At 53.3% G+C, this 115,343-nt stretch carries 85 protein-coding genes and 4 pseudogenes (1 of these 89 cut by a window edge); 40 read left to right on the top strand and 49 right to left on the bottom strand.

Annotated features, from left to right (window positions below):
- The 4 genes from RBB76_RS17335 to RBB76_RS17320 all read right to left on the bottom strand — a co-directional run.
- Positions 1 to 212 carry the beginning of a tyrosine-type recombinase/integrase gene (locus RBB76_RS17335; RefSeq protein ID WP_429628948.1) on the bottom strand. It extends 964 nt beyond the left edge of the window, so 212 of the gene's 1,176 nt are visible here — the first part of the coding sequence; it begins with the start codon at positions 210 to 212; its stop codon lies off the left edge, out of view.
- 757 nt (positions 213 to 969) lie between these two features.
- Positions 970 to 1,836, bottom strand: coding sequence for a hypothetical protein (locus RBB76_RS17330; RefSeq protein WP_429628947.1), 867 nt, complete (start codon positions 1,834 to 1,836; stop codon positions 970 to 972).
- 379 nt (positions 1,837 to 2,215) lie between these two features.
- Positions 2,216 to 2,377, bottom strand: a complete 162-nt coding sequence (locus RBB76_RS17325) for a hypothetical protein (RefSeq protein ID WP_429628946.1) — start codon at positions 2,375 to 2,377, stop codon at positions 2,216 to 2,218.
- 164 nt (positions 2,378 to 2,541) lie between these two features.
- Positions 2,542 to 2,838, bottom strand: coding sequence for a hypothetical protein (locus RBB76_RS17320; protein ID WP_429628945.1), 297 nt, complete (start codon positions 2,836 to 2,838; stop codon positions 2,542 to 2,544).
- 1,391 nt (positions 2,839 to 4,229) lie between these two features.
- Here RBB76_RS17320 and RBB76_RS17315 point away from each other — a divergent pair.
- The 4 genes and pseudogenes from RBB76_RS17315 to RBB76_RS17300 all read left to right on the top strand — a co-directional run.
- The gene (locus RBB76_RS17315) at positions 4,230 to 5,021 is read left to right on the top strand and encodes a hypothetical protein (protein ID WP_429628944.1); all 792 of its coding nucleotides are present in this window, start codon (positions 4,230 to 4,232) and stop codon (positions 5,019 to 5,021) included.
- The gene (locus RBB76_RS17310) at positions 4,949 to 7,699 is read left to right on the top strand and encodes a hypothetical protein (RefSeq protein ID WP_429628943.1); all 2,751 of its coding nucleotides are present in this window, start codon (positions 4,949 to 4,951) and stop codon (positions 7,697 to 7,699) included. Before RBB76_RS17315 ends, RBB76_RS17310 begins: the two co-directional genes overlap by 73 nt.
- On the top strand, positions 7,692 to 10,925 hold the full coding sequence (locus RBB76_RS17305; RefSeq protein WP_429628942.1) for a hypothetical protein: 3,234 nt from the start codon (positions 7,692 to 7,694) through the stop codon (positions 10,923 to 10,925). Before RBB76_RS17310 ends, RBB76_RS17305 begins: the two co-directional genes overlap by 8 nt.
- A 384-nt stretch (positions 10,926 to 11,309) precedes the next feature.
- A pseudogene (locus RBB76_RS17300) lies at positions 11,310 to 11,531 on the top strand (DDE-type integrase/transposase/recombinase); the annotation flags it as partial.
- 635 nt (positions 11,532 to 12,166) lie between these two features.
- Here RBB76_RS17300 and RBB76_RS17295 read toward each other — a convergent pair.
- Positions 12,167 to 13,033, bottom strand: a complete 867-nt coding sequence (locus RBB76_RS17295) for a sensor histidine kinase (protein ID WP_429628941.1) — start codon at positions 13,031 to 13,033, stop codon at positions 12,167 to 12,169.
- Between the two features lie 729 nt (positions 13,034 to 13,762).
- Here RBB76_RS17295 and RBB76_RS17290 point away from each other — a divergent pair.
- The 3 genes from RBB76_RS17290 to fliE all read left to right on the top strand — a co-directional run bounded on the left by RBB76_RS17290 (position 13,763) and on the right by fliE (position 15,764).
- On the top strand, positions 13,763 to 14,374 hold the full coding sequence (locus RBB76_RS17290) for a peroxiredoxin (protein ID WP_429628940.1): 612 nt from the start codon (positions 13,763 to 13,765) through the stop codon (positions 14,372 to 14,374).
- A gap of 517 nt (positions 14,375 to 14,891) precedes the next feature.
- Positions 14,892 to 15,296 (top strand): hypothetical protein, encoded by a 405-nt coding sequence (locus tag RBB76_RS17285; RefSeq protein WP_429628939.1) that lies wholly within the window; start codon positions 14,892 to 14,894, stop codon positions 15,294 to 15,296.
- Positions 15,297 to 15,446: 150 nt separating this feature from the next.
- The gene (gene fliE, locus RBB76_RS17280) at positions 15,447 to 15,764 is read left to right on the top strand and encodes a flagellar hook-basal body complex protein FliE (RefSeq protein WP_433963450.1); all 318 of its coding nucleotides are present in this window, start codon (positions 15,447 to 15,449) and stop codon (positions 15,762 to 15,764) included.
- Positions 15,765 to 15,978: 214 nt separating this feature from the next.
- Here the strand turns inward: fliE and RBB76_RS17275 are convergent, their stop codons facing one another.
- From RBB76_RS17275 to RBB76_RS17260, 4 genes are all read right to left on the bottom strand, one after another.
- Positions 15,979 to 16,107 (bottom strand): hypothetical protein, encoded by a 129-nt coding sequence (locus tag RBB76_RS17275; protein ID WP_429628937.1) that lies wholly within the window; start codon positions 16,105 to 16,107, stop codon positions 15,979 to 15,981.
- Positions 16,108 to 16,352: 245 nt separating this feature from the next.
- The gene (ltrA, locus tag RBB76_RS17270; RefSeq protein WP_429628936.1) at positions 16,353 to 17,855 is read right to left on the bottom strand and encodes a group II intron reverse transcriptase/maturase; all 1,503 of its coding nucleotides are present in this window, start codon (positions 17,853 to 17,855) and stop codon (positions 16,353 to 16,355) included.
- A gap of 478 nt (positions 17,856 to 18,333) precedes the next feature.
- A complete protein-coding gene (locus tag RBB76_RS17265; protein WP_429628935.1) occupies positions 18,334 to 21,381 on the bottom strand; it encodes a pyridoxal-dependent decarboxylase in 3,048 nt (1,015 codons plus the stop codon).
- Between the two features lie 459 nt (positions 21,382 to 21,840).
- A complete protein-coding gene (locus tag RBB76_RS17260) occupies positions 21,841 to 23,046 on the bottom strand; it encodes an HD-GYP domain-containing protein (RefSeq protein ID WP_429628934.1) in 1,206 nt (401 codons plus the stop codon).
- A gap of 301 nt (positions 23,047 to 23,347) precedes the next feature.
- Here RBB76_RS17260 and RBB76_RS17255 point away from each other — a divergent pair, with 301 nt between their 5' ends.
- The 3 genes and pseudogenes from RBB76_RS17255 to RBB76_RS17245 all read left to right on the top strand — a co-directional run bounded on the left by RBB76_RS17255 (position 23,348) and on the right by RBB76_RS17245 (position 27,766).
- Positions 23,348 to 23,593 carry a sigma factor gene (locus RBB76_RS17255; RefSeq protein WP_429628933.1) on the top strand — a complete coding sequence of 82 codons (246 nt, stop codon included), beginning with the start codon at positions 23,348 to 23,350 and terminating at the stop codon, positions 23,591 to 23,593.
- A gap of 37 nt (positions 23,594 to 23,630) precedes the next feature.
- Positions 23,631 to 23,768, top strand: a pseudogene (locus tag RBB76_RS17250) (sigma factor-like helix-turn-helix DNA-binding protein); the annotation flags it as partial.
- Between the two features lie 548 nt (positions 23,769 to 24,316).
- Complete coding sequence (locus tag RBB76_RS17245) at positions 24,317 to 27,766, top strand: TonB-dependent receptor domain-containing protein (protein ID WP_429628932.1); 3,450 nt, start codon at positions 24,317 to 24,319, stop codon at positions 27,764 to 27,766.
- 352 nt (positions 27,767 to 28,118) lie between these two features.
- Here the strand turns inward: RBB76_RS17245 and RBB76_RS17240 are convergent, their stop codons facing one another.
- The 3 genes from RBB76_RS17240 to RBB76_RS17230 form a co-directional block, all read right to left on the bottom strand.
- Positions 28,119 to 28,769, bottom strand: coding sequence for a hypothetical protein (locus RBB76_RS17240; protein ID WP_429628931.1), 651 nt, complete (start codon positions 28,767 to 28,769; stop codon positions 28,119 to 28,121).
- A 920-nt stretch (positions 28,770 to 29,689) separates the two neighbouring features.
- Positions 29,690 to 30,199, bottom strand: a complete 510-nt coding sequence (locus RBB76_RS17235) for a hypothetical protein (protein WP_429628930.1) — start codon at positions 30,197 to 30,199, stop codon at positions 29,690 to 29,692.
- 418 nt (positions 30,200 to 30,617) lie between these two features.
- Complete coding sequence (locus RBB76_RS17230) at positions 30,618 to 30,830, bottom strand: hypothetical protein (RefSeq protein ID WP_429628929.1); 213 nt, start codon at positions 30,828 to 30,830, stop codon at positions 30,618 to 30,620.
- Between the two features lie 833 nt (positions 30,831 to 31,663).
- Here RBB76_RS17230 and RBB76_RS17225 point away from each other — a divergent pair.
- Together RBB76_RS17225 and RBB76_RS17220 are read left to right on the top strand one after the other, a co-directional pair.
- On the top strand, positions 31,664 to 32,611 hold the full coding sequence (locus tag RBB76_RS17225) for a hypothetical protein (protein WP_429628928.1): 948 nt from the start codon (positions 31,664 to 31,666) through the stop codon (positions 32,609 to 32,611).
- Between the two features lie 1,195 nt (positions 32,612 to 33,806).
- On the top strand, positions 33,807 to 37,346 hold the full coding sequence (locus RBB76_RS17220) for a TonB-dependent receptor domain-containing protein (RefSeq protein WP_429628927.1): 3,540 nt from the start codon (positions 33,807 to 33,809) through the stop codon (positions 37,344 to 37,346).
- A 584-nt stretch (positions 37,347 to 37,930) separates the two neighbouring features.
- Here the strand turns inward: RBB76_RS17220 and RBB76_RS17215 are convergent.
- Together RBB76_RS17215 and RBB76_RS17210 are read right to left on the bottom strand one after the other, a co-directional pair.
- Complete coding sequence (locus RBB76_RS17215; RefSeq protein ID WP_429628926.1) at positions 37,931 to 38,065, bottom strand: hypothetical protein; 135 nt, start codon at positions 38,063 to 38,065, stop codon at positions 37,931 to 37,933.
- Between the two features lie 6 nt (positions 38,066 to 38,071).
- Positions 38,072 to 38,371, bottom strand: coding sequence for a hypothetical protein (locus RBB76_RS17210; RefSeq protein ID WP_429628925.1), 300 nt, complete (start codon positions 38,369 to 38,371; stop codon positions 38,072 to 38,074).
- Between the two features lie 606 nt (positions 38,372 to 38,977).
- On the opposite strand from RBB76_RS17210, the gene RBB76_RS17205 reads away from it, so the two are divergent.
- Entirely contained in the window at positions 38,978 to 40,702 is a 1,725-nt protein-coding gene (locus RBB76_RS17205) for a TIGR03118 family protein (protein ID WP_433963449.1), read from the top strand.
- A gap of 634 nt (positions 40,703 to 41,336) precedes the next feature.
- Here the strand turns inward: RBB76_RS17205 and RBB76_RS17200 are convergent.
- Together RBB76_RS17200 and RBB76_RS17195 are read right to left on the bottom strand one after the other, a co-directional pair.
- Positions 41,337 to 42,164, bottom strand: coding sequence for an anti-sigma factor family protein (locus RBB76_RS17200; RefSeq protein ID WP_429634853.1), 828 nt, complete (start codon positions 42,162 to 42,164; stop codon positions 41,337 to 41,339).
- On the bottom strand, positions 42,161 to 42,865 hold the full coding sequence (locus tag RBB76_RS17195; protein ID WP_429634852.1) for an RNA polymerase sigma factor: 705 nt from the start codon (positions 42,863 to 42,865) through the stop codon (positions 42,161 to 42,163). The genes RBB76_RS17200 and RBB76_RS17195 overlap by 4 nt, the downstream gene beginning before the upstream one ends.
- 741 nt (positions 42,866 to 43,606) lie before the next feature.
- On the opposite strand from RBB76_RS17195, the gene RBB76_RS17190 reads away from it, so the two are divergent.
- The 3 genes from RBB76_RS17190 to RBB76_RS17180 are packed head-to-tail and all read left to right on the top strand — an operon-like array spanning position 43,607 to position 45,828.
- Positions 43,607 to 44,608 (top strand): metallophosphoesterase family protein, encoded by a 1,002-nt coding sequence (locus RBB76_RS17190; RefSeq protein WP_429634851.1) that lies wholly within the window; start codon positions 43,607 to 43,609, stop codon positions 44,606 to 44,608.
- Positions 44,608 to 45,369 carry a heme-binding domain-containing protein gene (locus tag RBB76_RS17185; RefSeq protein WP_429634850.1) on the top strand — a complete coding sequence of 254 codons (762 nt, stop codon included), beginning with the start codon at positions 44,608 to 44,610 and terminating at the stop codon, positions 45,367 to 45,369. The genes RBB76_RS17190 and RBB76_RS17185 overlap by 1 nt, the downstream gene beginning before the upstream one ends.
- 33 nt (positions 45,370 to 45,402) lie before the next feature.
- Complete coding sequence (locus tag RBB76_RS17180) at positions 45,403 to 45,828, top strand: HEAT repeat domain-containing protein (protein WP_429634849.1); 426 nt, start codon at positions 45,403 to 45,405, stop codon at positions 45,826 to 45,828.
- A gap of 1,698 nt (positions 45,829 to 47,526) precedes the next feature.
- Here RBB76_RS17180 and RBB76_RS17175 read toward each other — a convergent pair.
- Complete coding sequence (locus tag RBB76_RS17175) at positions 47,527 to 48,366, bottom strand: glycosyltransferase family 2 protein (protein WP_429634848.1); 840 nt, start codon at positions 48,364 to 48,366, stop codon at positions 47,527 to 47,529.
- A 114-nt stretch (positions 48,367 to 48,480) separates the two neighbouring features.
- Positions 48,481 to 49,182, bottom strand: coding sequence for a polysaccharide deacetylase family protein (locus RBB76_RS17170; protein ID WP_429634847.1), 702 nt, complete (start codon positions 49,180 to 49,182; stop codon positions 48,481 to 48,483).
- Positions 49,183 to 49,547: 365 nt separating this feature from the next.
- On the opposite strand from RBB76_RS17170, the gene RBB76_RS17165 reads away from it, so the two are divergent.
- Both RBB76_RS17165 and RBB76_RS17160 read left to right on the top strand, forming a co-directional pair.
- Positions 49,548 to 49,769, top strand: coding sequence for a hypothetical protein (locus tag RBB76_RS17165; protein ID WP_429634846.1), 222 nt, complete (start codon positions 49,548 to 49,550; stop codon positions 49,767 to 49,769).
- Positions 49,770 to 49,771: 2 nt separating this feature from the next.
- The gene (locus tag RBB76_RS17160; protein ID WP_429634845.1) at positions 49,772 to 49,900 is read left to right on the top strand and encodes a hypothetical protein; all 129 of its coding nucleotides are present in this window, start codon (positions 49,772 to 49,774) and stop codon (positions 49,898 to 49,900) included.
- Between the two features lie 61 nt (positions 49,901 to 49,961).
- Here RBB76_RS17160 and RBB76_RS17155 read toward each other — a convergent pair whose 3' ends face one another.
- From RBB76_RS17155 to RBB76_RS17140, 4 genes are all read right to left on the bottom strand, one after another.
- Positions 49,962 to 50,222: a putative quinol monooxygenase gene (locus RBB76_RS17155; RefSeq protein ID WP_429634844.1), complete on the bottom strand. Its 261-nt coding sequence runs from the start codon at positions 50,220 to 50,222 to the stop codon at positions 49,962 to 49,964.
- Positions 50,223 to 50,352: 130 nt separating this feature from the next.
- A complete protein-coding gene (locus tag RBB76_RS17150; RefSeq protein WP_429634843.1) occupies positions 50,353 to 50,856 on the bottom strand; it encodes a beta-propeller fold lactonase family protein in 504 nt (167 codons plus the stop codon).
- Between the two features lie 114 nt (positions 50,857 to 50,970).
- A complete protein-coding gene (locus RBB76_RS17145; protein WP_429634842.1) occupies positions 50,971 to 51,114 on the bottom strand; it encodes a hypothetical protein in 144 nt (47 codons plus the stop codon).
- Between the two features lie 432 nt (positions 51,115 to 51,546).
- The gene (locus RBB76_RS17140) at positions 51,547 to 52,536 is read right to left on the bottom strand and encodes a HipA family kinase (RefSeq protein WP_429634841.1); all 990 of its coding nucleotides are present in this window, start codon (positions 52,534 to 52,536) and stop codon (positions 51,547 to 51,549) included.
- Positions 52,537 to 53,491: 955 nt separating this feature from the next.
- Between RBB76_RS17140 and RBB76_RS17135 the strand changes: the two genes are divergently transcribed.
- Entirely contained in the window at positions 53,492 to 54,694 is a 1,203-nt protein-coding gene (locus tag RBB76_RS17135) for a hypothetical protein (RefSeq protein WP_429634840.1), read from the top strand.
- Between the two features lie 237 nt (positions 54,695 to 54,931).
- Positions 54,932 to 55,984, top strand: a complete 1,053-nt coding sequence (locus RBB76_RS17130; RefSeq protein WP_429634839.1) for an acyltransferase family protein — start codon at positions 54,932 to 54,934, stop codon at positions 55,982 to 55,984.
- Positions 55,985 to 56,384: 400 nt separating this feature from the next.
- Here the strand turns inward: RBB76_RS17130 and RBB76_RS17125 are convergent, their stop codons facing one another.
- Positions 56,385 to 57,077, bottom strand: coding sequence for a malectin domain-containing carbohydrate-binding protein (locus RBB76_RS17125; RefSeq protein ID WP_429634838.1), 693 nt, complete (start codon positions 57,075 to 57,077; stop codon positions 56,385 to 56,387).
- Between the two features lie 641 nt (positions 57,078 to 57,718).
- Here RBB76_RS17125 and RBB76_RS17120 point away from each other — a divergent pair.
- The 5 genes from RBB76_RS17120 to RBB76_RS17100 all read left to right on the top strand — a co-directional run bounded on the left by RBB76_RS17120 (position 57,719) and on the right by RBB76_RS17100 (position 61,495).
- Positions 57,719 to 58,669, top strand: coding sequence for a phytanoyl-CoA dioxygenase family protein (locus RBB76_RS17120; protein ID WP_429634837.1), 951 nt, complete (start codon positions 57,719 to 57,721; stop codon positions 58,667 to 58,669).
- A 360-nt stretch (positions 58,670 to 59,029) separates the two neighbouring features.
- Entirely contained in the window at positions 59,030 to 60,283 is a 1,254-nt protein-coding gene (locus RBB76_RS17115; protein ID WP_429634836.1) for an ATP-grasp domain-containing protein, read from the top strand.
- Positions 60,284 to 60,286: 3 nt separating this feature from the next.
- A complete protein-coding gene (locus tag RBB76_RS17110; protein WP_429634835.1) occupies positions 60,287 to 60,547 on the top strand; it encodes a transposase in 261 nt (86 codons plus the stop codon).
- A gap of 385 nt (positions 60,548 to 60,932) precedes the next feature.
- Positions 60,933 to 61,202, top strand: coding sequence for a hypothetical protein (locus tag RBB76_RS17105; protein ID WP_429634834.1), 270 nt, complete (start codon positions 60,933 to 60,935; stop codon positions 61,200 to 61,202).
- Positions 61,184 to 61,495 carry a hypothetical protein gene (locus tag RBB76_RS17100; RefSeq protein ID WP_429634833.1) on the top strand — a complete coding sequence of 104 codons (312 nt, stop codon included), beginning with the start codon at positions 61,184 to 61,186 and terminating at the stop codon, positions 61,493 to 61,495. Before RBB76_RS17105 ends, RBB76_RS17100 begins: the two co-directional genes overlap by 19 nt.
- Before the next feature lie 355 nt (positions 61,496 to 61,850).
- Here the strand turns inward: RBB76_RS17100 and RBB76_RS17095 are convergent, their stop codons facing one another.
- The 6 genes from RBB76_RS17095 to RBB76_RS17070 all read right to left on the bottom strand — a co-directional run bounded on the left by RBB76_RS17095 (position 61,851) and on the right by RBB76_RS17070 (position 69,169).
- Positions 61,851 to 64,535 carry an ADOP family duplicated permease gene (locus RBB76_RS17095; protein ID WP_433963448.1) on the bottom strand — a complete coding sequence of 895 codons (2,685 nt, stop codon included), beginning with the start codon at positions 64,533 to 64,535 and terminating at the stop codon, positions 61,851 to 61,853.
- 9 nt (positions 64,536 to 64,544) lie between these two features.
- On the bottom strand, positions 64,545 to 64,877 hold the full coding sequence (locus tag RBB76_RS17090) for a PadR family transcriptional regulator (protein WP_429634737.1): 333 nt from the start codon (positions 64,875 to 64,877) through the stop codon (positions 64,545 to 64,547).
- 764 nt (positions 64,878 to 65,641) lie between these two features.
- Entirely contained in the window at positions 65,642 to 65,887 is a 246-nt protein-coding gene (locus RBB76_RS17085) for a hypothetical protein (protein ID WP_429634736.1), read from the bottom strand.
- 193 nt (positions 65,888 to 66,080) lie between these two features.
- Positions 66,081 to 66,425, bottom strand: a complete 345-nt coding sequence (locus tag RBB76_RS17080; RefSeq protein ID WP_429634735.1) for a hypothetical protein — start codon at positions 66,423 to 66,425, stop codon at positions 66,081 to 66,083.
- A 59-nt stretch (positions 66,426 to 66,484) separates the two neighbouring features.
- Entirely contained in the window at positions 66,485 to 67,492 is a 1,008-nt protein-coding gene (locus RBB76_RS17075; RefSeq protein ID WP_429634734.1) for a hypothetical protein, read from the bottom strand.
- A 342-nt stretch (positions 67,493 to 67,834) separates the two neighbouring features.
- The gene (locus tag RBB76_RS17070; protein WP_429634733.1) at positions 67,835 to 69,169 is read right to left on the bottom strand and encodes an NAD(P)/FAD-dependent oxidoreductase; all 1,335 of its coding nucleotides are present in this window, start codon (positions 69,167 to 69,169) and stop codon (positions 67,835 to 67,837) included.
- 557 nt (positions 69,170 to 69,726) lie between these two features.
- Between RBB76_RS17070 and RBB76_RS17065 the strand changes: the two genes are divergently transcribed.
- Both RBB76_RS17065 and RBB76_RS17060 read left to right on the top strand, forming a co-directional pair.
- Positions 69,727 to 70,974, top strand: coding sequence for a site-specific integrase (locus tag RBB76_RS17065; protein WP_429634732.1), 1,248 nt, complete (start codon positions 69,727 to 69,729; stop codon positions 70,972 to 70,974).
- 29 nt (positions 70,975 to 71,003) lie between these two features.
- Entirely contained in the window at positions 71,004 to 71,942 is a 939-nt protein-coding gene (locus RBB76_RS17060) for a tyrosine-type recombinase/integrase (RefSeq protein WP_429634731.1), read from the top strand.
- A 378-nt stretch (positions 71,943 to 72,320) separates the two neighbouring features.
- Here the strand turns inward: RBB76_RS17060 and RBB76_RS17055 are convergent, their stop codons facing one another.
- Positions 72,321 to 73,892: an ArnT family glycosyltransferase gene (locus RBB76_RS17055; protein WP_429634730.1), complete on the bottom strand. Its 1,572-nt coding sequence runs from the start codon at positions 73,890 to 73,892 to the stop codon at positions 72,321 to 72,323.
- Between the two features lie 757 nt (positions 73,893 to 74,649).
- On the opposite strand from RBB76_RS17055, the gene RBB76_RS17050 reads away from it, so the two are divergent.
- Positions 74,650 to 78,063 carry a glycosyl hydrolase family 28-related protein gene (locus RBB76_RS17050; RefSeq protein WP_429634729.1) on the top strand — a complete coding sequence of 1,138 codons (3,414 nt, stop codon included), beginning with the start codon at positions 74,650 to 74,652 and terminating at the stop codon, positions 78,061 to 78,063.
- A gap of 830 nt (positions 78,064 to 78,893) precedes the next feature.
- On the opposite strand, the gene RBB76_RS17045 is transcribed toward RBB76_RS17050, so the two are convergent.
- Both RBB76_RS17045 and RBB76_RS17040 read right to left on the bottom strand, forming a co-directional pair.
- Positions 78,894 to 79,472 carry a hypothetical protein gene (locus tag RBB76_RS17045; protein WP_429634728.1) on the bottom strand — a complete coding sequence of 193 codons (579 nt, stop codon included), beginning with the start codon at positions 79,470 to 79,472 and terminating at the stop codon, positions 78,894 to 78,896.
- A gap of 948 nt (positions 79,473 to 80,420) precedes the next feature.
- On the bottom strand, positions 80,421 to 80,696 hold the full coding sequence (locus RBB76_RS17040; protein WP_429634727.1) for a hypothetical protein: 276 nt from the start codon (positions 80,694 to 80,696) through the stop codon (positions 80,421 to 80,423).
- 931 nt (positions 80,697 to 81,627) lie between these two features.
- Here RBB76_RS17040 and RBB76_RS17035 point away from each other — a divergent pair.
- The 5 genes from RBB76_RS17035 (at position 81,628) to RBB76_RS17015 (ending at position 88,012) form a co-directional block, all read left to right on the top strand.
- Positions 81,628 to 81,750 (top strand): hypothetical protein, encoded by a 123-nt coding sequence (locus tag RBB76_RS17035; RefSeq protein ID WP_429634726.1) that lies wholly within the window; start codon positions 81,628 to 81,630, stop codon positions 81,748 to 81,750.
- Positions 81,751 to 82,117: 367 nt separating this feature from the next.
- Entirely contained in the window at positions 82,118 to 83,236 is a 1,119-nt protein-coding gene (locus RBB76_RS17030; RefSeq protein ID WP_429634725.1) for an acyltransferase family protein, read from the top strand.
- 768 nt (positions 83,237 to 84,004) lie between these two features.
- Positions 84,005 to 84,097: a plasmid mobilization protein gene (locus RBB76_RS17025; RefSeq protein ID WP_429634724.1), complete on the top strand. Its 93-nt coding sequence runs from the start codon at positions 84,005 to 84,007 to the stop codon at positions 84,095 to 84,097.
- A gap of 853 nt (positions 84,098 to 84,950) precedes the next feature.
- Positions 84,951 to 86,459 carry a hypothetical protein gene (locus RBB76_RS17020; protein WP_429634723.1) on the top strand — a complete coding sequence of 503 codons (1,509 nt, stop codon included), beginning with the start codon at positions 84,951 to 84,953 and terminating at the stop codon, positions 86,457 to 86,459.
- 380 nt (positions 86,460 to 86,839) lie between these two features.
- Positions 86,840 to 88,012: an acyltransferase family protein gene (locus tag RBB76_RS17015; RefSeq protein WP_429634740.1), complete on the top strand. Its 1,173-nt coding sequence runs from the start codon at positions 86,840 to 86,842 to the stop codon at positions 88,010 to 88,012.
- 242 nt (positions 88,013 to 88,254) lie between these two features.
- Here the strand turns inward: RBB76_RS17015 and RBB76_RS17010 are convergent, their stop codons facing one another.
- From RBB76_RS17010 to RBB76_RS17000, 3 genes are all read right to left on the bottom strand, one after another.
- Positions 88,255 to 90,069, bottom strand: coding sequence for a hypothetical protein (locus RBB76_RS17010; protein WP_429634722.1), 1,815 nt, complete (start codon positions 90,067 to 90,069; stop codon positions 88,255 to 88,257).
- A gap of 579 nt (positions 90,070 to 90,648) precedes the next feature.
- The gene (locus tag RBB76_RS17005) at positions 90,649 to 91,974 is read right to left on the bottom strand and encodes a glycosyltransferase family 87 protein (RefSeq protein ID WP_429634721.1); all 1,326 of its coding nucleotides are present in this window, start codon (positions 91,972 to 91,974) and stop codon (positions 90,649 to 90,651) included.
- A gap of 664 nt (positions 91,975 to 92,638) precedes the next feature.
- Positions 92,639 to 92,806, bottom strand: a complete 168-nt coding sequence (locus RBB76_RS17000; protein WP_429634720.1) for a hypothetical protein — start codon at positions 92,804 to 92,806, stop codon at positions 92,639 to 92,641.
- An 83-nt stretch (positions 92,807 to 92,889) separates the two neighbouring features.
- Here RBB76_RS17000 and RBB76_RS16995 point away from each other — a divergent pair, with 83 nt between their 5' ends.
- From RBB76_RS16995 to RBB76_RS16985, 3 genes are all read left to right on the top strand, one after another.
- A complete protein-coding gene (locus RBB76_RS16995; protein ID WP_429634719.1) occupies positions 92,890 to 93,123 on the top strand; it encodes a hypothetical protein in 234 nt (77 codons plus the stop codon).
- A 731-nt stretch (positions 93,124 to 93,854) separates the two neighbouring features.
- A complete protein-coding gene (locus RBB76_RS16990; protein WP_429634718.1) occupies positions 93,855 to 94,994 on the top strand; it encodes an acyltransferase family protein in 1,140 nt (379 codons plus the stop codon).
- Positions 94,995 to 95,215: 221 nt separating this feature from the next.
- Complete coding sequence (locus RBB76_RS16985) at positions 95,216 to 95,389, top strand: helix-turn-helix domain-containing protein (protein ID WP_429634717.1); 174 nt, start codon at positions 95,216 to 95,218, stop codon at positions 95,387 to 95,389.
- Between the two features lie 724 nt (positions 95,390 to 96,113).
- Here RBB76_RS16985 and RBB76_RS16980 read toward each other — a convergent pair.
- The 6 genes from RBB76_RS16980 to RBB76_RS16955 all read right to left on the bottom strand — a co-directional run bounded on the left by RBB76_RS16980 (position 96,114) and on the right by RBB76_RS16955 (position 103,918).
- A complete protein-coding gene (locus RBB76_RS16980) occupies positions 96,114 to 98,366 on the bottom strand; it encodes an FG-GAP-like repeat-containing protein (RefSeq protein WP_429634716.1) in 2,253 nt (750 codons plus the stop codon).
- Between the two features lie 179 nt (positions 98,367 to 98,545).
- Positions 98,546 to 99,352: an Ig-like domain-containing protein gene (locus RBB76_RS16975; protein WP_433963447.1), complete on the bottom strand. Its 807-nt coding sequence runs from the start codon at positions 99,350 to 99,352 to the stop codon at positions 98,546 to 98,548.
- 626 nt (positions 99,353 to 99,978) lie between these two features.
- A complete protein-coding gene (locus RBB76_RS16970; RefSeq protein WP_429634714.1) occupies positions 99,979 to 100,575 on the bottom strand; it encodes a hypothetical protein in 597 nt (198 codons plus the stop codon).
- A gap of 435 nt (positions 100,576 to 101,010) precedes the next feature.
- On the bottom strand, positions 101,011 to 101,196 hold the full coding sequence (locus RBB76_RS16965) for a flagellar basal body rod C-terminal domain-containing protein (RefSeq protein ID WP_429634739.1): 186 nt from the start codon (positions 101,194 to 101,196) through the stop codon (positions 101,011 to 101,013).
- 151 nt (positions 101,197 to 101,347) lie between these two features.
- Positions 101,348 to 101,686, bottom strand: coding sequence for a flagellar basal body FlgE domain-containing protein (locus RBB76_RS16960; RefSeq protein WP_429634713.1), 339 nt, complete (start codon positions 101,684 to 101,686; stop codon positions 101,348 to 101,350).
- Positions 101,687 to 102,973: 1,287 nt separating this feature from the next.
- Positions 102,974 to 103,918, bottom strand: coding sequence for a HipA family kinase (locus tag RBB76_RS16955; RefSeq protein ID WP_433963446.1), 945 nt, complete (start codon positions 103,916 to 103,918; stop codon positions 102,974 to 102,976).
- Positions 103,919 to 104,698: 780 nt separating this feature from the next.
- On the opposite strand from RBB76_RS16955, the gene RBB76_RS16950 reads away from it, so the two are divergent.
- Positions 104,699 to 105,679 (top strand): acyltransferase family protein, encoded by a 981-nt coding sequence (locus RBB76_RS16950; protein ID WP_429634943.1) that lies wholly within the window; start codon positions 104,699 to 104,701, stop codon positions 105,677 to 105,679.
- Positions 105,680 to 106,069: 390 nt separating this feature from the next.
- On the opposite strand, the pseudogene RBB76_RS16945 reads toward RBB76_RS16950, so the two are convergent.
- Positions 106,070 to 106,413 (bottom strand): annotated as a pseudogene (locus tag RBB76_RS16945) (IS110 family transposase); the annotation flags it as partial.
- A gap of 29 nt (positions 106,414 to 106,442) precedes the next feature.
- Between RBB76_RS16945 and RBB76_RS16940 the strand changes: the two are divergent.
- Positions 106,443 to 107,003 (top strand): annotated as a pseudogene (locus RBB76_RS16940) (IS110 family transposase); the annotation flags it as partial.
- 342 nt (positions 107,004 to 107,345) lie between these two features.
- On the opposite strand, the gene RBB76_RS16935 reads toward RBB76_RS16940, so the two are convergent.
- Complete coding sequence (locus tag RBB76_RS16935; protein ID WP_433963576.1) at positions 107,346 to 107,627, bottom strand: MHYT domain-containing protein; 282 nt, start codon at positions 107,625 to 107,627, stop codon at positions 107,346 to 107,348.
- Between the two features lie 1,770 nt (positions 107,628 to 109,397).
- Here RBB76_RS16935 and RBB76_RS16930 point away from each other — a divergent pair.
- Both RBB76_RS16930 and RBB76_RS16925 read left to right on the top strand, forming a co-directional pair.
- Positions 109,398 to 110,333 (top strand): HipA family kinase, encoded by a 936-nt coding sequence (locus RBB76_RS16930; RefSeq protein WP_429634775.1) that lies wholly within the window; start codon positions 109,398 to 109,400, stop codon positions 110,331 to 110,333.
- A complete protein-coding gene (locus RBB76_RS16925) occupies positions 110,314 to 110,664 on the top strand; it encodes a hypothetical protein (protein WP_429634776.1) in 351 nt (116 codons plus the stop codon). Before RBB76_RS16930 ends, RBB76_RS16925 begins: the two co-directional genes overlap by 20 nt.
- A 344-nt stretch (positions 110,665 to 111,008) precedes the next feature.
- Here the strand turns inward: RBB76_RS16925 and RBB76_RS16920 are convergent, their stop codons facing one another.
- The 6 genes from RBB76_RS16920 to RBB76_RS16895 form a co-directional block, all read right to left on the bottom strand.
- Positions 111,009 to 111,308, bottom strand: coding sequence for a hypothetical protein (locus RBB76_RS16920; RefSeq protein ID WP_429634777.1), 300 nt, complete (start codon positions 111,306 to 111,308; stop codon positions 111,009 to 111,011).
- Between the two features lie 29 nt (positions 111,309 to 111,337).
- On the bottom strand, positions 111,338 to 112,300 hold the full coding sequence (locus RBB76_RS16915; protein ID WP_429634778.1) for an MBL fold metallo-hydrolase: 963 nt from the start codon (positions 112,298 to 112,300) through the stop codon (positions 111,338 to 111,340).
- A gap of 203 nt (positions 112,301 to 112,503) precedes the next feature.
- Positions 112,504 to 113,019, bottom strand: coding sequence for a Dps family protein (locus RBB76_RS16910; RefSeq protein WP_429634779.1), 516 nt, complete (start codon positions 113,017 to 113,019; stop codon positions 112,504 to 112,506).
- Positions 113,020 to 113,082: 63 nt separating this feature from the next.
- Positions 113,083 to 113,595 carry a MaoC family dehydratase gene (locus tag RBB76_RS16905; RefSeq protein WP_429634780.1) on the bottom strand — a complete coding sequence of 171 codons (513 nt, stop codon included), beginning with the start codon at positions 113,593 to 113,595 and terminating at the stop codon, positions 113,083 to 113,085.
- A 69-nt stretch (positions 113,596 to 113,664) separates the two neighbouring features.
- Positions 113,665 to 114,363 carry an alpha/beta hydrolase gene (locus RBB76_RS16900; RefSeq protein WP_429634781.1) on the bottom strand — a complete coding sequence of 233 codons (699 nt, stop codon included), beginning with the start codon at positions 114,361 to 114,363 and terminating at the stop codon, positions 113,665 to 113,667.
- Between the two features lie 60 nt (positions 114,364 to 114,423).
- On the bottom strand, positions 114,424 to 115,209 hold the full coding sequence (locus RBB76_RS16895; protein ID WP_429634782.1) for an alpha/beta fold hydrolase: 786 nt from the start codon (positions 115,207 to 115,209) through the stop codon (positions 114,424 to 114,426).
- Positions 115,210 to 115,343: the final 134 nt, after the last annotated feature.

Genomic DNA, 115,343 nt, shown 5'->3' with positions numbered 1-115,343 from the left:
CCGGATACCGGGGCATCATTAATGCGAAGCAGCAATCCGAGTTTGTCCACCTCGCGCCATGCGTCCCGTTTCTTTGGGAAATCCAGAACGAGACCCACATGCATGGTGTTTTCCACTCTTTTACCGTCCGTATTTGTGACCCGATAACGCAGCACCCAAGTATCTCCATCCTTACGCGGCACTTGCTTCAATGATCCTCGCTGATAAGCCATAGGTCTCTCTTTCAGCGGGAACTGCCTGATGTCATGTTACCTCGGCCGGTAACGGACTTTGCCAGCTCGGATAGTCGAAATATCCAGGTTTTACGGATTCGATCCGGGTCAAGAGGATATGCACCTGGCATGCCTCTGCGCGCCAAATTGAGTAAGTAATCAGGTTCAATAGACAAAAATCTGGAGGCCTCTTCTACGGAGACAAAGGGCTCAAGATTAGTTTGGGGGAGAACGTCGTGTGATCGCATTTTCATAGCCGCAATCATCTGCAATTTGCAAAGCGAAAAAAAGCGTAGAACTTCCGCTCAGAAATTCAATGGCAAAATCAGCGAAAACGGCGGTAAAACCGGAGTCGCCATCGAAATGCCATTGATTCCATGCAACTCGGAGTAATTGTTAACGCACAATTCTTCGCCTACCGCAAAGCCCGACGATGATTTTGTGGTCGACAATCGAATCGGGATTTATCCTTGTCAGGAATCGATGCAGGGACTCTCAAACCGGTCGAAACTCTATGTAATTTCGAATAGTATGTCGTGGATATCAATTAGTCTTAATTAACGCATGTCGCAAGGACAGCAAGTACGGGTATCGATGCGCGAACTCCCACACAACCTCGAAGCTCACAATGACTTTGCATCGAAGCGTGTTCTTAATCGAGAGTTTTTCGCGCAAAATCTTTAAAACCGGAATAATATGTATCAGTCTTGCAGGAATCAACGGACATACCGTCACGAGCACTGAACTTTTAAGCTACCTACTGCTTTCCGAGATCCTCGAGTTGAACACAATCCGAATTGATCTGGGTGTTGTCTTTCGCAAGCTTTTTCGCCGCCCGTTGTGCATCGCGGTACCACTTCTTTACTTCACTTGAACTTTTCGCCAATGCTTCTCGCCAGGACTTATAGTCCTTCAGGTCGTCACGTCTTGGGAGCCTAATATCTCGCCTGTCGGCCTCAATGCAAAAGTTATAGACGTCCTGATCTTTCTTCGGCGTCGTCTCGATCCATTCAAAAAAAGCAAGATTCGACGGGCTATTAGGAGCGCCCGTACGCCCCTTCACAACTTTGTGTTTTGGGCCAGCCTGGTTCTTTGTGCCGATTGCTTCATCGTGATTCGCTGTGGCCTCAGCTTTGCGAACCAATTCGGTTGTGTCAGTAATACTTGTGGGATCTAACCTCAGGCACGTATCGTTCTCACATCCCAGAATCTGCAGATCACGCTGGATCATATCAGCATGATGAGCGATCTTGTCCTCGATGACTTTTATAAGTTGTAGCTTTTTTTTCTGATTCTTGCACATCCCGTTAAGCCAGAGTGAATCAAACAACGTATTTATTGCGTTTCGCAATTTCACTGGTGCTGCAGCTGATTCCAGCATCTCAGAGATTGATTGGATTGCGATCTTAGACAGTTCAATTCGCGAAGACAGGGTTTGATATTCGATATAGGTCCCAACGACACCTAGTCGATTCTTCACATAGGGGAGCAGGCTTTCGGCAGCTGCTCGTTGTTCAGGGGTCCTGCTACGGCTTTCGTGGATACTCTGAAAATGGTTTAGCCAGTGTTGAAGCGTCCGCCGCTCAAAACGGATAGGTGAACTGGAAAGAGCATCTTCTATCATCGGGGACCAAGCTCCATGCGAGAATATCCAACCTGCTGCACAAAATAAATACGTAACTCATACGCGACCCAACCTCTCTCGCTTCAGTGACGTCTGCAATTCCTGCGAAAGCTGCTGAAACTGTTGAAAGGCTCGTGTGCGTATTGCCCTTCATCTCAATTATCGACAGGGAATACGGCAGACGTTATAGCGACATATTGCAGGTACCGCTTCCTTATCCTCAATTCGGTTGGATATTCCAGGCTTAGTTCCAACCGCAGTGCCCTTGCACGAATCGCGACCGCCGCTCCCACTGTCGCGAAGAAATACCCAGGAAGCGAAACCGATGAGGCGAAAGATTTTCGCTTCCTGATAGTTGCTAGGCTATGAGTTCGGCTAGCTATAAGTTGTCATAGAGGTCCTGAGGAAGCCAGGCTTCGTCGCCGCGACAGGGTTGCGATTCGTTGCAGTCGCCGGAGACCTCGGAGTCGTCCTCGTCAAGATCCACAATGTCTCCTTCAAATTCGGTGGGGTCGTTTTCCAGATTCAGGTCTGATTGCATGGCTTTGATGTCCTTTCTGAAGTTGGGTGCGGGCGCACCGCGAGTTGGGAGAAGTGCGCAAAAAACGTACAGGTCATCCGGCGTTTATGTAAACGAAGAAATGTCCCCGGAAATCTTTGATGGCGGGAAGAATCCGGAACCCGCGCGAAAGGTAGGATCTGACATCATTCGGGCGCGGAATTCCATCGCTTGCTCGAGCGATGACGTTTGAGCAGGAGGAGCAACGTTGGTGGTAAAGGTTCGGCAGCTTCTGTCAGTCCGAGCAGGCCGACGATCCGCCAGGCAATCGCGACCGCTTCAAGGCGTCGTGCAGTTCCAAGTCGCATGGAAATCCTGCAGTATTGCAGCTCCAGTGCAATCGCGTATTGGGCCAGAGTTTCGCAGGATAAGGGCAATCTCGGCTCTTTTCCCAGTACGCGGATGTTCACAAACATCCAGAGAACCTGCTGGAACACGGTCATGCAGGTCCTCCTGGTTCGCATGCAACGGCGGGCGGAAGGATGGAGCCTTCCCCAGAGATCAAAAAAGCAATGGGTCTAGAAATATGCCCGAGATGCCAGAAACTCGGCTGAGCCGGGCACTCGTAGACGTGCAGTGTCTCGCGATCATGCTGCCTCTTCCATACCTCATCGGCCCATTCCCGGGTAGGCCAGGAACGTTTGGGAAACCCATTCCCCATCCGGCAGGAAGGGCAAGGAGGCGTGAGAGGAGACCAGCGCCTGCGAATGTACTTGAATGCCTCTTCCCTGGATCGGCTTCGGGTTCGAGCGGCGATATGCGGAGTGCGGCTGAGTTTGGTTTCCTGAATCACTGGTCTATCAAGAGCTGCAATCGCGTTCGTGATTGAACCCGCCTCCCGGATGAGCTGCCGTCCGGTCCTTCGCGCGAGCTTTCGTTGTTCTGGCTCGAGCTCAGCGTATTGAGTCATAGCACCGGCTGCAGTTGGTCCAATTCCAATGCTGCGCAGGTAGAGCCTTATCCTGCGCCTCATTCGTGCGTTTTTATTCATGATTGATTCCTTTAAGAGTCCTCCGTAGAGGGGGTAAGAAGACGTCAAGGCGGTCAAACAGGCACAGCTTTCGCCACCGTTGGTGAAGGTGATTTGATTTCGAGCAGTTCAGGGGGAGTTTTAGCCGCAGTTGGTCGACCCCATCCGATCGGGAGCGTTTCACAAGAAGCTCTCAATTTTCGTCGGGTTTAACGATGCCAAGGGGTTTGGCTTACCAGGCGTCAGAACGGGATGGATGTATTCGCACACTACTCGGCGAAAACAGAGAGCGTATGGAATGTTCGGAATCCATGATTGAGAGATGCAAGCTGGCCGGTTCCGGCATGAGACGCGGACAACTCTCCGGAGGCCTCCTCTGAGACACCATGGCCGCTTAAGCTTTTTCGTTGAAATGCCGATGAGATGCTTGATTCCAGTTTCTGCGCTAACGCTTCGGGCATCCAGCAAGAGCGAAGTCTATAGGCGGGCGAGACAGTTTCGGAGACTATTTGAATTTGCTTCTTTCCTGATGGCAGCCTCTTTCGGGGCACTGAAATCCTCGATGAGATCCCAAGTAGGTGGTATCACCTTAAATCGCTTTTCTGAGGTTGCTGGCAACCAGAAGAAGGCAGCGCAGGTCAGAAGGTTCGTGATGGCGAGGGACCCTATCCTTCTCTTCCCGGGTTGGACCGAGATGGCGGCTTGGGGCTTCACCAATCATGATGTCCTGATCGAGCTTGCCGGTGGACGTTAAGAAAGAATTTTCGCGGAAAGCACTGTTGGGTGGAAACAAAGAGTGTCCGCCCAATGCAGGCGGGCTCGATCAGTGGTAGCAGCTAAAGATTCCTTAGGAGAGAGGCACACGTGAACGGGACCGGAAGCGATGAGAGTGAGACGACGCAGAAAGTTGTGCTCACGAAGTCGACTGAACCAACCCTTTTCGATGTTCTTGACGATGAGACGAGCCAGTCCGCTGCCGATTCCGTAGGTGCTCCAGAACTCAAATCGCAGCTTTCTGAATCTGTGCCTCGTTCGAACTCCTATCTTGCTACGACCGCAGCCCACGAATACGAGCCTGGCACTGCAAATGAGTTCCATATCGCCCTCACCCATCCATCCTTCTCCTCTGAGCAGGAATCGAGTGATCCGCTACCTCAATGGCGAGCTATGCGAATCAGCCAAATCGAGATTCACCCTCTCCTTCCTCAGCTTTACGTGCAGCGAGGCATCCGCTACCCGCCCGAGTGGCAGTCCGAATTTCTGACTGCCAAAGGCATCCGGCAGACATCCAGATATCTTCCAATACACGTCTTCGTGTCGGAACGGAAGTTGCTGTGTTTTGCGGGTGTGCGTCTGTGGTTAGCAGCGATGAATTGTCTGCCTCACGACAGCGAACTTGAAGTGCTCCTGTATTCAACCATCAACGAAGCTCAACTGTGTGAAGGAATCGAAATCGAGCAGGAAATCCTGTCCGTCTGGCATCGCCAGCCGGAGAAGGAGCGGCGAGCGCTTGAGATGAGCTATGTGAATTCCGCAAGCGCCAACGGGCTCAGGTTGAATTTCGACGGCAAGGAGCAACAAAGATGGCAGAAGATACTGAAAATTTCGATCAAGACACTCCAGAATCGGCTGGGTTCTCGCCGAAGGAAAGCGTAGGGCACGAGCTGCTGCTCGATGCGGCAGAAGAAAATGGCATTGATCGCAATCGAGTTCGCCAATTGCTGTGGCTCCTCAATGCCCCTCCGGATATCGACGACATCGCGGCCGTCCTCGCAAATTTCGTCGACGTGCTCGAAAGGGCGGAGGAGCAGTGGCCCGACATCCTAGATCTCCAGAATCTCAAGTGGGTTCAGGATCTGATCGAGACCCTTCACAACGTCATCAAGAAACTGCCATCCCTCCAAACAAGCACTCAGCACGGAGAGCGCGATTGGCTTGAACGCAACGCGCTCTACTGCGCAATCAGAACGAAATTCACGCTGCCGCCGGAATATCAGGTCCAATACCGGCTGCTCCAAGCCCACTACTTCTTCGCGCATACCGCGTGGCTGGAGCGCAACGTGCGTAATCCAGCGACGCCGACTGATATCACGGACTATGAATCCTACGGAGGAGCGAATGTATGGCCTGCTCTCAGAGTTGATCCGTACCACGCAGGTCTGTGCATCCGGGATATGGCGAAGCCGAATTATTGGGGCTGGACGCGCGAATTTCTGGATAAACTTCCCGTTAAGGAGACACCCCGCAAATTATTGGCTCATTCGTCAGTTGAGATGAAAGCCGAGATTCAGGAGTTTCTGGTTCAGAAGAAGGTCAACTATCTTTCTGACTATCTTCGCCAGATATACGGAATCAAAGATCGGGTCCGCGGCCACGGAAGCCGCCCTGGCCCGCGGCACAGCAGCGAGATCGGGGACCCGGAAGATCCCTGGCTCAATTTCGGCACGTTGTCGGATTGGGAGACGGTACATGATTCCACTCCCGAGGTGCCACCGCTTGTCCTGCCGCCGCCCGACACGATGGCGCCTGCTCCTCCGTTCTCCGAGCCGATCACCAACCTGGCTCCACATGGCACTTCTACAGACGGCGATGATAATCAAGTCCCGGGTGATGAGTTCGAAGGGGAGGAGGAAACCGAGAGCTTCGCAGGCAGTCTTGATTGCGAAGAACCTGCATATGAAGAATCCCCAGGCTCCTTCTCCGGCCGCATCGAGGGGGCCGTTAATCAGATCATCCGGAAGCAGAAGATGTTCTCCTTTGCGATCGAGCGCCTGGGAGCGCGAGAACTCGTCCCGCTCGGCACACGCTGTCAGCTCCTGATCTTTGAATTATTGGATTTGGCTCAGCGTAAGATCCCGCTCAACAAGCACCCGGAACGACGGCCGGGAGACAGCCAACTAAGCGCTCTCGCGGAAGTCGAGGCGCTTCTGTTTCTCCTGATCATGCTCTGGACCGGAAGCGACGCGGAACGGACAGCGAGTCTCATCGTCGCCCGAAACGAGAGTTTTTTGCTGAACGAGCCCTTAGCCATCGTGCGCGACGGCCGTTCTAGGCCCTCGGTCGGTGTCATACGTATCCGTGCACCCTTTCCAAAGTATCGGAGCGAACAGACTCCGATGCCCAATTCTGATTGCCGGCGCACCGAGTACATTTACCTCCCTGACGAGATGAACCTGTCCGCGGCAATCGGACACTACGCCGAAATGCGGAAGCTCGGTGCAGATCGCTACCAACCCTTCCCAGGTGAGCCCGAACGTTACCAGACGAATGCGCGTTTGTTGCTGAGGGCCTGGGACCCGTCAGGTCGCTTGACGCTCAATAAGATTGCATCCGCACTGTTCGAGCGAGTCATGAGCCTGACCGGCGACGACGCTGTCGCTGCCACTATGATCACCGGAAACCGGCATCGGCTCAGCAATGTGGCGATGCATTATGCCTGCCGGGAACTCTCAGTCATTCAGGACGTCTATCGGAGAACAGTCTCAATGCACGGGGGCGAAATCGACCGGGAAGGACCGTGGTCTCGTCGGTTTCCTTCAGACGTGAGTGATCCGAGTCCGGCCCATCTTCAGCCGCGAAGGAAATATATGGGAAAGCGTCCGGATGCCACCTGCGTGGGCAGGAGGCTCTGTCCGCGGACGGATAGATTTCAGCAGGCCTTTCACAATCTGATCGAAGCCTTAAACAATAAACCGTATGCGCCAAGTTCCGACCAAGTCTGGATAGCATTCCACAATCAATACACCTTCTATACAGTCTGGATGTTCGCCTTGGCGACCGGAGTTCGGAAGATGGTGACTCCTTATCTCGATGTGCGCGAGGTTAGCCCAATTAACGGCGTGGCCAAACTGCGCGACAAGGATGGCGACAGCGGCATCAAAGCCAAGCTGGTCTGGATTCCGGATCTTGTCGTGAAGCAGATGCAACACTACGCGGACCACCTCGAATTCATCCATGAGCGTTTCGGGATCGCGGCCGTTGATCTGCCCTGTTTTTTTCTGAGTGAGGAGGGACGAATCAAACAGGTCCGGCCCAAAACTATGTTCCCTTACGTGTCGACCTACCTGCCGGGATTTCCCATCGATGTTCATCGACGCTTCATGTTCAATGCCCTGCTCGACTTCGGATGTCCTCCGGAGGTTGTACGTATCTGGATGGGCCATGCGATCGCTGGCGAAGAATGGTGGCGAGACGATGCAACCTTCTCTCACCAAGAGTATCGGCAGCACCTTTGCGAATTCCTCGTTCCAATTCTCGACTACCTGGAGCTAAAGCCAGTCAAGGGTTTAGCGTCTCGGAAGCGAGTGCGGCAGGAGGAGATGGTACATGCATGAACACAAAACCCTCTGGGACACGAAATTGTTTCGATTCTCTCAAGAAGAGGCGGTGATTGCGCCAATATTTCGGGACTGGATGTCCCATTCGGGAAGCAAATTGGGGGAATACCTCGCCGAAATCCAGTACGCATCAGAGTTTGTTGAGTTCTCCAAGGCCGACGTTCGAGATCTTGAAACCCGAATCGTAAGGTCAAGCGCCAGAAAGGTCGACGCGCTCCCTCCGCTGCGCTTGCTCGGCAAAATCGTCTACCGGATTAACCATACCCTGCAGCTTTCGATACCGCAGCCGGCGCTCGCCGTCCATCTGACTCCGCCGAAGAATCCCTTCGCTTTCGACGATGTGAATATTGCTCACCGTTCGGTGAAGGCATGGCTGGAATCTGAAAAATCCTGGTTGGAAGATCTTTGCAACGGCGCACGGCAGCAGAACGTGCCGTTCGAACTCCTTCTGCTTTCCGCCGCCCTACACAGCGGCGTTCTCAATCAAGATCTGGCGATGGGTCTTCACACAGCCATTCTGAAACCGGACAAACATATACGATATTCCGACCGGCTTTACGTTGATCTTTCCTTGGCCTGGCTGGGCAAGCCGGACCAGGAGGTTCGGCGATGGTATCCCGACGACGGCGTCGCATGCCTGTTCGCTCGTCTCACCGGTCCCGCATCGAACAGCACAGCGCAAGCCAATCTTGCCTATCCGGACCTGAGGCGCCAGTTCTGCGACGAGATACACGCGCGCCTCATAGAAGAACTGAGGCGTAGAAACGTCGAGGACGCACTTTTGCCCAGGGATCTCGCGGACCTGTTCAAGCGTATTGCGCTCTTTTTGCGTTCCGAAACGTCAGCAGTGATGGTCCGATTTGCAACCCGGGAGCTAACCGCGCATTCCCTCCTGCCGCCTAGCATTGACCAGATGTACAACCATCCCGCCGTGCACGGGATTGAAGTAAGCGATTCAGGTGAGGAAGAATCGGCCGACACAGAAGATGAGAATGGGTACGGTGGTGATGATACGAAAGACGTTGAACCCACCTGGATGCAAGCCATTCGGGCAAGTTTTAGCTGCAAAACTACGAAGGGCCTTCAGGAAGACTTTGACAATCTTGAATCCAAATCAATTGTAGGGCAGCGGATTATTTCATTTGCGCGATCACTTCTCAAGCGTGGACCGTCGTCCGGGAAGAAACTGAAGCCAAGTAGCGTCAAGTGCTGCGTCTTGACCGTCGCACGCCGCCTCGGACCACTCCTCGAGGAGCGAGATCCCGCCGAAATCAATAGCGAACGTATCGAAGATCTGTACGTGCGGGTTATTTATGACGCGGCCAAGGATTCGGAACATCCGTACCAACTGCAGGGGACCGTGGCATGGGCACTGCGCGAATTCCACTGTTTTCTAGTGCGTGAGCGACTTGCAAAACCATTGAACGAAGCCGATGTGTTCCGCATTCCGCGTGGATTTCCATCTGTGGACGCGATGATTGTCTCTGCCGACGACATCTACAAGGCCCTTCACTACCTGGATTACGAACCGAATCCATCCTGGTCCGGAAAGAATCGGGAGATCGCAAAGATGGAGATTCTGCTCGGGTTTTTCGCCGGCCTACGCACAATGGAGGGACTGGGGGCCATCAGAAGGCATTTCACTGGGGGGGAATTTCTGCCCTTTCTCGTGCTTCCATCGAATGAACGCGACCTGAAAACCCCGAATGCCGCCCGAATGATTCCGATCGCCACATTCATGGAGCCGTTCGACGATCTGGTGAAATACGCGTCGAAATGGGCGCACTCTGTGCTCAAATCGGACGGCACGGATGGAGACTGCCTGCTCTTTGAAAACGCCAGCGACGACGTCATAATTCCGATGGTCGGCGAGGCGCTCCGCGCCGTAACGGGCAACGAGAGGGTGCGCTATTACTCCCTGCGGCACTCGTTTGCCAGCTGGACTCTGACTCGACTACTCATTTGCGATCTGTCGGAAATCCTAGATATGTTTCCGCATTTGCCAAAAACGACGGAGTGGCTACGGTGTTCGAACAGCTTCCGGCGTGCGCTTTATGGCAACGCTCAGGTAAGTAATAACCACGCCTGGGCAGTGGCAACGCTCATGGGGCACTCCACGCCCAAGGTCAGCTTCGCCAGTTATTGCCACACCTTGGACATCCTCCTGCCGGAATTTTTGAGAGACAGCGGTGGCTTAGAATCCGTCCTGAGTAACCGTGACCGCCTCCGGCTGTCGAGTTTTCGCCGCCGCAGTGCCAGCTACGATCACCTTCCTGGCGAACAAAAGCTGTTCGATAACGGCGCATCTGATGCAGATCTAGATGAACCACTTGGCGCAAACGTGGCACCCATTGCCGCGTCCAAATCAAATAAATGTCGTATCGAGGAGCGGAACTTCGCACTTGGGGAGGTTCGATTTCGCTTTCCAAATTTGCAATCAGAGCGCATGCAGATGCCGCCTGCTTGCCACCGTTCGTGGCTCGAACAGACCTGGGGACTCCTCTACATGAGGACGCAACCCAACCTGGATTTCGAGAAGTTGGCTGAGTTTCTCGGAGTCGAAATCAAACTGGCGCAACGTATTCTCAAGCGGAATGACGAGATCTGCTGGCTCCGATCTGTGACGGCCGGCCAGGATCTGCATGCAACAATAACCATTCCTGAGGAGAGGAACGGCATCAAGACCGTGCGTTATCCGCGACGTCCCGACAGCAACGCAATGAAAACCGCACATCAATTAGTAGATCGAATTGCGCAATTTGTGAACAAAGATAGAGGCAAGGCCGCTCGAATTCTGGAATTTTGGTCGCGCAATGTAGTGCCTGAATCGGGCTCGGTTGTGTTCACGATGTACTCACCAGAAGACGGCAAACCGTTGCCAGAATCGGTGAGAAAGGAATCCGTTAAGGAATATTGCCGGTTTCTGCGCTGGTTGGGAGTGCTGCAGCGAGGGCTCTGTTTTGTAGGTGCTTGTGGCACAAAAGACGAAGCCGCTCCAATTTCTTGGTACACCCAATGGGGACTGACGCGGCGGGACAGTTGCAAGATCATCAATCAGTACGGCAAAAGGGCGGAACGGGTTGCGCCAGGAGAGTGGCTATCGATAGGACCTCAACGAGCATGCCCCCGCCATGAGGAATATGACTCCTCCTACCGCAACGGCTTTCGTTTTGCTATGCATCTTGCCTCAATTCGCTTCGGGGCCAGTCCCTGCTGTCAGTAGCGGGACAGGTCCGCGCATCTCTGCGCGCAAATTTACGCGCAGAGATGCGGATAGTTATTCGCGCAGATTTATGTGAAACGATTTCTGATTGTTTTGCCAGCCGGCCTCAGGGCTGGACGGCCTACATCTTGATCATCTCCGCTCCTGCAGCTCTCCGGTCCCGCGCGCGTTTTAAGAGACGCCCGCGAAGGCCCCTGTGGCGTAGGAAAAAACCGCGGGAACGACACCCAATGCTGCAATCGTTCTCCGCTGAGTCCGAGGAATGGCCGGCTCATTGAGCGCCAACTGCAAAACACAAGATCGGATAGTGCACGTAAGCCTATGTTTTAACAAACGTTACGGCATGCCTGTGGTTGGTAGTCGACCCTCCGCACCGACGTGAAAGTAGTCACGGGTCCGAATCAGCTGTGGTGCATGGATTTCAAAGGCTACTTCGCCACTGGCGACGGCAAGCGATGCGATCCGTTCACTATTACCGACGCATATAGTCGTTATTTGATTCGCTGCCAGATCGTTTCGCGTATAGATCTCAGCCAAGTCCGAGCGATCTGCGATGCAGCGATGCGAGAGTACGGGGTTCCGGCACGGATAAGGACCGACAACGGCGTGGCGGCAGACACACTCAAATTCACTGATCGTATTCCCCCAAAAGCTCCAAAGCCCTTCAACGATACCTCCGCCATCTTTAGGCGCATTGCGACGATCCAGCGTGAGAGTCTTCAGCGGTTGGATGATGACATTGCGACACTCACTAAATACCTAAAGACTGAAGGTGCATCAAACGAGGTTATGAAGGCACTAGAGACGCTGAGCAGTGAGCAGCACGCAATCTGGCAGGCCGCTGTGGAACGCATTGAAGATTTGATGGGAGACTAGTCTGCGTCACTCAGGCTGAACTTGCCGCATCAGCACAGCCAACAATCAGCCTCTCGGAATCTTCCTAAGACAGCAGCTACCTCTTAGCTAAAATGCAACTACCGGATAGCGGCTGACTGATCCTCAGCCGTGACAAGGTGGGACGCCTTCCCGTCCCGCCTTCCTGTGCTTCAAAGGCAGTGGGAAGGTCACGGAAGGGTGACACATGATTTCAACGGCCTCTCACGCCGTTTCGTCGCCTGCCCATGCATGGGACATCATGCGTGACGACGTTACGCTCAGCGGGCTATGTGAGACGCGTCCATCGATCAGAACTCCTCGCAGAAGACCCTCCGCTTGACTCATCGAAAAAGAACGCTCCTGATTTAAACTGCGTCTTTCGTTTCAACTCGAGTTAACGGCTGTGATCTTGGAGTCAGATTCTCTAACGCATACTTTGAAATATGCAAACCAAAGACCGTCCGTCCTTGGCCGGACTCTTCCAAATCTGCATAGCCTCCGTGCTCTCTGGCGGTGCGATCTACTATCGAAAGACCAAGACCGATTCCATTGATTCTATCGGTACTTACAAACGGCTGAAAGAGCGATTTTCGAATGGAGGCAGGCACTCCGCGGCCACTGTCAGCCACCCGAATATGAACAAGACGGTGGTCCTCAGCAAGCGTGACTTCGACCCTTCTCGGAGCGAGTCCGAGCCGCGCTGCCTGGCAGGCATTAAGCAATAGGTTATAAACAGCGCTGCCAAGTTTTGTGCTATCCATCCAGCAGGCAACAGGAGCCACATTTTTAATCACAACGTCGACATCTCCTGCGTCGGGATGGGCACGTACCAAGCAAGCCGCATGCTCCACTACTTCGTTCAGAGATCCCCAACGGGGATAAGGCGGTTGGCCCGTCTTTGCAAGGAGCAGAAGAGAATCGAGCATACCGGTCATGTCCTGGATCACTGCGCGTACCTCCTCTCGAAGTTCTTTTCGCTCCACGTCAGTGGTCCTGGATTCACTCATGAATTCGACATTGGAACAAATGGCAGTCAAGTGATTGCGGAGATCATGTGAAACCGATTGAGCTATTCTCCCCGCGACAGCCCATATCTTGGATTCGTTACAGTCATTGCATATCTGAGGCGCCGTGCTTATCCCCGCCCCAATGGGAACTTCCGAGATTAGTGGCACCGGAATCGGAGCTTTTGGCGGCTCCGCATTAACCTTCCTGGCTTGAAAGATCGGCATTTCAGAGAGGCAGCATGTGCCGGCGGAGTTCGACCGATATGTAGCTTTCATGAATAAATTCTCCTGGCGATCAAACTGCGGGGATAAAGATTTATTCCCTCAACGCGGAATAAATTCGTTCCATGCCAGTCCTTACCAATAAAGACGGAAAGTCCGTAGAACTCATCGATGGTCGATTTCCGTCAAGGGCTGGGGAGCGACCGGCATGGAGGATGGCTTGCAATTACGCTCTCTTGCACCTGGACGATGAGGGCCAACTTCACACTAAGTATCGCCAAACTGAGGTCGATTAATCCCGGCAGGAGGGCAGATTTATGACACGCGAGGAACTCCGGACGAATCAGGAACTTATGTGGCAGGCACTGTCCTGGGAGCAGTCCATGACTCTCACGCTAGCGGTGGAGATGCCCTTGCGTTGTCATTTGTCCCCCTATCAAATTCTTAACAAAACGATGACAGCTCTGGAAGGCTTGCAACACGATTCCTAAAGGATAGCCCTGCGGCAGAGTGCGGATGCCTGCGTCGTGTTTTCTTTAGTGCACCAGGTGGATGAATTGCGGCGGGTGAATTTGCCACCTAAATTTCACGTACCGCCGGTCAGGAGATCTGTGGCTATCGATCATCTTGACCGTATAGCGAATTGCTGGCGGACAATTCCACAAATTAATTGAGGCCAAATTGGAATAACGGAGAATGCGCTCAGTTTTAGTGCTGTAGAGGTCAATTTATATGTCGAGCAGCAATTTCGTGTCGCACTTCCGTAACGCTTCCCCCTCGTTCTGGAGAGTCTCACTTTGCTTCCGCACCCTTGGAGCAATCATCGGCGTAGTAGCAGCGTGCGGTTTCGGCCTGAAGGCCCATGCAGCAGCGGCAGCAGACACGATCCAGGCTGGAGCAGTAGCACCCAACTTCACCCTGCCCTCGCAGGAAGACAAGCCTGTCAGCCTCACAGACTACAAGGGTAAGTGGATCGTGCTCTACTTCTATCCAAAAGACCAGACGAAGGGCTGCACCCTTGAGGCTCACGGATTCCAGCGTGACATCGCGAAGTATGACGCCTTGAACGCCGTCGTCCTCGGTGTGAGTGTCGATACTGTAGAAAATCATAAGACTTGGTGCTCGAAGGATACCTTCAGCTTCAAACTCCTCGCCGACCCTAACCACAAGGTCGTCGATGCCTACGGCGTCCCGCTTATGGCCTACAAGGAAATGAAGTTCGCCAATCGGCAGACCTTCCTTATCTCTCCCAATGGCAGGGTCGTCAAGGTCTGGCCCAAGGTCGATGACGACATTCCGGGGCACAGTACAGCGGTCCTAACCGAAATCACCGCCAGAAAGTAAATCCATACCAGTAAACGTGAAGAACAAGGGCTTTTAATTGAAAAGCCACTTTCGTATTTCCCCCGACACTTACGAGAGCCATGGCCGGAAACGATGATCATGTTCGGCTCCCGAACCTTCGGTCGTCGATGCTCCAGAGTCTAACCGGTTCCTCAATGGAGCAGACAGTGTTATGAAATTAAGTGGACTGGATTTGCAAAGGCTGACCGACTTTGCGGTACTCCTCGGGGCGTGTTCGTTGCGCGGTGTGTTGGAGCGCAAAGAGGCTTTGCTCACAGCTCTATCTGCCAAAGTCGCCTATCGAGTTGCCGAAATACCTCTGCGGTGCTCACGTACCGCTCAACTGACTTCCAAATCATGAGAGCCTTAGCCTCGTTCTGCAAGCCTCTATGAGGGCGTTCGTTGTTGAACATCAGACGGTGACGATTCGGACTATTTTTGCTCGTGGTCAGAATAAATGTCGCCCAGCTCAGTTCTATTAAGTGCAATGCACAGCCGCGACGGAAGCAAAGCCACGATGGCCCTGGCGGGTGTCATCCAACACCCAAAAAGACTGCTGGATGTCTGGCCACACGCTCTTGCCGAAATGACGGATATCGAGCCTCTAGGAGAGGCAGCTAAGCGGCATCGAAAATGTTTGTTCTCTGGAGGTAAGATGAAATCATTTCGCACGATCTTCGCTAGAGATCTGGATTCCGCGTCTCTCAAAGGTGAGAATCAAGGACTGCCGGCAGGAGGCGCAACCGTGCAGACGACTACTGTGATGGGTGATGCATTGGAAGGGTATCTGGACCTAACGAGTCAGCAGTTGACGGGTAGCAATATGGCCAACATAGATACGCCTGCTTATAAAACGCTGGCATTCAACTTCGAGAGCGAGTTTACGAGGCAATTGCATGATCAAGCTTGGGTACACTGTTGAGCCAGCAATTCGACAGTGTGATGAGCTCAATCCACATCGATTCTTAGTAGATCCTGAACAACAGAGAAGGGTATGTTCACGGCATGGTTGAAAAGCTTCCGAACCGAACGACGAGGGGAATTTGGAGTAATTATGGACGGAGTTAATGGGATGACGATACCGAGCGGTCTGAGCGCGGCGAGCATAGATGATGGATTCTTGAGTGATGTGGGTGTAGCGACTTCGAACTCCGGTGGCGGCGGCTCGGGGGTGCCATTTGCTGACGTCCTTGAGTCAATAGTGCGGCAAACGGAACAGTTGCAGCATGATGCCGGCAAGAAGATCAAAGGCCTAATAGATGGTTCGGGAGTAGAGATTCATGACGCGCTCATTGCGGGGCAGAAGGCAAGTCTTGCATCCCAATTGGTGATACAAATGAGGAACAAGGCAGTAGGCGCGTACCAGCAGATGTGGGATATGCAGATCTAGAGTGTTTGGAGTTCTGAGATACGACGTCATCGTGCACGCGATGAATCGGGACTGGTGCGCCACATCGCGGAGATCCACGCGCTCAGTGCGAGACCCGTCGCAGATCATCCAGGAAAATTTTGGTATCTCGCTTTCGGATCCGGCTCCGCAAACAAGCAGCCAATCTTGGCGATCACCTCATGTCCATCCCGCTCAGAAATGGTGATTGGCGCAACTAAACCGCAAGTGCCTGCTTGAGCGTGTCGTCGAAGACGGCGCCGCCAGTGGAATTAGCGAAGTCGGCCAGCACGACGGTATCGTTGCCTGAGATTGGCTGGGTCTTTGGCAAGGACCATTGGTCCATTCAGTTCTTGTTATCGAAACGCGGGGGGATAGCACCTCAGATGAATTCAATATCAGATGGTGTTGCACCGACTGGTTGAGACCGCCTGACATTTCAGGAGCTTCGGATCTTCCGAATTTCCGTCATTCGGGAGCAACGCGGAATCGTTGAGCTTGTGCGGAACTCGATGTGGTCGCGGTAGGGACGATCATTACTGATCGCCCCCCGCACAGATCCGCACGAGCGCTCCTTAGCGCATGCGGCTCCTATCTCGGATGAGTGGCGGCGAAGCGGTCAAGTGGCCAGGGATGCATCACGCGAGGTGTAGGAAGCCATTGTGCAGCCAGCTTGAGACGACGGACCCAGGCGTATCGGTGTCTTTGACTACGTCGCTTCAGCGCTTGCCCCCAGTAACGAAGCACGCGTTCCCGGAACAGCCCGAGGCTATCGAGATTTCCGGGCACAGCGTAGTAGTTGAAGTACCCCTGTACAACTGACCTGAGCCACGCGCCGGTTTGAGGCACGGGATCATGCATGCGCATCCTGAGTTGCTGCTTGATCTCCTGCAGCTTCTTTCGCATGCGCTTGCCGATCGTCATGCGCCGCACGGCATAAGACCCGTTCCCGTTCTTCCCGCTTATGTGCGTGAAGCCAAGGAAGTCGAAGGTCTCAGGCTTGCCTTCCCCTCTTCGTTTCCGGTTCTGTTCGGCATACCGCCCGAACTCGATCCGGCGCGTCTTTTCCGGGTGCAGTTTCAGTCCGAACTTCCCCAGCCGTCCTTCCAAGCTCTTGCGAAAACGGTCTGCGTCCGTATCCCACTGGAAGCCAAGGACGATGTCGTCCGCATAGCGGAGGACGATCACCTCGCCTCGCGCACACTTCTTACGCCAGACGTCCACCCAGAGATCGAACACATAGTGGAGATAGATGTTGGCAAGGAGCGGTGAGATCACCGACCCCTGCGGAGTACCTGTCTCCGTGTACGACCATTGCCCTTCCTCCATCACCCCAGCCTTGAGCCATTTCTGGATCAGGCGCAGGATGCGTTGGTCGGCAACGCGATGCTCGACGAACTTGATCATCCACGCTTTGTCGAGATTATCGAAGAAGCCTTGGATGTCAGCATCAAGTACGTAGTTCACCTTCCTTTTCACGAGTGCGTAGGACAACGCATCCAGCGCCTTATGCTGGCTGCGCCCAGGACGAAAACCATACGAGAAGCCGAGGAAGTCCTCCTCATAGATGTTGTTGAGGATGGTGACCACTGCGTGCTGGACGATCTTGTCCTCCAGTGCGGCGATCCCGAGCGGACGCTTCCGTCCGTCGCCTTTCTCGATGTAGACCCTTCTCGATGGGAGCGCCCGATACGCCCCGCGATGCACCCGGCTGTGCAGATCGGCCAGCCGACCCTCCAGCCCGGCTTCATACTCCTGCCATGTCATCCCATCCACGCCGGGAGCAGCCTTGCGTTTCAGAGAACTGAAGCTGCTCCTCAGCAGATCGAGCGTGACATGGTGAAGCAGAGAGGTGAACTTCATCTCCTTGTGTTCCCTTGCTGCTTTCCGCACACCCGCCAGCCCCTGTGACACGCGAGCCCCGCTCTGTGTCGGGCACGTGCTGGACCGATGGATGTTCTCCTTGATCAGCGGCCTTCCCTCCTCACTCTCCGCCATCGACTTCTCGATTTTGTTCGAATGACTCATAGGTACTATGCCGCTGTCCGACTCCTCGGCGACGTTCATGCAGGCCTTACGGCCCTCAGCCTTCACCCGCCGTCCTGCTGTTACTACCAGCAGGCGTCTCCGAGGTCTCCCGGTTCTCGTGCATGAAGCTTCCAGGCGTGTCTGGGGTCTACGACTACGCAGGACCGAGCAGGAACTCGCGGTATCGCTCCCGCCCGTGTTGCCTTCCGCCAATGCAAAAGCGTCAGCGTCCTGATTGCATCTTTTCGGAGCTCAATACCCAGCCCACCTGTACCCCTGTTTACGCTTCGCTGCCCACCTCGCGGTGTGCAACGCAAAACTCGGGGCCGAGCGGTTCGCTACTCCTTTCTCGTAGGACTCTTGCATTCCCTGCTTCATGCCGGTTTATCCCGGCGCACCGCATTGGCGATTTTGCGCCATTTGAGAAACCAGAACCTAATGAATACCAAGCGACCGAAAAGAGATTCATCCCCTGAGTGCATCCCCACTATCGTGGCGGTTCTTCTATATCCATATGATGGGTTTTTGAACGTCGTAACTGGTGCTACGTGGTTATTGAGGCAAGAGTCTCGGTCTCAATCTCCAAGTTGTTCTTAGCCGATTGGATGCTTATTCCACTCGCAGTTCGGCAATCTGTCGCTTTCCTCTTCAACATCGTCCATAAGGCACGGTAGATCTTCTCAACTGCTGGCCGGCGATAGTCCCAGCGCGGATCCTTCTCCGGCACCAGCACTGCCATCGTCGCATTCGCTTCAAACAGCAGAACCTCTCCTTTCTCACTCAGTCCGAAGTCGATCCCGCCGTAGTCAAGGCGAAGCGTCTTCTGAATTTGCTGTAGGGCTGCCATGGCGCATTCGCCCAGAACCCCGCGTATGTCTGTCAGGAAATCAGCATCCTCCGCCCGATGCTCGGGGAAATCGGCCATATCGGCGCTGAAGTAATGAATCTTCCAGTCGCCGGAGATTGCAACGTGCAGCGGATAAATTTGTCCGTCGATCATCATCACGCGGTATTTACGCGATTTACCATCGGCCCCCCGTGCGTCGAGATACTGAATCACGAACAGGTCGGCTCCCGGAAGCTCACTCACCGCCGCCGGCAACTCCTCGAGCGTTTCGACCCGTATGAAGTTCTCCCCACCGTGAAAGCCTGGCGTGCGCAAGAGAAGGGGAAAACGGAAGCCAAGCCGAGCTAGCGTCGCTGCGGCTTGGGGAGCCAAAAGCTGCTCTCGCGAGAGAATTCTGGTCCGTGCCGTTACCACACCTGGGACATCAGAAAGGCGTTGAGCGATCTCGCACCGCCCCGTAGCCAGCACAAACTCCGGGTGATTTATTACCGGGGCATTCGTGTGCGCGACCACCGAAAGTGCGCCGGACAAGGCTGCTGCGGCTCCATCAGCCTCTCCAATCGCGTTGACCACCAGTTGATGAGGAGGCAAAACTGTTTTGGAGTCATAAAACTCAGTTGTAACCAAGATTCGTTGGAATGCACGGTCGCTCAGAAAATCGTCTGTGCGGATGTTGCCTCCAGTTGTCGAGATCAGCTCCAGGACTGTGATCGGTTTCTGCTCCCCGCGATACGGCGTAATCACGACACAGCGGTTCTGGAACGCCTTGTTGCGATGCCATGTGGCGCGCTCGGGATCTCCCAGTTGATCGAGGATGAAGCAAAGGCCCGCGTGTGCGGGACGATAGTTCCCGTCGATGCGTAGCGCCCGTTCGAATTGCTCGCGTGCGGCTTCAGGTTTTCCATTCTTGAAGAGCAGATTTCCCAAGTTTGCCCGGCAAGATGGACGATCGGGGTGGTAGCCCACAGCCAACTCATAGAGATGCTGGGCCGCAGAAACTTCGCGCGCCTTCAAAAGAAGATTTCCCAGGCTGTTCAGTGCGCCGAGGTGTGACGGTTCATGGTCAAGCAGGTCTCGATATGCATCGCAAGCCTCCCGCAAGCGACCCGTCTGTTCCAGGAAGCAAGCTCGTTGAAACATAAGCGTAATCGACTCGGGTTCGACTGCAAGACGCGCTTCCACATGCGGCAACGCCACCTGCATGCCGGCATGCTGCCGCACCTCCGGAGTTTCTTCCATCTCGAGCGCCCGAGCTCGTGGGCTTTGCTCGTTCTGCAGCGCTCGTCCCAAGACCAAGGTCTCGGTCAGAAGTGTTTGAATTTCACTACGACTCGTGCGATGGTTCACAATCGCCGCACGTATCGCCAACCGGCCGTTCAGACTGGTTGTCGAAGGGGCCACACTGCCGCACTCTTGCAAGTCAACGACAATCTGCGCGTTGATGCGGTCCGAATCCTCAGTTCGATAACGAAAGCAGACGATGTTTAATTCTACTGGAGCCAGTAGTTCAAGCTCCGCGCTTTCGGCGATGAGGCTTTCCAGATAACGTGCCAGCTCGCAGGTTTGAGAGATCACTGCGCCCAGCGTTTGGATTCCGTGAACCTTCAGTCTGAACCAAGTCTTCAACGCGTGGAAGCCGCGGGAGAGATCGGGCCCAAAATCGCAGGGCCAGGGCGCGCCCGCGGCCAACCCGCGAACTTCGCGCTTCAGGTACGCAGGCGACGACTCGAAGGACTGCTGATGAAGCTGCCCGTCTCGCACCAGGATGAAGCCGGCGTCGTAGGGAACGTGTCCCCATTTGTGAAAGTCAAACGCAAGCGAGTCGGCGCGTTCGATTCCTCGAAGACGGGGCGCAATGCCGGGAGCCAGCATCGCCAGCGCACCGTAAGCTCCGTCCACATGAAACCATAGCTTCTCGCGTTGGCAGAGATCGGCCAACGCGGCAAGATCATCGATCGCCCCAGTGTCCACCGTACCGGCGCTCCCAACGACCAGGAAGGGAGTGAAGCCATCTCGGCGATCGTTGTGAATCGCCTGCTGGAGAGCTTCAACGTCAATCCGATGACGTTTGTCTGTCGCGATCTTCCGCAACGCATCGCTTCCTACACCGGAGATATCCATCGCCTTGGCGATGCACCCATGCACGGCAGAGGAGCCATATGCGGCTAAACGCGTCGAGTTGGCAGCGATGCCCTCTCTGCGCACCTGAAAACCTAGCTCCGAGTCGCGGGCGACAACCACCGCGATCAGGTTCGCCATCGAGGTGCCCGTGACGAAGAGCCCTGTCGCGCCCTCAGGAAATCCGAAGATCTCACGCACCCAGCTTACAACCTGGCGTTCGACCTCAACGGGGGCGTGATCGCGGCCGCCAAGGTTAGCATTTAGGCCCGCCGCGAGCATCTCTGCAAGCATCCCCACCGGTGTCCCTCCGCCATGCACCCATCCCATAAAGCCCGGGTGGACGTTTCCTGCTGCGAAGGGCAGAACATGCTTCATAAACTCTTCATGAACTCGGCCAAGGTCCATCGGTAGAACAGGAACCCCCCCGCGAAACCGCGTCCGGGCCGGCGTGGGGATAGGTTGCCATACAGGACGGTCTCGAACGTTCTGGAGGTAGTCGACCATGTCATCAAGCATCTCGTGCGCCTGCCCGCGGAATCGTTTCCAGTTCGAAGGGTCCAGCGTTATCGGCGCATCCGCTGTTGCATCTTTACTCTGGCTTCCTGCACCTAGTACTTGCGACATCCAGGCTCCTGCGGGGATCTATCGGTCCACCCTGAGCTGAAAGGCAGCACGTCCGTAACCAAAGAGAACAGGTATTTTGATAGTGAGATTAGTAAATCCTCATCTGGGGCCCGAGTTTCGTCTCTCAAACCCGCAGCCGATTTTTCAACTGGCGAGAACAGATGGGATGAGAAGGCCGGTCTCCAGCGGAAGCGTTACGCATCCAAATTACCGACGCGCTTGAATCGCCTAATGGTCATCCGCACCGTCGAAGGTTATTCAACAAGGTGCTCTGCCCGCGAAAACTGAGCAGACCGAAACCTAACATTATTGAAATTCGCCGCTGCCAAGCCCCTTTTTGCGAAGCCGTTCAAAGATCACGAAGGAGTTTGCAATACAATTTGCCACCCACTTTATTTGTCGGAATCGCTAATAGCCACATAGACTGACTGATCCTGATCGGCTCTTAGAGGTCTTCGTTCAAGAGCCATGGCTTGTCGCCATTGCCAAAGCGTCCAAACATCCTTGATCCAGCGCTCTTGGCGCCTCACGATTCATGATGGCAAGCGCTTCTTCGCGTCCTAGTGGTCGTCGATAAGGCCGTTGAGATGAAAGCGCATCATATATATCCGCGACCGTCAGAATTCTGGCAGGTAACGGAAGCTCGGAAGCGTTCAATCCGCAGGGATATCCCGATCCATCCAGTTTTTCGTGATGGGCGACGGCAATAGCGGAGATCTCGTCAAATCCGGGGATCATATCGAGGATCTTTTTTGTGTAACCGGGGTGTCGATGGATGTCTCTCCACTCGTCTAAAGTAAGAGCTTCCGATTTTTCAAGAACAGCGTACCGAACGCCGATCTTCCCAATGTCATGAACCAACGCCGCCCGCTGAAGGAGTTTGATGTTCTTCCGGTCAAGTCCCATCAGTTTTGCTATGGAAACTGCGACCCTCGCCACCCCGACAGAGTGCGCAATGAAGCCAGCAGAGTTTGAATCGGCTATCAGCGCGAACGCGAGACATATACCATCGATAGTGAGTCTCCTGTCAGAGAAATTGCTACGCCGAGGTTCTAACGCAATAACATGAGATAACAGTTCGGATGAAGTGAGCTCATCCCAAACCACCATGGGACTTTCCGACGAAGATAGCTCGAGAACTGTATCTGAAACGATGGATGTTTCAGGTCGGTGCAACAGAGTGTTGATTGCAGCGGCATAAACACATTGATCTACGCCACTTGCCAATGCTATGGCAACGCTGATGATGAGAGCGAGCACAGGTCTGTTCTTTCGAAAACCTTGCATTCCTTCGTTCTCTCCCCGACAATGAGGTGTCGCACAGATCAGGCAAGCGATTTCGGGTGATAGAGCAAAATATTGCACGAAGCGAGTTGCCAACTCATATCGAAAACCGTTAGTTCGGTTCAGATGGATAAGAGTGCAATCGGACGCAAATAACAAGGCATAGTAGAGATTTTGGAGGTCGTCGTCCGCAAGGCCGATCTTTGCGGCTAATTGCATTCCTATCGCGCATGTTCTGAGGGAATGACCCCTTCGTCGTATTCCCCTTAGATCAAATGCAGAGGTGAGCGCCGGGATCAGCGTCGAGATCGGCGACGTATAGAAATCGTCAACGTCCAGGGTCTCCAGGCTTCTTATAGGAAGCAAACTATGGTCAGTCATTAGGTTCTGCTCCTACACAGCAGAAAACTGGAGTTCCTGGCTTTTATTCCCAAGCTCACGGAAATATTTCGGAATAATTTCTCTGCGATTCAGTTAGCGGTAGTGATGCTTACTAACCACATGACGGTCTTCATTCCCGCATCGTGCGAGCCGGGCATTCCCAGACCGACCGAGGCACTCCGCATCATGCCGTCATTAGTCAACCAGATTGAAAGCTTCGAACAACTTGCACTCCCGCTCTTCGCTTCGCTCGACAACCTTGCTTTTTGGTTGCCGGTGACCAAACCGAGCAGAAGACCTGGTGCAGGAAACCTTCTCCGAAGCACTACGAGTGTTTGACTCCTTTGAGGGGGGCACTAATTTCAAGGCCTGGATCTTTCGCATCTTGCGCAATGCTTTACTCACGAGTCGTACGGGCATCGCTGCTTCTCGCACAGTTTTCCTCGAAGACCAACCCGACGCACTGGAATTCGCGACCGCCGATCCCACGCCAGAAGAGAATCTGATTCGCTCTGGGCAATTAGGAAGCCCTTCACGAGGCACTTGAGCAACTTGAAGCTCCTCTCCGAGAAGCGCTCCTCCTTTGTGAGGTTGAGGACCCTAAGTACAAGGACATAGCTGCCATCCTGGATATTCCCATCGGCACCGTCATGTCTCGCATCTCGCGTGCTCGACGGGTTCTACGCCAGACATTGCAATCACAGTTCGTGGAATCGCTATGAATCAAGTACCGCACAGCACGGATCATCTCGACGAGCAGACGATCAACACTTTTATGACGCTGAACTAACATCTGCCGAGGATCAGCGAATTCGACAATACCTTACCGATTGCGTTTTGCGTGTCTTGGTTGCCACCGGGCCACCTTATACATTGCTGACGCTGAGGAATGGATCGCCTCAAATGCGTCACTCTTGAATTTGCGTTTAGTCGCCACTACAAATCTCCGTACAGTCGTTCTCTGAAATCAATTGATTCACCTGGTGTATCGTCAGCCCCATATACTTTGACCCGTCTGCGGAACTCAAAGAGTTCGTCGTTTCTTTCGCCGCTCTGTATCTAGGAATGGCAACTACGAAGGCCCAAAGTACAGCCGCGCGCCCCCCAATCATACGGAAGTGCCTTGTATTAAGACCTTGTGAATTCCCATCAGACGATGCAATAAAAGCCTTCCCCTCCCAGTTCTTTATACCGTGTCAATAGCTTTGACAATCGCCTGCGGCTAGACGTTCCCTGAGCCGCAGACCTATTCGAACTGAGGAGTCCAAGAATGTTAAGAGTCATCAAGCGGTTGGCGGTGGGCATCATTCTGTGCGCTGGTTTATTTAATACATCTGGCCTGCATGCCCAATACGAAAACGGAAGTCTCGTCGGAACCATTCACGACGGAAGCGGAGCAGCGGTCTCCGGCGCAATCGTGACCGTCACCAACACTGCGACCTCCATCTCCAGCAAGACCACCACCAACGAAAACGGCAGCTACGAGCTCCCGTCCCTGCACATTGGCGTCTATAACATTACCGCCAGCGCATCCGGCTTCTCCGACGCCGTAGCCGACAACATCACCATCTCTGTCGGTGGTCGTCCGCGCATCGACCTCACCTTGAAGGTCGGCTCGACCAACACCACCGTCGAAGTCTCCGATGTCGCCCTCCAGGTCGAGACCGAGACCAGCGAGCGTGGTCAGATCATCACCGGCTACCAGTCAGCCGCCCTGCCCCTCGTCAGCCGCAACTACTCCGACCTCCTCGGTCTCATCGCCGGCTCCCGACAGGCTCCCACTGCCGCCACCACCAGCTCCATCAACTCCCTAGTCCGCGCCGGAGCCTACAACGTCAACGGCCAGCGCAGCGTGTTCAATAACTTCCTGCTCGACGGTCTCGACAACAACGCGTATGGAGAGTCCAACCAGGGCTTCGACAACCAGATTATCGCCGTCCCGCCCGACTCTGTCTCCCAGTTCCAAGTGGTCACGAACAATGAGGGCGCCGAGTACGGACGCTCTTCCGGCGCCACCATCAACGTGGCCTCCAACAGCGGAACCAACACGTATCACGCCACCGTCTACGAATTCTTCCGCAACACCGACCTCAACGCCGCAGGTTTCTTCAAGCCCACCAACACCGGCAGTTCCGGCATCGTCGTTCCCTTCGAAAAGCCCACCTTCAATCGCAACCAGTACGGTTTTAACTTCGGCGGACCCATCCGCACGGACCGGCTCTTCTTCTTCCTTGACTATGAAGGCTTCCGCCAAGTACTAAAGCCGCTCTCCGTCCTGACTCTCCCCACCCTCAACGAACTCAACGGCATCCTCGTCGTGCCAGTCAAGAACCCGCTCACCGGCAAAACCTACGCTGCCGGAACCAAGATTCCGACCTCCGACATCAGCCCCCTCTCACTCCAGATCATCAACGCCTTCCGCCAAGTCCCCGGTCTTCCGCTCGCGGGAGCGCCCACCACCGGACTCGCGCAGTTTGACTACGCCGTCCAGGTCCCCTTCATCGACAACGCCGACAAGGGTGACCTCCGCTTCGACTTCCAGCAGAATCCCACCACCTCCTGGTTCCTACGCGTCTCCGATCGCAAGGAAAACGCCCTCAACGCTCCCGCACTACCACTGCCCCTCGACGGCCAGACCAACGGCAAGATCCGCGTGCTCGACCAGCAGGTTGTCCTCGGCTTCAACCACCTCTTCGGCTCGAACAAGATCCTCGACGCCCGCGCAGGCCTCTCCCGCACCAAGGCAGGTAAGTTCTCCACCTCCATCGGAAGCACCTCCTTCAACATCCCCGGACTGCCCACAGACCCCAACGTCACCGGCGGCCTCCCTTCCACCACCATCACTGGCTTCACCGGCTTCGGCCGCCAGAGCACCAACCCCCAGTTCCAGAATCCCGCCCTGCTCGACCCCAAGCTTAACTTCACCATCGTCGAGGGCAAGCACTCCCTCAAGTTCGGCTACGAGTTTGAAAAAGTGTGGATGGCCGTCAGCGACAACAATCCCCTCTTCGGATCCTTCACCTACGGCGGAGGCTACTCCAACAATGGCGGTTCCACCGTCTCCGATACCTACTGGGCCGACTTCCTCTTCGGCACCACCAGCGGTTACTCCGCGGCCAACTACTACGTCACCCACCTCCGCCAGCTCTTCCACAACGCCTACGCCCAGGACGACTGGAAGGTTCTGCCCAACCTCACCCTCAACCTCGGCCTGCGCTGGGAGTACGGCTCGCCTTACTACGAGCAGAAGAACCAGATATCCAACTTCGACCCCATCACCCAGACCGTCCTCACCACCACTCCCGGAGCCTCGGGAGCTAACATCATCGCCGTCTCTCCCAGTGGCGGCGTCTACAACAAGAGCCTGGTCGATCCCGATCTCAACGACTTCGGCCCCCGTGTCGGTTTCTCCTACGCGGCTGATCCAAAGACGGCTATCCGCGGCGGCTTCGGGATGAGCTACGTCCACTACACTCGCGCCGGTTCCGGAAACATCCTCGGCATCAACGCCCCTCAGGCCCTTTTCGTCGCAGTCAATCAGAACAACCTGAAGCCGACCGCCACGAACCTCTGCGTCGGAACGCCCACCGTCGCCTCCATCGGCACCTGCTACGTCAGCGCCGACCAGGGCTTCCCCACCGGGCTCACCACCACCTTCAACCCCCTCACCGACAACGTCACCTACGTCCCCCGCAACACCCGCGACAGTTATGTCGAGAGCTTCTTCCTCTCGGTCCAGCGCCAGCTCGCACCCAACACTCTGCTCGACATCGCCTACGTCGGCAATAACGGCCTTAAGCTCCAGGGCTTCACCAACGTCAACCAGCTGAATCCCCAGGTCGGATTCGCCCAGGCCAACCGGCCCTTTCCTAAATTCTCTGACATCACCACCGCGCTGAACGAGTTCTCCTCCAACTACAACTCCCTCCAGGTCAAGTACGAGCAGCGCTTCGTCGCGGGCCTCACCCTGCTCAACTCCTTCACATGGTCGCACTCCCTCGACATGGCCAGCGCCTCGCTCGAAGGCAACACCCCCGCACCACAGGACAGCAACAACCTCCGCGCCGAGTATGGCAACTCCGACTACAACTTGCCCATCTCCAACATCACCAGCTTCGTCTACGAACTTCCCTTCGGCCGCGGACGCCACTACATGTCCTCAGCCAACGCCTTCACAAACGCTGCCCTCGGCGGCTGGCAGGCTTCCGTTATCAACACCATGCAGTCCGGAACCCCCTTCAACCTCACCTACACACCGGCGGCCGCCAACCAGGTCTCACCCACCATCGCAAATAGCTTCCGCGGCGCCAATCTCTACCGCCCCAACCTCATCCCCGGCGTCAAACCCATCCTGAACACGAAGCTCTCGAACGGCTTCATCCAGTACGTCAACCCGGCCGCATTCGCGCTGCCCCAAACCACAGTCGGGAATGTCCCTGGCGCCCCGTTGGCCAGCCCTTTCGGCAACCTTGCGCGCAACGCCTTCCGCAACACGGCCTTCTACCAAACCGACCTTTCACTCAACAAGAAGTTCTCCACCCCGGTCGACAGCCTCAAAATCGAATTCCGGACGGAGTTCTACAACATCTTCAACCATACCAACCTTTACCTCCCTGGCACCATCGGAGGAACCAACGGCCAGACCGCCAGCACCGGCGGTCAGATCACCAGCACCTTCGAGCCTCGCATTATCCAGTTCGGCCTCAAGGTCCTCTACTAAGCCAAGTGCTCCTCTCTTCACCGGCGGCTCGAACCTGGACCGCCGTTCCTTGGTCTACTATCGCTTGAATGTATTTCCCATCCCTAGCAGGAGACCCGCTTTTCCCGCAAATTCGTTCCACACAGCACTCACAATATCGGTCCACATCGCGCAACTTCCGGTCAACGTTGCCCAGCTTCAGGGCGTAAATGAGATCTCGCTCCTACTCTGATTTAATAGATGTGTTCTTGTCCGGGAGGGCCGGTGGCGACAGTAGGAGAGAGGCTTCGTGGAACACGCATCCGTTGGGGGCTGTCTTTAGAGAGGTAAAAGAGAAGAGTGAGGGCCTCGCCAAGGCATGGGGTAGTCGGTCTTATGAGATCTCCAGCAGTTGGCTTGCAAGATTAGAGCGGGGAACTGATGAAATGACGGTCCCTCCAGCGTCCCCTCCGACACGATCCCTCACGAGTCGTACTGCAGAGCCACAACCCCTATATTCCCCTCCGCGGTTGCACCCGGTGCCACCCCATACTCGTTGGCCACAAACGCGTACTTGCCATCCGGTGACATCACAACATCGAAGCAGCGCCCGAAACGGGCTGCCATAACCGCCAGTCGAATAAGTAACGCTGGAGGCCGTCACCACCGGCGTCGCCGCTCCTGAAGGCAACACCGTCACAGTGGTGTCCGCCGCGCTCGCGTACGAAGCCGTATTCGCGGGCGTGAAATTGGCCGTCAAGGTATCCGTTCCTACGGCCAGCAGCCCCGCCGGCACGCTCACCGCCTGTCCGCCATTACCAAAGATGGGAACGAGGCGTAGTTTCCGCTGCTCAAGACCACCGAGCCCGCAGGCGCCCCGGCACTCGATGCTACCGCAACCGCGACGCTCAGAGCCTGCGCGGCGCTGATGCTTCCTGAAGGCGACGCCGTGACCGTCACCGTCGGCGTCACCAGTTCCCGTCATCGGTGGGGTCGTGCTGCCACCCGAGGAGGTTCCACTCGCGCAACCTGTTGTGAGAGACAAACCGAGGGGCACAGTTCCAAGCAGAAAAGCCCGAAAAAAATCCGAGCGCGAATGGCCCAGTGCCAGGAAAAGGACGATACATCCGCCTCATTCCCAGAAAGGCGATCGAGTAAACCATCGTCAGTAGAATCTGACACGCGAAGAGCGTTCTGTTATCCATCCGCGAGAGCCACATAGTCTTGTGCAAAGTGCAATAACGCGGTGCAGCAGTTTGAACGGATATGAGTAGAGGTTGTGGCGCATCCGAAAATCCCGCGCGGCTGGTTCAGCTGGTTGTACCTGCTTATATTGATCGGCAATCAGCGATAAACCGAGAGGAGGAGAACGATTTAACAGCCGAGCTCGACGGGAGACCGTCGCCGCCAAAACAATCTCGCACCCCGATACCCGGCATTCGCCGAGACCAGAAATCCCGGAGTGCTGTTCCATGCGATTGGCTGCAACTCCAGCTGGAACCGCGCGGCTGAGCCACCATAAGCACCAGGCTTCACACTCGCAGGCCAATTGATACGGTGTTCTGCTTGGACCAAGATTCCGCGAGCAACACCCTCGCCGGGTATGCGTGAGGCGGCTCCATTTTGGGTCGGCGTGTGGATTAAATTCGACTGCGATCTGGTCCGAGCATAATTTTGGAGCTAGAATAACCTCGTATCTGATGGCACACGTTGAGTTAGTCCAGCATCGGAGAAAAATGAAGCTGTTTGATGTATGTACGTTTTTCCTTATAGCGACCGTCTGTGCGAGAGGATATCCATTTCCTTGGAAGCGTCTCTACATCTGCATGTCATTGCACGGAACGTTACTGTTGTGGTCAACAACATTCTTCTTCGTCTTTGCCGCTTGCGCCATTGCCTGGGTCAGGGATCGGCGGGAATAGGGCCGATCTCTGTACTACAGGGTCCAATTATGTGACGTCGATTCTACCCGTCTGAGGGCAAAGAGCCAGTAATAGATGCCGGGACCAGCTTTTCTGCCAGATCAAAACAGTTCTCACCGACTAGATCGAAAGATCTTTGCCACCCTGCCAGTCCGACCTGGCCATCGAAGAACATCGGAAGTAACGTATCCAGCTCTGGTACGAGGCAAGAGCCGGATACAAATGCGCGGAGCGGTCCAACACCAAGGCCATTCAAACGATCAAAGAAACGCGTATCGGATGATGGCGAGATACGGCTGTGACGCTGAAGATCTTCCAGAAAATCTTCGACATCATCGAGCTCGCCCTCCGAAGTGGCTCCAATCTTACCTCTCCAATTTTGCAAAACATACCCGGTCAGAACGTAGGAATTTTGCATATGAAACCGCAAGATCACGATAAAAGGCACTCCGTGTGTCCGGAGTTCTGAGTTTGTGTATTCGAGAATCTGATAATCGCAGAGCGTCATTTTCACTGTTCTGGCCAACGAAAAATCGAGATCCAGCCCTATCATTTTGGACAAGCTCGATTAGGTTAGATAATCGATGGATTAATACCTCCATCAGGCTTCTCAAGTCACCGTTATACCATCGGGCAGAAAGAATTGAGGTGACCCAAGAGAGGACATCTGGAAGAACGGTCCGAAAGTGGGAAATCCAGGAAGAAACGACCTCGTCATGCCAGAGTTCGGAGTAAACGGACGATTCGAGATGGAGGGCCGCTCCCGGCCGTTCTTGAAAGTTCCAATCAGGGCCTCCAAACATGGGGCCGTGGTCGATGAAGAAAGCCTCCTGAACATTGTCGTCCGCCGATCTCCTGAGGAGAACAGCCCAAACGTCTAAGATGTACATTCCCCAAAATGCATCCCTATTCTCAATCGATTTGATTTTCGAGGGACTGATGTACTCTGACGGCCGTTGTGGACCAGATGGTTAGCCCACAAGCAGGCTTCCAAAATGCAAGCCGGCATCCGGACGCTTTCTTCCTGATGGGAGTTCGAACCAGCAGTCCGGCTCACTATCGATGAAGTGATCGGACAGGTGAATCAACATACTTTCAAGTACGGGAAGTCCGACTGCGCCTGAGATGACGCTACCCAGAAATTCATTGGCCACGATATTCGGCCCCTGCGGATTGCCAGCCATTTCTACGACGTAGAATCGATCGTCGTCGCATTCAAACAGAATTGATTGAGAACCACCTTTCGTCTTCCGAATATATTTGTTAGCAGAGAGAAAAACAGTAGAACAGGGTGCTCTTCCTCATAGAAGGAATCAAACTCAACGAAACTCAACGCATTCCTCCATCTTGATGATTAGGAGGCTACATGGTAGGACCATGATTTCGCTAGTGGGATATTCACAATAGTTCGCAGTTCTATATCACCTATGCGTGAACCCTTGACTTACCACTACCTATAACGGCTCGCAGGCACTTTCCAGGGGGGCCTCCGCTTCGGTAGCGAACACCCGGTTGAAAGCTTACAGTGCTGCAACTGGGTTGCTGGGTGTTATTCCAAGGGCCTTGGAATAACGTGCGCATGAAGGTTTTGCTCAGCGACTAATTTAAGGCTTTCTTCAAAAAAATCGAATAAAGGGCTTGGTCATCAGTTTTGATTGGCAACGCGTCTGATGCGTCATGTGATCAACAGTTCCATTCACGCATGCACACGCGCACAAAGGAGGATTCGACACCCACAACTTATACGCACCCATTTGATTTTTGGCGCTTTATTACACGTTAAAAACCGCTATCAACTTTGCCGACTCGCGTCGAAAGCGACGCGACGGTTGCACAAGCCTAACAGCCGTTTACAAAGACACGGCCAGCGACGTACTGACGCGCCTAAATCATCAGGCGCCGTCGAATGTCTTGGTTTATTCGCAAGAGAGACAAGGCTAAACACGAATCAGGACGGGGAACAATGATGAAAAATCAAGTAAGCAACACTAAGCGTACAGTGGACCGCCGTTCCTTCATGAAAAGCGGTCTTCTTACAGGAGGCGCAGCTACAGTCGGCGTCGGCTTGTTAGCAAATGGAACTTTGGCCCACGCACAATTTGGGGTAGGAGACGGTAGGCTCGATGCGGGCGATATCGCTATCCTCCGGTTTCTTGCAGCGGCAGAGTTGCTCGAGTCGGATCTTTGGACACAGTACGCGGAACTGGGTGGCCTCACGCCGAACCAACTTCCCCTGGAGGTAGTCCCTGCCCCTCCAATGAACACCTACCAAGCTGCATTTCTGAACCTCGATGGAGATGGTCCACAGTACATCAGCAGCAATACGCTCGATGAAGTGAGTCACGCTACCTTCCTCAACGGCTATCTGGAATCCAAGGGAGCCGAGCCGGTCAACCTGGACGAGTTTCGTACATTGCAGGGAAGTGCTGCTACAGGGTCAACAGGCATCGGACGCCTTACGAACCTTATGCACCTCAACGTGGACACCAGCTGGTTCGTTCGCTACCGCAGTGCAACCAATCCTGACTTTGGCGCCACGTTTCCGCAAGCTATCAACATCAATAACCGTACCGCTATTCCCATCACCAATGCTGATTTCAAGGATACTAATCACATTCAGGTGATAGCGAATATAGCGGCCTTTCACTTCGGATACATTGAGCAGGGGGGCGCCAGTTTGTACGCAGCCTTGAGTCAAAAAGTGAAACATCCGGAGGTGCTTGAGATCACCCTTGGCATCGGAGGAGACGAAATCGCTCACTTTCTCGAGTGGGTCGACTTCGCAGGCAACGGAGTACAAGCCCCTGTTGCTCCGGTGACGGATCGGGGCTTAACATTCCCTGATTTTTTCAACAATCCCCCGCTGCTTCCGCCCAACTTGGTTCAGCCAAACCTGATCTTTCCAGTCCCTTTTGCGAATTCATCAGCCCCAACCTGCCCCACTGCGCCGTCATTCGTCCTATAACCGATAAATTTGGAGGCGCAGTCGCTACGATAGAAAGCTTCACCGCTGATGGACTCTTTTTCGGTCAGACCACGAAGTTCCTCAGAACACTGCAGGAGCTCGCTGGTGCAGCAGATGCGGCCAGACGCTAACCTCAATAGTCTTATATTCGAGATAAATCGGGGGCCTTCGATAGTCGGCCCCTGATATTTGTAGAAATCCAACGAAATTGAAGTGCAAGTTATCTGAAGTAATAACAAAAGGTTGACCGAGAAGCGCAAGGTGATCGAGTATCCAGCCGGCTGAAAGGCGTGATTACCAATGATTGAATAGCGGTGTACGAGGCCACTATTTCACAGAGGACGCTTTCCTTTGGCTCTGGGAAGAGTCGCGCACGGAAGAGATTGGTTGCGGTGGATGTTGCCAACATATAGGACAACGCGGTATTGGTAAAACCTGTCACAGGTTCCTGATATCGATGTCCGCGTGTGGTGTGGCGTGTAACCCGTGGCCCTCGACCGGTTCTCGAGAACTCGCGGAAGATCCTGTCATTTCGTCCCAGGGAAGTTGCCCACAACAGCAGTATTCCTGCACATCTTCTGATAAGGCTGAACGACGACCCCGATATTCGAGTCCGAACGTTAGTCTTCAAGAACACAGCGCACAAACGAGATGAAGTTTGCTCCAATTGCGAGAGTGATCCGTAAATCAGTGAGTTCTGAACTGCGTTGTCCTTCTTACAGATCGTCAATAACTCCAATCGCGAATTTGAATCCCGCACGTGGCGGCGGCGCACTCGAAGCGTCCGATGTAATCAGCCGAATACTAGAAGCCCCAGGCGAAACCGAGTGCAGCCCCACCCACATTTCACAATGCGAATAGATTTGATACCCCGCCAGTTCTCATCTGAGCCATCGGTAGAATTTATTTCCATTCGCGCGGAATAAACTGCACGGCGCCCGGTTTGAATTAGTGAGGGAACTCCAATTCACTCGAATCTTACTGTCGACCTTGACTCAAACTCATGCAAGTCATGCTCGATGCCAATTTGGGCAACAGGCTACAGGCGGCACATGCATGGCGACTGATCGGAGCAGACAAATGAAGACATGAAACAACGCCGAACAGAACTGCTCGGGCAAATCTGGAGAGGTCGATCCAAACAAGTGACCAATCAACTACTACGTTTTTGAGCAAACGATAAACAAGGACGAATATGATGAACGATCAAGAGAAAACGGCAACAAATTGCATCGGCCAGTGCGGGCAGAAACTTTCTCAACAACTTAGGCTGCTAGCTTTTTTTCTGTCGCTTTTACTCCTGTTTACCTCAGCAGCCTTCGCGCAGCTGACCACCGCCGACATCCTCGGAACCGTCACCGACGCCACCGGAGCAGTCGTTCCCAACGCAACCATTGTCCTCACCAACACCGGGACCAACGAGAAGCGCACCTCCACCTCCAACGGCTCCGGCGACTACAGCTTCAACATCCTTCCGGTCGGCCACTACTCCATCTCCGTTAAAGCCGCCGGATTCCAGGCTCAGGTCGTCAGGGATCTCTCAGTAGAAGCTGGGGATCGCGCCCGCAATGACGTCCACCTGCTCGCCGGTTCAACCGACACCGTAGTCGAAGTCACCGCCAGCACCCCGCTCCTCCAGGCTGACAGCGCTACCGTCAGCTCCACCGTGACGGCCAAGGCAGTGCAGGACCTGCCCCTCAACGGCCGTAACTTTGTTCAGCTCGTAGCTCTCGTCCCCGGTGCCAATCCCGGAGCAGGTAACTCGCTCTCGAGCGGTGGCCGCCCCGACGATCGTCGCACCAATGCCGCTGGCCTCTCCGTCAACGGACAGGACGAATCGCTCAATAACTGGGTAGTTGACGGGATCGACGACAACGAGCGCGTCATCGGATCAATCGGTGTCAAGCCGAACGTCGAGGGCATCCAGGAGATCACGATCGAAACCAACAGCTACGCTCCTGAAGCAGGTCGCACCGCTGGCGGCGTCATCAACGTCGTCACCCGCTCTGGCACGAACGCGTTCCACGGTTCGGTCTACGAGTACTTCCGCAATGACATCTTCGATGCCCGCAACTTCTTCCAGAGCACTGGCAACAAGCCTGAGCTCCGTCAGAACCAGTACGGCGCCTCCATCGGCGGCCCCATCTTCCGCGACAAGACCTTCTTCTACTTCGACTACGAAGGATTCCGCCAGGTCACTGGTATCACCTACACCAAAACCGTCCCAACTCTTGCTGAGTACGACGACATCCACAGCCTCAACGGCGGATCTCCGCAGGCCCTCTTCTCAACCGAGAACGGCACAGTTCAGGCAGCTGCCGCAGGCGCAACCATCAATCCGATCGCGCTGAATTATCTGCAGCTATTCCCCGCTCCAACCAACGGCAACCTGACTAATAACTTCATCACCAGCCCTAACAAGACGCAGAACTCCAACACCTACGACGCTCGCATCGACCATAAGATCAGCGATAAAAACCTGCTCTTTGCGCGCTTCGCCTACAACACCGTCGATACCTTTACCCCCCCAGGCCTGGGCACGCAAAACGGAATCCAAATCAGCGGCGGCAGATTTGACTTCGACGGCCCGGCTACCGATATCGCCCAACAGTACGAACTGGGTTACACCCACATCTTCACCCCAGGACTACTCATGGACCTGAGGGCAGGGTTCACCCGCATCAACAACCTCTCGCTCCCGCTCAACTTCGGTCAGGGGGCCGATCAAAAGGTTGGGTTCCCTGCCAGCCAGACCAGTTTTAGTCCCTTCGCCGACTCTCTCACCCCTTTCATAGTCGGGCCGTTCTCTGACCTCGGCGATGGTGCCTTTGTACCACTTCAGGACATCGATAACAGCTTCCAGTACACCGGTACCGTCAGCTGGACCAAGGGCAACCACAACATCAAATTCGGTGCCAGCCTCATCCGCAGGCAGGCTCGCAACGTACAAAGCGCCTCTGCGGTTGGTCAGTATAACTTCGGCCTGCAGTCGGACTCCGACGCCAATCTGACCACCCAACAGAACAATCAACTCGCTTCGACTTTACTCGGGGCCTTCAACCAGCAGCAGCGTGCCTTCAACCTCACCCCACCCGACTATCGCAGCTGGGAGCCAAGCGTCTTTGCTCAGGATAGCTGGAAGGTCACCCCGAAGATGACTGTGATCTATGGTCTTCGCTATGACATCTTCACCCCCTTTACCGAAGCCCATAACCACATCTCCAACTTTGACTATCTGCAGGCGCTTTCAGACACTCCGGCCACCGTATCGAGCGCTCTGAAGATCGCCGGTGTCAACGGTGTCAGTGACACTGCCGGTATCCAAACTCAGCACAACAACGTAGCTCCCCGTGTTGGCTTCGCCTACTCGGCAACCCCATCCATCATTATCCGCGGCGGTTATGGACTCAGCTACTTCCCCGGCAACTACACCTCTAACGGCGACCTGAAGAACGTCCCATTCACCTCGTCTAACGTCCCGTCCTGCCAATCCACAACCGCAATTGAACTCATAACATTAGCGCCCGCAAATAACGGAACTGTCCCAAAAGGGCAGAACGGCGATTGCGCGGCTCAGGGCCAGAACGGAAACTTGAGCCAGGGAATTCTGCCCCCTACGCCTTATAGCGCAGCTCAAATAGCGAACCTATCTTCAATCAACGGCCTTTCGTTCACCGCTGAGCAGACGAACTTCAAGAGCGCTCTCATCCAGCAGTTCAACCTGCAGGTCGAGCAGCAGATCGGCGCCAACGTCTTCATCATCGGCTACGTCGGCAATATCGGTCAGCACTTGCCTGAGTCGATCAATAACATCAACCAGGCCCTGCCCTACAACCCGTTGGCTCCTCTGGGAAGTGCTGCAAACCCGGTTGGTGGTGTACGTCCCCTGGCTGCCAATGGCAACCTGACTAACCTGAATGGTGTCAGCTATCTCGCCACTGAAGGTGTCTCCAACTACAACGCTCTGCAAACCTCCTTCCAGCGCCGCTTCACCAAGGGGCTGGCATTTGATGCTAACTACACCTGGGGCAAGGGGCTTTCTGATACCAGCACCTTCTCCCAGCAAGGCGATCAGGGTTGGAGCAACGCGCTCCCAACCAATATTCGGGCTACCGAATATGGCAACACTGATACTGACATCGCAAACCGCTTTGCTCTCTCGCTCAACTATGAGCTGCAGTACGGCAAGAGCTTCACCGGCATTAAGAAGACTTTCCTTTCAGGATGGGATGCCAACATCATCTCCGTCTGGCAGAGCGGAAAGGTCTTCTCGATCGACCAGAGCGGATCTGGTGTAGACAATCCAGTCGAAAGCGATGGCATTGCACATGGCTTCAACAACCGTGCGGTCCCCCAGAACAGCGGTGGAAATGATCGGCCTGACACCATCAAGGATCCCCGCCTGGCCCACAAAACCAATGCGGAGTTCTTCGACGTGACGGCCTTCGCTCCTCAGCCTCTCGGAACCATCGGGAACACGCAGCGCAACTCTCTGTTCGGACCTCACTTCCGCGATGTCGACCTCTCAGTCTTCAAGAACTTCCCTGTTACGGAACGAGTGAACCTGCAGTTCCGTGTAGAATCGTTCAACATCTCCAACACACCTAACTTCTTCATCGGAAACAACAACACCGGCAATCAGCAGTTTGGTAATGCTGCTTTCGGAAGCATCACCCAGACCGATCCAGGCTACAACCCACGCCAGTATCAGTTCGTTCTCAAAGCGCAGTTCTAACCAACGCACCACAACCACCCGTCGGCGAAGAGGACCCCTCTTCGCCGACGGGTTCTTCCTTCTTAGCGTGATGCCTCGTTTATCTCAGGCGTTCATTTGACTGATTCGATCACCTAGCCTTGCTATGTAGTCACATCGACCTGAATCTCTACGTCTTGCGGAGTATATCCGTCTCAAAGATGGAGGCGAGGCGGCTACCTTAGAAACTCGCTCTATCCGATGTTTGCGTTTGATACTCCAGCTGTACTTGATCCCCTTCGCCGAAAACCCATGGAAATACTTTGGCCTAGGCGATCGCTGCTGTTTCTCCTCGTCGGACTGTATAAGTCAACATCGCGCGAAGCGCCTCCGGTCGCCGGTGCTCGACCAAAAGACATGTTGATTGACAGATATTCGGCTGATCGACATTCATACCAATGTTTCAGACGCTGTCATATCTTGTCATACATTGCTCCATGCCATGCTTGACACCTGTGCGCCACGCTCCTCACGCTGTCGGATCTGAAAGATCAGTCATTCGACTGAATTCATCGTGGGGAAATGCACGATCACATCGCTCGAAAAAAGGTTAATTCAACCGCACATTACTTTTTGAAGACCTGCATCAGGAGCTCTGACTGAACCTCATTCAACTGCTTTAGTGTCACTTCCAAAGCCGATCGGTCTTCATACGCAGCTGCGCTGAGAATGCCTTTGAGCCGAAAGGAGGCGCGCCGCATGAGCAGCTAGGCATCTCTTAGCTTCTTGCTGTCAGCGGTAACGCCGGCATGGATCTTCTCGGCATATTGCTGCACGAGCTGGATGGTCTGTGAAGCCTGCCCGGACTCACCGGAGTGGAACTGCTTGCCGGCCAGATCCGTCATCTGGCTCACGAGCTCGGCATAGAGGAAGCATATGTCTCTCGGCGGAGCTTGATCCGCTTTAACGTGAAGCGCGGCGAGAGCGGTTGCACTGTCACCCTCGGCTAAGGCGGAAGCGTAGGTACAAGTCAGCGAGAGGATGGCTATAACTATGGCAGTAGACAAGAATCGCATCTTTCACCTAACGAACAACACTCTAAAGACGCACAAGTTTTCTAAACCGACGCGCACCTCGTCCGGTCCCTTCGGAAGGCAAAAGATTCAGCTAAGGATCTCTGCTGCACCTCAATCAATTGAGGCAAACGGGCTTCGTGTCTATACGAGATGAAAGGACAGCGCCAGCCGTTGCCACTAGTCAACCGAAGCGATGAGGTTGGAATCCTCCACGAAGGCACTCGAACCGCAGGCCACTACTGAGATCCGATGCGAACGCGAGTCCGCACGTAGTCAACCAGGGTGCTGCTCACAGCGCAACAGTGACAGTGTTTTCAGGAAGGTAATCAACGCCTGTTTTTCTTCGGGACTCAACTCTAAAACGTCTGGCGGGCTGCTGACGGAACAACCGAGGAAAATGCAAAACGGGGAATGGAGCGCCGCGGAAGTGCAGAGAGTCTGTTGGCCTACTCCTTCTTGGAGAATCAAGGAGCGCACCTAGGACTCTTGGGAACAAGTCTGGCTTCAGACATGTGTCGCGCTTAGTGTGCAAATTATTGAGGGAGCATTAGGAATAACGGTGACCTTACTCAGTTTTATGTTGCAGAGGAGATCACTATGTTAGTCAGTAATTTCAAGTCCTACTTCCACGACGCTTCCCCGACGCTTCGGAGAGCTTCAGTTTTTTTTAGCGCAAGAGCCGGGAAGAACTGGTTCTACCCAGTTGTACTCGTCGCCCTCACTGGGGTTTTATCGATCGGGGCCTTAGCACAAACTAGCAGCACGTATGTGCAGACAAACATCATCTCGGACGGTGCGACAGTAAAGGCAACTGTAACCGATCCCACATTGATCAATCCCTGGGGCGTTTCAGTCGGTCCAGCTATTTGGATCGACAAGGCTGGCAGTGGCTCGGTGGCGGTCGACACCGCCGCTGGCGCCACTGCGGTACAGTCGCTGCCGTCGGTCACGATACCGGCGGCAGCTCCCGCGCCGGCGCAAGGCAGTCCGAGCGGCACGGTATATAACAGCAACAACGCAATCTTCGACATTCCGGGCAGCACATCGGCCTTGTTCCTCTTCGGCACCCTTGACGGCACGATCGCCGCCTGGAATGTGAACAGCGGGACGCAAGCGGTGACGGTGGTCAATAACTCCGCCAAGGCCTCTTACACAGACATCGCGCTCGACACCAACGCAACTGGAACGTTCCTGCTTGCGGCTAACTTCAGACAAGGCACCGTAGACGTCTTCGACAGCACTTTTGCTGCGCACGCTCTTACGGGTAGCTTTGCCGATCCGACATTGCCCGCGGGTTATTCGCCCTTTGGTATCCACAGCATCGGCGGAAACGTCTATGTGACCTATGCCCAGGTCAACGCCGCAACTGGTGAGAGCGTGGGCGCAGGTCTCGGCTATGTCAATGAGTTCGACAACAATGGAAACTTCATCGCGCGAGTCGCCAGTCAAAGCGTATTGAATGCGCCGTGGGGGATGGCGCTTGCTCCCGCGGGTTTTGGTAGCTTCGGTGGCGACCTTCTGATCGGCAACTTCGGAGACGGCGTGATCAACGCTTTCGATCCCAAGACGTTTGCGCTCATCGGCTCGTTGAACACAAGCGCGGGCACGCCAATCGCGAACATTGGCCTGTGGGAGATATTCTTCGGACAGAACAGCGGCCAGACCACAACGTTGGGCGATCCCAACACCCTGTACTTCGCGGCCGGTATCAACGGAGAGAAGGGCGGTCTCTTCGGCTCGATCGCGGTCGCCCAGCCGGCAGCGGCCAACTTCACCCTTCAAGCGTCCGCCAGTTCGGTTACAGTCGCTACAGGGCAGACGGCCGGGAACGTGACGCTGTCACTCGCCGCAGCGAACGGGTTCACAGGCCCTGTGACCTTTTCCTGCACACCCGCCTCGGTCACCTGCACCTTCAGTCAGCCGTCGGTCACGCTTTCCGGCTCTGGAACAACCTCGGTTACGGTAGCCATCGCTCCAGCAGCCACAGCAGCTCCACCACCGACTGGCGGTGGTTATAACAGATCTTCCAATCATCCTGTCAATTTGTTCCAGTCGCGGGCCGGGATCACCCTAGCCTTCATCGGCCCGGTTGGTCTGCTTGCATTCGCCAGTCTGAAACGCAAATCGATCCTTGCACGCGGATCTCTCTTTGCTCTCCTGCTGGTGGTGACTACGGCAGCAATCACCGGTTGCTCTTCGTCAGCATCTCCGCAACAGGCAGCTAGTACAACTCCCGCGGCACCCGCTTCGACACAGGTTACGGTCAATGCAATCTCGGGGGCGATTACACAAAGCGTCACGGTCACCTTCACTGTGCAGTAGCCTAAATTTCGCGCTAACAAAGGGCTGCCTAGAGGCAGCCCTTGCCTTTGCTGGAGAGGGAGTTTATAGACGTTTGTGCATAGTAATTCAGAGCCAGGGGCTAAGAAAAGCTTAGTCTGTTGCGGGAGGTGAGCGTCAAGCTACTACGGTTCAAACGATGCCGAATGGCGAGCATCTTTCGCAGCGTCTGTCGAAGCCGCATTGCCTGCCCGTGGATAGGTCGTGATCCCTGAGTGTTGAAACTGATGATCCGGCAAATTAGTTGTCATGAAAGCCTAAAGTAATTTCCCCAAAAGAAATTCACGAATCGTGCTGTGAGCCTTCCAGAGCCCTCATTGTTTTGGCCAGGATCTGTTGTGGAGATAAATGGCAACGCGAGAGCATCTCAACTGCGAGCGTGAGAGCCATTCTCTGCTCCCCGAAAAGTGCTCTCCACATATTCTCTTGATTTGCCTGAAGCTCTTTGCGTGTCATGAATGTGCCCTCCTGCAAGGGGTTAATTGGACCCAGTTCGCCGGCAATTAGTGTGAGCTCTCTTCGTGATGTGCAAGCAAGAGAAATTGGCAAACCACCTTCTAGTCTCTCGTTCACGTCGTCCTTGGATCTTGAGGTACCGGATCTGCTGTTGAGGCAATTACGCGGGTTTTTGTATTTGAACTAGAACTGCTAAAAGGTTGTCGAGGTCGGCTGGGTTGACATCACTGACGGCGACGATGCGGAGATCTGGTGTGGTGGCGGTGTGGATGGTGAAGCCTGCGCGGGTGCTCGACAGAGTGGAGAGGGTTGAGTTGGTCGATCGTTGTATGAGGAAGATGGAGACCTCGTGTTTGTGGATGGTAAAGAGGAGCAGAGCCGCGGGCTGGCCGTTGAGGTAGGTAAGGTCCGCGCCTTTGAGAATCGTATCTGATGGTAGGACGGCGGTGTCGGGAAGATTGAAGCTGAAGGGCAGGCGGCCCTGGAACCAGGGTTTGACCGTGTGACGGTCGGAAGAGATGACCTGTGGAGTGGCTGCACTGGAGAGGGTGGCGAGGTGCTGGTCGAGGAGTTCGGCCGCAAGGGTATTGGTTTGATGAAGCTGACGCCAACTAAGGAGTGAGATGGTCAGCAGGATGGCTGCGGCGAGGGCTGCCCAAGCTGCGGGACGGATGGAGTAGAGGCGAGCTGGCGTTTTCGTTTGCGGCTGCGGGTTTGTTTGGGTCAAAGGATTTGTCTGCAACTGCGATTGGGAACGGAGTTGTGCGGCGAGGCGGCGAAGCGCTTCGGGCGGCGGAGCGAAACGGTGACCAGCACGTGCGGTAGCGGCTTTGAGTTGCGTGGCGGAGAGGACACGCAGAGTGCAAGCGTGGCAAGTGGTTAGGTGCTGCTCCGCTCCTTGGCGTTCGGCGGGTGAGAGTTCGCCGTCGATGAAGGCGTTGAGTGTGTACGAGTTGAGATGTTCGGTGATTTGAGGCTTTTCATTCATAGGGATTCCCCAAGCTGCGGCTGCAAAAGTTGGCGGAGGGTACTGCGGGCGCGCGAGAGGCGCGACATAACTGTACCTATGGGGACGTCAAGGATGAGGGCGATGTCTTTGTACTTAATCTCATCAACCTCGCAGAGGAGCAAAACTTCGCGGAGTTGTGGTGGAAGCTGCTCGAGGGCGATGTGGAGAGCGGCAAGGTTGTCGAGACGGATGAGATTGTCTTCCGGAGTGGAACCGCCGCCGGTATCCAGTTTTTCAGGATGGTCTTCGAGGTAAACGGTGCGGGAGGCCGCTATACCGGTGCGCGTGGTGAGAAAGGTGTTGCGAAGAATGCGGATGGTCCAGGCCTTGAAGTTGGTACCTGGCTGGAATGAATCGAAGGCCCCGAGGGCCTTTGAGAAGGTCTCTTGCACAAGATCTTCGGCCTCGGCTTGATCGTGGGTCAGCCAGAAGGCGTGGTTGTAGAGCGACGGAAAGAGCGGGAGCGCAAGTTGTTCAAAGGTGTCGCAACGACTAGTTTCAGAGAGCATGGTGCGGTATGCCTCAACCTGACTGGAGTTACGGTCTATGGTCCACGGAGCGGAACCAGACATGGGGTTACCACGACCATGCTCGTCTGCTTTCGGGATCATCGCAAAGTCGGGCGCACCGGATGGCCGAAGGCTGGAGATGCGGGCGATGTGTGCGGTTGCAGGGGTCATGGTGTGAGGGTGAGCACGAGGGGGAGATCAAGAATGGCGCCGAAGCGCACGGTCGAGCCCCCAACTAAAGAAGAGTCTGCATCACATACCTCCTAAAACGGAGATGAGACAGATTTATTCCATGCTTTTTGAGCTTTTCTAAGAAGGAATGTCAAACTCGGCGGTTATTCAAAGAGGCGAAGATAAGCAAAGTTTCGAACGGATAGCCATTGAACCGGGCCACCCGAGCTCAGGTGGGAAATTCAGTGGACTGTGTTGAGGAAGCAATTGCCGTCGTTCCAGCCGCGAACCGGAGCACATCAAAGTTAGCTGCAAAGTTATCCGCGATACATACCGGTCGCCAGCATAGTATGGTTTCGGACTTACGTAGATCGCGATGGTGCGGTGCCGAAGCTCCAGGCATAGATCAGCGGCTGTCCCAAGCCCGTCGAACCGCTATCGTTGAACCTGACCCTCATGCCCGTTGTCCTGGAGTACGACCACGGCTTCCCCGGCGAAGTTAAGGTCTCGGGATGTGAGCGCTCATAGGGACGGTCGAGCAACCAGCGAGACGAGGGAAATGCCAAGGATGGCAGCGACACGCACGGGTCAAACCTCGTGGCTGAACCGAAGTCTCTAGGCCGCATCTCTGTAACCAAATTGCTGCTGGATTATTCGACGCGATTTCTTCTAACGGGCGGAATAAAAGCTCGCTTTGCCAGTTTAGACCATACAGGCAATCAAAATCAGATGGAGATTGATATGAATCAGTTCAAGGACGACGAAGTAGTGCAGGAGAACGAAGGTGTTACGAAGCCCGTGGGCGATGGCATCGACCGGCGCAATTTTCTGGGGTGCATGGCATGGGCCGGCACAGGGCTGCTGTGGTCGATGGTTGGCGGTGTGCCAACGTCAAAGTTGCTGGCCCAGGCGGTGAAAGGCGGTGGTGGCGCCGGAACTGCAAAGGTGGAGGATTTTTCTTTTGTGCAAATCAGCGACTGCCATATCGGGTTCAACAAGGGCGCGAACCCGGATGTGACAGGAACACTGAAGAAAGCCATCGATCGGGCGAATCTTGTTCCTTCAGGAATGAAGGCTCCCGACTTTATGCTGCACACGGGCGACATCACGCAGAACTCGAAGGCCGCGGAGTTCGATACGGCCTCCGAGGTGATCAAGGGTTTCAAGAGCGAGGTGTTCTACGTTCCTGGGGAGCATGATTTTATCGACGATGGGGTGCAGTACAAGCAGCGTTTCGGCAAGGGCGCGGTGGGCAATGGCTGGTACAGCTACAACCACAAGGGCGTCCACTTTGTGGGCCTGAACAACTGCGTGCAAGTAGATGCGATGGGGAATATGGGCGATGACCAATTGAAGTGGCTAAAGTCTGACCTGGCCGGGTTGAGTCACTCGACTCCGATCGTTGTTTTCGCCCATATTCCTTTGTGGATGGTTTATGAGAAGTGGGGATGGGGCACGAAGGATGGAGAGCAGGCACTCGCCATGCTGAAGCCCTTTGGTTCAGTGACGGTTCTGAACGGTCACATTCACCAAGTGGTGCAAAAGGTCGAAGGCAATGTGGTCTTCCACACCGCGATGGCGACGGCGTTTCCGCAGCCTGCACCGGGAGCGGCGCCGAATCCAGGGCCGATGATGGTTCCAGCGGGCAAGTTGGAGAGTGTACTTGGAGTGACCAAGGTAAAGGTCGTTCGAGGACGTAGCCATTTGGCTGTCGTCGATTCGACACTGGCGGAGACTGTCTAATGCGCCCGTGGACTGCTGCGGCACTGACCGTAGCCGCAATAGTGGCCTTGGGGTACGTTCATCCGTTTGGGAATCCGCGTGCCGAGCCGGCAAAAGGACTCGGCACGCTGCTGGCGGGTGCGACTATGCCCGCAGACGCGAAGGCGGTACTTGTGAACAAGTGTGCGGACTGCCATTCGAGCGAGACTCGCTGGCCGGTGTATGCGCGGATCGCTCCAGGATCGTGGCTGATTGAGCGCGACATCGTTGAGGCACGCAAAAAGATGGATCTCTCACACTGGGAGGAGATGCCGGCGGATAAGCAGCAGGTTTTGACTGCGAAGATCTTCGAAGAGGCAAAGAGCGGGGACATGCCTCCGCTGCAGTATCGGTTGCTGCATTGGACTGCGAAGCTTTCCAAGACTGATGTGCAGGCGTTATCGATGCTGGGCAAGAGTGCGAGTGGGAGCGAGGCGGCTCTTGCTGGGGATGGCGATGCTGTGCAAGGCAAGGCTGTGTTCGAGAAACGTTGCACAGGCTGTCATGCGATGGCTGTTGATCGTGAAGGACCGAGGTTGGCAGGAGTCTATGGCCGAAGGGCCGGAAGTATCACGGGATTTACATATTCCGCGGGCCTGAAGAATTCTGGCGTGACTTGGAACGATGCGACCCTGGAGAAGTGGTTGAGCGATCCCGATTTGATGGTTCCCGACAACAATATGAGCTTCAGCGTTCCCAAGGCAGAAGAGCGGAGGAACTTGATCGCTTACCTGAAGCAGTAGTGACAGGTTGACTAAAGGTCGCAAGAAGAACGTATGTTGGATTGGTTGAACGAAGTAATTGGCGAGGATTTGATTGCCGTATACGAAGGTCATTATTGCACCGAGGACGCTGTCATTTGGCTTCGGCAAAAGCCTCGGACAATCGGCGAGTTGCGGTCTGAGGAAATCGACTGGCTGCGGTGGATGGCTGCAAGTACCAATAACCCAGATTTACTTGAAAAGCTGTCACAGGATTTTGATTCCGATGTCCGTATGTGGGTGGCGTGCAACCCTTTGACCTCTCGACTGGTTCTCGAGAAACTCGCAGAAGATCCAATCGTCTTCGTCCGTAGAGGAGTTGCTCAAAACAAAAGCACACCCCCGCATCTACTAATAAAACTAAACGCCGATCCGGACACTCAAGTCCGAATCTTGGTTCAAACGAATACGACAAACAAGCGCACATTTCAATTGAGTTAATAAGCGGCTAGCGCGGCGGCGGCTTTTCATATCAACAAAGATACGTAATAGCCGGATGACATCCCCGGTAGCACCTAGAGAAGGTGCCCCAGTATGCATGGACGACGATGCCTTGGTGTTCATGCATACGATAAGCCTCGAATCGAGTTTGGAATTAGTTGATCAACTGAAACTTTGAGCGCAAGACTATTTCCCGAACTGTGGACGTTCGCGTCACGTCCATTCCTGCGCATGAGTAAAGCAATCAATCGCAAAGGGCACGGAACAATCACCCTAAAATCTGGGTGGGGAGCAAAGTGGAAAAATCCTGTACGCCCACGGGAATCCCACAAGGAAACTGCAGCCGTGCAAACTCTCTTGCTCCTGGGGGGATCTCGGAGGATAGACATGGTTAGTTTCACTGTTCTCGTGGGCGTCCGATCGTTTCGCTCTGCGTCGAAGCTAAGTCAGATGATGGCGCTTCTATCGGGATTAGGTGTGAGCATTGCTCTGAAACCAAAACGCTAATCTCGTATCTCTTTCTCCGTCGTCCGGTAGTGGTTCAGAACAGGCATTTGTGGCTACCTACATCGTTCCCAGAGGTGTAACGGATGGGCGGTCGTTTTCTCTCTTTATAATGAGCGGTGCTGATCCGGGAAGTAAGACCGGATGGTCGTCAGATCAATGCATTTTTACCTATAACGTTAGCTCTGGCGTCATCCAGCTGGCCCCGGACTCGGGGGGTGAATTCCTCCCACGACCGCAGCCACCAAAACTGCTCAAAGTGTCAGCAACTCTCAGTGCTCGGTGCTGGCCAGTCTATCTTCCGCAAAAATCTCCGGTGACAGCGTGACGGTTAGATTTTTTGTAGAGTTCTCAGCTTCATTCAAGGGATCTAAGCAACTATATGTGTCGAATGATAGTAACGATTGGACAGGAGATACAAGTCCACCGACCCAAGTCGGATCTTATAACGTTACCGCTAGTGTGTCACCGGTACTTATTCAACCTTCTTCCGGTAGTGGCTCAGCGAGCAGACATTTGCGGCGATATATTCAGACGCAACCTCGCAAATTAAATCCGCTTTCTTGAATCCAAAGATTTCACGAAATAACACCGTCGCAGCCAACGCATGCAAGTTGCGTAGACACAGGCGGCAGTGCTCATGGCTAATCTCCTCTTTTTGATAACTCGACAAAAACTGTAGACGTTGATCAAAGATCCGACTCTCTTTCCATGGCATACAATATCGTCATGCGTTGCCCAAAGCTGAGGACCCGTAGCCGTTGCGCTTCGCTGCAAACCGTGTCTCCGGTCTGTTGTAACGGAAGTGCTAAGTACGCTCAACGGAGAGGCCACCACCTTCGACCAGGGCTGCCTCGCCGCCGCGCCCAACATCTCGAACCTGCAGACTCTCACACCGCTGTCCTTCAGATCCAAAACTCCAACTGCAAGTCGGATGTGATCGATCATTACAACCTGCAAGTGGAACAGCAGTTTGGTGCGAACGTCATCATCATCAGGTACGTGGGCAACATTGGGCGTCACTTCCGCAAATCATCAACGATATCAACCAACCCGCATCATCTTCAATCTGAGCGATCAGCTCCTCTGGAAGCCATTCTTGCATATACCTTTTCGGACGTAGAGTGAGAGATTCAACGCGAACGTCACGAATACAAACTCGTCTGCTTCCTAAAAAAATCTATGCCCATTCGGTCAACCACCGAAAGCGGCGTCGAATCTTCTTCCCGCTTCCCGGGAAAAAGTGGCCGTGTCCACTATGCGATAGCCGAATTCTGCTTCCATATCGTTTATGCTACGCAGCCAAGTCCTCACGTTTGGAATTTCCGGATTTGAGAAAGAACGAGACTCCAGCCACTCGATCATTCGTTCCCGTAGCTCACAAATTCCATAAGTTGTGGGCTCGTTGGGCCGGGAAAGCGAACCCATCCGGAAGTAGTAGTCATACCGTGCAGCGGATACATATGCGATTCCTGGAATTTCCTCCAATAGCAACAGCCAGAAAAGAAAGTCTTCTCCATAGTGCAGGCCTTCTGGCCACCGAGCAGATACAATCCTGCTATTGATGGCGACAGTCGCATATCCCAGACAATAGCGAACGGCCTCGCGGACAGTCATGAGGCAATCAGCGGCAGGCCGTAGAGAAAGGGGGATCTCATCGCCGCTAATTGGGTCAATTAGTCGAACCGCGCCAACGCAAGCACCGGCCGTTTCGAGTACTGGAACAATACGGGCAAGGTAATCCTCTGCATATCGGTCGTCCGCGTCAAGGTGAAACAGCAAGGTGTATCGCGCATTTTCGGCCCCGATATTACGGGCCGCCCCAGGCCCAGCTGCTGTTTTCCCGGTTGAAACGAAACGCAACCGTGAGTCCTCAATGCCGTGCGACCTTAAAATTGAGCGGTAGTCTAGGCCATCATCGGAAACGACAATCATTTCCCAGTTCTCATGGGTTTGCGCCAAAATGCTGCCCACGGGTATTGCGATAGTTTGCTCTGCGCGATAAGCCGGCGTGATGACAGAAGCAAAGGTCATAAATCTCCGAAGGCGAGCTTGATCGGCTCCACAAATAGCAGTGTGATGTTGAGGTCGCCGTTACGATGCCGCGGCGATCTGGATATACAGGAAGTTCTCCCGAACTGTTGTCTGTTACTCCATCATTTGCGGCACCGTAACGAAGCTAAAGCCTTGTTCGAGATATTGACGGATGATCTTATCCGTCGCCACGATCGTCTGCGCGCGGTCAGCACGGAGCCCAAGATGTCCGCCATCGTGCAAGAGAATAACGTCGCCGTTCGTTATCTGACGGGCAACCTTCGCCTCAATTTTCCAGGCAGGACTGGGTTGCCAGTCATAGGCCATTACGCTCCACATTACCGTCGAGAGTTCCAGTTCGGAAGCAATCTTGATCACTTGCGGCCGCCGACGTCCATACGGCGGACGAAAAAGAGTGGAGTGCTCGCCCACCGCACTTTCGAGCGCCTCGCGACATGCAAGCAACTGCGCGCGCACCTGATTGCCTGAGCAGAAAATCAAATCGGGATGCTTGGCGGTATGGTTCCCAATGACGTGACCCGCTCTTGCCGTAGCCCGGACAATTTCCGGGTGTGCGGCTACATTTCTGCCGATCATAAAGAATGTGGCTTTACCGCCGTGCTTATCCAGAACCCCGAGCAAAGCAGGAGTGGATCGATCATTGGGGCCACCGTCGAACGTTCGCGCAAGCTGTTTTTCATGGCGTTTATTGTCCGTAAAGGTTGTGCCAAACAGCTGCGACCGCGGAGCTATCGCGTTATAGCCAAGCACCGACGCCGCGGTCATGACTGTGGTTGATGCAAGAAGTCCAATCATTGATAGTCAGGAGTCCTCAGCAGGTTGTTCTCGCATATTGACGAACTCTTGAATAGAGTCCGTGGTGGGACACAGTTCGCCTGAGGGCTAGTCTTCCTTGATCAGAATCGAGATCGTCTTGCGGAAGTCCGGGTTTCCACCCGCTTTCGGTCTCGATTAGCAATTCCGTAAATTTCTCCATGAGAGACAGCTTCTGATCCGAGTAAGTAGGTCTTTATAAGTGGGGAAGTTCAAGAATGGCATAGTGCGGTTCTCATTGTGGACACAACTCCTCGTTTCCCGTGAGGCGGAATTGAGATATCGCCTATGTGTCATAAAACTAACGAATTGACTTTTTATTCCAGGAATTTTCAAAAGAGCTCTAAATGCAGGAGGAGGCACCCGCGAGCGTGCCGTGTTGCTTCATCGATACCGTACTTGACGACGCGTTGGTGGCGCTGTCTCCAGATGGAAGGCCGAACTTCAACCTCGTCCAGAATTTTAAGTCCGCCCAGGCCCTCACCCACTACTACGCCTTCGACATCTTCGTCCATAAGAACAAAGACGTGCCCCAGCTACCGCTCTCGAAACGGCGTGAAATCCTGTAATCATGGAAACTCTCGCCTTCGTTAAGAAACAAAGGCTGGAAGGCGTCGTTGCCAAACGAGCGGACAGCGTCTATCAACCGGGCGTGCGTAGCGGCCTCTGGTCAAAGAACCGCATCAACCCCCGGCCATGACTTCGTCATAGGCGGTTACATCCCGAGCAATCTGGGGATTGGATTCACTCGTCATCGGTTTTTATCGCGGCGAGGACAGTGCCTTGGCAATCGCGCCGTTCAGATGCGCTTGCAGTCCTGATTCATTCGCGAATGTATCGAAGATACCGAATGTGGCCGGTCCGACGCGAAAGGCAAACCATGTCGTTGTTCCTGCTTCTTGCATAGCCAATGGTTGTGCGGATTTCAGAAACTCTTCGGCCTTGCCTTCTTTACCTGGTCGCGCTTCCAGTGTGGCTAATTTGCAAAACGGTCCATATCTTCTCCCAATTTCTTGGTTCATGTGGTGTGGTGTGGTGTGGAACAGAAATACTATCTCTGGTCCTCTTCGGTTTCCATCGCTGGCCCTGACCTCGATCTACAGAGCATCGACTTGGTTGAGCAATGGGCCATCATATGATGGCCCATTGCGATTACAGTGCAGCGATACCGTTGAAGCCCACCGCCGCGGTGAACCCAGGAATCTCATCCACTTCCTTCAGCGTGCCGTTGGACTGGATGGCAAAGACACCCACGGTTCCGGTCATCGCGTTGAGCGAGTATAAGAACTTGCCATCGCCACTGGTCGTGATGTCAAGGTTCGTGGCGTTCTCCGGGTTGGTTGCGACGACAGAGGACGACGTGAGCGCGGTCAAGGCGCCGCTCTGGCCGGTCGAAAATCCGGAGATGTTCGAAGTACCGGCATTCGATGCATAGACAAAAGCGCCATTCGGAGTGATTGCGTTCCAGCAGTTGGCGTCACCGTTGGTCGTCAAGCTCTGCGTGACAGCGGAAAGCTTTCCATTCGAAAGCACTGTGTAAGAAGAGATTGCAGAAATGGTGGAACCCGTCTCAGAAACAATCAGCTTCCCATTGGGAGCGAACCGTCCTGAGAAGGCTCCAACCCCAGCGCTCGGATTGACCACAAGAGCGCCCATCCCAGGATCAGCGCGGATTCGTCTGATCTTTCAACGCGATGCCAACGGGCGCATCGCCGGATACTGGAGACGCCGCGAAGATCGCGACCTCATCTTCCGCAAGGTTGCCTAGACTTACTCATCCGCGCCTATGGATGCGCGGGTTTCGGGGGAAGTCGTCGAAATCGGCTTCGCGACGAGGGTATGCGACTTAAGACCATCATGAATCTCGGCGCAACCAAACTGGAGGTTTTCTCCGTCGAAGGATTGACTCTTCATCTGCACGTCATTGCACGGAACGTCTTACTCTTGTGGTCAACAGTCTTCTTCTTCGTCTTTGCTGCCTGTGCGATTGTCTGGGCTAGGGATCGGCAGGAATGGGGCTGATCTATCTAATACAAAGACCAATCATATGACGTCGATTCTACCCGTCTGTCGGGACCAGCTCTCCTGCGAGATCGAAACAGTTCTCACCGACTAGATCGAAGGATCTCTGCCACTCTGACGGTCCGACCTGGCCATCGAAAAACATCGGAAGTATCGTATCCAGCTCTTGTACGAGGCAGGAACCAGATACAAACGCGCGGAATGGTCCAATGCTAAGGCCATTCAAACGATCAAAGAAACGCGTATCGGATGCGGCTGTGATGCCGAAGATCTTCAAGAAAAATTTCGACATCACTGAGCTCGCCCTCCGAAGTGATTTCGATCTTAGCTTCCCAATTTTGCAAAACATACCCGGTCAGAGCGTACGAATTTTGCATATGAAACCGCAAGATTACGATAAAAGGCACTCCGTGTGTCCGGAGTTCTGAATTTGTGGATTCCAGAATCTGACAGTCTCAGGGTGTCATTTTCACTATTTTGGTGAACGAAAAGTCGAGATCTTGCCGCATCGTTTTGGACAAGCTCGGTCAGGTTTGATAATCGATGGATCAGTACTTCCATCAAGCATCTCAAGTCACCGCTATACCATCGCGGTGGAAGAATTGAGGTGACCCAAGAGAGGACCTCAGGAAGAACGGTGCGAAAGTGGGAAATCCAGGAAGAAACGACCTTGTCATACCAAAGTTCAGAGTAAATGGACGTTTCGAGATGGAAGGCCGCTCCCGGCCGTTCTCGAAAATTCCAATCAGGGCCTCCAAACATATGACCGTGGTCGATGAAGAAAGCCTCCTGAGCATCATCGTCCGATCTCCTGAGGAGAACAGCCTGTCGGTTGTCTTGTTGATTCGCCCAAACATCTAAGATGTACATCCCCAAAAATGCATCCCGATTCGCAATGGAATCGATTCTCGAAGGACTGATGTACTCTGATGATCGTTGTGGACCAGAGGGTTGGCCCACAAGCAAGCTTCCAAAATGCAAGCCAGCGTTCGGACGCTTTCTTTCTGAAGGAACTTCAAACCAGATGTCTGGCTCACTGTCGATAAAGTGATCCGACAGGTGAATCAGCATGCCTTCAGCTACAGGAAGTCCAACTGCACCTGCGATGACGCTACCCAGAAACTCATTGGCCATGACGTTAGGACCCTGCGGATTGCCACCCATTTTTACGATGTAAAATCGATCGTCGTCGCATTGAACCAGAATTGCTTGAGAACCACCTTTCATCTTCCGAACGTATTTGTTAGCAGAAAGAAAAACAGTAGAACAAGGGTGCTCCTTCTTATAGAAGGAATCAAACTCAACGAAACTCAACGCATTCCTCCAGGTTGAAACACTAGGAGGGTACATGGCAGGACCATGATTTCGCTAGTAGGATATTCAGAATAATTCGCGCAGTTCGATAACACTTTTGCGTGAGCCGCTAGAACCGCCTCCTTCTCTTGCAATCCGCAATCGCTCCACACTGAATGAACTGCCGGATCTCCAGGTACCGACGCCGACGGATCGGTCGGTTCCCTGTTCAGAGGTGAGGTTAAATCATTTGGAAATTGTAAACCGGTTCACTGTGAATAGTGGCGCGGTTCACCCAAAGATCCACCTGCTTTCCGTGGCGATCATCTGCGGAGTTCTGGCCTGGATGCGGAGCCCTCGAAAATTCCGATATTTATTTTGAAAAATTAAGGAATAAATCGGTAGGTGTCGAGTTTGTGGAAGGGTAAGTCTCGCAAATTCGTTTGGTCCCGAGTTTTGAACGTGCGCCTTGCCATCGCTTCGCTTCCATGTTTATCTCTGATTTTCGTCGGCTGCTCGAGCTATAACGCTCCCAAGGCAGCGCCTACCCCACTCCCCGTCCCCACTCCACCCGCGGCCACACCGATGTTCTCGAACCGGACACCCTCGCTTTGCCTGGCACTATGCATTCGAGTCGAACATGAAAACTAAGTCCTCAACCCAGCGGAGTGTTACTTACCACTTAGTTTTTTTAATGCTGGGAGTTGCAGTTTACCTCTACCTAAACCTATTCTCATTTCCACATACCCCCTTTCTGCTGAGCGGCGATCAAGCCTTCTTCTGGATGCGTGCTCAACGGATGCTAGATGGCGACCGGATTTATCGTGATTTCATCCAGTTCACGGCTCCGGGAACGGACCTGGTTTACCTTTCTTTATTTAGGCTGTTCGGACTTCACCTATGGGTAACAAACGCAGTGGTGCTTGCTCTTGGGATTGGACTTTGCTGGGCGTGTTTCGCCCTAGCGAGCGAGATCATGAATCGTCGATCCGCCGTGTTGGCGACAGCCGTTTTCCTCGTGCTGATCTATGGCAAGTTGTTGAACGGAACCCACCACTTTTTTAGTGTCCTGGCGATCATGGGCGCGGTGAAAATCTATATGAGGAAGATCACACCTTCGGCAACCGTTGTCGCGGGGGCATTCTTAGGAACGGCATCGTTCTTTACCCAAACCCACGGAGGCGCGGCCCTGCTTGCATTTGCAGTGTTCCTCATCTGGAGACAATCGCGGGAGAAGCAGCCCTGGTTTCATCTTATCCGGAAGGAATCGCTGCTCTTTATCGGATATTCGGCAGCACTTCTGATGCTCAGCGCACCTCTCATCGCCGCCCTTGGATGGAAACAGCTTTGGTACTCTCAGGTCACCTATACCCGACAATACGTAGTCCCCATGCGGCCCCCCCTGCTGGGTTTGCCGGGACCCTTTACCTTGCGCGGCGCGCTCAAACTCTCCCAGGCTGTGTTTGTCTATCTATTTCTTCCCACAGTATATCTTCTGACACTCTGGCGTTGTTGGCGCGAACGTGATGCTCCCACGTTCCCCTGGGAACGGATCACCCTCCTGTCCTTAGTCGGATTCTTCCTAATGGTTGAAGTTTCCTTCAGCCTGAATTGGCTGCGACTGTATGCCGTGTCCCTCGCAGGCGTCATCCTGCTCATCTGGTGTATCGATCAAGCGCGAAAGATCCGCCCCTACGCTGTTGCAGCAATGTGGATCGGAATATCCTGCCTTGCCGTTTGGCAGACGATTGCAGCCTACGCTTATCAACCTCGGAAGACCCACCTGCCAGCAGGAGAAGTAGCGGTCAGCCCACTCTCCTACGAGAAGCTGCACTGGATGATGGAGCACACTCGGCCCGAGCAATTTGTCTTTCAGGCAGCGTGGCCGGGAATCTATCTGTCCCTGCAACTGCGCAATCCCGTATTTGTCGACCAGATACTTCCCGGAGATGGTACCCGCCAGGAAGAGGTTGCATTGACGATTCGGCAGCTCGAAGAAAAGCAAGTCCCTTATGTACTCTGGGCTGCGAGATTAGGTTCGATGGATAACCTTGCCGTCCGTCCGAATGACCATGTCGTTCCACTTCGGGCGTATTTGCACAGTCATTACAGCGAAGAACACACTTTTCCGGACGGTGACCAGGTTTGGCAAAGAAACGAATCCACGAGCTCGCATTGATCGTCTCTGCCAACCCTTCACCTGCCATCGCGGGGTGCCATACTTCTTTTGACAGCAAAATTGCCCAAGCCAAAGCTAGGGCAATTCCAAAACCTTCCACAGAAAAATCGCCTCTTTTTCAGGCAGCATCCCCCGAGACGAGCACCTGATCGGTCTGAGGCTTATCGATGACGAGCCAGCTCCAGGTATGCCGTTGTTTATGGCACTTGATTTGAACGCGAACAAATAACCCACGCAGTGATTCAGCGTCCTCGTCTCGCTGCTCTGACGGGATTGAGATTCTTCGCAGCTTTGTACGTGGTAGTCTTCCACACTGCAATTCAAAGCGCGCCTCAATACCAGGCGCCTAAGTTATGGCTAATCTTCCTCGGTCATGGCGATTTAGCTGTATCGCTCTTCTTCATTCTCTCCGGATACGTGCTCACCTACAACTACGCCGATCGGTGGGAACATACTTCATTCATGAAATTTCTGGGGGCACGATTCGCCAGAATCTATCCTGTCTACCTTTTGGCGCTTCTTCTGCAACTTCCTTTTTGGAGAACGGCGACAACGTTTCGCTCGCTGGCAGTCCTCTTCATGGTCCAATCCTGGACGGTCAGGCCTTCCGGGCTGCCAGGCGAATGGGACTATCCTGCCTGGACACTCTCTGTCGAATGGTTCTTCTACCTATGTTTTCCTCTGCTTCTTTGGGGCTTTGCCAAGGCAAAGAACAAAATGGCAGCGCCATGGCTGACCTGCCTGCTCATCATCGTAGTTGGTGGACCTCTGGTTTCAATTGGGGGAAGGGTGTCCTGGCTATCAACTCATGTTCCGATGCCGCTGCTGCGACTGCCGGAATTCTTCCTGGGGATGTTATTGGTTCGGTATTCCCCGAGCCGTTCCTTTTCAGGGTTCTCCGCAGAGATCGCCACCGTTTCGTTGGGCATATTTTTGCTGGCTCTTAATCCGCATCGTTTTGTCACGCTGATCATTCTGCCCTTTGCGGCTATCATTTGGCTGCTCGCGAACAAAAGGAGCTTGTTCTGCCGAGTGCTTGAATTAAAGCCAATAGTGTTACTTGGCGAAGCCAGCTACGCCATGTATCTATTGCAAGTGCCGATGCCCAACTACTTTCGAACATATTTCCAGCACCCACTCAGTTTTCGTGAAGGTAGCTTCTGCATTGCAGCTCTAATTCCGATTTCCTTGTTTGTCTTCGTGTGGTTTGAGGAGCCGGCCAGACGTCGCATTCGAACTCTACATGCGCTGAAGGCTTCTACCGGAAGCTGGCTTCGCCAGAGATCTTAGGCATTGAAACTGTAGGAAACGATCAGTGGTTCGTACAGCTGTTGCAGAAGTTGGATCACGAGGTATGTGTCGGGGGGATGCGGCGCAAATTCGTGCCAGCTACGTGCGGGAACAAAAAACAGATCGTCGAGATGCAAAACACATACCGCAGCTTCTGGTGGAAGAAGGTTTCCTCGGATCTGGATACCCGACGCCGAGATTCGGGATCATCGCCAATTGCTGATGCACCCTCACAAATCGGTGCAGATACTTACCCGGGTCAAGAATGAATTGCAGCACCTCATGCTGAACCAAGGAATGCAGAAAAACGCAGAAGCTGTGGAGCACGGAGGCTCGGGCAGCGCTCGCGTCACTACCGCTGCAGCTATGGCCGGATCGACGCAGGAAAGATTTGCTAAATTTACTGGCGATGTTGGATGCTCAACTCGAGAGCCTCAACGATGCAGTGATGCGAGTGGCTAAAGAATATCCAGGTGTGCAATCCCAGGTGGCTGGGGACCTGCTTGCCACGTGGAAAGCGATGCACATCTCCCAGGGTCAGCACAAAAGCAAGTGCTGTGACTGCACCTACTCCTGGCTGACTCATTAGCAGATGTGATTCCGCGTCTGAGCTGTTTGCCGTGGTGGTGAACTGCTGGACGTTGGCCTTGTATTGAGCGCCCGCAGCCGCAACGATATCGAAGTTGGTGAGAACGGGTGTCCCGTTGATGGCGACGTCGAATTCACGTTGACCTGCGGTTGAGAAGTACAGCTCGGCGAAGTGCAGCCGTACCGTGTGCGTGCTGCCTGCGGCGAAACCCGGCACTGTGTAAGTAAAGGTTCCTTCGCGAGCATCCTGATACACCGCTACGGGCGCGGGTTTGGTCACTCCCCTAGTTGAGATGGTGTTCGATACCGCATACGTCGAGCCACCGGAGAAGTCCGTGTCCGCTATGAATGGCAATACAGCTGCGCCGCCCCCGTTGATATCCACGTTTGACCTGCCTGCCGAGCATGTGCCGCTTCCCGCATAGGAGGTGAAGTCGTGTGGAGTACCGGTGGTGTTGATAACGTTGCTGATGCCGCCTGTGCCGCTCAGCATCACAGTGACCATGTGGGTGAAGCTAATCTCCGAAACATTGGGAGCGAGGATTGGATTGCTTTGAAAGATGGTTACATTCGGGACGTCGAAGAAGGAGTAGATCCCGAGACCATGAGCGGTATGCGAGCAGACCTTGGACGTAACCTCGCAAGAGGGTAGCCATTCGCACCGTTATAGGTCCATGAGCTCTTACTTGGAACGTCGTAGGGACCCTAGCTTTGATAGAAGATGGTTTCGCAGTTGTTGCCGTTCCACTGTACCTGGCTTTGCTGGTAGTGTTCGGCCGCAAGGCCGAGTGCGTTCACATTGTCGCCGTCGACGATAAGACCATGAGATGCCGTATTCGTGGTCCAGCCTACCCCAGTGCCGTGGTCAGCTCGCCACGCAGATGTTATCCAGGATTACGTTGTTGCTATCCAGCTCAAGGCTGGTTGTAGCCGAGCCGGCCTCTGCACCGCCGAATCATTCCTCAGCGACCCGTTGCATCTCAGGATCTGCCGGAAAGGGTACAAATTTCGCCGAGCATACCAATTGCACGAAGATTTTTGCTCTCAGTGACCAATTTAGGACTTTCTTCAAAAAAAATGGAATAAAGGGCTTGGTCATCAGTTTTGATTGGCAACGCGTCTGATGTGCTGCTCCCTGGAGATAAGATGAAATCATTTCGCACGATCTTTGCTAGAGATCTGGATTCCGTGTCTCTCAAGAGTGAGATGGAGACTTACGGATACGTCTTCATCCGAGACCTGATGCCGAAAGAGGACCTGGAGCAGCTCCTCAGCGATATGACCGGCATTGCATCGGACGAGGGCTGGACGATCGAGGGGTCCGCACCATCGTACCGCTTCGCGAATCCTGCCATGGCGTGCTTCGATCCAGATCCGAAATATAAGCAGGTTGCAAATCGCGCGTTCCGCTTGGAGCGGCTCCACGCATTGACGCATCATCCGGTATTGACCGATGTGATGATGCGACTTGTGGGGCCACGCCTTTTGGTTCATCCCAAGCCCATTGCACGGATGATTTCCCCCAACTGCGAGAGCGCCCTTTTGCATGCGCATCAGGACAACTCCGGGATTGCGGGAAGCCCTGAGAGCTACACCGTGTGGATGCCGCTCCATGATTGTCTGCAGGGACAGGGGACGCTCGAGATCAAGGAAGCATCGCATCTTTCGGGGCTTCTAACCACAGAGGGATATATCAAGCCGGAAACCGCTCCGGGAGGCGATTGGGTAGGCGGAGGGATCAATGCAGGAGATGCTGTCTTCTTTCACAGCCTGACGGTGCATAGGTCGACACTCAGTACTTCCAGCCAGCTCCGTTTTTCGGTGGATTGCCGGATTCAAAGCTATAACGAGGCCGTCTCACCGCTCGAGATCGTGTTTCCCAACCAGGCTAAAGGCGGACGAACTTGGGAAGCCACCTACGCGGACTTGAAGCATGACGATTTGAAGTATTATTGGCGCGATTTGCCGTTGCGTTTAAAGCCCTCGGTAGCCGAGCTAGCCGCGCAAGCCGAGAAGGCTGACAGTCCCGAAAAGCGACTTCGCTACACGACGACCATGGAACTGATTGAGCGAGAAATCCCCATGATGGTGCACTGAGCGGATTTAGACGAGTGGGAAGAAGCCGGAAATTCCTCCGGAAGCTGGTGCAACCGCTCTGACGAGAACGCGATGAGAGGTGGATATGGGACTCTGGTGCAAAAATCTCGATGTTTTGAGTGGAGCTGCGGACAGAAGTTCAGATCAAGCAGCCGAGTACGCATTCCAGAGTGCAGTCGCAGCCATAGCCGTTCGAGGCGGGCACCGCGACTACAGGGACGTTCGCGAGGCAATCTCACTCCACGTGCACGCTGAGTGAGATTGCCGGTCTATTCGCAGAAGTAGGAAAAAACATTAGAGAGTCATCGTCGAAAATCTCTCTACAAAGACTATCTTAAACAGCAACATGAGGGGATGCAGTTGAACTCATCACCATCGCCATTACCGCATAGAACTGGGTCGATCATCGGCCTAGCTCCACTCCTCAGGGCAGCATTTACCGGAACTGACCTGACGCCGCTGGCCAACGATTGGATCGAGCAAGTCAGGCAGCGCCGCAACGCCGATACGCTGCTGGACCTGTCACTTGCACTTGAAATGCTGCGACATCGTGAGCACGCCATGACGATCCAGAACGACGCCCTTAAAATCTCTAGGCACTTTCGTATCGCGTCCTCACTAGAGGAACCTGCACTGAGGGTGCTGGTGCTGAAGGCGCCTGGTGATCTCAGCGCAAATGCTCCGATCGAGTGTTTACTGGAAGACTCCGATATTGGAGTTGAGCTTCTCTATGTCGAGCCGGGGCTACCGCTTCTCGAAGTGCATCCCGATCACGATCTGTTATTTGTGGCTGTCGCTGAATCGAAAGAAAATCGTCCAGCCCTCGAGTATCTTCAACACCAACTGGCCTCCTGGCCGCGCCCCATCCTGAACAGGCCTGGCGAGATCTTGAAGCTCGAGCGCAGTCGTGCGTGTGAGATTCTCAGCACGATTCCTGACATCGTTATGCCGCGAACGAACCACGTAGATCGTTCGATGCTTATGGAGATAGCCCATGGTAAGGTGCCAATCGATGCCGCACCAGGATTAGAAGAGTTTCCGCTTATCGTCCGGCCAATCGATTCGCATGCGGGCCGGGGACTCATCAAGGCCGAGTCTGCCGCCGAGCTATTGCCCTATTTGGCAGACCGAACGGAAACAAGCTTCTTTATCTCGCGATTTATCGACTACAGTTCGGCGGACCATTTATTTCGCAAGTATCGGATTGCAATGTTGCACGGACAACCGTTTATCTGCCATATGGGAATCTCCGATCACTGGATGGTTCACTATCCCTACGCGGAGATGATCCCGAGCGTAGCGCGACGCGCGGAAGAAGAGCAGCTTATGGATAACTTCCATGAGACCTTTCGTCAACGTCATCAAGCCGCCTTGACGGCCATCTACCAGAAGATTCACCTTGACTACTTCGGCCTGGACTGTGCGGAGAGCATCAATGGAGACCTCGTCATCTTCGAAGTAGCGAGTGCCATGCTTGTTCACGCCATGGACGATCCAGCGATCTTCCCTTATAAGGCCGTTCAGATGAAGAAGGTGTTCCGGGAATTCCGCAACCTGTTGCACGGGATCTGTGGTGTCAGCATTCCTGACACCGTGCGACGGACATATGTCTGAGTTATGGAAACGCAGATCGGGAGCTATCTGGGTCTCATTCTGTGTGAAGACTCCAGCGCCAACCGTCAGCGACTGGGGCACATCACCAAGCAAGGCAGTTCGCTGGTACGTTACCTGCTGGCTGAGTCAGCCCAGGCTGCCGTACGTTTGTATGCGTTTGGGCGGAGATGGTGCGCGGCACGGAAAAGAAGACCGGTATGTGTTGCTGTTGAGCATCACTACCGTAGACCGAATCGCAGTGAAATTCCAGGCGCTCGGGAATAAAAGCCGGGAACTCCAGTTTCGGGTAGTGTAAGTAATTAAAACCAGCTGGAGCTTGATATGAATCGCTTTTGATGAAGATAAGGCAATGAACTGAAATGAGGCCACAGCACAACCCGGCGATGGCATCGACAGACGCAACTGCCTTGGTTGAATGGCGTGGGCAGGTACCGACCTACTCTGGTCAATGGCTGGTGGTGTGCCCACCTCGAAGCTATTGGCGCAGGCGATGAAGGGTGGCGCCCAAAAGCCCCCAAGTCGGAAGATTTCCCTTCGTCCAGATTAGCGACAGTCACATCGGCTTCAACAAGGGAGCAAACCCGAATGTAGCTGGGGACGCTCACCCAAAGCGATCGACAAAGGTAACGTAGTTCCGGCCTGGATAAAAGTGCCGGACTTCATGATCCATACCGGCGATATTACCCAGAACTCGAAGGCAGCCGAGTTTGATACTACGGCCCATGTGATTAAGAGCGCGGAGGCGGACGAGGACTTTTATATTCCCGGCGAGCATGACTTCATCGACGATGGCGAACAGCACAAGCAGTGTTTCGGCAAAGGCACCCAGGCCAATGGCTGGTATATCCCTCACGCTCACGAAATACCGCAACGGACAGCCGGGAGAACTTTACTGCAGCGATGCTGGATCAGGCTGTGAAGAACTCCGGCCTTGAGGGGATTTTTGAAGATCACTTGAGTACTGATCGGGTGAGAGTGTTCAAGCCTGATCCTCGGGCCTACGGAATGGCGATGGGCGCCTTTGGGTTGAGGAAAGAAGAGATCGCTTTTGCTGCGTTTGGGGGCTGGGATGCGGTGGGCGCAAAGTGGTTCGGCTATCCTACCTTCTGGGTGAATCGCGCACATGTTGCGGCAGAAGAGCTCGGGGCGGTTCCGGATGGAGCGGGTAAGGACTTGAATGATCTGGCAACATTTGTGCAGGCCAGGCATTAGGTGCAGTTGGACCACCGGACTGATTTCGCCTCAGACCACGCAGTTCCAGTACTGCAGGAGAGGATAATTGGGTTTCATCCTGGATCGTCGGCGATCCGGAAGTTACCGGCCATTTTCTCGATTGATGCAAAATCACCGAGGCGCGTTTCCAGGGTTGAAGGTGCCGACTCTGTGGAAACGTGCTTTGGCCTGTTGGCACCACTTGACTGGCAGCCAATTCGCGGACAATAACCAAGCTTGTCGGGTCTGATCGCTGGTCAGATCATCCACGTTGGGGGGCGCCTCAAGCACCAATTTGAAGTTCAAGCGGCAATATTCTTCGTGCCCTGACAGGCGCGCCAGTCGCTAATGGTCCTTATTCGTAGCGCAGCGCGATCATGGGATCTACTTTCATTGCCTTTCTGGCGGGAATATAGCAGGCCAGTAGAGCGACGGCCAGCAGAAGGAGCGACACCGAGCTAATCGTCGTTAGATCTGTCGGCTGGACCCCATACAGGAAGCGCGTCATCAGCTGAGTAGTCGTCAACGCAGCAATCAGTCCAATCGCGATTCCTGCGCCGGCAAGGCGGCAACCCTGTCCGAGCATCATGACAAGGATCTGATGCCGTCGAGCCCCCAACGCAATGCGAATACCGATCTCCGGTGTGCGCTGCATCACCGAGTGAGACACGACACCATACATGCCAATCGCAGACAGGATGAGCGCCAGCACGCCGAAGGCGCTCAGGAGAAGCGTTGCGAAACGGTCGGCACTGAGCGACGTATCTACCAGCGTGGTGAGCGTCGCGAAGTTTGCAAGAGGCAAATCCGGATCAACGGAATGGACCGCCTCCCGTATATTGCCGGCTATGGAGTCTGGATCGACCTTCGTGTGAACTGCATATTGCAAGGTCGGCATCGAAGGCCATGTCCTGATCTCGTTCTGGGTATAGGGCACAAACATAGCTGGGGCCGGCACTTCGCGCACGGACACTTGCTTGATGTCCGCGACCACGCCGACGATCGTCCGTACCGGATACCTGGTCGACCCAACCCCCACCTGTTTGCCGATAGGATCTTCTCCAGGCCAGTATTTCTTTGCCATGGCACTGTTGATGATGGTCACCGGTGCAGAGGTGAGGTTGTCTGCATCGCTGATGTCGCGCCCGCGCTGTAACGGCGCACCGATGGAATGGAAGTAGCCAGGTGAAACGAATAAGTAATTTGCTACGGGATTCTGCGCAGGATCCGTGCTTGGGTGCTCCGGGATGCGGATTTCCGTGGAATCCGATGGACCCGCCATGGGAACAACCGAAGCGAAGCCGACAGACTGTACCCCTGGGGTCGCTTGGAGCCGCTGCTGCACTTGTTGATATAGCTGCGCCATCCGATCCGTGTCGCTATATTTCGTGGCCGGCAGCGGTATTTCGAAGGTGACAACGTGCGTAGCATCGAAGCCGCTATTCGCGTTGATCATGTGATAGAAGGTACGAGCCAGCAAACCGGCTGCAACCACCAGCACCAGCGCTAGGGCGACCTGTGAGATAAGCAACGCATTGCGAATCTTTGGCGCCGATACGCTTCCCCCTGATCGTTGGCCTCCTTCTTTCAACGCCTCAACCAGATTGATTCGCGTAGCTCCAAAGGCTGGCGCTAAACCAAAGAGAACCCCTGTAAGGAGCGTGATGCCGAGCGCAAACGCGAAGACACTCAGGTCAAGACCTATCTCGTGAAGATGTGGAATGCTCTCTGGTCCCAGATGCCTCACCAGAGACAGGCTGCCTTCGGCGAGCAAAATTCCCAATATGCCTCCGGTCAGCGCCACCAGCAGGCTCTCCGTCATCAGTTGGCTGACGAGCCGGCTACGCCGCGCACCCAGGGCTCCGCGCAGGGTAAATTCTTTTTGCCGCCCGAGTGAACGGTTGAGTGTCAGTCCAGCAACGTTTGCACAGGCAATCAACAACACCACACACACCGCACCGAACAACAGCAACAGGGGCCGCCGGGTGTCTGTCACGGCTTGTTTCGCCAAAGGAACGGCGTCCGAGGACCAGCCTTTCAGTGTGGGATTTAATTCTAACCAGCGGCGATCGTAGGCATGCAAATCCTGCTGCGCCCGTGCCAGGCTCACGTTTTGCTTTAGCTCTCCAATAATGCTGAGATCGCTCGGTCCCCTGGGGGGTACTGCGGGAAGTGCCAGCGGCACCCAAAGCTGAGTCTCCCTGGGCAGATCGATGCTTGCCGGCATCCCTGCCATGTTGGGGAAGGTGAAGTCGGCAGGCATGACTCCGATCACCGTGTATGGAAGGCCACTGAGGTGGATCGTGCTGCCGACAACGCTGGGGTCGCCACCAAAGCGAGACTTCCACAGACGATGGCTGAGGACGACGACCAGCGCCTGGCCGGGCCGGTCTTCCTCCGCGGTGAAGGTGCGTCCCAGGATCGGGGCCGTACCCAGCGTGGCAAAAAGTCCGGAAGAGGCACGAACGCCTTCCAGATACTCGGGGTTGGCCGATCCGGTTAAATTGAAGTTATCTTTTCTGAACGTACCCAGGTTTTGAAATGCAGTGCTGGTCTTGCTCAGCTGTACAAACTCCCTGTCTCCCCAAGGAAAGTTGCCGGTATTCCAAGCTGACCCGATCGGTGCCACGCGCCATGGCACCACAACCCGCTGGGCATTGGGGTAGGGCGACGATCTCAAGAGGATTGTGTTCACTACACTAAAGACGGCGGTACTAGCTCCAATGCCAAGAGCCAACGTCAATGCCGCAATGATAAAAAAGCCAGGACTTTTGCGGTGAACGCGAAATCCGTACTGGATATCTTGCCAGAAGCTTTCGAGAGCACCTGTCCCGCGCGCTTGTCGACAGTCTTCTTTCACCTGCTCGTGGCCGCCAAACGTCAGCCGTGCGCGGCGCATCGCTTCCTCACGGCTCATCCCGGCACGGAGATTTTTCTCCACCGCTTGTTCGAAGTGGAAGCGGACTTCCTGCTCCAACTCCGCTTCCATTACATTGCGGCGGAACAGGGCACGAAAGCTAAAACGTAGATCATTCAGCATAGCGCTACCTCATGCACTCTCTAAAATCTGGGTGACTGCGACGGTCAGCTTCCGCCAGCTCTCTGTTTCCACAGCCAGTTGTTTCTTGCCAGCAGGGGTAAGTCCGTAGAACTTAGCCTTGCGGTTGTTGTCGGAGGTGCCCCAGTGGGACTTGATCCAGCCGCGTCGCTCCAGGCGGTGCAGCGCCGGATACAACGATCCCTGCTGGATCTGCAGCACATCACTCGACACCTGTTGTACCCGCTCCGAGATCGCCCATCCATGCTGCGGTCCCAGCGCCAAGGTCCTCAAAATGAGCAGGTCCAATGTGCCCTGCGGAAGATCGATGCGTTCGTTCATCATGTTCCACCCTGTTTACTTCTACAGGAATCCTATTTCATCTCCTGTAGAAGCGCAAGGGATCGTAGCGAAGCCATGGAACTGCAGAATTGGGTCCACATCTGGCTGGTTCACCCAGCGATGAGCTGGCACGGATTGCCTTCGCCAGGTCGCGCTTCCGTTTGACTGATGCTAAATCACCAATGCACTCATTGATAACCGATCACGATAAGCGGTCGTGGTGGGTGCGGTGTATTGGGCCAGGTGGCGTAGCTTATTTATCTGGGTCGCCGGGCAAAACAGGCCATGGAAATGACAGAGTATGGAAAGCATGGAAAGCCATGAAGCCGGCTTCCCACCCTTCCCACACTCTTTGGAAATCCCTTAGGGATTCCCACATTCCCACGGCCTCGACGACCGGATATATGTCTTCTCGTGCCCACCTCAACTCGAACCATCGCCACCGCAATGGGCTTGTAACGGATGTCTCAAGTCCACAATGTAACGCATGTCCGGTACACTCACCTCAGCAGGTTTGGTTTCCATTTGTGCGCAGGAGCGCACCGGATTTCAGGGTCGCGTTGCGGCAGGAACAGGCCGCTGTGGTGGGTGGCGGAAGACGCGCCAGCGGCAGCAGACAGGGAGGAGTAAAACTCCTCCCTCCGAGGAGAGGCCTTTCAGTTGGGAACGTCGCTCATATCTTGCAGAAGCAACGCTCGGAAACCAAGACATTGATTGATTACATTCCCGGTTTGGCAGGTTCTGATTATCCGGTCAGAATCAGATCTTCAGTCCACATCCTGTTCCGTTTTTTTCGCTGCCTTTGCAGCTTTCTTGGGGGAGGCGGGCCTTTCGGCTTTGACGTCTTCCTTCGTCGGAGCAACCGCTTTCCTTGCAGCCTTTATGGTGGCCGCATGGATGGATGTGGCGACCGTCTGGTCTACCAGCCCTCCGCTGATGCCACTCTTGATGGCCTTCCTTACGGCTTTATCAATCGCTTTGAGTGTCTTTTTCTCGGATTCCTTCTTCGCCATTACGCAGTACCTCAACGGGCAGCTTGTGCCGCAATTGGGAATTGTACAAGGGCGCAGTTCCTAGATCGGAGCGCATGGAGATACTCAACGCTTATGCCGGCATGACCCCTTGGGGCTTCAATGGCGGATGTCGTGGATCAAGTCCGTATCGATGAGCGACTGAGACTGTTCCGTGAGGAGATGTACCCCGTTGTCACCGCCGTCGACCCGTCTTCTTTGCAACCTTCTTTACCGTTTTTTTCGCAACTTTCTTAGCCGGGGCGGCAGCCTTTTTAGCGACCTTCTTTGCAGGTGCCTTCTTCGCTTTCTTCGTTGTCACGACCTGCTTCGCGGTCTTTTTCGGATATGTCTTTTTGGCTGCCTTTTTCGGGGCAGTTCTCTTTGCTGGCTTTTTGACAGGGGTCGACTTTAGAACCTCGGTCACTGTGGTCACGGCAGCGCCAATTGCAGTTTTGATGACCCCTGCCACGTCTGACGCCATCGCTATTCCTACGCCAACCGTCTCTCCGGCTTTATCTACTACTGTTTTTTCAGGCATTCGCATACTCGACATGTCACGCCGACACTAGGAGGGTCGCGACGTGTCGTTAGAACGTCTCAGTGGATGCCATCATCAGTCTGGGCGGAACCTAGCACCTTGGCGATTACGCTGGACAAGGCGATCATAAAAGGGACGAAGATTCGAATCTCCGAGAGGTGACCAGCACATAACCACACCACCAAGTATAAACCCGAAGCGATCATGATAAGCCTGTCGCTCGCATCTAAGGAGGGTCGCGTTCTCGCGATGTAAATCGCGAAGAGAACGAAGGGGAATAAGGCGACCAGGCCGGACGAAAGAGAATGAGCATTGAGCAGATTCGTCTTTAATGTAACTATCTGGTTGTCCACAGGCCAACGATGCAGGTTTGGGAAGCGCACATAACTGAGATAAGCCTGCGCGGAAACAGTTAGGCAAATGAGCGCTGAGCCCAATAATAGCATGTGGCGCCGGGAACCAAATGTTTTTGGAGCAGTAGGTAAACTTCCTAAGACCATAACGGAAACTCCCAAAACTAATGGGATGTCCGTTCGGATAAAATCTTGAAGGATAGTTGCCGTTACGATCGGAAAAACCCAATTCGAGTTTGTTCTGAGTCTTGTAAACGAAAATAGGCAGATAGCTAAATATAGAGCACTTGGCGTAGTCTCCGGTCTTTGCCACGGAACGATATAGTAGAGTCCGAACTGGATCATTGCCAAAAAAAGTGCTGCTGCCAAACGGGTCTCAGACAAAGCATCGACAGTGACGCGATAAAACAAATAGCATGCGCCGAATCCGTTGATGAAGTCGAACAATGCTGCAACCGCTGGCGCATCAGGGATGTGAAAAGTCTTCATTACGAATCTTCCCAATGCAGGCATCAGTACACGGTAGGCATCGGGTAGATGGGACGGTCTATCAAAGAGTGGAGTGTAAGGAGTTCCTACGGGTGGAGGATGGAGACGAGTGTTGGTTGCTGTTTCAAACCAGCCTGCATGTACTGCCCGCGCCATGACCAAGCACACAAGAAACAGGAAAATGCTGACAAATACCCTCTCTTTCCTCAATTCACTAATCTGCATGTTCCGGCCTCAATCTATGCGGACGAATTCGGGTCCAGCTCGCACTTAAAAGCTACATATCCAACAATCGTTATCTTTGTCTCTGAGATTCATTTTGGAGTGCTGGCTTACATACATTCTAAGTGCATAACTGGTTTCTATTCGGACCGTCCTGTCCCAGTGACCTATAAGCGCGGCCAAAGGGTGGTCAAGGCCGCGTAGGTTGGCTTTCGAGGCCAAAAAATCCTCCGTGCCATTTGGCTCGTAACGATGGGCATGCTATTTTGTTCGCCCATGGAACTTATTTGGCGAGTATCGAAATGTTGTCAGCAAGCCGAAGAAAATGAACCTGAGCTGAGGTTGTCAAACGACGGCGGGTGCGGTGTGGACTGGTTTTCCGCTGGTGATGGATTCGGCCATGGCTGCGCCGACACGAACGCTTTCGGCGATACCGCGGTCTTCGGGATAGTAAAAGCAGGTGTCGGCGATCTGGAGGCCAGCGATGGGAGTCCGGACGGGCGGGATCTTGGAGAGGAAGCCGGGCTCGCAGATGGGCTGGCCGTGGCGGAGACGAGCGACTTTGGTGGCGACGATGTCCTGGGTTGTGAGTTTGGGGTTGATGCGCTGGAGACACGCGAAGGCTTCGGCGACCAGGTCTTCTTCGGGCGCGGAGAACTTGGGGTTTGATACTGGCATGTAGAACGGCACGTATACGATGCTGTGGTCGCCGGCTTTGCGAAGGTTCGAAAACTCGATGATGCCGGGGATGTCGATGTCTGGCTCAGAGACGTTGACCCAGAAGTGCGGGGTGACGGAGCGAGTGAGTTTGAAGATGACGCAGATGACGCCGATGTTGTGGATGGCGTTGTAACGATCCTTCCATTCGCTGGGAAGCTCGGGAATCATAGCGGAGACAAGCGGAGTCGGTGCGGTGCAGATGACGGCGTCGGCGGGAAAGTGACCTTTGGCGGTCTGGACGCCGGTAACGCGGTTTTGCTGGCCTGTGACCTGCTCGACGGTGATTTGCTGGACGTGGTTGCCGAGATGGACTCTTCCGCCGAGGGATTGAATCGCTGCGACGAGGGAGTTGATGAGTGTGATGGAACCGCCGTCGATGTATCCGAGCTCTTCCTGAAAGATGCTCTTGCGGGAGCGGCCGACGCGACGGATGCGGGTCCAGATCCATGCTGCGGAGATGTTGTCGGCGTATTCGTAGAATTTGTGCGCGAAGAGCGGCTTCCAGAAGCGGTCGAAGTTGGCGGCTCCGGACCAGCGAATGATCCAGCTTTTGGCCGACTCGTTTTCGATGGCAGGCCAGTGGTTGCGACGGGTGCAGACGAAGGCGAAGAGCCCGTAGCGGAGCTTGTCGATGAGGCTTACACCGGGGAGACGAAAGAGAGAGATGGGGTCTCCCCAGGGGTGGAGCGTGTTGCCGGAGAAGAAGCCCATGGTGGTGGGGCGCCATATCATCTTGTCGGCGATGCCGAGTTCTTTCATGAGGGCGAAGGTGGGGAGATCGTTGTGACAGACGAAGTGATAGAAGCGTTCGATGGAGATTCCGTCGAAGTCGAAGTGGCCTGCCATACCGCCGGGTTCGGGTGATGCCTCGATGAGGTCTACCTGATGGCCCAGTTTGACTGCTCGATAGGCGGCGGCCAGGCCCATGGCACCGGCTCCGATAACAACGACTCGCGACATCCAAAGGTCTCCGTAGATTCGGTAACGATAGAGAGAAACAAGGTGACCGTGGCAAGGGTCAGGTAAAGTTTCCCTGATGCTATCAGCTGGAAGGCTAACGGGATACCGTTTGCTCCCCTGGTTGTAAGTGCCTGGGCGGTTGCCTTGCTCCCCGGGGTCACGGTTCCGCAGTAGTGTGCCGCCCGCTCCAGGAATATACGTACATTCTGAGATCAGGCGCTCGGCTTGGGGTTAGCACCCTTAGGTCGCTTCCACGCGGCTAAGTTCAATGCGGATGGCCATTATCTACTTCGTGAGCCTTCTAATGGCAGGCCTCCCCATACTGATGGCAACATTCTTTACTTTGATGGTTACTCGAAGATTCGCCTTGCATCGGAGCGAATGGAGTTATCGTGAGAAGCCACTTGTTCTATCTAATGGTTAAGCTCGTCGAAATGCTCTTGCTCAGACAAAGATCCACGAACGACGTCAAAGAACTCTTGGATCACTTCATTTAGATCAGGCCCTGAGCAAGATCCCGACACGAAGGCCTTAGTATCCCTTTGAGAGGAGGCAAAATGAAAGCAAACATCTGTGCGAAAGAATTTGTACGTTCGCGCCAGCTTGAAGCCCCGTTGCGGCGGGAGCGGGAACAATATTTGTCACATCTGCTCAAGCAGGGCACGAGTGAGACGCACGTCCGCGTGGTTGCAAGTCGCTTGCTACATATCAATCGTTTGCTGGGCTTAAACGCCTTGCGCAATGTGCACACGGCCGAACTTGAAGTCGCCACTCAGGGTTGGGTTGCATATATTCAATCCCATCAAACAAGGGTAGTGGGAGCCTCAACTGCTTACACATTTAGGAACACTGCCGAAAATTGGCTCCGATTTCACAACCTGCTCGTTTCCCCGGCTACACCTGTTAAGCCCTTCGATACGGTTTTTGCCGGCTTCATGCACTACATTACGATCACGCGACCGATGTCGCCCGATTCAATCGACAATCATCGGAAGAAAATATTGCAATTTCTTGCCTGGGCGGGAGAGCGCCATGATGACATCTCGAACGTTTCCCTCAACCTTGTTGACGAGTATCTGGAAGGCAAGCGTAGAGCTGGGTTGCAGCCGCGATCGATGGCTGCACATTGCCAATCTTTGCGCACGTTCTTCCAATACACAGCCAAAAATGGCTTCAGCGAAGCAAGGATGGTACGCGGTATCAAGAGTCCTCGAATCCCCCGAAGCAACGAACTACCAAAGGGACCACGCTGGAGCGAGGTCAGACGACTGCTTAGCTCCGCAGCAAACGAAACCGCAGCGGACTTGAGAACGACAGCGATACTATTTCTCTGTTCGATTTACGGATTACGAGGCATAGAGATTAGGGGCCTTACGATCGATGACTTTGACTGGGTCAACGAGACCTTCTCAGTCCATAGAGCTAAAGGCGGGAAGGCCCAGGAATTCCCTATTGTGTTCGAGGTCGGTAGAGCGATACTACGATACCTGCGGCACGGTCGCCCATCGTGTGCAAGCCGACATCTCTTCGTGACCCTCAAGCCGCCGTATCGGGTGATGAACCAAACGGTTTTAGCTAAGGTTGTAGGATTCCGAATGAAGACCCTGGGGATCAAGTTGGCTCGTTATGGAACTCACTCGCTTCGACACGCTTGCGCGACCCAGCTGTTGCACCAAGGGTCTTCCTTGATCGAGATTGCAGATTTTCTGGGTCATCGCAATATCAAATCGGTAGGTATCTACGCGAAGCTCGACGTCCGTTCTCTTAAGCAAGTGGTCGCATTTAACTTGGGGGGCTTGCAGTGAGACTGTCAGAAGCAATTGAACAATACGTCATGCAAAAGCGAGCGGTCGGTCTCAAATATCAAACCGAGGAGTCAACACTCACAACGCTTCTGAGGCTGCTGGGTGATGTGCCGCTGAGTGAAGTAACGACCGAAGATATACTTAGGTTTTTAGACGGCCAGCCCTCCGTGACGTTTAGCTGGCGCCGGAAATACCGCCTGCTTATGTACTTCTTTGAATTCTGGACTCTCCGTGAGCTCATGCCGGTATTGCTCATGCCGACGCCTAGGCCGGCGGCTCGTCAAACATTTGTTCCTCACATTTACAGTCGGGAGCACATCCGCTCTCTTTTGCAGGCGACCCCTAACAGCCAAAAGCAACAGAGGTGCTTGATCTCCCCACAGACCTTCCGGGCACTGATACTTCTTCTCTACGGTACGGGCGTTACTGTAGGAGAAGCGCTTGCCCTCAGATGCGGCGATATGGACTTGAAAAGAGGAATACTCACAATCCATAACAGTCGGTCAGATCGGTCGCGTCAAATTCCCATCTGCAAAGATTTGCTTGATGCCATCCGAACATATGTAGCCTGGAGATCTACACTTCAGATTCACTGCGACCTCATGTTCATCAAGAATGATGGCTATGCTCTTGTGACGACATCTCTCATCATCAATTTCCAGAAACTTCGCAAGATCGCCTGCATTACCCGTTCTAACGGATCTAAGAACCAACCCACTATGCAAGACCTCAGGCCAACCTTTGCCGTTCACCGGATCACATCCTGGATTCGAAACGGCGCCGACCTAAACCGAATGCTGCCTGCCCTGGCGGTTTATATGGGACATTCCGGACTGGGATCCACCCAAAAATATCTACTTATGACACCAGAGCGGTTTCGAAGAGAATTGAATAAGCTCAGCCCCGTGCGCGGGGAGAAACGGTGGCGAGAGGATAAAGTCTTGATGACGTTTCTCGCAGGCCTATGAGGCCAGCGCACTAGAATGACAACTCCAACGAAACCCGTTGCATGGAGTAGTGCATCGGTGTCAAGGATTCCATTGGCTGCGATCGTCAACCGCTAGACGTAGCGGCTCTTCGATCAGAAAAAGGGATCGCCGCTTCCAGCTTTCGTGAGCGCCCTCCCTGAAGAAACGGGCAGGCCAAAGAGCTGGCAGAAACATAGACCCCGAACCCGACAAACCTCAGTTTAGGTCAAGAGAAGAAATGCGCACCCGAATCAGCTGTTGTCTGCGATCTCGGTAAGCGCTCCGCGGTGACGAGCTGATCCTCTATCATGGTGGACCTATCTGCAAATCCTGTTCCTCAATGATGGCAACGGCAGACCGTTGAGTCTACTGGAGTACTTACCTCTCGAATAGCCAGAACGCACCGTCCGGAGTGCCAAGGTGCTCACGCCTGTATCCCATCGCATTCAGTCGCTCCCACAGTCCCGCTGAAGGCTGATACCCAATAAAACGCGGATAGCGCGCCAAAAAGCTCTGCTCCGGTTCGACTTGCATCGGAAAACGTCCACGTTCCAGCAATGCCGACTTCTCGGCAACCTCCATCGGATCCGCGAGATTGAACATGTAGTGCAGCCGGGTGCGCTCCGGCTCCGAGGCATACCACCACATCGGATAAAACAAAAAGCAGCTGTCCGTCATAATCGGGATATCCGAATCGACCCCTAACACGCTCTCCGACAACACCGGAACCGCACGATCCCTACTCCTAACGTCATTGACTACATTCCAAACAAACAGCAACGCACAAAGGCCAATAGAGGCACCGATAAGATCCCGTCGATCCGGAAAGGTAGTGCCATACCCGAAGCCCCCAAGAATTCCAATTCCCGCCATTGCGGCTATGGCGTACCTGCACTCATAGTAGTTGTTGACCGGCATCATCACGCATAATGTAAGTGGCAACAGAGCCGCTAGAGCTATACCAGCAGCCATCTCGTATCCCCGCATAACCATCAAACCAGGCTCCCGCACATGTTTGCCCCTAAGCTTCCGTAATACAACAACCCCAAGCGGCACGCCGAGCAACAGAGTAGAAAGCCCGAAGATTGCGCGAAACGACTTCCGGGCAACACCAATCCAGTGAAACGGCGTAAGCAGCGTGTATGCCGGCCGCGCTGCAATCGCGACCTCTAATACCTGGTCCCGCGTGTGCCGCATCAATGGGATTGTGATAGTCAGAAGCGGAAGAGCAATCAGAAACGTAGCACACAATGGCAAATCCGGTTTCTTCGTCTCACTCCACCTCCACCCCTCCGCAATAAAAATAACAAACGCAATCTCCAGGAGGCCAAGTTGATGACTCAGCGTAGCTCCTGCAATTCCGACCACCATCCCAAACAGTGCCAGCCCTCGACCATTCTGCCGTTCGGCAGCTCTCTGCCAACTCACAATTGTCAGCATCATAAAACCCAGCATCAGCGCATACGGGCGCGATTCAAACGCGTACCACCAGCCAGGCTCGCTCACCATAATCGCAAGCGCAAGAAACCCTACCGCCACACCGCAACGATGACGCACAAACAGATAAAGTGCTAGACACGCCCCCGTAAAGCCGACCATCGAAGGCAGTCGAGCGGCTAGCTGCGTCGGCCCCAGCACGCCAGTTAGAGCCCTGACAGTCAAGTGCAGCAGAGGTGGGCTACCGTCTGCTGGCATCGCCGCCATCAAAGAAGTGATGTTCGGCCGTGTCGCTATTAGGATCGTCAAAACTTCATCAAACCACATCGGCCGGTGCGAACCGATTGCAAACGCGGTGGCAAAAATAATCGCCAATATTAGAGCGATACTTAAAACCTCACGGCGTTCCAGAACATCGCAGAGGCGGCAGCCCCACCCTACTGCTGCTGCCGGCAGACCCAGGTGGTTCTTCTCCGTGCACGCAGTCTGCGCCGTAGTTCCTGTCTCCCGCATGGGAGCATTATATTCTGCCACTCCTAGGCAGGATGGCAGTACAAACTGCGTTTGGCGCCCGCACATCCAACGAGCCTGCAAACGCCATCCACCTCGTTGGCAAGGAGCGAAGTAAGTACAACCACCTTAAGATTGGTCGCGTCACCCGAATCAAAATTGAACGCCGATTTAGGCTTGAGTTGCTCCCGGGTCAAGCCCGGATTGCCAGCGCCAAAGCCAGAAGTTGTTCATTGGGTTCAACCACTCCGGGAATCCCCGCAGGGGAAAGCTCGAGCGGTCGGGATGCTTGGAAAGATACTTCGAAAAGAGGCAGTAACTGACGGAAATCTGGTCAGATCGGGCGGTGACATAGAGGCTTCGTCAAGATAGCGCCGTCATTGGGTCAAATCTAGCTGATTGCACTTCCTGATTCTGAAACTCCCCAATTTGTTGCACTTCAGGAATGAGGATCCTAAATCGTGAGATCCAAGGAGACTTTTATTCCTCTTGTCGAAGATCGGAGTAGATGCCCATCCCGAAATGAATAGAAACGGAATTCTCCTCCAAGTTCCATCGGAGCGGGCCAAATATTTGGCTGTGATCGGTCTACGTCAGAAAGTTGGCCTACTGACAGCCCGCCAAATTGCATGCCGTTATTGAGGCTGCTCCGTTAAACGGAAGGTTCGAACAGCAGATCGTTATGCCTTGTGCCTCAATTTGAGGCACAAGGCTCTTTGGAGATTGATCAGGTCGATATGCCTCCTTAACGAGGCTCGACATGTATCGAATTCGCGGAGTATTCGCTGTATGGTGTTGTTCCTTAGGACTTCTACTTGAATTGGGGTGCGGCGCAGGCATCACCCAATCGACAACGAATCAATTGTCCATTGAACCACAACCTCCGCAGTTGTTTCTTGGGCAGACCGTCCAATTGCACGCAACTCTCAGTTACAGCGACGGGACCAGTGCGGATGTCACTTCATCCGCAGCTTGGAGCACGGCAGCATCCTCCATCGCCAGTGTCAGTTCACGGGGCTTGTTGAGCTGCGCGGCAGCAGGTAGCACTAGGATTATCGTTACCATCAACGGCGTAACTACGTCTTCAGCTCTCAACTGCTCCACCGCGCAGCTCATTTTGAGTGGCATTCGTTCACCTCAACTCGTCGGCCAGACAACAAAATTGGATGCCACTCTCCACTACGGCGACGGAACGACCACCGATGTTAGCTCGTCGGCGGTCTGGAGCACGACGTCGACCTCCGTCGCGCAGGTCAGTTCTGATGGCTTATTGACTTGCATTGCTTCGGGATCGACACAGATCACAGTTGCACTAGACGGACCGACCTCGTCTGCTATCGCAGAGGTTCAATGTGCCGATCCGCTCCTCGGGTTGAACATTTCACCACCGACGGCATCAGTTCGAGTAGGTTCACCGACTCAATTATCTGCGAGTGCTATGCTTCAGAGCGGAACGAGTATGGACGTCACCGATCTAGCAGTTTGGAGTTCGACCTCTACCATCCTGACAGTTTCGGCGAATGGTCTTCTTTCTTGCATCAGTGCCGGAACAGCTGTTGTGTCCGCGTCTTACCCTCCGCTCTCCAAATCTGTGAGCGTTACCTGTGCCCCCAGCTCTCTTAACACTCCAAGCTATTTCATGGAAGCTAGCGACGAGTTTGTTGGGCCATTTTCGAGCTGGACAAATATAAAGACCGCCTACGGGGCTGCGGGTGATGGGAAAACGGATGACACGAATGCGATACAGCGAGCGCTAGACGATCTTAACGGTTCAAATGCATCACCCGTACTCTGGTTCCCATCGGGGATTTATGTCATAAGTCGTCCTTTGACTATTACGCACAAAGCATACTTTAGCCTCATCGGCGAGGATCCCTCTACAACTCAGCTGACATGGAAAGGAGGTACTGGTGGGACAATGCTTCAGACTGACGGGTCGAGCTATTTTCGCATCTCAAGGCTGAGCTTCGATGGTGAAGGTGCGGCGACGACTGCCGAGAATTTGAGTACTCTCACTTCTCCTGGGGGGTACTACTCTACCTTTATCGAATTGTCTGATCAGCATATCAAGGGAGTCAAGCTCGGCATAGAACTTGGAGTTGATGCTGAGACTACTGTCGAGAGAGTGTTTTTCGATCACATTTCAAGCATCGGGCTCTCCGTCGAGACTTTCAATACTCTAAATATTTTCGTAAACGATTCTCTTTTTCTAAATTGTGGAACGGCGGTGTCAAACACGCTGGGGGCGGGTAGCTTTATTGTGTCAAATAGCTTCTTCAAGGAATCTCAGATATCGGACATGAGCATTATTAATACGAGCTATTTTACAGCTAGGCATAATACATCCGTTTCATCGCAATCCTTCTTCACGGCATATCAATTCGGAGCTAATAACGCCACTATTACGATCCAAAACAATACAATTTTAGACCCTAAGACCTCGCCCTTTTTCCTTGGTGATCTCGGACCGCTTATGCTGATCGATAACGTCGTCCGTATGACAGATAGTTCAGTTTCGGCTGTCCTCGGTAATTGGGACTTGACAGCCTTAAAGGATCTGTTTTCCTTCGGGAACATCTATACCCCAAATCCCGGACCTCTGACTGATGGAGGGTCGATATGGCAAGGGAGGATTGATGCCTATGATGACACTATTACGATGCCTAGTAGTATCCCGGACGTCTCAATTCCTGATAACGTTTATGTACCACCCAACCTTAAACGAACCATATTTGAGGTAGAATCTTTCACGGGCGCGGCTATACAAACCGCCATCGATCAGGCAGTTGCCAGTGGCATATCCAGCCCTGTGGTGCATGTACCAGCTGGCCATTATCAAGTGATGCAAACCATCACCATCCCACCCGAGAGTACAATTCAACTCATTGGAGATGATGCCTATGGCACCCTTTTGCAGGGGGACAGTAGCCTTAGCGGGCCTGTGCTGAGAATTGATACTTCTAACGCAGCGGTGAAGTACTTGGGTGTGTCCGGGACTCATAACGATGATGGCATTGTCCTTTCGATCGCTGACCAGCCAAGCACTCAAATTATTCTAGACGAAGCTGAATTGCAGTCGGGCAACGCTTATAGCGTTAATTTTGATGGTGTAGAACATGCTACCGCCGAGCTGTTCTCGACTTATACATTAGGCTCGATCACTGGCGTAAATGTTACTGGAGGTCCTTTCCGCGTCAAAAAGGAAGGAACCCTTGGAGTAACAAACCACTACACGGGTTCTCTGCAGAGCATGGCCGGAGCAACTTCGTTCAGTGTTACTTCAAATGGCAAGTATATGGTTCAAGATAACTGGCATGATGCAGGCGGAACTGGTCCCTTTAATTTTATTCTCTCGGGAAGCGGGACTGTAACAGAGCAGTCAGGGACGGTCTATACGAATAGTGCACAACCTTTTGATATAGGGAATTTCGATGGGAACATATCGCTGATTGGGCTCCAGTTTCAAGGAGGATTCTTGACCGATCCGGGGCAGAGTCACACAAATCTTCTCAATCTAGGTTTAACAGGATCCACTCAGACATATCTCCCCGAGTCTACGGGAAATCTGGTCGTAAATAACCTCCTGGACTCTTACTACAACTTGGGAGGAGGACACATTCCCGAGCAGGATAGTCCGGACGTCCAATGGCTGCGTAGCATGTTCGCACAGTCTCGTGTTGAGTATCCAATTGAAAGAAAACCTGTTGTCTCTGGGGCCCATCGTATTCGCCTGGCCCGCGTTCTTGTCCAAAACACTCTATCAGCGCTACACATAATGCCGGAGGCCGCATCGACGGGACTGTACTACTCTATAAAGAGCGGAGACGCGAATCTTTCCGCATCTTCCGATCAGTGCGTTACGTCAACAGGTCTTTCTGGTGCAGCGACGCAATGGATAATGACCCCTGCTGGAGACGGTGACTTTCAACTTCTGTCAGCTTCCATGGACGAAGCCCTCGCGCTTGCGCAGGGAGGATCAACCGTTACGCTTCAGCCGCCCACATCGGCTTACAATCAGCGATGGCTCATCCAGAATTTCGGAGATGGAACTTTTCGACTGAAGAATCGAGCGACGAACGGTCTATTAAGTTCCTCAATGGATGGCAACGGGTGCTTGAGAATAGGCCTCGATGGAGATGAAATCCCTTCAAACTGGAATTTCACCGCGCACTAGTCTCGTTTCAGCTCCCGCTCAATGGTCATCGGCAGTAACCAACCTAAGACCGAAGGCAGAACCTTAGTCCCGTGATTCTCTGTGTTGGCTGCACTTCTATTTGACCTGCCCCCAAATCCGCAACTGCAACACGCGATAGTTTTCTTCTCCGACAAAGACCGCCCTTTCGAGTAATGCCCTCAACCGTTCGTGCCGTTACTGCTACTTCTTCGAATCGCAGTCAGCAGTTGAAGCTTTTCGAGTTTTAGTGGCCTGTTTCGTCGTTTTCTTCACCCTTGGTTTGGGTGCTTGAAATAGCTTCGTCATCCCCTTTTCGAAAGGCTCTAGAGCTTCCGGGCCTTCGTGATATTCGCTTTCCATCTCTTCCTCACTAAACGTAAACGCTTACTGAAACCGTCACATCAGACGTAAGTAGGCGCAAATCCCCTGAATCGAATATTTGGACGTTTGGATCACCGTTTGAAAAAAATGGATTTTGACTACCATTAAATCCTCAAGATCCATCTTTCTCGAACAGCACTCTTTCGCCGAGGCAAGGTCGATCACAACGAATTAAGAACGTAGGATTTTGAAATGGGGTAGATATGAAATGAAAGTGTTAGACCGGGATTAGCCCCCTGCGTAATTTTCCCAGATATATATCTCATTTTTTAATCCCGTGCTTGCTGTTCGCGAATCTTCGGATCGCTTGAATACTCCGCTGGGGGAGTTCTGAGAATAGCTGCTATTGGAGTAACTATCAGATCCTGTGACATTTGGGAGGGGGCTTTGGAACGCCAAATTGGCTGTAAGTCGCTTGAGAGCTGGGACCTTGGGCACAGGCGCTGCCTTCACATCTGCGGTGGAGGCTGAGCAATTCGTGGCGTTGATTCAGGAGTTGGCGGTGGAGGAGTCTTTTCAACTTCCTTTGGGCGCATCGTCTGTGGCGATTGCACGGTAGGTGATACGGTGACCTTGGAGCCAACCGGTTTGGCTATCACCGTTGGTGCGATAGAAACGGGAGACAGTCCCGGCGTATTGGGTGCGCTAGACGGGCCAAGTAGTGAAGGTTTAATCGGAACAGAAGTAAGCTGAACGCCGGTACTGCAAATTCCAAACCCGCCAAGGCAGATTACTAACACAAGCAACGCGACGAAAACAAAAGAGAATTTGTGATCTCTAAACGCTTCAGAAATCTTTCCCTTGGCTTGAATGAATCTATCTAGACGGATCACGTCGTAGCCAAGCGGCACGCATCCCAACACAAATCCCAGAACGACGATCCACCGCGGGACGAGAGCTCCCCATTTTTGATTCGCAAGTTGGACGCTCAGAACAAGCACCCCATCGAGAAACAAGCGCAGTTTCCCGGGAAGTTCAGGAAGTGGAATAGCTGGCGGTTGTTCGGGTCTCTCTTCGTTACCGGACATAGATCTGATCCCTCAAGGGTATTCTCCTCCTCTTCGCCCTTGTGCATCAAGTATGTATGTCCAGAGGAATCGGGTTTGCGAGTGAACGCGTTCCTCTACAGACCACTATGAAGATTGCGTGCTCGGCTACTACAATAATCCACAGGGATTTTTGATCGGATTCCATGAGTGGCAACAAAAATGTAGAAAAAACAGCGAGAGAGAAGACCGAGCTCGTCCCCCGCATCAGCTGGATGGCACAAAGGTTCGCTGCAATAAAGAAGACCGGAACGAGCGGAATGCTTTCGATCGACGCTTCCAGATGAAGATAGCGAAGCCAGATCGTCTCCAAAAAGCTCTCACGGAGATGCTTCGAAAAATACAAGTAAGTACCTCCTCCTGCGCAATCGAGAAATCCGCCGATCGTCCGTCTGCCATGGTAGATCTTTCTTAAGATGGCTGGGGATTTCAAAGGCTGTCCTAACGCGGAATGCAAATACTGTGGAGAACCCTCTTGAAGGATCAAATTCTGTATGTCTATCTGTTGTGTCGGTTCTGTGACGAGGAAGACTTTCACCAATATATGAGGGAGATTCAGAATTAAGGAGTAAGCCGAAGCCGCAATCCCTGGTCACCAACGCGTATAGATCTCGTGCCCTCAGAGAGGATCGCTGAGTTTTCTGTGGTATCGCCTACGGAACATCACGTAACCACAAGCCGTGAGCAGCCCTAAGACATCGCAGACTGCCGATAGCAGGTGGAAACGATCTTTCACTATCGGAGCCGCGGCCAAATATCTGTTCTCCCTAAGGGGAACAGATATCGTCTCGCACAGACGATCTATACAAGGGACGAGTCATGCTCGATTAACCAATGCTTCTTGCCCAAATAGAGATCTGCATAAGCAGCTCAGCAAGTCCGAGGAGCAGTCCACAATCTGTGGGTTGAGAAGAGGAAAGGCGGGACCCGTCATTTCGCTTCTACGATGTGCAACTGGTCAGATCTATCATTCGCCCTCATCAACGCGACTAGCGGGAAGAATAGAGCTGATACAATATTAGCTATGCAGCCCGACATTGCAGCAAGCCCGACAGAGGTATCGTGGCTCGACACTGCTGCCGGATTTTGGACAATCGTATTGCTGGCTATTTTGGTGATTATCTTTGCCGGTCCGGTGTTTAGGGGATTCGTCAACTGGATGCGGAGAATGCGATGAAAAACATGCTTGCTGACATTGCGGGACATCAGAAATCCTGGCCTTCGGTGCATGCGTCGTCTATTTGTATCTATGCGGGTTTGGTGCGCTGCCTTTTCCTAGCTGGCTAAATTAGGTCATCTACCGCCGCGTCGCCTCTTCACGAGCTCAGGGTCATTTGTAGTTGGATTTCTGGCCCTACTGCATCCTCAAATCTGCAGGCGTGCGTGGAAACGCATCTACAGATCTACGAAAGATTGCTGCGATAGATGTGGCACGCCTCATCTATCGCAGTCAGTTACATTCGCCAGGCCCACCCTCGCAATTCTCACTGCAACCACCCGCCGCGGTTAGATGAAACGACGTCCCCAACGTCCCATGCGACCATGTGACCGCCTCGCTACGCTACCGATCGCAAAGTGTATGGCATGTCTACCAGAGGAACATTCATCAAGTGAATTGGAACAAGTCAAAGCGGCGATCGACTTCAACTCGAAACAAGGGTTGAAGCTGCATCGCGAATATGCAAACGTTGGAGCGGTCGTCACGAACAGAGAAATGATCTTCTTTGAAGACGACAGCACCCAATCAAGTGCATCTCCGATAACAATCGGAACGGTCGACGAAAGACCTATAGGTCGATCTCGCCCAGAGTAGCTCTCGCACGGCAGTCGATCGACCGCTATCTCACCTATTACCAGGAACGTTCGTCCATTCAAATGGGCTACGGATCCGTTGACGGCGACTACAGAACAAGTCCCCGTTACGCGCTTATCTACAAAGGTCAGCCATACACTCTCGAAGGCAATACCGGCCGCTTTGAAACCATGCTATTGCCGTTTCCAGTCAACGTTCTCCATCAGATGGAACATTGCAAAGATGATGTTTGGTTAGTGCCACACTCTCAACAACCGTTTGACCTCTGGGTATTTCCCGATGTCCTTCGTAGAACCTTCGTTCAAAATTATCGCGTCGATAGAAATGACGGAATTTATGACGCCTGGGCCTGCAATCATGCTGAGGTTCATTAAGACCCCCTACGTTGCATTCGTCAAACTGACTCACGGTAACTGGCCGGAGCCGCTGTCTCCGGCGCTGGCCTAGCAGACTTCTTGCGACGAAACGCGCGCAATTTGGCCAGCGCATTTTCCGAACTTACCCATCTTGCTCGCGGGCTGCTGGTCTTCGCTCGTTGCCGTCTGCGTCGCCATAGCGCTCGCCGTCTGCGTCGCAACCGGTTGCTTCCTTGGCGGAGGTGCACACAATGACTTAGCTGCGGATCGAGCGAATGAGTCCTCACGCGCATAGTCTCTCGCGTCTCTGACGAGACCTTCTCATCTCACCTTTCGGCGGGATAGGCGTAAAGCCCCCACTCAACTCACCTCAGTCTCGTTGTCGCACAGGCCTGGGTCCCGGGCGCGATAGGATGTTGTAAAGATAAGATCTGGGGTGACACATACCGAATCATGGCATGAATGAAGAGCAAGAACTGCAGAAGAGGTCCTCACAGCCACGCCTATTTCAGCTTGATGCACTGCGTGGCATAGCGGCTGTAACGGTTGTGTTCCACCACTTATTTCAGACGTTTCCTGGAATTCCAATTACCAAGTTGGAGCTGATTTCGTCGGGGCGATCTGCAGTGGTGCTGTTCTTTGTATTGAGTGGCTATGTGCTTAGTATACCAATGTGGAAGAAGCGGCAGATGCCGTACAGACTGTACCTAATCCGGCGATTCTGCCGCATTTATCTACCGTTTGCAGTTGCTGCCTCACTATCGATTTTGGGCGCGACAATTTTTCACAAAACTGGTCTTTCGTTGACGCCATGGTTCAATCAGACATGGCATACGCCAATTACGATTCCGATCGTTGTGAAACAGTTTCTAATGTATCCGATGCCGTACTTCAATACGGCGTTCTGGTCCTTGGGGTTCGAGATGCAGATGTCCGTGGTGATGCCGTTGCTGTGTTTGCTGATGCTGTGGCTGAATCCTGCAGCGTTCACGCTGATTTATGGTCTGGCAGTGTTCGCCTACCCGATGACTACAAATGGATGGCCGGGATACATTGCGCTGAGTTTCCAGACGATATTCTTGTTCTCCTTAGGAGCAACTCTAGCTAGGTATGACGCGGTTCTCAGACAGGTTTGCGCGCGGTTTGGGCAATGGCTTTGGTTGGTGCTTGCGACTTCAATGTATCTGTATTATGACTTCCTCTTGAAGATGCCGTTCCGGCCGGTGCTGATTGCGGGATTAAGTCGGCGAATTTTCCTAGTCAACGGTTTGGGCTCGGCGGGGATATTGATCTGTTCACTGCACCTTCCGCCGTTAGCTCGGTGGTTGAGGCATTCCGTGCCCGAGTATCTGGGTCGCATTTCGTACAGCCTGTACCTTATTCATGGCATCGTGTTGTTCGCGACAGTGTACTCGCTTACCGGACATCTCAGAGTGCGTTGGATGATGGGTGTAATTCCGGTCCTGGCGCTCGCTGCCGCGCACTTCTTTTGCATAACGGTGGAAGAGCCCACCATGCGTCTGGGGAAACGATTGTGCGAGGTCGTCCAGCATAGGTCGGTCGAGGTTAGAGACTAGGACATTCGATTTGGCCACAGACGCCATGAAGGATGCTCTCAGCTAACTGAAGCGGCGATAGATCGTGGGATCTTCGTTATAGCTTGCAGCGAGGCGGTTCCCATTTTGCGTCGGTGTGGATTTAATGCGACCGCGATCTGGCCGAAGCATGATTTAGGAGCCAGAATAGTCTCGTATCTGATGGCACACCTTCAGTTCGGCCAGCATCGGAGAAAAATCAAGCTATTTGATGTGTGTACGCTTCTCCATGCATAGATCGTCTGTGCGAGACGACATCCGTTCACTCTCCGAGCCGGCGGTGCCAAAACCCCAGAGAAGCGGACACTTTTGCCATGATGATCCGGCGCTCGTTTGGCGAGATCTCCCTGACACTTACCGACGAGCAGTACACAAAGCTAAAGGGGTAACCTCTTGCACTTGGACTAAAATCGACCACATGCCAGACAAGCTAGTCGTCGATGACAGCAGGGAGCCGCTTCCAGAGTTTGAAAAAGCAAGTGCGGATATTGCCAAATGATGACGTGATCAAGTTACGTGCTCACGTGACCAAGAACCTTAGCCAAGGCGCTCAATGGAACTCGTATCTGGACTTCGTTGCGTCCGGGCTCTTAGCTGACAAGCGTCGCAAAAGGGTACTCTTAGCGAGCTAGCGGACACGCGTTTCCTGGCAACGAAGTGCGCCGTTGCCATAGCGAAAGTATTGTACTCACTGCCTCTTTCCGAGCACTCTCGTGAGAAAATCCAGGATCGGGGTCTGATCCTCTGGTGATGTCTGCCGGTCAAGCTGGCCTCACTACCAGTGAGTACCTACGTCGATGTGCCTTGGGGAAATCCGCGCCGAAATCGCCTTCTCGTCTGTGACGTAATGTAGCGGCGGGATGCTGCCGTATGAGCAGGCTTGTCGACAGCTGCTGCGCCGTTGGTGTAATCACAGGAGTAGCGTGCGGTGATGAACCCCAAGATCCTTGTGTGTCGTATTTCTCTTCATCAATGATGGCGGTGACGAGAGCCCTACAAATGACCCTGAGATCGCGCAGTAGGCTATAGACGGGGCGGTAGAAGATTTAATTTAACCAGCTAGGAAACGGCAGCACACCAAACTCGCATAGATACAAATAGACAATGTATGCACCGTAGGCCAGGATCAAAGATGCTCCCGCAATGTCAATAAGCCGGTTTTTCATCGCATTTTCCGTACCCAATTGACGACTCCCTTGAGCATCGAACCAACAAAATTAAACACCACCAAAGGGCAAATTGTCGAGCCACGATACGTCTATCGAGCTGCTAGGCTATCAGGTTGCCTATCACCACGATATCACGCTTCATCTTCCCGCCGTCCTCGTTGATGAGGGCGATGATAGACTTTTGAAAATCCAGCCATCTAAAGAGACCCGTGTATCCCTCGTTTGTGCGAGACGATCTCCGTCCCACTGGGGACATCCAGGCGGCTCTGATAGAGAAAGTTCTACCCAGGGCAGACACCACGATCGTGCAGCGGATTTCTCGATTCAGCAGGAGCAAGGGCACTGGCTTGTATTTCTTGCGGCATCTCCGTAAGAGTTTTCTTTTTGACGATCCGGCCTCGTTATCGCTATCATCATTTGAAAGCGTCGATCGGATGGATTCATCGACTTCTGACACCTAATCTAAGGCTCCCCTGCGAGCGCAGACTTTCGGAAGCTAGATCAGTCCTGATTGAGAAAGATAACGAGTGCGCCTGCCGTTTCCCGAAAGCATTCCGATCGTTCCGGTCTTCTTTATTGCGGCGACCCTTTGTGCCATCCAGCTTGCGCAGGGGACGAGCTCGGCCTTCTCTCTCGGCTGCTTCTTCTACATTCTTGTTGCCACGCATGCTTTTAATATCGCGGGTGGATTCTCCCGTACCACTGGAGCCTTCATCTTTTTCAACGCTGTTCTGAGCGTCGTTGTGGGGCTCTGTATGAAGGTCTATCTCGGCGAGGCCGCAGACTCCAATCTCCTTGCCCCGAACCTCACCATCGCCGTCTTGCTCGCTGGCATGTGCATGATGTTAGCCACAGTCTATCTCGTTAGAAGGGTCGCACCCAAGCGTGCCCTCCTGGGAAGGATGGTCAGCGATGCCAAGATGCAGACAGCCACCGTCGGCTGTCTGACTGCAGGAATTCTCGTCAACATGGCCTTCATTTTCATACCCTCCGGCAGCGGGTCTGTCCTCAGTGCTCTCAATCAGCTCAATCGGTTCTTTCCCATGGCGATTGTCATCGGAGTCATCAACACAATCCGTCGCAGCGGCGGCCAACGCAGCGTGAGCTTGCCGATCCTCCTTGCCGGGGGCCTCATGTTCGTTATTGGGCTAGGGGGATTCTCGAAAGAAGGTATGTTAGCCCCATTCGTCTGCTGGATTCTAGCCGTAGCATCTCAGCGCTTTAGACTTAGTAGAGTGCAAGTCATCGGGGCAATCCTGGCCACCATCTTCATCTTTCGATATCTTGTGCCTTATGCTCAGTACGGAAGAAATTTCCGCGATGAAAACGGCGGAGCGAGCATCTCCACCATCATCTCTCTCCTTTCCGATCTTAGTTATGTTCGCCAACAATATATCGAGACCTCTGCCGACCAGTATGAAGATCGCGTGCTCGGCTACTACAATAATCCACAGGGATTTTTCGATCGGCTTCAGATGATCTCCATCGACGACGCTCTCATCGATCACACCGCCAAATTCGGGACCTTTGGTTTATACCCCATGGTCATAGCGTTCCAAAACATAGTTCCACGCTTCATCTGGCCTAATAAACCAACCTATCTCAGCGGAAACACCTACGCTCATGAAGTCGGCATTCTCGGCGAAGAAGATGACAGTACCGGAGTTTCGTTCTCCTCCACCTCAACCGCCTATCATCTGGCCGGATGGCAGGGGGTACTTCTCCTCGCTCCTGCGATCTGGTTTTTGCTTTTTTTTGTCTTTGAATCACTCTGTGGAGACACTAGACAGACTCCCTGGGGCCTCCTCGTTGTTCTTCTCTATACCCACGTCGCCCCTGAAGCAGACATAGGCACTTTGATCTATGAAGCAACCTATGCCGCATTCGGCATCATCTTTGCAGCCGTCGTCGGATCTTACGTTGCTCCTGTTCTCGGCACACTGGTCATCGGCCCGGAAGGCATCGCTCTTCGCCGAAGAGCGATTATTCCTGATTTGCCCCGACGATTGACTGCTACGGAAGACCGGTTGCTTTAGCAAGTTGATTGTCAGATAGCAATTGGAGCTCATACCCGTGCTGAAAGCGTCGAATGAGATTTAAACGGCTCTGGTTGCAGTATTCTGAAAGCGGTTGAGTCGCGGCGATAATTAGCAGGATGAAGCACTGGATCTGCCTAAGGGACGGCATTTCGGTCAGGAAAATATCGTGCTTTGGCGATGACTGAACCCTCAGACCTTTGAACCCAAAGTAAAGTGCTAGTAGCTTTCGCAATAGTTCCTCCGGCAGGACGATTCTGAACGATTTACGAGATTGAAATAAAAAGACTCGGAAACAGTTCGCGGTCAAGTGGGATAGAGCTCTGGCTTCTCCTCAGCGCAACTATTACAATCTGGCTCGTAGCTGAGTAGGGAGTTCCATCGCAAACCGAGAAGCACGCTTTTCAGCGAGACATATAGCGAGCCTGGATGGGCTTCGGGGTCTAGCATTTTTGATGGTGTTCTGCCGTCACTACGGAATGACATCCCATGCGGGAAACATCTGGATTAGATCTGCGTTTTACCTCTGTTTCGGTGGATGGATGGGCGTAGACCTGTTTTTCGTGCTCTCCGGGTTTCTGATCACCGGAATTCTTCTGGATACGCGGGAGCTTCCCGGATACTTCACGAACTTCTACGCGCGGCGGGCTCTGCGCATCTTCCCTCTCTACTACACGGTGTTGGCTGTGCTGTTTTTGATGACACCGTGGCTTCATCTTGAGTGGCATACAGGACATCTGGCCTATTTGTTTTACGCAGGGAATATCGCTTCCAACCTCGATCCGGATCTGGTCTCGGTGCGACCTGCGGTGTCATTGCTGCACCTCTGGTCGTTAGCTGTGGAGGAGCAGTTTTACCTTGTGTGGCCGCTGCTGGTGATGCTGGTCGCAAGCCGGCGGAGATTGGCTTGGATCTGCGGGGGGTTGTCGGTCGGCGGGTTGATTCTGCGGATCGGCTTGCTGCTGTGTATGCCTCGCGGGAGCGCGTATGAGTGGTGTTACGCGCAACTTCCGACGCATATGGACGGCTTGCTGTTTGGCGCGCTGGGTGCGATTTGTGTGCGGACGATTCCATTAGAGCAACTGCTGGTTTTGACAAAGAAAGTGGTGCCGTTTGCGCTTGCGTCCCTGTTGATTGTAATCGTATGGGGAGGAATTGATTTCCACTCTGTGCCGATGATCGTTTTTGGTTTCCCCGCGCTGGCAGGGACGTTTACCTGCACTGTGCTTCTCGCCCTGAAGCCAGGCGGTGCGGTCAATCGGATCGGTTCTCTGTCAGGCTTGCGTTTTGTCGGCCGGTACAGCTACGGGATGTACGTTTACCACATTCTCTTCTGGCCGGCGCTGAGCGGCGTGCTACGGTGGCTTCAGTCGCGTCTGCATTCTGTAACGCTCGGGGGAGTTTGCTTTGTTTTGTTGATGCTGGCGGCGACCACCGTGACCGCAGTTGTGAGCTTCGAACTGTACGAGAAGCAATGGCTGAGGCTGAAGGGGCGATTTGCTTATCAGAGCAGACGCTCGAATTTACGGCCTGATGCAGAGTCTCCGCGGTAAATGATCGTTTGTCGATGATGGTGCTTGGACTCGGACCGAACCATTCGCTTCTTGCTAACTTCGGCACCGCAGAAAACGCACTTCGCAGTTTTTCATGGTGCCGGTCTAGAAATAACCACTGCAGAAGCCTGTTCGTATTCCTTGTCTCGGATTTCTTCAACTCTCTCTTGTCTTTCCACATTGACTAGAAAGCGTTACACGATCCATACGAGAATCGACCGGCGTCATCATAGCTGGAATTATTAGCGCATCGAAGCGATATCTTTGTGAAGTACGATGTATGGCTCGAGATTATACGGATCACGAAGCGTACCGATGAATATTGTCCGATGGTAGGGTGGAAGCCAGGAGCTGTATCGAATCTCAGGAAGCCGCGAGGGCTGGAAGCAGGACGGAATCGAAGTCATAATAAAGACGCGAGGGCTAATGGCCGGAGTGAAGTAGGCAAACCAGTAGGAACAATCGCTGGGAAGCTTGATTATAGAAATAGCAGATTCATCATTTGCCATGCGGCCGGCAGCTTCCAATTCGGTCCATCCATCGAAGTCAGCTCCCGCCTGAATGGACGTGGACGGAACTCCTGTCGCCATCACTTCTTTGGCAGCTAGGACGCGGGCCCTGTAAAGAGAGAACTCGTCATGCGTCATCGCAACGATGACTAGGCAATAAACAGCCAACAAGCTTTTGGTGAATGACGGAATGCTCAAAGATGCATCCTGCATCAGCCTGAGAATAAGTATCTGAGCCAACGCCAGGATTGTGATCAGGTATTTGTCCTGAATAACAAGCGAAAACGATCGAGGTATTAAAAAGAAAATATTGGCAAGAAGTAGAGGCGCTAGAAGTCCTACAACCGCATGCCAAGAATCCGGATCGACTTCACCTTGATCGAACTCGCGAATAGTTCTGGAGACGGCGATATGAATATGCCACTTAGTGCACAGATAGAGGATGAAGATGAAAGTCGTGGCAATTGTCGCGGCTGAGAGCACGATCGAGATCCAGGTGCTTATGAAGACCGGGTCGCCCAGCATCATCTGCGTAGGGTTGGTCGCAATATTGCCAAATCCCAGTGAAGAGATGATAGTTCGACTAAAAGGCATCAACCAGCTACGAATCGCGTCCGAATGAGAATACGCGGCGAACGTAAATGCTACGAGAGCCGCGAGAAATATAGTGCCAGAGGAAAGGACCAGCTTCGAGGAACGGCGCAGCGCCGCGTACAGCCAAATGGCTTCGACAGGGATTAGAAGGAACTGAAATGTAAGCGTGGCTCTACTAAATTGCGCGAGCATGTGGCCGACGCCATGAGGCGTGATGTTAGAGTCGAAGATCCTCTCAGGTACCGCTCCGGCAGTATGATTGAACCAATGAATCATTGCGGCGACGCAAACGATGGCGAAAGCAGTGGAAAGCGTGCCGGCGATGATCACACCGGCTCTACGACGCAAGAGCCACGTTGTTGTGGGTACGAGAACGAGGCACCCGAGCCAAGCGATTTGTCGAACAGATCCTCCAAGAACATTGGTAGCTGACGCCGCACATATCCACAGAATCGAACCGGCAGCGGTGCGGCTGCGAAAGGCCTTCTGACACATCAAAAGGCAGAGGAGAATGGCCAGTAACCCAGGAATATCCGACATTGCGATGGATTCCAGGGGAAAACAAACAGGGGAAAGGAAGAGTGCGATCGTCGAAAAAACTGCGAACGATGCCTTGAGCCCGCTGTTACGCGCAACGGCATAATAAATCCAGACGCAACAGAAAGTGACAGGAAACATATAAAGACGGGCTGCGCTGAATGAAAAACCGAACAATTTAATGCCAAGGGCCCCTAGCGGAATCTGCCAGCCGAGCATGGCGGTGCTCCAATTGTTGTAGACGAAGTGGCCTGTTCCGGCAAAAATCTGTGCAGTCTTTATATATGACCAGTCGTCTACGCAGCCCATCTCGAAAAAAGGGCGTGCGACAAGATTGCAAAGAAAAACAAACAAAGAACAGCAGAATCCGATGTACAAGCGATCCGCAGTCCGGAAACGATTGATGCGATCATTCATAGGTAATGCTCCATGCAGCGAATCCACTCATTCACTCAACTTCGGCGAGACCGCCGATGTAGAAGTAGTGGAGGTTATGGTTCGCAGTACTGTGAATCGTCTGATGACTCGAGGTCAGATAATCGGCAGGGGCAATGCCTAAACAAACTGAATTGTTCCAGTCATTATAAAGCAGCTAGCCATTTTGTTTAGCAGGACTTCAATTGGACACCGCACAAGGCTTGTGTTTGTCGAAAATTCACCGCTCGAGATCAACATCGTGGCAAACATCTGCGAGCGTTTGAATTGCGCCCGCCGGGGTTGCAAATCGATGCGCTTCCCCGCCTACTCGATTGGAAAGGTCAGCAGGCTTAGATAGCCTAATTTCGACTGACGCATCCTTGGGATTGAAACTGCAAGCCGTCAGCCGCTCGGCAACGGACAGAGATGCAAGTAAAGCCCCCACGTCCAAAAATGACAGTCCAGAAGCCTATTTTGTCAAGGTCTACTCACACCGCTACTCATCATCGACAATTCTGTGCCGCGAGGTCTGCGTTTCTACTTCGCGTTCAGAAACTCTGAATAAATTCGCACTGGGGACTACTCTCTCGAAAGGCGGCGTTGTTTCAGATCTAAAACACGCGTATAGCACACCAAGTAGAAGATGCCACCCAGCAGTAGCATCACCGGGAGAGGTCTTAGGAGAAGTATTGTTTCCAAGCGACCCATCGGTGCTACACGGCTCGCCGCATAGGTATTTACCATGTGAGAGTAGGTGTGACTTGTCCCTATGATGGTTGCAACCGAAAGCAAGAACGCAAGCACTCCCCCGATACCACCCTCGGAAAGCAACAGTGCGGTTGCTGGAAATGCGAGCAAAAGCAGTCTCGTATCGTACTGCCGGTGATAAATAGGTAAGAAGCCTAGATAAACGCCCGCTGCGATTCCGAACAGGTCTTTCTTAATCGATGAGGGTGCCCACAGCGACACGAAGCACCAGATCAAGATGAGACCGCCTGTGACGACAAACGAAACTGGGTTATACAAAGCGCGGTTGTCTCGGATAACACTGATGGCCGCTTGCAGATCAGTAATCGCTGAAGCCTCATCGTTGGCGGGTCCGGGATCGCTGGCATTTCCATGTGCTGCAATGCCGATTAAATTCTCTCGCAGCTCTTTCGGCCAGTTCGTCATCTGCGGCGTTAACCATGCCCAAGTCATGCCAGCCGAGCACATGATTAATGTGACAATCAGGACTTGAGCCATTCGCCGACGTGCCATGCCTCCATTCAAAAAGAAATACAACCAAATTAGGCCCCCCAGGTGCGGCTTCAGTGTGAGACTTAACGCGAAACAGACAACGTAAATCACTGGAAACTTCTTTTTGATCAAGCACCACACTGCAATCACACAGAATCCGATGGCCGGACCCGCCGGCTGCGCCAACATCATAAGTATCGTGCTGCTAGCCACGAACAACCCAAGCAAAAAGACCGCGATGCCCGTGGTGTCGACATTGCATAGGTCTACCACCAAAAGCGTGGCAACAACAAATAAGGCAGCGCTAACGCAAAGCCAGATAATCAGGGCAAATCCCCAAGGCATTGTCGCGAGGGGTAGAATCAAAAATAACGCCGAGGGAGGATAGTTTGCGTTGAACGGCCGGAAAGGTTTGATGTTTGACGCGTCGCCCCCGCTTTCGACGTAAGTCTTACGGATTTGATCTGAATTGTAGGCGTCGCAATGTTTTAGTAAGCATCGAGCACCACTGTACAGCGGCGTAAAGTCGAAGCCCTTAAGGGTGATCGACTCGTCGTGAAAACCCTTCACAACGAAAAAAACACAACAAAAAGCGCAAAAGACAAATGCTGCAACCTGCAACCTCGATCGAAGTTTGATGACACCCGCGACGCTTGCGTCGATCATCGGTCCCTCCTGGCCTAAGTGGATAAAGTAACCTAGCAAGATCTTGCACGCTGGCTCTTATCGATCAGCGAACCACTTGCCATAGAGTAGTTCTATCATTTGAAGCGTCACGGGACTCTGGGGCGGGGCGGACTGTCGATCTTTTGTATGGCGTAGATATCGTTTGGGTTGGGATCTGGGAGGAAGTCCCGCAGTTGGGAAAGGTCAATTGCTCTAAACCCTCATCGCACAGCGTTGATCCAATATTCGTACGCTTCTTGCTCATTGCAGAACCATTGGGAGGGTGATTTCACCATCCGGGTTTTGCTAGCAACCGCACCGCATGCGGCGCATTTGGCGATTTCGCTATATCGATCGGGAAAGAGCCACTTCAGAAAAGTAATCATGAGAGATTCGTAGCTAGCGCGTGAAAATTTTACACCATTCTGCAATCCAAAATACTCATTTCGGAACTATTGCGAAAGGTATTAGCAATTTGCTTTGGGATCAAAGGTCTGAAGGTTCAGTTCCGCTGGTCTTATGTGGACGATTTCGAACTTTTCCAAAGCTCAGAAGCACGCTTCGGCTCCCTTTTAGAAGTCTTTTCGGAGCTCCGCTCCGACCGTAGTTGACGAAAACTCCGTTTTTCATGAACTGCGATTAGTAGTCGACACATATTCACGCGTTATGTGGGAGTCGGCAACGCTGCGGGAGGAACAGCGCGGCAGATCGCATGGATGGCTCCGCTGATGATTGTACCTTCGTCGGCGTGGATGTTGCGACGACGGAAAGCCGCACTGGTAGCTTGCGTGGTTGGCGAACTTGTGGCGGCGGCGGTTGTGCTGGAGTGCATACGCTGGTTCAGGGCTCAGCCGTACAACGTTCCGTATCCCTTGATCCCCGTGACGGGGTCCTTCGGGAGACGGTGGGACACTTTTGGCGGCGTTTATATGCCTCACGTTCCTCTCGCCGCCTGGAGTGGTTGTATGCTTTGCGCGTGTTCGCGTGATTCCGGGGAGAACGCCGGCTGGGATGGCTGCGCTTGAGCGCGTGGCTCTGACCGTGAGCGTGTTTATTGCGTGGCACGACTTACTGAAAGTGATGGTGGCCTGGACCGCCGATGTAATTATGCGCATGGGATCTTTGATTACGCGAATACATGGTCAGTAGGAGTATCGCCAATGACGTTAATTTTGCAGAGCGCGTGGCCGTTTCGGCGGTGGTGTTCGCGGTGTTGATCGCGTTTCTGTATGGGACGTTGGGAGCCAGGGATCGCGAATTCAAGGGGATTGCGGAGTACGCTAGCCTGGTTTACTTACTCCATTCTCGGTTGCCTAACTAAGGTTCCTGGGTCCAGCTAAGACTTTTGCGGACATCATCGATCGCCATGTTGGCGATGAGAATTTGCTGTCGCCAAATGCGGGATCTCAAATGGGCCTGGGCGAGTTCGGAGCTGTCGGACAGATTTATGCAGTCGAAATCTGTCTTTCCTTGAAACCGCTATCTGTACCGCCAGGAAGCTCTGACAGTCGTCATCACCTCGAGTCCAAGGCCGCGATCGTCGCTAACGGCGTATCGAATCTATTGCGGCTTCAGCGCTTTGATCTGTACTTCGACCAGCGACATTCATGCTCGGATTGTCCACGTCGGGGACAACTTTAGGAACGGTTCGCAAGGGTATTAGGCTGGACGCGATTGGATACTAGAGCACTGTTTACGAGGGGAAACTAGGAGTCAGGTCGCTCTGCTCGGAGCTACTCTTATTTGCCGACTCCCTTTCATTAGGGATCATCTCTAACTCTTGATATCCTCGGAGGGTTCGGATAATAGAGCTCTTGATTGCTTCACGGGCTCTTCCTACCACCTATCGAATCGGCACCGCCAGACACTTTCGGGGATGAATGAAACTTCGTCGCATCACAACTCACGGAAACTGGATCCCCGAGATCGACGGCCTCCGTTTCGTCGCGATAACCGCCACTTTGCTCGTGCATATCCTCGGAGAGACCTACTTTCGCGGCGGCTACACATTTCGCGATCAGAATCGGGAGAACGTCCTGACGTTTGTTGATCACGGCGACCGCGGGGTGCTCCTCTTCTTCGCCATCAGCGGCTTCATTCTGGCTCAACCGTTTCTGCGACAACGTCTCCTTCACGGGCAGCCCGTCTCCATCAAGGCGTACTTGCGCCGTCGCCTCACCCGGCTCGAACCGCCCTACATCCTGTCTCTCCTGCTCTACTCCTCTGCCATCGCCATCAGCCAGCATCGTTTCTGGTCGCTCATCCCGCCTCTGCTGGCGCACATCGTCTACATGAGAAACTTTCTTCCTGTAGAGTTTCTCAACTTCGTCACATGGAGTCTGGAGGTCGAGGTGCAGTTTTATATCCTTGCACCGCTCCTCGGACTCCTCTACGCCATCCGTCCGACAACTGTTCGTCGCGGCGTCATGATCGTCATGATCTTTGCAAGCATCCTCATCCGCACCAATCTTCAAGGCAAAATCACCTGGAACCTTCCCGGCCAACTCCAGTTCTTTCTCGTCGGCTTTCTCTTGGCCGACCTCCGCGCCACTCGCACCGAATCCACCACCAGCCGCCGGTGGGATCTCGTCAGCGTCATCGCTTGGGTCGCGATCTTTGCCATGCCGGCAACCTATCTCGCCTACAGTCTGCCAATTCTCATTCTTCTGGCCTATCTAGCTGCCTTCAACGGTCCAGTCTCACGCCAAATTTTCCGTGTTCCCTGGATCGCCCTCACCGGTGGCATGTGCTACTCCTTTTACCTCATGCACATGCTGGTCATCTCCATTGCGTTCAAATTCACTCGACACTTCCTCATCCTGTCCAGTCTCCCTCTCAGCTTTCTCATTCAGGCCATCCTCCTCGGATCTTGTATCTATCTCTTCAGCACTGCCTACTTCGTCCTCATCGAGCGGCCTTGCATGGACCCCAAATGGCCCCACCAACTCGCCGCAAAGCTCTCTGGCATAAGCCGTCCGCGTCATCGAAACAAACGGCGAAAACCGTCAGATCTCATCTAACGCTTGGGGTGCTACTAGGTGGTTGCACTTGAATTAAATTGCGCTGCTCTCAGGAGCAACTTCATTGGTAGCTGATATTTCCCAGCAAAAGCCTCCAGTCCCTAACAGTCAGCCGCCAAGAACGAGACAGCAACCAAAGACTTACCGTTCATGGTCACAGGCACCAATTCCAACAATCGCTTCTTCCCGACTGTTAGGATGACAATGTCTCGTTCGTTCTCGTGCTCGCTAGGCAGTCCATCACCATTTGCAAGCTTCGCGAGCAGAGATGGACTCAACGCTTTGCAGCCGAGAATGCCGGCATAAGCAGCGAGTACCTCTCGAGAGTTCAAAACGGCCGTAAAGAGCCGTGCTCAGCAAATATCGCGAAGCTGGGTAGAGCGTTTGGAATTTAACCTCTTCAAACTCCCGCAGGACGTGGGCGGGCCCCAGTATTTCACATGACACCGAATGCTTCTGATCAAAAGCAATAGCAGGTCGATAAGACTTCTAGAGTTCGAGGAGGTCGAAATGACTGTTGCAATGATTGCTGCCTGCATAATAGTTTTTCTAGCATGGCCCTTGGGTCGGTGGCGGGCCAATCTATGGCTCAAAGCACTGCAGGCAAACAAAGAGAGTCGATTGCCAAATTGCGAGAATGACCGAACACTGCAGCAAGGTCTAACTGACCTCTAATTCCTGCGGATGCAACCGGTCATTGACGATACGTCACAGCGAGAGTCATCTATAGTTCATTTGAAGCCACGGCACGCCTGCGCTCGGCCGCGAGCGTAGGCAATGCCAAGAAACCGATTTGTTTGCATCAAGAATCGGGCACAGTTGCTCTTTTTCGATGACCCGTGACGGACGCCACTCGCCGATTGTTGGATAGGATGAACGCCGCCTTCCTCCGGTTTGTGTGAGAATGCTACGACGCTGATCGATTGCGTATTCTCAAGCTTGCGACCTCGCCAAGCTTTGTTTTCCTGCCAGTCAGGCATCATCTGATACCAATCTTCTAATGTAACTATCCCGAGATAACACTTTCGCTGTTTTCCAGCCTTGTGATAAATGTTTCGCCTCATATTTGGCTGAAGCTCTGCCGTCGTCAGTAATAGCCAGGCTTAGAGCTTTTTCAAGTTATTCAAAATTTTGATCGCCAGAATATATTGCCGTAATCGTGTGAAACCCGGCCGCTAAGTTTGCAGTTGAAATCGCTGCGCCTCCATCTCCGTTCACGATAACTGAACCGATGGTGTTCTCTCCGTCCATAAATAGAACGGTTCCAGTCGCACCCTTCGTTATCTGCGCCGTTATAGTGACCGTATATCCGAAGACAGACGGATTAATCGAGGACGTGAGGTTTATGACCGCCGTAGCTTTTGAGATAGTCTGCACAAGAGGTGTCGACGTCGTCATCGCATAGTTGGAATCTCCAACGTAAACGGCTGTGATGTAGTGAACTCCTACAGTGAGCCCCCTGGCGGTGATAGTTGCTGTTCCTCCAGAGATTCCCGACGTTCCGAGTACAGTTGTACCGTCTTTGAAGATTACTTGACCTGTCGGAGCAATTCCTCCCCCTCCCACGACAGTGGCACTGAGTGTGACCACAGTCCCGAAGGACGCTGGGTTCGGCGCAGAGAATAAAGATACCGTTGCGGTAGGTGACACTTCAACGAGAGGTACGGTCAAGGACTGGCTCGGAAAACGAATGTTATCTCCGAGATAATCGGCGAGAATCAGATTTGTACCCGGCTCAAGGCCCGCTATTCCGGTTACCGTAAAGCCTGCTATCTGCTGTCCAAGTTGCACGTTCAACTCTGCTGCATCGGTGTTGGCCAGGTCAGTCAGGCCATCTCCGTTGAAATCACCAACGACGAGGGATAGTCCATTGGAAAATTTCGTCGAATATGACTGCCGCGGCAAAAACGTGCCGTCCCCATTGCCAAGAAGGACTGATATGCTTGAATCAAATTGATTGCACACCGCAAGATCCGGATTGCCGTCACCGTTGAAGTCTCCTACGGCAACTGCATCTGGTGCCGCTCCAGTTGTTACAGGAACCTGATTCTGAAACCCACCAAGCCCATTTCCAATCAGTATTGAGACCGTGTTGCTAATTCTATTCGCCACCACCAGGTCAACTATGCCATCATTGTTGAGATCAGCCGTTGCGATAGAGACTGGATCCACTTCAGTGGCGAGGGTTGTCTGAGGTGCGAAGGTGCCGTCCCCATGACCAAACAGTATCGAAACGGTACCGTCGTCAGCATTCGCGACGGCTAAGTCGACGACTCCATCAGAATTGAAGTCACCCACCACCACAGACTGAGGGCTCCGCCCAGTGGGATAAGTTGACCCTCCTTGGAATGTACCATCGCCGTTGCCAAGCAATACGGTGACGTCGACGTCAGATGCGTTAGCGACCACAAGATCCGCGATTCCGTCGTTGTTAAAGTCACCAGTGGCAATCGATTCCGGACCGAGACCGACAGAATACACCACTTGGCTCTGAAAGCTTCCATCGCCATTTCCAAGAAATATCGAGACGCAGTTGGCGTTTGTGTCCGCGACTGCAAGGTCTGCACTACCATCTCCGTTAAAATCTCCTACCGTTATCGCTTCAGGCGTATGAGCTGTGGCCCAGATCGTCTGTTGCCGAAATGTTCCATCGCCATTTCCGAGCAGTACTGAGATAGTATTGTCATTTTGGTTGGCAACAACGAGGTCCGGTATACCGTCCCCATTGAAATCTCCTGTTACGACACCATTCGGTTGATGTCCCACACTGTAGGACACAGCACCTGATAGGCTGATCGTTGGATTTGACAGCATTGCCGCGCTAATTTCTGTGTTGCCAGCAGTAGTATTCAGCAGATCTACCGTACTATACATCGGCTCAATGCCATAGGAACTCACACTACCTGTGAGTGTGTAGCTGCCAGGCACACCACTGACAGTCAAAGATGTGCTACTCGGATAAACCACTTGCGCAGAAACGGACAACGTGACTGCAGCAGATGCGCTGCCCAGATTGGCCCTCGTTGCTTTGAAAATAGCCACTACATCATCATCTCCAACATTGAGCCTTGTTCGTAGAGTCGCGGTTCCACTACTCGTGAGATGAGAAGATCCATACATTCCCTCGCCTATCAGGCACGTAGGATTGAGTGATCTACAGAAATAGACCGTCCCTTGAGTTACGGGGGCAGTGTTCATTACAGTAGCGACAAAAGTGACAATGGTTCCCTCTGAGATATGATTACCCGGCGAAACGGCCAGATCAGTCGTAGTCGTAGTTGCTACAGTGGCAGCAAGAGCTTGTGCGGATATTGCGAGTAACACCACGAGAGATCTTAGATGTCGCGGGCAAGTCTGATGCATAGTCTTCATCCTTTTTTCCTCCTTTATCTCTGACCAGCTAGATATAATCTGGTCGCTCGTTGCGCAACGGAAGGGACTCCCCTCCGGCCCTCAGACATTTACGCCCGCGTACTAAAGTTCCTTCGATTACTCAAGACCAATTAAGCTTTTTCTTCCTTGGTCAGTCATGACTAAAGTCTAGGCAATTCTTATTGATCTACGTCAGTCACCACTTGTATCTGATAGGTCACCGCTTGGCTGTAGAGTCCCGACTGCGCAGTGACCACCATGGTCTGCGTTGCGCTGTTTATCGGAACGGAGATGACCGGGCCGCAACCCACGCAACACATAAGAGCCGCACTCCCCAAAACGAGGCAAACGCTTCGCAACTTCAATCGCCTCTTCCTGATCGCCATCGCGAGCAGACCAACAATCGGCCACCCGAACAACTCCGCCGAAGTCGACGTTGCCGCGGGAGTAAACGAAGCCTTCACTACCTGCTTCTTTCCATCTCCAGATAACGAAATTGAGGAGGGAGACAAATTGCAACTGTATGAAGAAACCTGACATGTGAGCTGGACCACGCCCACAAATCCCTGCGTAGGAATGACCTGCAGGTCATCCACGAAAGTCCGGGGTGCGTTAACCGTACCTGATGATTTCGTCTGGTTCAAAAGATAGGGCGGGAGAACGGAAACTCCAATAGGGGAGCTACAGCTCGATAAAAAGTTAGCTATCCCTCCGTAACAAGCGACGAGCTGATGGCTTCCAATAGAAGAAGAGCTTTGAGTAAGACTGGCGATCCCATTGTCAACGGGAGCACTACCAACTACTTCGGAGTTGTCGGTGACTGTCACATTTCCGTTCGGAATGATCATCCCGTTGCCAGATGTGATCATGATGCGAAGCGGCAGCGCGGTTGAAGCAAAAGACGGTCCCGCCGGCTGTGCCAGCACCGTGACAGTAGGCGCAGGCACGACGAGCTGAGTCATGCTCACCTTGGTGGACGCGTCCATTGACGACGCAGCTACTAGGACGGTCGCCACGATACAGCAGTTACGGAAAGTGGCAGTATTTATAGTATCGCGCATTAATTTCCTGACTGTGGTACGGATAAAGTGTCGATCTTAGTTGATGGCCAAACTAGCGAGACCTATTGTTTATATCGGCGCTAAAGCTCAGATATTTATTTAGGCAATCACGTTGGTTTCATAATTAAGTCGGGAACAAATAGTCGAAGATGATGATGCTGGATTCTTACGATCCAGTTTGTTCGGTAAAGCCTTGGCCACCTTAGGTCGATGAAGATCCCAGGGGGCGCCATGAAATCTTTGCTAGCGTTTCACTTGCCAATAGAACTTTGCGCATTGCTTGTCGCTCTCTTCATAGCCCACTGTTTTGCGATTTGGCTTATTGCGGGTTTTCTTTCTTTTGCGAAGCTCACTCCCGACGCAAAACGTCAATCAGCTAGTATGCGGCGGCGAGTGAAATGCTAGGCGTCATTTTGCGAGTGCCATATACCACCGCTTTATGCGTATCTGGTGTGAGAGCAGATCGCCTCCTTTTGACTGTGCAAACTTGGTGATGTATTTCAAGGTCGACCCTGACAGGTTCAGATCGAGTTCGGGCTAGCTGCTATGGGCTATTCGAGATGTCGGGAGTTGAAATCGAAATTATAAGTTCCGCCAACCGAAACCAGTCCTGGTGTAATTCGGCCAGAAGATGCCGCCGGACTATCCCAGGACTGGTACTGAATATCAACTCTCATAGCAATGCGATGGGTAAGGTAAAGATCACACCCTATGCCAGGAGAAAAAACTGCGGAATCTGAACGAATGTACTTGACGGTCCCGGCTACATAACCGCCGTCTAGGTAGCTTATTCGGCCACGACCAACCAGAAGATCGGCATAAGGTCGAAGCACGCTCTTTGGATACTCAAATTTTGGACCCACAAGAATGCTTTTTTGACCGATTACAGACCCGCTGTGGATTGGATAGGATCCGCGAACTTCGACTCCTGTATTCAAATAGCGGTACATCAGCAAAGTGAGATTGCCACCAGAGGTGATATCGAAGCTTTTTGCACCTTGGAAGCCAGAAGATGTTTCCGTGGCAATCAGAAAAGTGGAGAGTTGAAGACTTTGCGTTGCTGTTGGTACGCTTTGTGCTAATAACCCGAACGGGAAAAGAATAACGGCGAATGTCGCTCGTTGAACTATGCGTCGCGTGTCTGTCATTGTTACTCCGTTACGAAAGGAGATCGCATCTCCGATTCGGTTGGCCCCGAGAAGGCGTAGAACATTTCTGCGAATTATTCTGCAATCTCAGAGCCAAATATTGGAGGGTACAAATTAGAAGATGGTTATGACTCTCAGATGGGTCTTCAAGTGGTCGAAGCGCGCCATTGTTGTGCCCAAAGGATGGGAGCAGCGACTAGATCGACTATTGGCTGATCTTGAGCAATGACCCCGAGATTGCCAGCTTCTGGACGTCACAGATTCGAATAGAAGTCGCGCCTTCCGAGCGCATTCTCACAACCAACCAGATGAGAAAAGGCTTAGATAGGTCTCTTCGGGGGGCAGGTCCTAATTCAGCGGGAATCTGGACTAGCGATGCAAGCGGGGGATGTCGTCATTTGTCAGTTTACCTCCTAGACCAAGCGCGCGGACCATTCATAAGACCATTGCAATCGCATCCTGCGAAATCGGATCAAGGGTCGTTACCGTCTTCGAATTTGCCTCAAAAGCTCTCTGCGCAATAATCAGATTAGAAAACTCGGTCGCGATGTTGACGTTGGACTGCTCGAGCGTACTGCCATCCACAACGCCGCGACCACCAGTCCCGGCCACACCGGCAATTGCCTGCCCCGAGGACGCAGTCGTCCGGAAGTTATTCCCGCCTACCGATGCTATCCCTGCACGTTGGCCACAGTGTCTCCGACACTAACCGGCATTGAAAAGTGCCGGCTAGCTGTCATGGGTGGAATCAAATTTCCCGATGTGTCAAAGCTCAAGACCCGGTTATAGACTCTGATCCGGTTGCTTCGCCTGGCGGCAGCGCGATCAAGTAACTCCAGAGATTCGTAGCGGTCTTGTCATAAGTAATGGTTGCCTGATGGCTCTGCCCCAGCGAGTCATAAACCATAACGGGCGTTGTAAACGTTGTGCCAACAGCTGCTCCTGAGTCCAGGTTTACAGAAATGTTCTGTGTCGCCCGAGCCCCTTCAGTAGCACCTATCGGAAGCGTGATTGGCTGCGGAGTGGTATTTGTGTTGACCACACCGTCCGTCACAGGGTAACCCAGCACCAACTGCCCTTCTTGGGGGGTCAGGCTGCCGTTGTTGGTCACCGTGAGTTGCCCCCCTTGTTAAAGACTGTTGCCCGTCCTGTTCCACTAGGAAAAACCCACTTCCGTCCAGTGCCATATCGCTCGTGTTGCCGTTGGCGTCCGGAAGAAGCGTACCCTCGGTAAAGTCAGTGGCCGTCGAGGCGAGCTTCGTTCCCGATCCAACCTAAATGGGGTCGCCCGCGCCGGACTCCCCAAGTGTCTGATGAAACAGACTTCAAACGAGGTTATCTAGCCTTTGTAAGCCGTCGTATTAAGGTCCACTAAGTTGTTTCCAATCGTATTCCGCTCAATCGAAGCCGATTCCAATCCTGACAGCGCAATCGAGAAATTTCCCATTGTCTTTTCTTTCCAGATGCAGTTGTTCTGTGCCAGAAAATTTCGTCCATGATTGTAAGCACTCGCAAGTCCAGTTTTTCGGGGGACATGATTAGAAAGATCTCATAAGCCTCTAGACTCACAGCCGCAGCCCACACTCGACCGTTCGACGCTGCTGATTTTTCTTACCGTTGCGTTAGGTGGAACTGCCCTCCGATCCTACTTCTGGCTGAGATAGCAGCCTTCCACGACTTTCCACTCGCCGCTTCGGGCTGTCAGGATGTCGCGCTCGGAAGGCGGCCGGACCTCGGACGAATGAGCTTGCGCCTGCCGCCTGCGATCCTTTGCGCTCTGGATGCCGACCGCGTTGACGCAATTCACTCAAAGGTAATCATCATCGTGGATGGTGAAACATGAAATGCGCCCTATGGATGAGTTCCGCAAGAATGATCCAAAAAAGAACGGAAGCTAAACAGACATTGCGCAGTCCGATGAAAGCCTCAAAGCAATCTGTTTTCGTCCGGGCCGGCTTATTTTCGGTTTCTGAATACGGGAAATGGTCGACGTCACCGTCGATGATTACTTTTTGCATAGATCGAATGGTAAAGCGCATATCACTCGCCAACGTTGACAAAAACATGATGGTCGACGAGCGCATTCCCATTCTGGATCTAATTAAAGTTGTCGAAATGCTCTTGCCACGGCGAAGATCCGCGAACAGTCTCAAAGGCCTCTCGGATCACTTCATTTAAATCTTGGACGGAACATGAGCCCGACACGGAGGCGCGAATAGGGCCGACATTTAGATTGGATAAACGTTGAAATAGTGAGGCTGGCGGAAGCTGTTCCCTACTCTGAAATCGGAGATCTTCTAAGAAGGTTGCGATTTCATCAGCCTCATGCTGGGAACCAATCCCGACCTTCGCTTTCCACTGCCGCAGTATAAAGATCTGTAAAGTAAATGAACCAACCTCATGCCGTCGCACGACCACGACGAAAGGCACTCCGTGTGTCTGGAGTTCTGAGGTCGTGTATTCCAAAATCTGATAATCGCAGAGATTCATCTGGACTTTTCTGTTGACTTGGGTGCCAAGTCTTTTCTATGTCAGCGTGGACGAGCTCCGGCAAGTGAAGTAATCGGTCCGTTAGCTCGCTCAACAGTTCATTCAAATCGCCCGAATACCATTCGGATGCCATAGGAGCGGCTATCGAAGTAAGCACGTCTGGGATGATGGTTTGAAATCGTGAGATCCAAAACGCTACTTGTTCATCATGCCAAAGATCTGTATAGACTGCCAACTCCAAATGAAGAGCGGAACCAGGATTGCCTTGATCGCCTTGAAAGTTCCATTCCGGGCCGCCGAACATGTGGCCGTGGTCAATAAAGCAAACTTCCAGTTCGTTTGTCGAATTTCGCCGGAAGATAGCCTGACGGTTGTCTTGATGATTGGCCCAAACGTCGAGAAGATACATCCCCAAAAACGCCTCCCGATTCGTGATCGCGCCGACTCTCGACGGGCTTATGTATTCTGTCGGCCGGTCCGCGCCAGAGGTTTGGCCAACGAAAAGACTGCCAAAATGCATCCCCTTATTGGGGCGGCGAACCCCAGTAGGCAGCTCGAACCACAGGTCCGGATGACCGTCGATGAAGCTATCGGAGATCATTATCCCGCTGGCTTCCGCTACGGGGAGTCCTACGGCCTTTGCAACCAGGCTCCCCATGTGTTCATTGGCAAGGAGGTTGGGGCCGATGGGATTGTCCGTCAACTTTACAACATAGTGCCTGCCATCATTGACCCGAACCAAAATCGACTGCGAACCACCTTTCATCTTCCGTATGTATTTGTTGGCAGAGAGAATAGCATTGGAACAAGGATGAAGACTACCTTCAAAGGAACGAAACTCAACGAGACCCAAGTTTTCCTCCAGGGGAACCTTTGAAGCGTACAGGGTCTGTCCGCTTTTCAACACTACAACTTTTGTATAGCCCCTTTGAAGTAACTGTTGGCCCCGCGTGTGGTAACGGTTGGGGCAGAGGAGTGCCAAGACACCTATCTTGCCTGCGAAAGAGGCTACGGTGAACGCTGGCCTTACTGCCGCTACTGCTTTAGCAACTCAGTAGGGCGATCCAATGGCTCTTGGATCGCTGCACTGGCCTACCAAAAGGATGGGACTGCTTCCAATCCTTCGCTTTTTTTCGCCTAAAATCCGACCATCACTGGTGAACGATCCCCAACAACAAGTCACCGCGTCTACATGCATTTCATGTTGGTTGATGGAGGATGGTATTGCCAGTTCTTGGAGCCTGACCTGAAGACGGGTCTGCCTCGTAAGCTGAACTTCAAAGGCTCAGAAAAAGGTCGTAGAGATGTATGACCGATTCGGCTCAGAGAAGAGGCTAGAGGATCGTTCAGCATTGGAACATGGAATCACAATCGGTCGAGGATCGATCTGGCTGAGCCTCACACCTGAACAGTACGGTAAATTGAAAAAGTGAGGACGAATGGCAGAGAAGATTAAGTCTAAAAAGCAATACAAACCAATGGGTTTTGGAGACAGAGACGACCGTGGTTCAGTCGAGGCGCATCACGTTTTGGTCACGGTGCAGAGAAAGCTACCACGCTTCATCGAACTAGACGGCCTTCGCGGTATCGCCGCCGTCGTTGTCTTCGTCCATCACTTCTGCATCATGGTTGGGTGGTCAGCAACGCCGTGGGGTCGTTCCATACGGCTGTTCCTGCGGGTTACGGGCTACGGGCGTATGGCGTTGACATCTTCTTTGTGCTGTCCGGCTTCTTGATTACGTCTCTGCTGTTGATCGACCGGGGAAAAGCAAACTACTATCACAATTTCTACTGGAAACGAGCCCTTCGGATCCTGCCCGTCTATTTTGTGCATCTCGTTCTGACGCAGTGGGTTGTCGGGAATGCATGGGGGTACATCTGGTTGAGCCTAATCTTTCTTGTCAACTTCAGTTCGAGGTTCCACGTGGATTCAAAGGGCACAGCATGGACGCTTTCGATTGAGGAGCAGTTCTACTTGATTTGGCCGAACTTCGTGAACAGACTCCGCGTGACGTCGCTCTACTATCTCGCGTTTGGGCTTGTCTTTACGTCGGTGTTGCTGCGGATCATCATGCCGCTGGCTACCCATGCCATGGCAATCACGTACACGCCGTATCGCTTCGACGGACTCGGCCTCGGGGCAATCCTTGCGTTACAGTGGTTCAATCAGGAAGAGAGACCACGGCCTATCCAGACACTCTTGAATATCCTCAATTCCAAGGTGTTGTTCGTCCTTGCCATCGCGGGGACGGTAGCCATCGTTTGCCTGCCCGCCAGCTTATTGCTCACCGGGGCACTCCTCGGCAACATCAACTATTTGGCATACTGCCTTGTGCGGAGGATCGTCATGCAGCCGGAGCGGAAGCCGTCATGGTTGGCCGGCAGGATTCTGGTCTTTTTCGGCAGCATCTCCTACAGCTTCTACCTTTACCACCCCATCTTTCTCAACCTGATGGCACAACACTTTAGGCCGATTGATGCCACCAGACCGGGAGAGGCTTGGGCACTCTTCACCTTCTGCTTCGGCGGGACTCTCATCCTGAGCACGGTGTCCCTCTATGCCATGGAGTTGCCCATCCAGAGACTCCGGCGGTATGTTCTGAGGCCGTCTTGAAGATACTCGGCACTGGCGCATGACCCGAAACCAGAAGCTTCTCCTCGTGGCAATTGCTATTGCAGTGGTGCTCTTCTTTTGGTCGACCCTATAGTGCATAGCAAGCGTGGGGTTCGTGGTACTGTCTCCGTGTCAATAGGGGGACAGGGGCATGACCCAAGACGAAATGACAATCATTTCCGAGAGCACCTTCAACCCTCACATGCGCCGAACAATGGAGAGATTAGAGGAAAAGCTCCATCGTGGGGAAACAACCGTAACATTCGACACCCGCGAGGCCCTGCACATTTTTAGCAAAATGGTGGCCCTAGAGCAGGATCGCAGACACCTTCAAGAGATGCTGTACCGCACCTTCAAGGGATACAGCGGCCACTACAATTTGTCGGTCGATTCATCGGCAACGTTGATGCAGAAGGAGTCGGTGTTCTGTCGGTCGACAGCTTCGGCGATCGCTTCCGCATCCAGGAAGTCGTTCTTATTGGACTTCACAAACGGCTTCACGAACTGAGCCGGAATCAGCTTCACGTTGTGGCCTGGTTGTCTCAAAACCCGGCCGAGGAAGTGAGCCCCCGAACAGGCCTCCATCCCGATCAATGAAATCTGCATGTTCGCTGTAAAGGTGATGAGCTGCTTCTTGGTGAACTTCTTCCGAAACAGCACCTTGCCTGCTGCGCTTAGGCTACGAGGTGAAAGGTTGTCTTGCCAAGGTCAATGCCAACCGAACGAATCTGCATGTCGATGATCCTCCTAAAACCTGCCAACAAGATCAGCCATGGCAGATGTTCTCGAGAACGCAGAGAACGCGTTGACGCCGATGATGCGCAACCTGATAGGTATGCTGTGGGACGAGTGGAAGACCGTCGAACAGCAGATCGACGGGCTGACCGACAGACTCGAACAGATCGCCGCCAGCGATGCGGGTTGCTGCCGCATCCGCCAGATCCCAGGCATCGGACCTATCGTCGCGACGGCCATCGTTGCCGCCATCGGCAACGGCGCAGCGTTCCGCAAGGGACGAGACTTCGCAGCGTGGCTCGGCCTCGTTCCGCGACAGTACTCTACGGGCGGTAAGGCCAAGCTGCTGGGCATCAGCAAGCGCGGCAACATCTACCTGCGTAAGGTACTGATCCACGGCGCACGAGCCGCGGCCATGCGCATAAAACGAGATCGCTTCACGATTGGAGCCTGGATGAACGCACTGGAAGCCAGAGCGCCGCGCAACGTGCTGGTGGTCGCTATGGCGAATAAGCTCGCCCGCATCGCCTGGGCTGTGCTCTCCACCGGCGAAGACTACAGGCCCGCGGCGAGCGCAACAGCGGCATGAGATAGAGCGGAAAAGACGCCTGCGGCTTGGAAGCGCTTCACGCTCCCACTTTCCCGCTCTACGACGACGACTTTCCCACCAAGGTCTGCACAGGAACAGCAAAGACGAAAGAACAGTCACAACGGCGCATCTGCAACCTGATCCCGATAAGGGTCCTCAACGACCGACCGACTTGTAAGGACAGATGCGCAGCGGAACTCATCCTGGCCAGGAGCACGCGGCTCCATCAAAGGCCGAATACATTGCCGCAGACTTGTCTTCTCGACCAAACTAATCCTTGCAGTCACGCGGCGGACCATACATTGACAGGAGCATCGGCTCAGAATGACTCCGGTAATGTAATCAGGCCACTCGGTGACGTATGAATATTTCAAGACGCATTAGACGTTGGTTTTCTTTCCTTACACTTCGCCCAGAGTCGCTTTTCCCTATTACAAGCAAGGTGACGCCAGAAGCGAAAATCGTCGCGAGTATCGAATAAACGACAGACGAGCTATGCAAGGTGGGCACGGGAAAACTGAGAGTTCGCAGGCCGAGGTAATGCATCGACCAAATCCCTATTCCTATTCCGGACGCGCCGCCAAAAAGCCATACGAACCAACCCGTACCCTGCGCGAACTTCATTCTTTCGACCACTGCAAGGGTTGCGTATGTGGCGACTGTCACTATGAAGGACGACAGTATGACCAATCGATAATCGAAATCAACTAATGGAACTCGCATATATCTCTCATCATCGGCAAAGGAATGTATTCGCAATAGTTCAGAAGTGGCAGGAGGATCCCGAACCACTGAGGATTTACCGCTTGCCTCCAACTCGGAAACAATCCTACCGATGTGATTCTCGCAGAGCGGGGTTATGAGAAAACTTCGACTTTGAACTTGCCGAAGATGTGAGTTCTCAGGCGTGCAGAGGGTAATGCGCGGATAGAAGCTGCATGGAAAGTGCGTTGGGCTAGATCGAAAAGAGCAGACAGGAACGCAGATGTGAAGCCGGTTCCCGCTGAGAAGTAAAGACTTCAAAAGAGCCGGTCAGAACCCTCCGAGATCAAGGGGTAAGCGCCCGATCAATCACCATTCATCATCATGTTGTAGTAAGCGCAACAGATGGAGCGGCGGCCTCTCGCTCTCGTTCACACCCCGCATATTCACGTGGATCGCTAACATCACCAAGAACGAAGAGGTAAAGAAGAAAAACTCAGCGGATTTGTTTTGCCGGGGTAAGATGTCTCACTTTGAAAACCTTACAGGTTGAAACATAAGGGTTTATCGCTTATTATCAGGATCATAGGGTTCTACGCTCGGTGTTATCAGCCGGAACTGAAGGCGATGGCGTAGGGCCTAGCCGTGTATATCCGGCTGTGGCGCTAACGGTCAACGTTCCGCGTGTTCGATGTCGGAGGGGAAGAAGACTGTGGCGGGTCCAAAACCACAGTATCGTCTGTCAGTGAAAAGTCGTCACGTCCATGGAATGGATGGACTGTAGGACCGTGGAAGAGCCCGAGACGGGCCAGTGGGGTAAACTTTCGCGATCATCACGGACTATCCCAACACGAAGATGAGCGAGATTCACGACAGATAGGCCGTCATCCTTCATCCTTTTCGTCATCACAGTTCACGCGAGCGCGCAGCAGTTTACCTTTCAGCACTTCGATCAGAACGAAGGTCTCAAAAATCAAGACGTCTTCAAACGCATTCAGGGCAAGACAGGCTATCTATGGGCGGCAACGAGAACGGACTCTTTCGTTACGGCAATGCAGAGTTTCATCGGTTTGGTACAACTGACGGAATCCCCGAAAGCCTGGTCATCGACCTCTAACAGGACGACCCGGGCCGCGTATGGGCAGCGACCAACGATCACCTCTACTATCTTTCGGGCTCTCGCTTCGAAACCCTTCCCTTCACTCCGAGCGCACAGTTCACCCTCGGCAACATCTCGCCTCAATCGACTCGCGGCACATCCTCTTCCTCAACAAGGGCGCTCTTATGATCGCCCAACCGCCAACACTCCACTAGGCTGGACCATCTCTCCCTTTTTCGATCCTCAACAAATTGCCTCTCATCCCGAGCTGTCCCAGCTGCACAACGTCTTCGTCGACAACGACAGCACTCTCTGGCAAGGCTGCGGACAGCGGCTATGCCACACGAACGGAAGTCAGATCCAAGTGCTGGGCGAGCAACAAGGAATCGCCCCCGAGCAATGGCGAATCGTCTTCGCGACCGTCACAGTTGTTTCTAACGACGAAGCGCCCTTACTAAGGTGAATTCATCGCGCAAAGGAAAGCGCTGGGCTCTTCAGCGGCCAACCGTTACTCCTAAGGGTCTAAACGGAAGTTGTAGTGTTGAAAAGCGGACAGACCCTGTACGCTTCAAAAGTTCCCCCTGGAGGAAAAGTTGGGTCTCGTTGAGTTTTGTTCCTTTGAAGATAGTCTTCATCCTTGTTCCAATGCCATTCTCTCTGCCAACAAATACATACGGAAGATGAAAGGTGGTTCACAGTCGATTTTAGTTCGAGCCAATGATGGCCGGCACTACGTTGTAAAGTTGATGGACAATCCCGGAGGCCCGAATGTCCTTGCCAATGAATACATGGGTAGCCTCCTTGCAAAAGCTCTCGGACTCCCCGTAGCGGAAGGCAAGGGGATATGTCTGTCTGACAGCTTCATCGACGGTCATCCGGACCTGTGGTTTGAACTTCCGTCTGGAGTACGCCGTCCCAATCAAGGTATGCATTTTGGCAGTCTGTTCGTAGGCCAAACCTCTGGCGCGGACCGGCCAACGGAATATATTAGCCCGTCAAGAGTCAACATGATCACGAATCGGGAGGCGTTTTTGGGGATGTATCTTCTCGACGTTTGGGCCAATCATCAAGACAACCGTCAGGCTATCTTCCGGCGAAATTCGACAAACGAACTGGAGGTTTGCTTTATTGACCACGGCCACATGTTCGGCGGCCCGGAATGGAACTTTCAAGGCAATCCTGGTTCCGCTCTTCATTTGGAGTTGGCAGTCTATACAGATCTTTGGCATGATGAACAAGTAGCGTTTTGGATCTCACGATTTCAAACCATGATTCCGGAACTGCTCCCATCGGTTGTCGCACCTCTCGCATCCGAATGGTATTCGGGAAACTTGAGTGAACTACTTAGCAGTCTAACGGACCGATTACTTCGCTTGCCGGAGCTCGTCCAAGCAGGTGTAGAAAGGACTTGGCGCCCAAGTCAACAGAAAAGCACAGATGAATCTCTGCGACTATCAGATTTTGGAATACACGACCTCAGAACTCCAGATACACGGAGTGCCTTTCATCGTGGCCGTGCGACTGCATGAGCTTGGTTCTTACGCCTTGCAGATTTTTGTCCTGCGACAGTGGGAAGCGAAGACTGGAGTTGCCTCCCAACGGGAGGTTGATGAAATCGAAACCTTTTTAGAAGATCTTCGACTTCACAACAGCGAACAGAGGTCGATTGGAACTTTGTTTGAACGCTTAGCTAATCTGAATATTGGCCCCATCCGCGCCTTCGTGTCGGGATCTTGCTCGGAGCATGATCTAAATGAAGTGATCAAAGAGTTTTTTGATGTCGTTCGCGGATCTTCGTCTTGGCAAGAGCATTTCGACGAGCTTAACGATTTAGATAGAACCAATGGAGTTTCACGATAACTCCATTCGCCCCGACGCAATACGAATGAGTCCAGCAAAGCTGCGGTCGGCAATGTGTCCGCAGCAGTGGTACCTAATTGTGTGTAACGGTTGTCTGCGAACAGACGAACTGCGCCAGAATGAAGACAGTGTTGACGACAATGGCGAACTTCGTACTGAGCCGGGGGTGCTTACGCTCGAAGGGGTTCCGTATAAAGAATCGGTCAGTGCTCTGGTTACCTTCTGGTCGCAGTCGCGGGAAAAACTCCAAGATGAAATTAACGGATAGGCTTCGACCTCGAGATATACGGGCTATTTCCGCGTCCACGTCGACATAAGACTACAACGAGATTTCACCCATACCCCTAAGCTGTCTTACGTTTCGAGACAGTCTTGGCCGCAGGTTTGACCAGGCCGATTCCCTTTTTAGTCTCGTGCTTGGTGCTGGCCGCAGGCTTCTTCGTCGTCTTTCCCACTTGGACTTCGTCGCTTCCGATGCTCTTTCGGAGCGCGTCCATGAGGTTGGCGATGTTGCCTCGCGAAGGCTGCGCCCCTTCGTCCTTAGGCACTGGCAGATGCTTCAACTTAGTCTCCACCAACTTCTTCACCGCGACCTCGTAGCCGTACTCGAACTTAGAGAACAGGATGCGCGTCCAAGGAAGCATAAAGTAAGCTACGAAGTCGGCATGAATGACTACACGCCTTTATAAACGAGACGCGTAAAAAGGTCGGGCGATACAAATCCTCCTGAAAGCTTGGCGTCATATTTTTCGGTTGGTTTTGCTGAAATTGTTGCGGCTAACGAATATCCCTTCACCCTTAGGGCAGAGACTCGATCGCGTATTTCTATGAGCATTTCGTGGAAAGCGAGCAGGTCCGTCCGACTGCCAACGTCGCCGTGCCCCGGCAAGACGATCGTCTGCGTATCTGTGCGCTGAAGATTCTCAGAGGATGCAGCGATGAGGCCACGGATGCTCCCTCCACTGTTGTAGTCAATAAATGGGTAGTATCCATTGAACCAGGTGTCGCCCGTATGAAGCACATTTGTGTTCTCGAAGAAAACGGAAACATCCGAATCCGTGTGGGCAGGCGTATAGCGCTCCATCAGGATCTTTTGACCGTTGAGTAGCAACCGATGGGATTGCGCAAACACGACCGTGGGCAGGGCCGCTGGCGGTGAGGGTTCTAGAACAATAGAGAATGCGGGTATCTCCTGCCTCTGGTTCATGCGTTTGCGCGTGTTCTCGTGGGCAACGATGGTGGCACCAGCGAGGTGCATCCATTCGTTGCCGTCAGTGTGGTCAAAGTGCCAATGAGTATTCAGCAAGTGGCGGAGCGGTCTTGAAGAGATCGCACTGAGAGCCGTTATGATTTGCGATTCCGATGTTGCCAAGCCACTATCCACCACGAGGATACCGTCGGGCCCGGGGAGAACGATGATGTTGCCGCCCGATCCATCCAAATACCGGAGATCGCCACGGAGCTGCCGGGTAGCTATTTTGGCGCTCTTCCCTGATGCTCTGAACTGGGCGCCGGTGAGAGAAGCTTCTTGGCCAAAAGTTCTTGCCCCATAGAGTGTGAGAGCGCTGCCTGCGAGAGTCGCGATACCTCCACGGATGAACGAACGTCGAGAGATAGCCAGATCGCCAGACTTCATGATGGACTCCTCAATCTGCTGTTGCTATCGTTAGTATGTTGCTACACCTAGCCGCAGCCCATTTTGGGAAAAATACTTGTGAAGAAAATGAGTATCTAACCACCAGCATGTCGCTCATATCGCGTAAGAGTCATCATGCGCACTAAGTACGAATAAGCCGCGTTTGACGGCCATGATCAGCGTGGGCCGGGAAGATCCCGATGTCAAGAGCGTGTGGCCTCGAAGAGGAACCAACTACGACGCTGCGACTGATCGATCCAGTTCTCCAATAAGCTAGCTGTAGCGACGTCGCCCGCATCGTCGCAGAGTGTATGTACTGCACGCATGCTCAGGGTGAACGCTTTGTCGTCTTCATGCAGTTCGCTTAGCATGTCTGCGGGGGTCACGTATTCGGCTTCGTTATCGCGAACACGCTGTAGCCTTGCGATATGGCCGATGGACCTAATCGTTGTTCCTCCGACCTTACGGACTCGCTCGGCAATGTCATCTGTCATGGCGAAGAGTTGGTCACCGTGATCATCCAGAAGGAGGTGGTAGTCACGGAAGTGTGGTCCGCTCATATGCCAATGAAAGTTCTTTGTCTTTATGTAGAGAGCGAAAGCGTCCGATAAAAGAGCATTCAAAGCGCCGGTGATCTCCTGAACTGCTGCTCCGTCGATATCGGACCTGGTGGCTAGAGGTGCTTTTTGGCGTTCGAGTAAATCTTTTTTGTTCGGCATCGTAATCTCCTTTGGCGTGATTGTGAGGATTGAATAGCATCGTTGCGGATCGTAGAGAATATCTCAGCTCTTGGCGACCTTCAGCAGATACTTGTGTGCTCCAGAGAGCACAAGCTCTCTATGCTGATTGAAGACGGTTACCTTTGTTGTGACAAAGCCGTTCGACTCCTGCACGGACAGCTCGATGATCTCCAACGCAGGATAGAGAGTGTCACCGGAGTGCACTTCCTTCAAGAATTTGCAGGAGAGTTCGGTAAATGCAATAAAGACTTCGCCGATGTAATGAGGAAACAATGTGGCTCCCGGCGCAGTGAATGCGAGTACCTGGAGCCCGTGCACAACGGGAGCTGAGTGGCCATGTCTTGCCGCCCAAACAGCATCGTAGTGTACCGGGTGGTTGTCCGCAGATACGGTTTGAAAGGCGGCAGAGTGGGCATCGGTCAAAGTACGACTCGGTGCGCGAAAGATGTCTCCGACCCGCAGATCCTCAAAGCGTTTCGCAGGCACCAAGGGAAAAGATGTCGGATCGAAAGAGGTTACTGTCGTGGGTTCACCTTCAAGCTTCTCACTAATCATTTGTTACTCCCTTACCAAGTCTTTGCGATAAATGTTTGCGCGTGGCAACTTTGCAGACTGCCGTAGCGCTTATTTTGTCAATGCCGTTTTGGCGGCTTCGTCGATTACTCTTGCGACTGAGTCCGGTGATTCCAGGATCGACATATGGCAGGTCGACAGGGTGGTGACTTTCGCACCCATCTTCTCTGCTGCTGATTGCTGCATTGCGGGTGGAAGCATCTGATCTTTGGTCGAGATCAAAGCCCAAGTCGGTTTGTCCTGCCATGCAGCCACGGAGAGCTTTTCGTCGAACATCGGGCCATAGCTTTGCCCCTGCACGGCGAACGCAAGCCTCCTATCTGCTAGGGGCAGGCCTTCCGCGATATGTTCCAGCATGCCTTCTGAAGTTACGGTAGCGAACTTTTCACTATCAAGACGAATGTGCTTTTGGCCTTCCGTCCAACCAAAGGGACTACTGGCATCGTTCGCGGACTGTCCGACCGCCGGTGCGTACGCGGTGACGTACACAAGACCTGCAACTTTGGGTTCGTCGCCCGCCTGAGTAATCACAGCGCCCCCCCATGAGTGACCGACCAGGATTACTGGACCGTCCTGAAGGGCGATGATTCTTTTCGTGAAGGAGACTTCGTCCGACAATGAAGTCATCGGATTCTGAACCGCGACTGCGTTATATCCCATCTCCTGCAAGATGATGATCACTTTTGACCAGCTGGAGCCGTCAGCAAATGCTCCATGAACGAGAACTATGTTTTTGACGACTGAAGACATGATGCCCTCCTTGGTTGATACCGCGTGTCTGTGTATTCAAAGTGGTTGATCCTTGTGGTGTTACCTGATCGATGACTTCTTGGCCGCATCATCGATCACTTCGGCAACTTTTTCTGGCTCCTGCAGCATCGCGAGATGGCACGTTTGTAGTGTCACGGCTGTAGCTCCCAGCTTCTTTGCCGCCGATTCTTCCATGGCAGGTGGGAGCATACGATCGTCCGCTGAGATAACGACCCACGATGGTTTTGTCTTCCATGCTGCAACCGTCAATTTTTCGCTGAACATCGGACCATAACTTTGGCCCTGGACCGACAGGACGAGCTTACGCTCGGCTATTGGCAAGCCTTGCGCAAAATCATTATGAATTCCTTCAGGGGTCATGGAAGCGAACTTTTCGGAGTCGACTCGGATCTGCTTCTGCCCTTCAGTGATTCCGAACGGCGTGCTCGCGTCATTTGCAGACTGTCCTAACTCTGGAGCGTAGGCGGCAACATAAACGAGTCCGGCCACCTTCGGATCATCTCCAGCCTGTGTGATAACTGCACCACCCCAGGAATGTCCTACCAGGATGACAGGGCCGTCTTGCAGGGCGATAATGCGCTTCGTCGCAGCCACATCGTCAGACAGTGATGTCAACGGATTCTGAACCGCTACAACGTGATATCCCTTTTGCTCGAGGAGCGGGATGATTTTGGACCAACTTGTTCCATCGGCAAATGCGCCATGCACAAGCACGATGTTCCTTACCGAGGCGGTTGGTTTCTGGGCAAATGCTGGAATGACGGAGAGCACTAACGCCACGCCGAAGCAGGCGCGAATTAGGTGATGCAAGCGGTCGCGGTACATAGAATCTCCTTGAATGTTGGCCGCCCTTGCCGGACGGTTGATTGAAGACATGCGAACGGTAGCGGGCGCCGCTCGGACCATCTGCAGCACCTAGCTACCTGCTGCTGATAAGGATTATGGCGACTGGCTTCTGT

Source organism: Tunturiibacter psychrotolerans (assembly GCF_051013365.1).
Taxonomy (GTDB): Bacteria; Acidobacteriota; Terriglobia; order Terriglobales; family Acidobacteriaceae; genus Edaphobacter; species Edaphobacter psychrotolerans_A.
This window is presented reverse-complemented; position numbering and strand designations above follow the sequence as displayed.

Bases quoted from the DNA above. Each gene is read 5' to 3' on its own strand.
- RBB76_RS17220 (WP_429628927.1), top strand. From the start codon at position 33,807: ATGATGAACGATCAAGAGAAAACGGCAACAAATTGCATCGGCCAGTGC.
- RBB76_RS17070 (WP_429634733.1), bottom strand. From the start codon at position 69,169: ATGTCGCGAGTCGTTGTTATCGGAGCCGGTGCCATGGGCCTGGCCGCC.
- RBB76_RS17150 (WP_429634843.1), bottom strand. From the start codon at position 50,856: ATGGGCGCTCTTGTGGTCAATCCGAGCGCTGGGGTTGGAGCCTTCTCA.
- RBB76_RS16915 (WP_429634778.1), bottom strand. From the start codon at position 112,300: ATGAAGTCTGGCGATCTGGCTATCTCTCGACGTTCGTTCATCCGTGGA.
- fliE (WP_433963450.1), top strand. From the start codon at position 15,447: ATGACGATACCGAGCGGTCTGAGCGCGGCGAGCATAGATGATGGATTC.
- RBB76_RS17000 (WP_429634720.1), bottom strand. From the start codon at position 92,806: ATGCACTCCAGCACAACCGCCGCCGCCACAAGTTCGCCAACCACGCAA.
- RBB76_RS17060 (WP_429634731.1), top strand. From the start codon at position 71,004: ATGCAAAAGCGAGCGGTCGGTCTCAAATATCAAACCGAGGAGTCAACA.
- RBB76_RS17065 (WP_429634732.1), top strand. From the start codon at position 69,727: ATGAAAGCAAACATCTGTGCGAAAGAATTTGTACGTTCGCGCCAGCTT.
- RBB76_RS17100 (WP_429634833.1), top strand. From the start codon at position 61,184: ATGCTGGATCAGGCTGTGAAGAACTCCGGCCTTGAGGGGATTTTTGAA.
- RBB76_RS17185 (WP_429634850.1), top strand. From the start codon at position 44,608: ATGCGCCCGTGGACTGCTGCGGCACTGACCGTAGCCGCAATAGTGGCC.
- RBB76_RS16920 (WP_429634777.1), bottom strand. From the start codon at position 111,308: ATGCTTCCTTGGACGCGCATCCTGTTCTCTAAGTTCGAGTACGGCTAC.
- RBB76_RS17165 (WP_429634846.1), top strand. From the start codon at position 49,548: ATGCAGGAGGAGGCACCCGCGAGCGTGCCGTGTTGCTTCATCGATACC.
- RBB76_RS17005 (WP_429634721.1), bottom strand. From the start codon at position 91,974: ATGATCGACGCAAGCGTCGCGGGTGTCATCAAACTTCGATCGAGGTTG.
- RBB76_RS17200 (WP_429634853.1), bottom strand. From the start codon at position 42,164: ATGAATGAAAAGCCTCAAATCACCGAACATCTCAACTCGTACACACTC.
- RBB76_RS17085 (WP_429634736.1), bottom strand. From the start codon at position 65,887: ATGGCGAAGAAGGAATCCGAGAAAAAGACACTCAAAGCGATTGATAAA.
- RBB76_RS17155 (WP_429634844.1), bottom strand. From the start codon at position 50,222: ATGAACCAAGAAATTGGGAGAAGATATGGACCGTTTTGCAAATTAGCC.
- RBB76_RS17145 (WP_429634842.1), bottom strand. From the start codon at position 51,114: ATGAAGAGTCAATCCTTCGACGGAGAAAACCTCCAGTTTGGTTGCGCC.
- RBB76_RS17175 (WP_429634848.1), bottom strand. From the start codon at position 48,366: ATGACCTTTGCTTCTGTCATCACGCCGGCTTATCGCGCAGAGCAAACT.
- RBB76_RS17305 (WP_429628942.1), top strand. From the start codon at position 7,692: ATGCATGAACACAAAACCCTCTGGGACACGAAATTGTTTCGATTCTCT.
- RBB76_RS17080 (WP_429634735.1), bottom strand. From the start codon at position 66,425: ATGCCTGAAAAAACAGTAGTAGATAAAGCCGGAGAGACGGTTGGCGTA.
- RBB76_RS17295 (WP_429628941.1), bottom strand. From the start codon at position 13,033: ATGCCGATCTTTCAAGCCAGGAAGGTTAATGCGGAGCCGCCAAAAGCT.
- RBB76_RS17195 (WP_429634852.1), bottom strand. From the start codon at position 42,865: ATGACCCCTGCAACCGCACACATCGCCCGCATCTCCAGCCTTCGGCCA.
- RBB76_RS17330 (WP_429628947.1), bottom strand. From the start codon at position 1,836: ATGATAGAAGATGCTCTTTCCAGTTCACCTATCCGTTTTGAGCGGCGG.
- RBB76_RS17265 (WP_429628935.1), bottom strand. From the start codon at position 21,381: ATGTCGCAAGTACTAGGTGCAGGAAGCCAGAGTAAAGATGCAACAGCG.
- RBB76_RS17090 (WP_429634737.1), bottom strand. From the start codon at position 64,877: ATGATGAACGAACGCATCGATCTTCCGCAGGGCACATTGGACCTGCTC.
- RBB76_RS17205 (WP_433963449.1), top strand. From the start codon at position 38,978: ATGTTAGTCAGTAATTTCAAGTCCTACTTCCACGACGCTTCCCCGACG.
- RBB76_RS17045 (WP_429634728.1), bottom strand. From the start codon at position 79,472: ATGTCCGGTAACGAAGAGAGACCCGAACAACCGCCAGCTATTCCACTT.
- RBB76_RS17230 (WP_429628929.1), bottom strand. From the start codon at position 30,830: ATGGCTGGCAATCCGCAGGGGCCGAATATCGTGGCCAATGAATTTCTG.
- RBB76_RS17180 (WP_429634849.1), top strand. From the start codon at position 45,403: ATGTTGGATTGGTTGAACGAAGTAATTGGCGAGGATTTGATTGCCGTA.
- RBB76_RS16980 (WP_429634716.1), bottom strand. From the start codon at position 98,366: ATGAAGACTATGCATCAGACTTGCCCGCGACATCTAAGATCTCTCGTG.
- RBB76_RS16905 (WP_429634780.1), bottom strand. From the start codon at position 113,595: ATGATTAGTGAGAAGCTTGAAGGTGAACCCACGACAGTAACCTCTTTC.
- RBB76_RS17170 (WP_429634847.1), bottom strand. From the start codon at position 49,182: ATGATTGGACTTCTTGCATCAACCACAGTCATGACCGCGGCGTCGGTG.
- RBB76_RS17320 (WP_429628945.1), bottom strand. From the start codon at position 2,838: ATGACCGTGTTCCAGCAGGTTCTCTGGATGTTTGTGAACATCCGCGTA.
- RBB76_RS17245 (WP_429628932.1), top strand. From the start codon at position 24,317: ATGTTAAGAGTCATCAAGCGGTTGGCGGTGGGCATCATTCTGTGCGCT.
- RBB76_RS17260 (WP_429628934.1), bottom strand. From the start codon at position 23,046: ATGACTGACCATAGTTTGCTTCCTATAAGAAGCCTGGAGACCCTGGAC.
- RBB76_RS16900 (WP_429634781.1), bottom strand. From the start codon at position 114,363: ATGTCTTCAGTCGTCAAAAACATAGTTCTCGTTCATGGAGCATTTGCT.
- RBB76_RS17095 (WP_433963448.1), bottom strand. From the start codon at position 64,535: ATGCTGAATGATCTACGTTTTAGCTTTCGTGCCCTGTTCCGCCGCAAT.
- RBB76_RS17125 (WP_429634838.1), bottom strand. From the start codon at position 57,077: ATGGTCACTGTGATGCTGAGCGGCACAGGCGGCATCAGCAACGTTATC.
- RBB76_RS17325 (WP_429628946.1), bottom strand. From the start codon at position 2,377: ATGCAATCAGACCTGAATCTGGAAAACGACCCCACCGAATTTGAAGGA.
- RBB76_RS16895 (WP_429634782.1), bottom strand. From the start codon at position 115,209: ATGTACCGCGACCGCTTGCATCACCTAATTCGCGCCTGCTTCGGCGTG.
- RBB76_RS17010 (WP_429634722.1), bottom strand. From the start codon at position 90,069: ATGAATGATCGCATCAATCGTTTCCGGACTGCGGATCGCTTGTACATC.
- RBB76_RS17030 (WP_429634725.1), top strand. From the start codon at position 82,118: ATGAATGAAGAGCAAGAACTGCAGAAGAGGTCCTCACAGCCACGCCTA.
- RBB76_RS17190 (WP_429634851.1), top strand. From the start codon at position 43,607: ATGAATCAGTTCAAGGACGACGAAGTAGTGCAGGAGAACGAAGGTGTT.
- RBB76_RS17120 (WP_429634837.1), top strand. From the start codon at position 57,719: ATGAAATCATTTCGCACGATCTTTGCTAGAGATCTGGATTCCGTGTCT.
- RBB76_RS16990 (WP_429634718.1), top strand. From the start codon at position 93,855: ATGAAACTTCGTCGCATCACAACTCACGGAAACTGGATCCCCGAGATC.
- RBB76_RS17225 (WP_429628928.1), top strand. From the start codon at position 31,664: ATGAAAAGCGGTCTTCTTACAGGAGGCGCAGCTACAGTCGGCGTCGGC.
- RBB76_RS17160 (WP_429634845.1), top strand. From the start codon at position 49,772: ATGGAAACTCTCGCCTTCGTTAAGAAACAAAGGCTGGAAGGCGTCGTT.
- RBB76_RS17050 (WP_429634729.1), top strand. From the start codon at position 74,650: ATGTATCGAATTCGCGGAGTATTCGCTGTATGGTGTTGTTCCTTAGGA.
- RBB76_RS17290 (WP_429628940.1), top strand. From the start codon at position 13,763: ATGTCGAGCAGCAATTTCGTGTCGCACTTCCGTAACGCTTCCCCCTCG.
- RBB76_RS17135 (WP_429634840.1), top strand. From the start codon at position 53,492: ATGAATCGTCGATCCGCCGTGTTGGCGACAGCCGTTTTCCTCGTGCTG.
- RBB76_RS17055 (WP_429634730.1), bottom strand. From the start codon at position 73,892: ATGCGGGAGACAGGAACTACGGCGCAGACTGCGTGCACGGAGAAGAAC.
- RBB76_RS17215 (WP_429628926.1), bottom strand. From the start codon at position 38,065: ATGCGGCGCGCCTCCTTTCGGCTCAAAGGCATTCTCAGCGCAGCTGCG.
- RBB76_RS17075 (WP_429634734.1), bottom strand. From the start codon at position 67,492: ATGCAGATTAGTGAATTGAGGAAAGAGAGGGTATTTGTCAGCATTTTC.
- RBB76_RS16935 (WP_433963576.1), bottom strand. From the start codon at position 107,627: ATGAAGTTCGCGCAGGGTACGGGTTGGTTCGTATGGCTTTTTGGCGGC.
- RBB76_RS17275 (WP_429628937.1), bottom strand. From the start codon at position 16,107: ATGGACCAATGGTCCTTGCCAAAGACCCAGCCAATCTCAGGCAACGAT.
- RBB76_RS17035 (WP_429634726.1), top strand. From the start codon at position 81,628: ATGACGGAATTTATGACGCCTGGGCCTGCAATCATGCTGAGGTTCATT.
- RBB76_RS17310 (WP_429628943.1), top strand. From the start codon at position 4,949: ATGGCAGAAGATACTGAAAATTTCGATCAAGACACTCCAGAATCGGCT.
- RBB76_RS16910 (WP_429634779.1), bottom strand. From the start codon at position 113,019: ATGCCGAACAAAAAAGATTTACTCGAACGCCAAAAAGCACCTCTAGCC.
- RBB76_RS17025 (WP_429634724.1), top strand. From the start codon at position 84,005: ATGTCTGCCGGTCAAGCTGGCCTCACTACCAGTGAGTACCTACGTCGA.
- RBB76_RS17110 (WP_429634835.1), top strand. From the start codon at position 60,287: ATGGAAACGCAGATCGGGAGCTATCTGGGTCTCATTCTGTGTGAAGAC.
- RBB76_RS17235 (WP_429628930.1), bottom strand. From the start codon at position 30,199: ATGATAGGGCTGGATCTCGATTTTTCGTTGGCCAGAACAGTGAAAATG.
- RBB76_RS16970 (WP_429634714.1), bottom strand. From the start codon at position 100,575: ATGACAGACACGCGACGCATAGTTCAACGAGCGACATTCGCCGTTATT.
- RBB76_RS17040 (WP_429634727.1), bottom strand. From the start codon at position 80,696: ATGTCCCGCAATGTCAGCAAGCATGTTTTTCATCGCATTCTCCGCATC.
- RBB76_RS17285 (WP_429628939.1), top strand. From the start codon at position 14,892: ATGGCCCTGGCGGGTGTCATCCAACACCCAAAAAGACTGCTGGATGTC.
- RBB76_RS16975 (WP_433963447.1), bottom strand. From the start codon at position 99,352: ATGGACGCGTCCACCAAGGTGAGCATGACTCAGCTCGTCGTGCCTGCG.